Consider the following 113,632-nt stretch of genomic DNA (forward strand, 5'->3'; position numbering starts at 1 on the left):
GCTCGGCACCGGGATCGGCCACAACGGGTGGCTGGCCGTCGCCTGGTGCCTCGGGCTCGCGGTACTCGGCTACTTCTGGTCGACCTCGAAGTTCAACCGCGACCCGAAGTAACCGCCGTGACAGCGCGGGCCGCTCCCGCAGACCGTCCGCCCCGGGGCGGCGTACTCCGACACCACGTCGGCGTGCGCCGCCCCTCGTCGTTCCCGGCGCTCAGTCCAGGTGGGTCGGCGCGAACATCCGCAGGACGGCGGGGAGGACGACCACCGACGGCCCCGGTGTCGCCAGGGCCTTGGCGAGGTCGGCCTCCAGCGTCTGCGGCGAGGTGCGCACACCCGGTACGCCGAAGGACTCGGCCAGGGCCACGTAGTCGGGCCGGGTCAGTTCCGTCGCCGTCGCCTGTCCGAAGGCGTCGGTCATGTACTCGCGCAGGATGCCGTAGCCGCCGTCGTCGACGATCAGCCAGGTGACGTCGAGGTCGTACTGGCGGGCCGTGGCCAGCTCGGCGATGGAGTACAGGGCGCCGCCGTCGCCGGAGACCGCCAGCACCGGGCGGGTGGGGTCGGCGGCCGCGGCTCCCAGTGCCGCCGGGAAGCCGTAGCCGAGGCCGCCGGCGCCCTGGGCGGAGTGCATGGTGTTGGGGCCCTTGGCGTCGAAGGCCGACCACGCCCAGTAGGCCAGGATCGTCATGTCCCAGAAGGACGGCGAGCCGGCCGGGAGGGCCTTGCGTACGGCGGCCAGGACGTCCTGTTCCAGGGTGAGTTCCTGGGAGGCGATGCGTTCCCGGACCTTGTCCAGCAGGTCCCGGACACGGTCCGGGGCGGTCGCGTCGGTCCGCTCCTCCACCGTCTCCAGCAGGGCCTGCAGGGCCGGGCGGGCGTCGGCGTGGATGCCGAGGGCCGGGTGGTTGGACTCCAGCTTGCCGAGGTCCGCCTCGATCTGGATCACGCGGCCGCGCGGCTTGAAGGTGTGGTAGTTCGAGGAGAGCTCGCCGAGGCCCGAGCCGACCACCAGCAGGACGTCCGCGTCCTCCAGGAAGTCCGTCGTGTGGCGGTCCTCCAGCCAGGACTGCAGCGACAGCGGATGCTCCCACGGGAACGCGCCCTTGCCGCCGAAGGTCGTCACGACCGGGGCCTGGAGCCGTTCCGCGAGCTGCCTCAGCTTGCCCGAGGCGTCCGCGCGGACCACTCCCCCGCCCGCGATGATCGCCGGGCGGGCGGCGCGGGAGAGCAGGTCGGCCGCGACCGCCGTGAGCTCGATGCGCGGCACCAGCTCCTCCGGGGTCGCGTCCACCCCCGTGACCACCGGCAGGCTCGTCTCCGCCAGGAGGACGTCCTGCGGGATCTCCACCCACACCGGGCCGTGCGGGGCCGTCAGCGCCGACTTCCAGGCGGCGGCGATCGCGGACGGGATCTGGGACTGGGTGCGGACGGTGTGGACGGACTTCACCACGCCCCGGAAGGACGCCGCCTGGTCCGGCAGCTCGTGCAGGTAGCCGTGGCGGCCGCCGCCCAGCCCGGCCGTCGGGATCTGGCTGCCGATCGCGAGGACGGGGGCCGAGGCCGCCGCCGCCTCCTGGAGGGCGGCCAGCGACGTCAGCGCGCCCGGTCCCGTGGACAGCAGCAGCGGCGCCGCCTCACCGGTGACGCGGCCGTAGGCATCCGCCGCGAAGCCGGCGTTGTTCTCGACCCGCAGGCCGATGTACCGCAGGTCCGAGCGGCGCAGCGCGTCGAACATGCCGAGGGCGTGCTGGCCGGGCAGGCCGAAGACGGTGGTCGCGCCGAGCCCGGCCAGGGTCTCCACGACCAGGTCTCCGCCGTTGCGGCCGGGGGGAGGGTTCAGCGCGGCCTCCGTCTGGGCGGCGGTCGGACGGAGCACCAGGTCGTGGTCGTGGGTCACTTCGAGCGGGCCTCTGCAATCTGGCGGGACATGATCGTCGTCAGTTCGTACGCGGTGTGGGACGCGGCCACCGACGTGATCTCCGCGTGGTCGTAGGCGGGGGCCACCTCGACGACGTCCGCGGACACCAGGTTGCAGGAGGCCAGGCCGCGCAGGATCTCCAGCAGCTCGCGGGACGTCATGCCGCCGGCCTCGGGGGTGCCGGTGCCGGGCGCGTGGGCCGGGTCCAGGCAGTCGATGTCGATGGAGATGTACAGCGGGCGGTCGCCGATGCGCTGGCGCAGCTGGTCGGCGACCTCGTCGGCGCCGCGGCGGTAGACGTCGGCGGAGGTGACGATGCCGAAGCCCATCTTCTCGTCGTCGGTGAGGTCCTGCTTGCCGTACAGGGGGCCGCGCGTACCCACGTGAGACAGCGCCGAGGTGTCGAGGATGCCCTCCTCCACGGCCCGCCGGAACGGCGTGCCGTGCGTGTACTCGGCGCCGAAGTAGGTGTCCCAGGTGTCCAGGTGGGCGTCGAAGTGGAGCAGGGCGACCGGGCCGTGCTTCTTCGCCACCGAGCGGAGCAGGGGCAGGGCGATGGTGTGGTCGCCGCCGAGGGTCATCAGGCGGGCGCCGGTGCCGAGCAGGTCGTCGGCGGCGGCCTCGATCGTCTCGACGGCCTCGTTGATGTTGAACGGGTTCACGGCGATGTCGCCGCCGTCCGCGACCTGGGCGAGGGCGAAGGGGGAGGCGTCCTGCGCCGGGTTGTAGGGGCGCAGCAGGCGGGACGCCTCACGGATGGCGTTGCCGCCGAAGCGGGCGCCGGGCCGGTACGAGACGCCGGAGTCGAACGGCACGCCCACCACGGCCACGTCGGCCGTGCCGACCTCGTCCAGGCGGGGCAGCCGGGCGAAGGTCGCGGGACCGGCGTACCGCGGGATGCGGGAGGAGTCGACGGGGCCGCGGGGCGTCTCGTTGCTGCTCATCAGGAACTGCCTTCTTTCCTACGCTTCATCGCGTATGCACTGCGTGGTGCTGCGTGTACTGCGTTGTACTGCTCTGTACTACCCGGTTCGACTCTAGTGGTGAGCCGGAACCGGTTCGGACATGGATTCGGGGGCCCGGCCGGCGAGCCGTTCGCGCCAGGCGGCGAGGGTCGCCTCGTCGGTGGGCCGGGTGGCGAGGGAGACGGCGACGTAGACCGCCAGGGAGGCGAGCAGGCCGTAGTAGACGGGCTCGTTGGCGAGGATGCCGTAGCCGGCCATCAGCCCGATCACCGCGAGGCCGCCGACCGCGACGGCGGCGAGGGCGCCCTGCGCGGTGCCGCGCTTCCACAGCAGCCCGCCGAGGATGGGGACGAGGAGGCCGCCGACGAGGAGGTTGTAGGCGACGGTGAGGGCCTCGACGACGTCGTTCAGCGCGATGGCGGCGCAGATCACCGCGACACCCATGACGAGGATGAAGGTGCGGTTGCCCTTGACCTCGTCGTGCGCCTCGCCGTGCGCGTCCCCGGTCCGGCGCACGACCCCGCGCAGCCGCGACCAGATGTCGTTGTTGGCGACGGTGGCGCAGGCGATGAGGGCACCGGAGGAGGTCGACATCACCGCGGCCAGGGCGGCGGCCAGCACCAGTCCGCGCACGCCGATGGGCAGTTCGTCCTTGACGATGGTGGCGAAGGCGTCGTCGGGGCTGCCGAGCTTGGGGTAGAGCACCTTGGCGGCGGTGCCGATGACCGCGCCGGCGACGGCGTAGGCGAGACAGTAGGTGCCGGCGATCGTGCCGCCCCACTTGGCGGTCCTGTCGCTGCGCGCGGTGAAGACGCGCTGCCAGATGTCCTGCCCGATGAGCATGCCGAAGGTGTAGATCAGCACATAGGTGAAGATCGTCTCGCCGCCGACGCCCAGCGGGTCGAAGTACGAGGTCGGCAGCTGGGCCTTCATCTCGCTGAACCCGCCGGCCTTGACGACGGCGATGGGCAGCAGCAGGAGCAGCACGCCGATGGTCTTGACCACGAACTGCACCATGTCGGTGAGCGTGATGGACCACATGCCGCCGAGCGTGGAGTAGGCGACGACGATCGAGCCGCCGAGGATGATCGCGAGGGTGCGGTTGACGTCGAAGAGGACGTCGAAGATCGTCGCGTAGGCGATGGTGGAGGTCACCGCGAGCATGAGGGTGTAGGCCCACATGACCACGCCGGAGATGACGCCGGCCTTGCCGCCGTAGCGCAGGTCGAGCATCTCGGAGACGGTGTAGACCTTCAGCCGGGCGATGCGGGCGGAGAAGAAGACGGACAGGGCGAGCAGGCCGAGACCGATCGTGACGACCATCCAGGCGCCGGACAGTCCGTACTGGTAGCCGAGGCCCACGCCGCCGATGGTGGAGGCGCCGCCGAGGACGATCGCCGCCATGGTGCCGGAGTACATCGCGGGGCCGAGGCGGCGCCCGGCCACCAGGAACTCGCTCTTGGACTTGGCGCGGCGCATGCCCCACCAGCCCATGGCGAGCATGCCGGCGAGATAGACGACGATCACGATGTAGTCGACGGCCATAGGGGGCCTCCTTCGCGCACTCTCGGTGGCGTGTCGTGCTGATGGGAGTTGTCCGGTGGCTGGTCGCGGGGACATCCGCCCGTACCCGCGGCTGCCGGTCTGGATTGACACTAGGTGGCCGAAAAGCGACTGCGAAGTGTACGTTTCATCCATCCGGTCCCATCGGATTGAAGGAAACGTCCACCATGCCGGAGCCGGTGGTTCCTCCGTCGCCGCCCACGCCTCCCGTGTCCCTGGCGGCCCTGCTGTCCCGCGACGACCTCGGCCTGCGCCAGATCACCGGGCCCCCCGCCGCGGAGGTGACGATCCACTGGGCGCAGACCTCGGAGATGTCCGACCCCTACCCCTATCTGCTGGGTGGCGAGCTGCTGCTGACGGCCGGCGTGCACATCACGGAGGCGGCGGGATCGGGGACCTACTTCGACGACTACGTGTCCCGGATCGTGGCGGCGGGCGGCGCGGCGCTCGGCTTCGGGGTGGCGCCGGTCCACGACACCGTGCCCCGGGCGCTGGTCGCGGCCTGCGAGGCGCACGGCCTGCCGCTGGTGGAGGTGCCGCCGCGGACCACGTTCTCCGGTGTGGCCCGCGCGGTGTGGCAGCTGATGGCGCAGGCCCGGCTGGCCGAGCTGCGCCGGGTCGCGGAGGCCCAGCAGAGTCTGGCCTCCGCCGCCTCCCGCCCGGACCCGGTGCCGTCGGTACTGCGCCGGCTGGCCGCCCTGCTCGGCGGCCGGGCCGTGCTGTACGGACCGGAGGGCGCCGAGATCGCGGCCGCGGGGCGGGAGCCGGACGCCGCGGTCGGCGCCGCCCTGCCGGAGCTGGCCCGGTTCGTCGCCAGCCGGGCGTCCACCACCGCCACCGACACCGTCGCCGGGACGCGAGTGTCCGCCTACGCCCTCGGCACCGGCCAGGGCTTCGTGCTCGGGGTCACGGCCCCGCACCGGGAGTCCGGGGACCACACCATCGCCTCCGTCGCCGCCGTGCTGCTCTCCCTCCTGACCGGCGAGCACCAGACGGGCACCGGCGCGGCCCGCTCCTCCGCGCTGGTACGGCTGCTGCTGGGCGCCGGGCCCGAGGAGGTCGCCCCGCTCCTGTCCGGTCACGGCGGCGAGGGGGGCGAGGGCGACGGGCGCTGGTACGTGGTGCACGCCCGGCCCGCGGCGCAGGCCCCCGACCCGGTGGCCGCCTCCGCGCTGGGCGCCGCCCTCGGCTCACCGCTGGTGGACCCGGCCGGGGAGGTCGTACGGGTGCTGGTCCCGGCCGGTCCGGAGCCGGCACCGCAGCCCGGCTGGACGCTGGGCGTCAGCGCCCCGGTGGCCCCGCGGGAGTGGCCGGCCGCCGACGCCCAGGCGACCCGCGCGCTGGCCCGCGCCCGCGCCACCCGCACGCCGCTGGTCCGGCACGGCGCCCGGTCCGGGCTGGCCGCCCTGGTCCCGGACGACGAGGCCGAGGCGCACGCCCGCGCGCTCCTCGCCCCGATCGCCGGCGTTCCGGCGCTCACCGAGACCCTGCGCACCTGGCTGTCCCTGCACGGCAGCTGGGACCGCACCGCGGTCGCCCTGTCGGTGCACCGCAACACCGTCCGGCAGCGCATCGCCCGGTGCGCGGCCCTGCTGGACGCCGACCTCGACGACGCGGACGTACGGATGGAGCTGTGGTTCGCGCTGCGCAGGCCGTGAGGGCGGGCGGGGTGACCCGCGTCCCAGCGTCCGGCACGCCGCAGACGCGCACCGGCGGCTGCCTCACAATGGGAGCCATGCCGATACCCGGGACACCCAGCCGCGCCGAACTCGTCGAACACCTCGTCAGAACCCGTATCGCGGGCGACGTGGCCACACCCCGCGAGAACAACCTCTCCCACTACCGCAAACTGGCGAACGGCGACCGGGGCTTCTGGCTCGGTCTGGAGCTGGGCGACCGCTGGAGCGACGAGCAGGACGTGCTCGCGGTGATGGCGGAGCGGGTCGGCGTCAACGACGACCCCGAGTACCGGTACGGCCAGGACACCATCGACCCCGAGCTGACCGTGGCCGCGCTGGAGCGGGTGGCCGGGCGGCTGCGCAAGGCGGCCGACGGCGGGCAGCGGGTGCTGTTCGCCACCGGCCACCCGGGCGGACTGCTCGACGTGCACCGCGCCACGGCCGCCGCGCTGCGCGCCGCCGGCTGCGAGATCGTCGTGATCCCGGAGGGGCTGACGACGGAGGAGGGGTACGTCCAGCAGTTCGCGGACGTGGCGGTGCTGGAGCACGGTGCCTCGCTGTGGCACACGCACTCCGGCGAGCCGATGAAGGCCATCCTCACCGGCCTGGAGCGCGCCGGCCGCCCGCTGCCCGACCTGGTCGTCGCCGACCACGGCTGGGCGGGGTACGCCGGTCAGCACGGCGTCGACTCCGTCGGCTACGCCGACTGCAACGACCCTGCGCTCTTCCTCGCCGAGTCCGAAGGCACGCTCCAGGTGGCGGTGCCGCTGGACGACCATGTGGTGAGCCCCCGGTACTACGACCCGATGACGGCGTATCTGCTCGCGGAGGCGGGCCTGGCATAAGGGCGTTGCACGCTTTCGGCGGCCGAAACGCCGCGATGTGCGGCTCCGTCGGGTACGGAGCCGCACATCGTGCCTATTTCACAGTGGGATCACCGGCCTCCGCCGCCGCCGTGGCCGCCACCGCCGTGGCCGTTGCCACCGTGGCCGTTACCGCCATGGCCGTTACCGCCATGGCCGTTGCCGTGGTCACCGCGGCCGTTGCCGTGGTCGCCGCGGCCGTTGTCGTGGTCACCACGGCCGTTGTCGTGGTCACCACGGTCGCCGCGGTCGTGGTCACCGCGGTCGTAGCGGTCCCAGTAGTAGTCGTTGTCCCACCAGCCGTGGTGGTGGTCGTCGTAGCGGCTGTGGTTGCCGTGGCGGTCGTGCGACCAGTCGTTCGCCGAGGCGGTTCCCGCAGTGCCTATCGCGATGCCACCGGCCATCATCAGCCCGGCGGCCGACACCGCGAAAAGACGCTTCGTGCGCTGTGCTCGCATGAGATTTCCCCTTCGTTCCATCGTCTCCCGCGTTTCCCGGAGAGGATGGCGAGAGCGGATGGCCGCTGCCGCACGGAAAATGTGCGGCACGGTCATGGGCGTCACCGCGTTTTCACACGGGCACGGGCTCGACCGCCGATGCACTCGGACCGCCCGGAAAGGTTCACGGGCGGGCTCTGCGGCCCTGGTCCGGAGGTAAGAAGACCGGATCGGCCGGGTATGCCGTGCCTGCGGCTTTTCACTCATTGAGCCTAGCCCCGTATGCGCTCCTCGGCACCTCGGGCGACCCAGGGGGCACAGACTCACCGGGGGACGCGGACGACACCCTCCTGGATCACCGAGATGGCGAGCCGGCCGTCCTGGGTATAGATGCGCGCCTGGCCGAGCCCGCGGCCGCCGGACGCCGACGGCGACTGCTGGTCGTACAGCAGCCATTCGTCGGCGCGGAACGGCCGGTGGAACCACATCGCGTGGTCCAGCGAGGCACCGACGACGTCGCCGACGGCCCAGCCGCCCCGGCCGTGCGCGAGCAGGACCGAGTCGAGGAGTGTCATGTCGGAGACGTAGGTGGCCAGGACGACGTGCAGGAGGGGGTCGTCGGCGAGTTTGCCGTTGGTGCGGAACCACACCTGGGAGTGCGGTTCGCGCGGCTCACCGAAGTCGCCGAACGGCGGATCGTCGACGTAGCGCAGGTCGACGGCGGCACGGGCCTCGATGAACCGCTCGACGGTCTCGGCGGGCAGGTGCGGATAGCCGCGCAGCCGCTCCTCGCCGGTCGGCAGCGTGGCCGGGTCCGGTGCGGCGGGCATCGGGGCCTGGTGGTCCAGGCCCTCCTCGTACGTCTGGAAGGACGCCGACAGGCCGAAGATCGGCTTGCCGTGCTGGACGGCGACCACCCGGCGGGTGGTGAAGGAGCGGCCGTCGCGGAGCCGGTCGACGTTGTAGACGATGGGGGCGCCCGGATCGCCGGGGCGCAGGAAGTAGGCGTGCAGGGAGTGGGCGTGGCGGTCCTCGGGGACCGTGCGCCCGGCGGCGACCAGCGCCTGGGCCGCCACCTGGCCGCCGAAGACCCGGGGGACGACGGCGGAACGGGACCGGCCGCGGAAGATGTCCTCCTCGATCCGCTCCAGGTCGAGCAGATCGAGGAGGGACTGGAGTGCCTCGCTCATGCCCCGCGGGTCACAGGCCCATGTTCTTCGCGATGATCATCTTCATGACCTCGCTGGTGCCGCCGTAGATGCGGTTGACGCGGTTGTCCGCGTAGAGGCGGGCGATCGGGTACTCGTTCATGTAGCCGTAGCCGCCGTGCAGTTGGAGGCAGCGGTCGATCACGCGGTGGGCGACCTCGGTGCAGAACAGCTTGGCGCTGGCGGCCTCGGCCGCGGTCAGCTCGCCGGCGTCGAGGGCTTCGAGCGCGCGGTCGGCGACCGCCTCGGCGGCGTCCACCTCGGCCTGGCAGGCGGCCAGCTCGAACTTGGTGTTCTGGAAGGCGGCGACCGGCTTGCCGAAGACGGTGCGCTCCTGCACGTACTGCTGGGCGAACCGGACGGCGGCCTTGGCCTGCGCGTAGGCGCCGAAGGCGATGCCCCAGCGCTCGGAGGGCAGGTTGGCGCCGAGGTAGTAGAAGCCCTTGTTCTCCTCGCCGAGCAGGTCCTCGGCGGGGACCTTGACGTCGACGAACGCCAGCTCGGCGGTGTCGGAGGTCTTCAGGCCCAGCTTGTCGAGCTTGCGGCCCACCGAGTAGCCCTCGGACTTGGTGTCCACGGCGAACAGGGATATGCCGTGGCGGCGGTCCTCGGCGGTGGGCGCGGAGGTGCGGGCGCAGACGATCACCTTGTCGGCGTGGACGCCGCCGGTGATGAAGGTCTTGGCGCCGTTGAGGACGTAGTGCGTGCCGTCCTCGGAGAGCTTGGCGGTGGTCTTCATGCCCGCGAGGTCGGAGCCGGTGCCAGGCTCGGTCATCGCGATGGCCCACATCTCCTCGCCGGAGACGAACTTCGGCAGGAAGCGCTTCTTCTGCTCGTCGGTGGCGAGCATCTTGATGTAGGGCAGGGCGAGCAGGACGTGCACGCCGGAGCCGCCGAAGCTGACGCCCGCGCGGGCCGTCTCCTCGTACTGGATCGCCTCGAACTTGTGGGACTCCAGGCCGGCGCCGCCGAACTCCTCGGGGACGTTGATGCCGAACAGGCCCAGTTCGGCGAGCTTGTAGTAGAACTCGCGCGGCGCCTGGCCGGCGGCGAACCACTCGTCGTACACGGGGACGACCTCGGCCTCGATGAAGGCGCGAAGGGTCTCCCGGAACGCCTCGTGATCCTCGTTGAACACCGTACGGCGCACGGCGCCACCTCCACGGGTACGTATCTAAGCGCTTGCTCAGGCTTCACCGTACCGGTGGGTAGGGAGGCCCGTCCAGGGCGGGGAACGGGTAACGCTCGTCACGCACCCACGAACCGGGCGGACGCCGCCCGCGGAACCACCGCCGACGGGCCCTCACCGACCCCGTCGGCGGAGAGGTGCCCTCCCGGGGCTCCGCCCCCGGACCCTCGCCCACCCACCACCCGACCCCGTCGGCCGAGAAGTGACCCTCCCGGGGCTCCGCCCCGGACCCCAAGCCCCTCGCCCACCCACCACCCGACCCCGTCGGTTAAAGAGGTGCCCTCCCGGGGCTCCGCCCCCGGACCCTCGCCCACCCACCACCCGGCCCTGCGGGTTGAAGAGGTGACCCTCCCGGGGCTTCGCCCCGGACCCCAGCGGGGGCTCCGCCCCCTGCACCCCCGACGGGCCTCGCCCGCGCGACACCCGTACGCACCGCCGCCCGACCCCGACGCCCCGTACGCACCGCCGCCCGACCCCGACGCCCAGCGGCACACGACCACCGCATCCACGCACAACCGCCGCCCGGCCAGCCTCCACAGGGCCGCGCCCCCGCGCAACAACCACGCGGTCGGCCCGCGGCCTCACGGACACCCGCCATCCGGCCGACGCAAACGCCGCCGACGACCGCCACGGATCCTGACGGCCACCCACCCCCACCGCCGCGAAGACGGCAGCCCCCGGCCAACGCAAAGCCGCCCCACCTGCGGCCCCAGGCCGACACCGCCGCGTAACGGCCGCCCGGTCGAGCCGCGGGCGCCGTGGGCGGCCGCGGCCGCTACCTGCGTGCGGCGAGCCGGGGGCGTCGTCGGTCCAGGGGTGGGTGGAGGGTGGGGGTGTTGGCGTCGGGGGGCGGGTCAGTGTTCCTCGATCGCCGCGAAGGCTCCGCGGGCCATCCGGTGGAGGAGTGCCGCCGTGGCCGAGCGGCCGGGGAGGGCGCCCGGGCGGGTCAGGTGGGGGGTGGAGTTCAGGAGGCCGAAGACCGAGTGGACGGCCGAGCGGGCGGCCGGCTCCGGGGCCGAGGGATAGACCTCGCGGACGACGCCGACCCACAGCTCCACGTACTGCCGCTGCAGCTGGCGCACCAGCTTGCGGTCGCTGTCCCGGAGGCGGTCCAGCTCCCGGTCGTGCAGGGTGATGAGCGGGCGGTCGTCGAGCGCGAAGTCGATGTGCCCCTCGATGAGCGAGTCGAGGACCGCCTCGGGGCCGGCCACGCCCTCCGCCTCCGCCAGCCGCCGCTTCGCACCGGTCAGCAGCGAGCCGCTGATCCCGACCAGCAGCTCGGCGAGCATCGCGTCCTTGCCGGGGAAGTGCCGGTAGAGACCGGGGCCGCTGATGCCGACCGCGGCCCCTATCTCGTCGACGCCGACGCCGTGGAAGCCGCGCTCGGCGAACAGGCGGGCGGCCTCCTTGAGGATCTGCTCGCGGCGGGTGGGGGCGTCGGTTCTGGTGGCCATGGACACAATTCTAGACAGGGAGGTTAGCGGTCGTTAACCTGAAGGAAATGCGTTAACGCTCATTAACAACGTGAGGGGACCGCAGGATGCACGAGGCACCGGAGCTGACGACCGCGGCCGACCCCGCGTCGGAGGCCTTTCGGGCCAACGAGGAGGCGCACCGCGCCCTCGTGGAGGAGCTGCGCGCCAAGCTCGCGACGGCCCGGCTCGGCGGCGGCGAGCGGGCCCGCGCCCGGCACACCGCGCGCGGCAAGCTGCTGCCGCGCGACCGCGTCGACACGCTGCTGGACCCGGGATCGCCGTTCCTGGAGCTGGCGCCGCTCGCGGCCGACGGGATGTACGACGGACAGGCCCCGGCCGCCGGGGTCATCGCCGGGATCGGGCGGGTCGGCGGCCGGGAGTGCGTGATCGTCGCCAACGACGCCACCGTCAAGGGCGGCACGTACTACCCGATGACCGTGAAGAAGCATCTGCGGGCGCAGGAGGTCGCCCTGGAGAACCGGCTCCCGTGCCTCTACCTCGTCGACTCCGGGGGCGCCTTCCTGCCCATGCAGGACGAGGTCTTCCCCGACCGCGAGCACTTCGGGCGGATCTTCTACAACCAGGCCCGCATGTCGGGCGCCGGCATCCCGCAGATCGCCGCCGTCCTCGGGTCCTGCACGGCCGGCGGGGCGTACGTCCCGGCGATGAGCGACGAGGCCGTGATCGTCCGCGGGCAGGGGACCATCTTCCTGGGCGGCCCGCCCCTGGTGAAGGCGGCCACCGGCGAGGTCGTCACGGCGGAGGAGCTGGGCGGCGGCGAGGTCCACTCCCGCGTCTCGGGCGTGACCGACCATCTCGCCGAGGACGACGCGCACGCCCTGCGCATCGTCCGGAACATCGTCTCCACCCTCCCCGCGCGCGGGGCGCTGCCCTGGGAGGTGCGGCCGGCCGTCGAGCCGAAGGCCGACCCCTCCGGGCTGTACGGGGCGGTCCCGGTCGACTCCCGCACCCCCTACGACGTCCGCGAGATCATCGCGCGCGTGGTGGACGGCTCCCGGTTCGCCGAGTTCAAGTCCGAGTTCGGGCAGACCCTCGTCACCGGTTTCGCCCGCATCCACGGCCACCCGGTCGGGATCGTCGCCAACAACGGCATCCTGTTCTCCGAGTCCGCCCAGAAGGGCGCCCACTTCATCGAGCTGTGCGACCAGCGCGGGATCCCGCTCGTCTTCCTGCAGAACATCTCCGGCTTCATGGTCGGCAAGGACTACGAGGCCGGCGGCATCGCCAAGCACGGCGCCAAGATGGTGACGGCGGTGGCGTGCACGCGCGTTCCGAAGCTGACGGTCGTCGTCGGCGGGTCGTACGGCGCCGGGAACTACTCCATGTGCGGGCGGGCGTACTCCCCCCGCTTCCTGTGGATGTGGCCCAACGCCAAGATCTCCGTGATGGGCGGCGAGCAGGCCGCGTCCGTGCTGGCCACGGTCAAGCGGGACCAGCTGGAGGCCCGCGGCGAGGACTGGCCGGCCGAGGACGAGGAGGCGTTCAAGGCGCCGATCCGTGCGCAGTACGAGCGCCAGGGGAACGCTTACTACGCGACCGCCCGCCTGTGGGACGACGGGGTCATCGACCCCCTCGACACCCGGCAGGTGCTGGGTCTGGCCCTGACCGCCTGCGCCAACGCGCCACTGGGCGAGCCCCGGTTCGGCGTCTTCCGGATGTGAGGAGGGGACCCATGGCAGATACAGGAGACGTGGGACACATGTTCGACACCGTGCTCGTCGCCAACCGCGGCGAGATCGCCGTCCGTGTCATCCGGACGCTGCGCTCCCTGGGCGTGCGCTCGGTGGCGGTCTTCTCCGACGCCGACGCGGACGCCCGGCACGTGAGGGAGGCCGACGAGGCGGTACGGATCGGTCCGGCGCCGGCGGTGCAGAGCTATCTGTCCGCCGAGCGGCTGCTGGAGGCCGCCGCCCGGACGGGCGCCCAGGCCGTCCACCCGGGATACGGCTTCCTCGCGGAGAACGCCGGCTTCGCGCGCGCCTGCGAGGCGGCGGGACTGGCCTTCATCGGGCCGCCCGCGGACGCCATCGCCCTCATGGGCGACAAGATCCGCGCCAAGGAGACCGTGCGGGCGGCCGGGGTGCCGGTGGTGCCCGGCTCCAGCGGCAGCGGGCTGACGGACGCCGAGCTCGCCGAGGCCGCCCGGGAGATCGGCATGCCGGTGCTGCTGAAGCCGTCCGCCGGCGGTGGCGGCAAGGGCATGCGGCTGGTCCGCGACGCCGCCCTGCTCGCCGACGAGATCGCCGCGGCGCGCCGCGAGGCCCGGGCCTCCTTCGGGGACGACACCCTCCTGGTGGAGCGGTGGATCGACCGGCCCCGGCACATCGAGATCCAGGTCCTGGCCGACGGCCACGGGAACGTCGTGCACCTGGGCGAGCGCGAGTGCTCCCTCCAGCGCCGGCACCAGAAGATCATCGAGGAGGCGCCGAGCGTGCTCCTCGACGAGGCCACCCGTGCCGCGATGGGCGAGGCGGCCGTGCAGGCGGCCCGTTCCTGCGGTTACCGGGGCGCGGGCACGGTGGAGTTCATCGTCCCCGGCGGCGACCCGTCCTCGTACTACTTCATGGAGATGAACACCCGCCTCCAGGTCGAGCACCCGGTCACCGAGCTGGTCACCGGAGTGGACCTGGTGGAGTGGCAGCTGCGGGTGGCGGCGGGCGAGCGGCTCGACTTCGCGCAGGAGGACGTCCGGCTGACCGGTCACGCGGTCGAGGCCCGTCTGTGCGCCGAGGACCCGGCCCGCGGTTTCCTGCCGTCGGGCGGCACGGTGCTGCGGCTCCACGAGCCGCAGGGGGACGGCATCCGCACCGACTCCGGGCTCAGCGAGGGCACCGAGGTCGGCAGTCTCTACGACCCGATGCTGTCCAAGGTGATCGCCCACGGCCCCGACCGCGCCACCGCCCTGCGCCGGCTCCGGGCGGCCCTGGCCGGGACGGTGACGCTGGGCGTGCAGACCAACGCCGGGTTCCTGCGCCGGCTCCTCGCCCACCCGGCGGTGGTGGCCGGCGACCTCGACACCGGCCTGGTGGAGCGGGAGGTGGAGGGCCTCGTCGCCACGGACGTACCGGAGGAGGTCTACGAGGCGGCGGCGGCCGTACGGCTGGACGCGCTGCGCCCGCGTGGGGACGGCTGGACGGATCCGTTCTCGGTGCCGAGCGGCTGGCGCCTGGGCGGCGAGCCCCGGCCCGTCACCTTCGCCCTGCGCGCCTTCGGCGATCCGGTGGAACACACCCCGCGCGGCACCCACAGCGTCACCGGCGACCGGGTCGCCGTCACGCTCGACGGCGTACGGCACACCTTCCACCGCGCCGGCGACTGGCTCGGCCGCGACGGCGACGCCTGGCACGTGCGCGACCACGACCCGGTCGCCGCCTCCCTCACCCGCGCCGCGCACGCGGGCGCCGACTCGCTGACCGCGCCCATGCCCGGCACGGTGACGGTGGTGAAGGTCGCCGTCGGCGACGAGGTGGCCGCCGGGCAGAGCCTGCTGGTCGTCGAGGCGATGAAGATGGAGCACGTCATCTCCGCCCCGCACGCCGGCACGGTCGCCGAGCTGGACGTCGCGCCGGGCACGACGGTCGCCATGGACCAGGTGCTGGCGGTCATCACTCCGACGGAGGAAGGCCCGGCGAAGGAAGGACCGGCGCAGGAGGCCCCGGTGGAGGAGGAGAAATGACGCTTCCCATGGCCGTCCCGGCCCCGGGCCTGCCCGCCCGCGTCCGCATCCACGAGGTCGGCGCGCGCGACGGGCTGCAGAACGAGAAGGGGACCGTCCCCACCGAGGTGAAGGCGGAGTTCGTCCGCCGCCTGGCCGGGGCGGGGCTGACGACCGTCGAGGCGACCAGCTTCGTCCACCCCCGGTGGGTGCCCCAGCTCGCCGACGCGGAGCAGCTGTTCCCGATGGTCTCCGGCCTGCCGGTGGCGCTGCCGGTCCTCGTGCCGAACGAACGCGGGCTCGACCGTGCCCTGGCGCTCGGCGCGCGCCGGGTCGCCGTCTTCGCCAGCGCCACCGAGTCGTTCGCGAAGGCCAACCTCAACCGCACGGTGGACGAGGCACTGGCCATGTTCGAGCCGGTGGTGGCCCGTGCGAAGGCGGAGGGCGTCCACGTCCGCGGCTATCTCTCGATGTGCTTCGGCGACCCCTGGGAGGGCGCGGTGCCCGTCCCCCAGGTCGTCCGGGTCTGCCGGGCCCTGCTCGACCTGGGCTGCGACGAGCTGAGCCTGGGCGACACGATCGGCGTGGCGACCCCCGGCCACGTGCGCGCGCTCCTGGACGCCCTGAACGCCGAGGGCGTCCCCACGGCCTCGCTGGGCGTGCACTTCCACGACACCTACGGTCAGGCGCTGGCCAACACCCTGGCCGCCCTCCAGCACGGCGTGACCACCGTCGACGCCTCGGCCGGCGGACTGGGCGGCTGCCCGTTCGCGAAGTCCGCCACCGGCAACCTGGCCACGGAGGACCTCGTGTGGATGCTGCACGGCCTCGGCATCGACACGGGCGTCGACCTCGACCGCCTCGTCGCCACCAGCGTATGGATGGCCGGCCACCTGGGCCGGCCCAGCCCGTCCCGCACCGTACGGGCCCTCTCCCACGACGTCTCCCACAAGGAGCAGTGACAGCGATGGACCACAAGCTCTCCCCCGAACTGGAGGACCTCCGCCGCACGGTGGAGGAGTTCGCCCACGACGTCGTGGCGCCCAAGATCGGCGACTTCTACGAGCGTCACGAGTTCCCGTACGAGATCGTCCGGGAGATGGGCCGCATGGGCCTGTTCGGCCTGCCGTTCCCGGAGGAGTACGGCGGGATGGGCGGCGACTACCTGGCCCTCGGCATCGCCCTGGAGGAACTGGCCCGCGTCGACTCGTCGGTGGCCATCACCCTGGAGGCGGGCGTCTCGCTGGGCGCGATGCCGATCCACCTCTTCGGCACCGAGGAGCAGAAGCGGACCTGGCTGCCGCGTCTGTGCTCCGGCGAGATCCTCGGCGCCTTCGGCCTGACCGAGCCGGACGGCGGCTCGGACGCGGGCGCGACGCGGACGACGGCCCGGCTGGACGAGGCGACGAACGAGTGGGTGATCAACGGCACCAAGTGCTTCATCACCAACTCGGGCACGGACATCACGGGCCTGGTGACGGTCACGGCGGTCACGGGCCGCAAACCGGACGGGGGTCCACGGATCTCGGCGATCATCGTGCCGTCCGGCACCCCGGGCTTCACGGTGGCAGCCCCGTACTCGAAGGTCGGCTGGAACGCCTCGGACACGCGTGAGCTGTCGTTCTCCGACGTCCGGGTCCCGGCGGCGAACCTGCTGGGCGAGGAGGGCCGGGGCTACGCCCAGTTCCTGCGCATCCTCGACGAGGGCCGGATCGCCATCGCCGCGCTGGCCACCGGACTGGCGCAGGGCTGTGTGGACGAGTCGGTCGCGTACGCGAAGGAACGTCACGCCTTCGGCCGGCCGATCGGCGCGAACCAGGCGATCCAGTTCAAGATCGCCGACATGGAGATGAAGGCCCACACGGCGCGCCTCGCCTGGCGCGACGCGGCCTCCCGCCTGGTGTCGGGCGAGCCGTTCAAGAAGGAGGCGGCGCTGGCGAAGCTGTACTCGTCGACCGTCGCGGTGGACAACGCCCGTGACGCCACCCAGATCCACGGCGGCTACGGCTTCATGAACGAGTATCCGGTCGCCCGTATGTGGCGGGACGCGAAGATCCTGGAGATCGGCGAGGGCACGAGCGAGGTCCAGCGGATGCTGATCGCACGGGAGTTGGGCCTGGTGAGCTGAGGCTTCGGGCCGTCAGGGCGGGGTGGAGCGGCACCACCCTCTGGACAAGATCTGAGGTTAGGCTAACCTACCCTCGAATTGTCCGGCGGGCGCTCCGCCCCGTTCGAAAGCAGCCACACCATGTCCAACGCACGAGCTACCCACCTGACCCGCCGTGGAATCCTCGCCGCGGGCGGCGCCATCGGCCTCGGGGCCGCGCTCGCGGCCTGTGGGGACGACGACGCGAAAAACGGTGGCTCGGGCGAGGGCGAGGCCGCCGCCAAGTCCGGCCCCTGGTCGTTCAAGGACGACCGCGGCACGACCGTGAAGCTGGACAAGGTCCCGGCGAACATCGTCGCCTTCACCGGTGTCGCCGCCGCCCTGTGGGACTACGGCGTCCAGGTCAAGGGCGTGTTCGGCCCGACCACCACCAAGGACGGCAAGCCCGACGTCCAGGCCGGCGACATCGACGTCAGCAAGGTCACCGTCCTCGGCAACGAGTGGGGCAAGCTCAACGTCGAGAAGTACGCCGCCCTCGCCCCCGAACTGCTCGTCTCCACGACCTTCGACACCGCCGGCACCCTGTGGTCCGTCCCGGAGGAGTCCAAGGACAAGATCGCCAAGCTGGCCCCGAGCGTCGCGATCTCCGTCTTCGACCGCCAGCTGACCCAGCCGCTGCAGCGCATGTGGGAGCTGGCCGAGTCGCTCGGCGCGGACATGAAGGCCAAGAAGGTCACCGACGCCAAGGCGGAGTTCGAGAAGGCCGCGGCCCGGCTGCGCGCCGCCGCCAAGGCCAAGCCCGAGATCAAGGTGCTGGCCGGGTCGGCGAGCGCCGAGCTCTTCTACGTCTCCGGCACCAACCTCTCGGTGGACCTGGAGTACTTCAAGGCCCTCGGCGTGAACTTCGTCGAGCCCTCGGAGGAGGCCAAGAAGGCGACCGGCGGCTGGTTCGAGAGCCTGAGCTGGGAGAACGTCGACAAGTACCCGGCCGACATCATCATCATGGACGACCGCGCCTCGACCATCCAGCCCGCCGACATCACCGAGGGCACCTGGAAGCAGCTGCCCGCGGTCAAGGCCGGCCAGGTCATCGCCCGCTCGCCCGAGCCGATCCTGTCCTACGACAAGTGCACGCCGCTGCTCACCAACCTCGCCGAGGCGATCGAGAACGCCAAGAAGGTCAGCTGACCCCCACCGTCCCGACTCGCAGGAGCACCCCGTGACGACTGCCGTGGCCGCCCCGTTCCGTTTCTTCTCCCTCCAGGTCGTACGGACGAGGCGGCTCGGCCCGTCTCTGGCCCGGGTCACCTTCGCCGGGCCCGACCTGAGCGACTTCCGTTCCGACGGACTCGACCAGTCCCTGTCGCTGTTCCTGCCGCACCCCGGCCAGTCGGAGCCGGCGGTGCCGGTCGACCGGGGCGAGGAGTGGTGGCGCGCATGGCGGGAACTCCCGGACGACGTGCGGGCGGTGATGCGCTCGTACACGCTGCGGGAGCTGCGGCGGGACGCGCATGGGGACACGTCCGAGATCGACATCGACTTCGTCCTGCACGGCGTCGGGCCGGGCGCCGCGGTCCAGGCGGGCCCCGCCTCCCGCTGGGCCGCCGAGGCCGGCGCCGGTGACCGGGTCCTGGTGCTGGGCCCGGCCGTGGCGGACAACCGGGCGATCCGCTTCCGGCCGCCCGAGGACACGGACCTGGTGGTGATCTGGGGCGACGAGACCGCCGTACCGGCCGCCTGCGCCATCGTCGAGTCGCTGCCGGCCGGCACCCGCGCCCGGGTCTGGCTGGAGGTGCCGCACTCCGGGGACGTCCAGGAGCTGGTGACGGCGGCGGACGCCGAGGTCACCTGGCTGGTCCGGGAGGACGACGGGACGTCCGCCGATCCCGCCCTCACCGCACTGCAGGGCGCCCGGCTGCCGTCCGCCGAGCACCCGTACGTCTGGATCGCGGGCGAGGCCGGACGCGTCAGGCAGCTGCGCCGGCACTTCGTGGGCGAGCGGGAGATCGACCGCCGCCGTGTCACCTTCGTCGGTTACTGGCGGCAGGGCCTGACGGAGGAACAGCTGCGCGAGCAGGGTTGACGCTTCAACAACTCACCCTCTGCGGTGCGTAGTTGACGCGTTAGTGACGGTAGTCACGCACGGGCCTGCGTTTCAGCGGAGTTAATTAGGTTAGGCTTACCTAAGTCGGAGCTCGGGCTCCGTCCTCTCCCGTCCCTCTCGGACCGTCCCCACCGGAGGACCCCCACATGCGCTCGCACCTGCTCAACGACACCACCGCGGAGCAGTACCGCCGCTCCGTGACCCAAGGAGTCGAGCGGGTGGCCGCCAAACTCGCCACCACAGACCGGCCCTTCACGGGTGTCACCGTCGACGCCCTCTCCCCCCGCATCGACGCGATCGACCTCGACAAGCCGCTGCACGACACGGCCGCGGTCCTCGACGAACTGGAGGACGTCTACCTCCGGGACGCCGTCTACTTCCACCACCCCCGCTACCTGGCCCACCTCAACTGCCCGGTCGTGATCCCGGCCGTGCTCGGCGAGGCCGTCCTGTCCGCCGTCAACTCCTCCCTGGACACCTGGGACCAGTCGGCCGGCGGCACCCTCATCGAGCGCAAACTGATCGACTGGACGACCGCCCGCATCGGCCTCGGCCCCGCCGCCGACGGCGTGTTCACCTCCGGCGGCACCCAGTCCAACCTCCAGGCGCTGCTGCTGGCCCGCGAGGAGGCCAAGACCGACGGCCTCGGCAAGCTGCGGATCTTCGCCTCCGAGGTCAGCCACTTCAGCGTGCAGAAGTCCGCGAAACTGCTCGGCCTCGGCCAGGACGCCGTGGTCTCGATCCCCGTCGGCCACGACAAGCGGATGCAGACCGTCGCGCTCGCCCGCGAGCTGGCCCGCTGCGCCGAGGACGGCCTCGTCCCCATGGCCGTCGTCGCCACCGCCGGCACCACCGACTTCGGCTCCATCGACCCCCTGCCGGAGATCGCGGAGCTGTGCGCCCAGTACGGCGTGTGGATGCACGTGGACGCCGCCTACGGCTGCGGACTGCTCGCCTCCCTGAAGTACCGGGACCGGCTGGCCGGCATCGAGCTGGCGGACTCGGTCACCGTCGACTACCACAAGTCCTTCTTCCAGCCGGTGAGTTCATCGGCCGTGCTGGTCAAGGACGCGGCCACACTGCGCCACGCCACCTACCACGCGGAGTACCTCAACCCGCGCCGCATGGTGCAGGAACGCATTCCCAACCAGGTGGACAAGTCCCTCCAGACCACCCGCCGCTTCGACGCGCTCAAGCTGTGGATGACGCTGCGCGTGATGGGCGCCGACGGCATCGGGCAGCTCTTCGACGAGGTGTGCGACCTCGCGGCCGAGGGCTGGGCGCTGCTCGCCGCCGACCCCCGCTTCGACGTCGTCGTCGAGCCGGCCCTGTCCACCCTGGTCTTCCGCTACGTCCCGGCGTCCGTCACCGACCCCGCCGAGATCGACCGCGCCAACCTGTACGCCCGCAAGGCCCTGTTCGCCTCCGGCGACGCGGTGGTCGCGGGCACCAAGGTGTCCGGCCGCCACTACCTCAAGTTCACCCTGCTCAACCCCGAGACGACCACGGCCGACATCGCCGCCGTCCTCGATCTGATCGCCGGCCACGCCGAGCAGTACCTGGGAGAGTCCCTTGACCGCGCTTCCTGAAGCCGCAGCGACCCACGACTTCGTCGGGATCGGCCTCGGCCCCTTCAACCTGGGCCTCGCCTGCCTCACCGAGCCCATCGACGGGCTGAACGGCGTCTTCCTGGAGTCCAAGCCGGACTTCGAGTGGCACGCCGGCATGTTCCTGGACGGCGCCCACCTCCAGACCCCGTTCATGTCGGACCTGGTCACCCTCGCCGATCCCACGTCCCCGTACTCCTTTCTCAACTACCTGAAGGAGAAGGGGCGGCTGTACTCGTTCTACATCCGCGAGAACTTCTACCCGCTGCGCGTCGAGTACGACGACTACTGCCGCTGGGCCGCGAACAAGCTCGGCAGCGTCCGCTTCGGCACGACGGTCACGGAAGTGACGTACGACGACGAGTCCGGGCTCTACGCCGTGGCGACCACAGCCGGCGAGACCTACCGCGCCCGCCGGCTCGTCCTCGGCACCGGCACCCCGCCCCACGTCCCCGACGCCTGCCGGGGCCTGGCCGGGGACTTCATCCACAACTCCCGCTACGTCCAGCACAAGGCGGAGCTCCAGAGGAAGAAGTCGATCACCCTGGTCGGCAGCGGCCAGTCCGCGGCCGAGATCTACTACGACCTGCTCAGCGAGATCGACGTCCACGGCTACCAGCTGAACTGGGTGACGCGCTCCCCGCGCTTCTTCCCGCTCGAATACACCAAGCTGACCCTGGAGATGACCTCCCCGGAGTACGTGGACTACTACCACGCGCTGCCGGAGGCCACCCGCTACCGCCTCACGGCCGAGCAGAAGGGCCTGTTCAAGGGCATCGACGGCGACCTGATCAACGAGATCTTCGACCTGCTCTACCAGAAGAGACTCGGCGGCCCCGTCCCCACCCGGCTGCTCACCAACTCGGCGCTGACCAGCGCCCGGTACGCCGACGGGACGTACACGCTCGGCTTCCGCCAGGAGGAGCAGGGCAAGGACTTCGAGCTGGCCTCGGAGGGCCTGATCCTCGCCACCGGCTACAAGTACGCCGAACCGGAGTTCCTGAAGCCGGTCCGCGACCGCCTGGTCTACGACTCCCACGGAAGCTTCGACGTCGGCCGCAACTACGCCATCGACGTCACCGGCCAAGGCGTCTTCCTCCAGAACGCCGGCGTCCACACGCACAGCATCACCAGCCCCGACCTGGGTATGGGCGCCTACCGCAACAGCTACATCATCCGGGAGCTGCTCGGCCGCGAGTACTACCCGGTCGAGAAGACGATCGCGTTCCAGGAGTTCTCCGTATGACCTTCACGTTCCGCCCCCTCGACCCGCTGAAGGACGCCGAGCTCCTGCACACCTGGGTCACCCACCCCAAGGCCGCCTTCTGGATGATGCAGGACGCGAAGCTGGAGGACGTCGAGCGCGCGTACATGGAGATAGCCGCCGACGAGCACCACCACGCCCTGCTCGGCCTGAAGGACGGCGAGCCCGCCTTCCTGATGGAGAAGTACGACCCCGCCCACCGCGAACTGGCCGGCCTGTACGAGGCCCGGCCCGGAGACGTGGGCATGCACTTCCTCACGCCGCCCACGGACAGGCCGGTGCACGGCTTCACCAAGTCGGTGATCACCGCCGTCATGACGTACCTCTTCGAGGACCCGGCGACCGCCCGGGTGGTCGTCGAGCCGGACGTCCGCAACAAGGCCGTGCACGCCCTGAACGAGGCCGTCGGCTTCGTGCCCGAGCGCGAGATCGACAAGCCGGAGAAGCGGGCACTGCTCAGCTTCTGCACCCGCGAGCAGTTCATGGCCGCGACGGGGGTGTCCGCATGAGCCTCGCCGACGCCGTGGCCCACCTGTCCCCCGAGCGCTGGGAGCAGGCCAACCGGCTGCTGGTCCGCAAGGCGCTCGCCGAGTTCACGCACGAGCGGCTGATCACGCCGGAACGGGACGGCGGCGGGTACGTCGTCCGCAGCGACGACGGCCAGACCGCCTACCGCTTCACCGCCACCGTCCGCGCCCTGGACCACTGGCAGGTGGACGCCGGCTCGATCACCCGCCACCGCGACGGCACCGAACTCCCGCTCGCCGCCCTGGACTTCTTCATCGAGCTGAAGCAGTCGCTGGGCCTGAGCGACGAGATCCTGCCGGTCTACCTGGAGGAGATCTCCTCCACCCTCTCCGGCACCTGCTACAAGCTCACCAAGCCGCAGGTCACCTCGGCCGAGCTGGCCGCGAGCGGCTTCCAGGCCGTCGAGACCGGCATGACCGAGGGCCACCCCTGCTTCGTCGCGAACAACGGGCGGCTCGGCTTCGGCGTCCACGAGTACCTGTCGTACGCCCCCGAGACCGCGAGCCCCGTCCGCCTGGTGTGGCTGGCCGCGCACCGCTCCCGGGCGGCGTTCACGGCGGGCGCCGGCATCGAGTACGAGTCCTTCGTACGGCAGGAGCTGGGCACGGAGACGGTGGACCGCTTCCACGCCGTGCTGCGCGAGAAGGGCCTGGACCCGGCCGACTACCTGCTGATCCCGGTGCACCCCTGGCAGTGGTGGAACAAGCTCACCGTCACCTTCGCCGCCGAGGTGGCCCGGGGCCATCTGGTGTGCCTGGGCGAGGGCGACGACGAGTACCTGGCCCAGCAGTCCATCCGGACCTTCTTCAACACCTCCCACCCCGAGAAGCACTACGTGAAGACGGCCCTGTCCGTCCTCAACATGGGCTTCATGCGCGGGCTGTCGGCCGCCTACATGGAGGCCACCCCGGCGATCAACGACTGGCTCGCCCAGCTCATCGACGGCGACCCGGTGCTGAAGGCGACGGGCCTGACGATCATCCGGGAGCGGGCGGCCGTCGGCTACCGGCACCTGGAGTACGAGCAGGCCACCGACCGCTACTCGCCCTACCGCAAGATGCTGGCGGCCCTGTGGCGGGAGAGCCCCGTCCCCTCCCTCCAGGACGGCGAGTCGCTCGCCACCATGGCCTCGCTGCTCCACGTGGACCACGAGGGCGCGTCCTTCGCGGGCGCGCTGATCGAGCGCTCGGGGCTCGCGCCGGCCGAGTGGCTGCGGCACTACCTGCGCGCGTACTTCACCCCGCTGCTGCACAGCTTCTACGCCTACGACCTGGTCTACATGCCGCACGGCGAGAACGTGATCCTCGTGCTGAAGGACGGGGTCGTGCAGCGGGCGATCTACAAGGACATCGCCGAGGAGATCGCGGTGATGGACCCGGACGCGGTGCTGCCGCCGGAGGTCTCCCGCATCGCCGTGGAGGTCCCCGAGGACAAGAAGCTCCTGTCGATCTTCACGGACGTCTTCGACTGCTTCTTCCGCTTCCTCGCCGCGAACCTCGCCACCGAGGGGATCCTGGAGGAGGAGACCTTCTGGCGCACGGTCGCGGAGGTCACCCGCGAGTACCAGGAGTCGGTGCCGGAGCTGGCGGACAAGTTCGCCCAGTACGACATGTTCGCGCCCGAGTTCGCGCTGTCCTGCCTGAACCGGCTCCAGCTGCGCGACAACAGGCAGATGGTGGACCTGGCGGACCCGTCCGGCGCGCTCCAGCTCGTCGGGAACCTGAACAACCCCATCGCGGGCCTGTAGGCCCCGCCCAAGACGTGCGGGCACCCCGGAGTACGGTCCTCCGGGGTGCCCGCCGGTTTTCTCGCCCTCTTTTCTACCCCTGGGCCGGCCAGGGCACCTGCGGCGACCGGTAGTACCCGGTGCCCAGCGCGTCCCAGCGGGGCGCCTGCGCCGCGAGCCGCACCTTGTAGCCGTCCCAGTCGTGCGTCGACGCCGGCGACCAGCCCAGCTCGGCCACGCCCGGCAGGCGCGGGAAGGCCATCTGGTCGAGGTGCGCGGACTCCGACAGGGTCTCCGTCCACAGCGGCGCCTCGACGCCCCGGACCGCCGAGGCGGGCGCGTCCGGCAGATAGGCGCCCGGGTCCCAGTCGTAGGACCGCTGCACCTCCACGTACCCCGCCCAGGACAGTCCCAGCGGCGTGTCCTTGGTGTACTTCATGTCGAGGTAGGTCCGGTCGGCCGGGGACAGGATCAGTCCGGTCCCGTTCTGCGCAGCCTTCGCGACCTGGGCCTTCTCCTCGGCGCTGGTGCGGTCCAGGCCCCAGTACTGGGCGAGCGCCCCCTTGGCGGGGGTGGCGCCGGTGAGCTGGTGCCAGCCGATGACCGTCTTGCCGTACTTCGCGACGACCGGCTGCACGCGGTCCATGAACTTCACGTAGTCGGCGTGGCTGGTGGAGTGCGCCTCGTCGCCGCCGATGTGGAAGTAGCGGCCCGGGGTGAGGGCGGCCAGCTCGCGCACGACGTCGTCGACGAAGTCGTAGGTGACCTCCTTGCCCACGCACAGCGAGCTGAAGCCGACGTCGGTGCCGGTGTAGAGCGGGCGTGCCACGCCGTCGCAGTTCAGCTCTGCGTAGGAGGCGAGGGCCGCGTTGGTGTGGCCCGGCATGTCGATCTCGGGGACCACCTCCAGGTGGCGGGAGGCGGCGTAGCGGACGATCTCCTTGTAGTCGGCCTTCGTGTAGAAGCCGCCGGGACCGCCGCCGACCTCGGTGGAGCCGCCGTAGGTCGCCAGGCGCGGCCAGGAGTCGATGGCGATGCGCCAGCCCTGGTCGTCGCTGAGGTGCAGATGCAGTTTGTTGATCTTGTAGAGGGCGAGCTGGTCGATGTAGCGCTTGACCTCGCCGACGGAGAAGAAGTGCCGGGAGACGTCCAGCATGGCGCCGCGCCACTCGTAGCGTGGGGTGTCCTCGATGGTGCCGCCCGCGACCAGCCACGGGCCGGGCTGGACGGAGTCCTTCTCGACGGCGGCCGGCAGCAGCTGACGCAGGGTCTGGACGCCGTGGAACAGGCCGGCCGCCTTGCGCGCGGTGATGGTGACGCCGTCGCGTCCGCTGTCGAGGCGGTAGCCCTCGTCGCCGTAGGGGCCCTGGGCGAGGCGCAGCCGGATGCCGCCGTCGCCGTGGGAGGTGACGGGCAGCCGGTAGCCGGTGGAGGGCCGCAGGATGTCCGCGAGGTACTCGCCGACGCGGCGGCTGCCGCCCGAGTCGTCGACCCGGATCCGGGTGCCGGGGGTGAGGCGGTACGGAGAGCCGCCCGGCTCGACCGAGGCGGGTGCCGGTATCACCCGGTCCAGCGGTGTCGGGGCGGTGGTGCCGTGTGCCGGTGCCGCGCCGGCGGTGAAGGCGCCGGCCGCCGCCACGAGCAGCAGCGAACCGAGCAGGCGGGTCATGCGGGGAGTCGTTCTGCGGTGCCGTCTCACATGCGCTCCCTTCAGCTCAACTCCGGGGCCCCGCACGGGGAGCCCCGACGGGTATAGACCACCCGTGGGCACCACCCTCTCGCAGAACCCGCTCCCGCAGAAGCGATGGAACAATCCCCTCATGGCGGAAATCATCCAGAAGGACGGCACGTGGACCTTCGACGGCGATGCCCTGCGTCTGACTCCCGGCCGGGACAAGAGCGTCAGCCTGCTCCGCAGGACCGTGGGTGAACTCACCGTGCCGCTGGGGGCGTTGGCGGGCATATCCTTCGAACAGGGCAAGAAGGCGGGGCGGCTGCGGCTGCGCCTGCGGGAGGGCGCCGACCCGCTGCTGCAGGCGACCGGCGGACGGCTGGCGGAGCCGCACGACCCGTACCAGCTGATCGTGGAGTCCGACCGGTACGGGGTCGCCGAGTACTTCGCGGACGAGGTGCGGGGCGCCCTGCTCCTGGACCAGGTGCCGTCCGGCCCGGTGGACGCCTACCTTCTGCCGGGCCCGTCCGTGCCGCTGTCCGTCTCCGCCGGGGACGGCACCGCGAGCTTCGACGGCGAGCAGGTCCGCCTGGAGTGGAACTGGAAGACGGACGAGGGCAAGGCCTCCGCCGGCGCCCGCACCCTGGCCCTGGCCGACATCGCGGCCGTCGAGTGGCAGCCGGCGGTCGGCCTGGAGAACGGGCACCTCCGGTTCACCGTGAGCAAGGCGCCGACCAAGGCGCCGCCGAAGCACGACCCCAACGCCGTGGAGCTGTGGGGCTTCAAGAAGGACCCGCTGATGGCCCTGGTCGCCGCCGCCGTGCAGGCCCGGCTGCCGCATCCGGCCCGGCGGGCCGCCCTGGAGGAGGCGCGGCCCGCCGACGAGGCGCCCGCCGCCGCGCCCGCCGCCGAGGACGACCACGACGCGCTGCTGCGGCGGCTGCGGGAGCTGGGCGAACTGCACCGTTCCGGGGTGCTGACGGACGAGGAGTTCACCCTGGCCAAGCAGGCGGTGCTGAAGCGAATGTAGGTCTTCCGGCACACCGCCGGCCCAGACCCCCCACAAGCAGCCTGCCCGAAATCGGGCAGGATTCTTGCGAAACCCTCGCCCTTACCCCAGGATCTACCGGGTGCACGACGAACTTGTTGATCATCTGACGCGGTCCACGCCCCTCAACCGGGGCGAGGCGCTGCGCGTGATCCAGGACGTGCTCGCCTACTTCGACGAGACGACCGAGGAGTACGTCCGTCGCCGCCACCGCGAACTGCAGGCGCAGGGCCTGGTGAACGCGACGATCTTCGAGCGGATCGAGGCGGAACTGAAGTACCGCGCGGTGGCACCGCCGGAGCTGACGCTCCGCCAGCTGCGCCGCATCGTCTACGGCTGAGAAGCCGAAGAACACGAGGAATACGTATATATGTGCGGAATCGTCGGATACATCGGCAAGCGTGACGTCGCGCCCCTGCTGCTGGAGGGCCTCCAGCGGCTGGAGTACCGCGGCTACGACTCGGCGGGCATCGTCGTCACGTCCCCGAAGGCGGCCGGCCTGAAGATGGTCAAGGCCAAGGGCCGGGTGCGCGACCTGGAGGCCAAGGTCCCGGCGCGCTTCAAGGGCACCACCGGCATCGCCCACACCCGCTGGGCCACCCACGGCGCTCCGTCCGACGTGAACGCCCACCCGCACATGTCGGCCGACAACAAGGTCGCCGTCGTCCACAACGGCATCATCGACAACGCCGCCGACCTGCGCCGCAAGCTGGAGGCGGACGGCGTCGAGTTCCTCTCCGAGACCGACACCGAGGTCCTCGTCCACCTCATCGCCCGCTCGACGGCCGAGAAGCTGGAGGACAAGGTCCGCGAGACCCTCCGGGTGATCGAGGGCACGTACGGCATCGCGGTCATGCACGCCGACTTCCCCGAGCGCATCGTGGTCGCCCGCAACGGCTCCCCCGTCGTCCTCGGCATCGGCGAGAAGGAGATGTTCGTCGCCTCGGACATCGCCGCCCTGGTCGCCCACACCCGCCAGATAGTCACCCTCGACGACGGCGAGATGGCCACCCTCAAGGCCGACGACTTCCGCACCTACACCACCGAGGGCACCCGGACCACCGCCGAGCCCACCACCGTGGAGTGGGAGGCCGCCTCCTACGACATGGGCGGCCACGACACCTACATGCACAAGGAGATCCACGAGCAGGCCGAGGCCGTGGACCGCGTGCTGCGCGGCCGGATCGACGACCGCTTCTCCACCGTGCACCTCGGCGGCCTGAACCTGGACGCCCGCGACGCGCGCGCCGTGCGCCGCGTGAAGATCCTCGGCTGCGGCACCTCGTACCACGCGGGCATGATCGGCGCCCAGATGATCGAGGAGCTGGCCCGCATCCCCGCGGACGCCGAGCCCGCCTCCGAGTTCCGCTACCGCAACGCGGTCGTCGACCCCGACACCCTGTACATCGCCGTCTCCCAGTCCGGTGAGACGTACGACGTCCTGGCCGCCGTGCAGGAACTCAAGCGCAAGGGCGCCCGGGTGCTCGGCGTCGTCAACGTCGTCGGCTCGGCGATCGCCCGCGAGGCCGACGGCGGCATGTACGTGCACGCCGGCCCCGAGGTGTGCGTCGTGTCCACCAAGTGCTTCACCAACACCTGCGTCGCCTTCGCGCTGCTCGCCCTGCACCTGGGCCGCACCCGCGACCTGTCCGTGCGGGACGGCAAGCGGATCATCGAGGGGCTGCGCAAGCTGCCGGCGCAGATCGAGGAGATGCTGAAGCAGGAGGAGGACATCAAGCAGCTGGCCGCGCAGTACGCCGAGGCCCGCTCGATGCTCTTCATCGGCCGCGTCCGGGGCTACCCGGTGGCCCGCGAGGCCTCCCTCAAGCTCAAGGAGGTCTCCTACATCCACGCCGAGGCGTACCCGGCCTCCGAGCTCAAGCACGGCCCGCTGGCCCTGATCGAGCCCGCCCTGCCGACGGTCGCGATCGTGCCGGACGACGACCTGCTGGAGAAGAACCGCGCGGCCATGGAGGAGATCAAGGCCCGCAGCGGCCAGATCCTCGCCGTCGCCCACCAGGAGCAGGAGAAGGCCGACCACACGATCGTCGTCCCGAAGAACGAGGACGAACTGGACCCGATCCTCATGGGCATCCCCCTCCAACTCCTCGCCTACCACACGGCCCTGGCCCTGGGCCGCGACATCGACAAGCCGAGGAACCTCGCCAAGTCGGTGACGGTGGAGTAAAGCGCCCCGAAAGGGGCGCGGGGCTGTATCGACATGCGGCTCCGCCGCGTGGGCGCGAACAACCACAACGCACCCGCACGGGCGCAGGAAACAGAACGGCCCCCCACGTGTGCCACCATCACGTGGGGGGCCGTCCCCATGCCGGGGGCTGCCCAACCCCCAGCCTGCGCAGCTAACCGGTGGCCGTCACTCCCCGGCCCGCAGCGCGCCTCGGCAGTGCCGTCGGCCAGTGGGCGAGTGCCGCGGTCGCCGCGTACCAGGCGACCGCCCCCGCGGCGACCGCGAACCAGCCGCCCGCCTCGGCCAGCGCCTCGCCGTCCGCGAAGCGGGCGATGGCGAGGAGCAGCAGGGACACGGAGAGCAGCCCGTGGGTGCCCTGAGCGAGCAGGTCGCCGCCCGCGAAGGTCAGCGAGAGGGCGACGAGGGCGAACAGGAGCAGGAAGAGCCCCGCGGCGTTGGCCGAGACCTGGTTGTCGGCCGAGACGGCCCAGGTGAACCACAGCGCGCCGAGCGCGGCGAAGGCCGTACCGGTACCGGCGTCACGGTCGCGCAGTGCCAGCAGACCGGCGAGGAAGAGCGTGATCCCGCCCACGTACTGGGCGACGGTCACGGCGTCCGCCGCCGTCACGCCGTCGATCGCTCCGGTCGAGCCGAGGCCGAAGGCCAGCAGGGTGATGCCGAGGGCGAGTCGGCCGACGATCGTGGTGGTGCTTCCCGCAGAGACGTCGTTGTCCACGGCGGGCTCCCTTCATGCAGGTGCGGTTGCGCGGTGACCCCTTTATGCCCTTCACAAGGGCACAAACACCTCTACGCGTCAGTAGATTCGGGTCTTTCGCAAGGGAGTTGACCGCCTGGCCGCCGGGGAGCCGCCGGCTAGGGAATGACCACCACGGGCCGCTGCGCCCGCTTGGCGAGCCGCCCGGCGACGGAGCCGAAGATCCGGCCCACGAGTCCGTGACTGGAGCCGACGACGATGGCGTCCGCCTCGTACTCCCGTCCCACCTCTTCGAGTTCGTGACAGATGTCACCGCCGCGCTCGACCAGGATCCAGGGCACCTCGGCGAGGTAGTCCGCACACGCCAGCTCCAGCCCCAGCACCTCGGTGCGGTGGTCCGGCACGTCGACGAAGACCGGCGGCTCGCAGCCCGCCCACACCGTGGTCGGCAGCCGGTTGGCCACGTGCACGATGACCAGGCCCGACCCCAGTCGCCGCGCCATGCCGATGGCGTACGCGAGGGCTCGCTCGCTGGACGTGGAGCCGTCGAAGCCGACGACGACGCCGTGCTTGAAGGCGGGGTCGCACGACGGACGTGGCTCTTCCGCCGCCAGGGGCTCGGCCGCCGTCGGTTCGGCGACGGGCCGCTTGCGGTCCGCGGGTTCGAAGAATTCGTGACCGGCCATGGCTGTCTCGGCGTTCAGATCCTTTTATGGGAGGGACGTCCGTGTGCGGCGGAGCTGTGTCCGGGAATCATCTTCCCAACCCCATACCCCCAAGGGTACGGCGGCACGCCTCCTTCGCCCAGATCCCGCGAACGCTGCGCCGCGGTTCACCGGAGCATGCACGAGGGGGCGCCCGTAACGCAATGGTTGCTGCGTTGTACAGGCGGTTTGCACGGGATTCAACTGTCCGTGCGCCGCACCGCCCGTGAACCCGTCGCGACCGGACGTGACCGACGGCTCGCCCCCGCCGTTGATCCACGTGAACCACGCCCCAGGGAGCACGCATGTCCGGACCGCACCACACCGCCGAGCCACCGCCGGGGGTTCGCGAAGCCGCCCCCCGGCCGCGGGACGGCGGCACCGAGCCGGTCCGCCGGGCGGCGTTCGGCTGCCTCCCCGTCCCGGCCGTGCTCCTCCGGTACGGCATCCCCCCGGCCCGGGCCGCCGGCACGGCCCTCGGCCTCGCCGCCGTCACCGGCGTCTGCGTCGCGCTGCCGCGCCGGTCCGAGCGCGTCGCGGCCCACCCGCCCACCGGGGGCGGCGCGGACCGGCCCGGACGCGGCCCACGGGTCGGGCCGGGGGCGTGTGGGGGCGCGCGGCGGACCGGGGAAAATACACCGGTCGGCTGACCGGTTTCCGCGCACGCGCCCGCTTCTTTTCAGCCAACTTCTGCTCATGGTGCATCACCTGCCCGAACCACCCCCCAACCCCCGTTCCACCTGCACGGAAAGGGTCTCCGCGGCCCCGCGCACCCTACGGGGATTGGCCACCGCCACAAGGCGCACTTCCCTGCGACGCCCCGGAGTGCAACGCTTCGTGATCGAATGCTTCACGCCAAGTTGCCATGTCGACAATGTCCCAAGTGCCGAACCGGCCATCCCGGCGCGACAGGACACAGTAGATTCGATCTTGACCGTCTACGGCGGGGGACTCGTGCAGGACCGAGGGGAAACGTGCAGGAGCGACACAACCGAGGAGCCGCGACCACCGAGGGGGGCTTAGCAGGATGAGCCACGACTCCACTGCCGCGCCGGAAGCCGCGGCCCGGAAGCTCTCCGGGCGACGCCGCAAGGAGATCGTCGCGGTGCTGCTGTTCAGCGGCGGCCCCATCTTCGAGAGTTCCATCCCGCTGTCGGTGTTCGGGATCGACCGCCAGGACGCCGGAGTGCCGCGCTACCGACTCCTGGTGTGCGCCGGCGAGGAAGGCCCGCTGCGGACCACGGGAGGCCTGGAACTCACCGCGCCACAGGGCCTGGAGGCGATCTCCCGGGCCGGCACCGTCGTGGTGCCCGCCTGGCGGTCGATCACCTCACCACCGCCCCAGGACGCGCTCGACGCCCTGCGCCGGGCGCACGAGGAGGGCGCCCGCATCGTGGGACTGTGCACCGGCGCCTTCGTGCTGGCGGCGGCGGGCCTGCTCGACGGCCGCCCCGCCACCACGCACTGGATGTACGCGCCGACGCTGGCCAAGCGCTACCCGTCGGTCCACGTCGACCCGCGCGAACTGTTCGTGGACGACGGTGACGTGCTCACCTCTGCGGGGACGGCGGCCGGCATCGACCTGTGCCTGCACATCGTGCGCACGGACCACGGCAACGAGGCGGCCGGGGCGCTGGCCCGCCGCCTGGTGGTCCCCCCGCGCCGGTCGGGCGGCCAGGAGCGCTACCTCGACCGGTCTTTACCGGAGGAGATCGGCGCCGACCCGCTCGCCGAGGTCGTCGCCTGGGCGCTGGAGCACCTGCACGAGCAGTTCGACGTCGAGACGCTGGCGGCACGGGCGTACATGAGCCGGCGCACCTTCGACCGCCGCTTCCGCTCGCTGACCGGCAGCGCGCCGCTGCAGTGGCTGATCACCCAGCGGGTGCTCCAGGCGCAGCGTCTGCTGGAGACGTCCGACTACTCGGTGGACGAGGTCGCGGGCCGCTGCGGCTTCCGCTCGCCGGTGGCGCTGCGCGGGCACTTCCGCCGCCAGCTCGGCTCGTCCCCGGCCGCCTACCGGGCCGCGTACCGGGCGCGCCGGCCGCAGGGCGACAGGCCGGCGGACGGCGAGGGCGGCGGCGCCGGAGTCTCCCGTGCCGCGGCCGCGGCGGAGGCCGGGCAGCAGCCGGCGGCGCTCGCACCGGACGGCTCGGTGCCCTTCCAGACCCGCCGCACGGCGCCCCCGCTGCCGGCGGCGGCCGGCCTGCCGGGGCCGCGCAGCGCGTCCTGACCCCTCGGACGCCGGACGGGCGCATCGGCCCGTCCGGCGTCCGCCCGCAACCCGGTGAACAAGGTCACGCACGCGCCGGCTCACCCCCCACACGGGCGCCGTAGGGTGTTCGCATGAACGATCGCATGGTGTGGATCGACTGCGAGATGACCGGCCTCTCGCTGTCGGACGACGCGCTCATCGAGGTGGCCGCCCTCGTCACCGACTCCGAGCTGAACGTGCTCGGCGAAGGCGTGGACGTCGTCATCCGCCCGCCGGAGCGGGCGCTGGAGACCATGCCGGACGTGGTGCGGCAGATGCACACCGCCTCCGGACTGCTCGCGGAGCTCGACGGCGGCACGACGCTGGCGGACGCCGAGGCCCAGGTCCTGGCGTATGTGAGGGAGTACGTGAAGGAGCCCGGCAAGGCCCCGCTGTGCGGCAACTCGGTCGGTACCGACCGCGGCTTCCTGCTGCGGGACATGCCGACGCTGGAGGACTACCTCCACTACCGGATCGTGGACGTCTCCTCGATCAAGGAGCTGGCCCGCCGCTGGTACCCGCGGGCGTACTTCAACAGTCCCGAGAAGAACGGCAACCACCGCGCGCTCGCCGACATCCGCGAGTCCATCGCCGAGCTGCGCTACTACCGGGAGGCGGTCTTCGTCCCCCAGCCGGGCCCCGACTCCGACACCGCCAAGGCCATCGCCGCCAAGCACGTCGTGCCTGCTGAGTAGGGAGGACGGGGGCGGTCCGGGGGCCACCCGGGTGCCCTCGGGGAGGGGCGCCGCGAAAGGCGTGCGCGAGCACCCCTTCGGACCCTGTACACTTTTTCTCGGCCGGTCGGGGAAACCCACCAAGGGTTTCCGAGCACCGGTCGTGGTGGGTGTAGCTCAGCTGGTAGAGCACCTGGTTGTGGTCCAGGAAGTCGCGGGTTCAAGTCCCGTCACTCACCCTGATGAGTCAGCCGGTGACCTTCGTGAGAAGGTCACCGGCTGACTCGCGTTCCGGGCACCGGCCCGGCGGCGCGCGGCCGGGCCGGTCACGACGAGGCGCGTTCCACCAGTTCCGTCGCCAGCACCACCTGGTGCCGCTCCAGGCCGCGGGACGCCGCCGGGCGGCGGTCGGCGATCTCCGTCAGCAGCAGGTCGATCATCGCGCGGCCCATCTCCTCGATGGGCTGGCGGACGCTGGTCAGCGGCGGTTCCATGTGGCGGGCGATGGCCGAGTCGTCGTAGCCGACCAGGGCCACGTCCTCCGGGATGCGGCGGCCGCTCTCGCGCAGGGCCTGCCGGGCGCCCGCCGCGGTCACGTCCGAGGCGGCGAAGACCGCGTCCACGTCGGGGCAGCGGCGCAGCAGCTCGTCCATCGCCCGGCGGCCCCCCTCCTCGGTGAAGTCGCCGGCCTCGATCAGGCGGTCGTCCGCGGGCAGTCCCGCGTCGCGCAGGGCGTCGCGGTAGCCGTCGACACGCCGCTGGGCGCCGTAGACGTCGAGGCGGCCGGTGATGTGGGCGATGCGGCCGCGGCCGCGGGCGAGCAGGTGCTCGACGGCCGAGCGGGCGCCGCCGTAGTTGTCGGAGTCGACCGAGGCCAGCGTCTCCGTGGCCGAGCGCGGGCCGCTGATCACCGCGGGGATCTCCAGCTGGGCCAGCAGGTCGGGCAGCGGGTCGTCGGCGTGCACCGAGACCAGCAGGACGCCGTCCACCCGGTGGGCGGCCAGGTACTGAGCGAGCCGCTGCCGCTCCCGGTCGCTGCCCGCGAAGATCAGCAGCAGCTGCATCTCGGTGTCGGACAGCTCGGCGCCGACGCCCTTCAGCATGTCCGAGAAGTACGGTTCCGCGAAGAACCGGGTCTCCGGCTCCGGCACCACCAGGGCGATCGCGTCGGTCCGGTTGGCGGCCAGCGCGCGGGCGGCGGTGTTGGGGACGTACCCGAGTTCCGCGACCGCCGCCTCGACGGCCGCCCGGGTCGCGTCGCTCACCCGGGGCGAGCCGTTGATCACCCGGGAGACCGTGCCGCGGCCGACGCCCGCGCGTGCCGCCACCTCTTCGAGGGTGGGCCGGCCACCGCTCCGCCCACGCGCTCCGTGGCCTGCCATCGGCTCCGCCTCCCGTCGACACCCCGCACTCTGCGGCTGGCCTGGAATTTAACAGGCCGGTCGGGTTTGATGACCCGGCCCGGGCCGCCGCCGGTGCGCGACGGTCGATCTTCGTAACGTTCGCGGCGTCCAGTTAACAGGCCGATAACTGAACGCACTTCGTCACGTCCGCTCCCTTGACACCCCCGCCCGGACCGACGACTCTTCAACTCATCACTTGTGGGAGCGCTCCCACACTACCTGGCACATACACATCCCGCACGTTCCCCGCCCGAGCCGCAGCGACGAACGAACACATGCAACGGGCCCAAGCATGCAGTTGGCCGGGGGGTCGGCACGTCAGGGCAACAGGAGGACGCAATGCGAGCAGCACGCACAGGAACCGTCCGCAGGGCGATGGCCCTCGCGGCCGTCGCGTCGCTGGGCGCCGGGCTGCTGGCCGGCTGTGCCGACGACGGCGACGACGAGTCGGGCTCGTCGTCGGGCGACAGCAAGGGCAAGACCACGATCACCCTGGGCCTGTTCGGCACCATGGGCTTCAAGGAGGCCGGCCTCTACGACGAGTACGAGAAGCTGAACCCCGACATCAACATCGAGGAGAACGTCACCGAGCGGAACGAGAACTACTACCCCGCTCTGGTCAACCACCTCACCACGGGCAGCGGCCTCCAGGACATCCAGGCGATCGAGATCGCCAACATCGCCGAGGTCGTCCAGACCCAGTCCGACAAGTTCGTGGACATGGCGAAGGTCTCGGGCGTCAAGCCGAGCGGCTGGCTGGACTGGAAGTGGCAGCAGGCCACCACCAAGGACGGCGTGACGGTCGGGCTCGGCACCGACATCGGCCCGATGGCCATCTGCTACCGCAAGGACCTCTTCGAGAAGGCCGGCCTGCCGACCGACCGCGAGGAGGTCGGCAAGCTGTGGGCGGGCGACTGGAACAAGTTCATCGAGACCGGCAAGAAGTACAAGGAGAAGGCCGGCAAGGACACCTTCTTCATGGACTCCCCCGGCGGTCTGATCAACGCGATCCTCAGCAGTGAGGAGGAGAAGTTCTACGACTCCTCCGGCGAGGTCATCTACAAGACCAACCCCGCCGTCAAGGCCGCCTTCGACCTGACCGCCGAGGCGGCCGAGGAGGGACTCGTCCAGTCGCAGACGCAGTTCCAGCCGGCCTGGGACACGACCATCGCCAACAGCAAGTTCGCCACCGTCGCGTGCCCGCCGTGGATGCTCGGCACCATCAAGGGCAAGTCCCAGCCGGACGCCGCCGGCAAGTGGGACGTGGCCGCGGCGCCCAAGGCCGGCAACTGGGGCGGCACCTTCCTCGGCGTGCCCAAGAACGGCAAGAACGTGGAGGAGGCGCAGAAGCTGGTCACCTGGCTGACCGCGCCGGAGCAGCAGGCCAAGCTGTTCTCCGTGCAGGGCAACTTCCCGAGCGCGCCGGGCGCGTACAAGCTGCCGCTGGTGACGGGCGCGAAGAACGAGATGACCGGTGACACGCCGATCGGCGAGATCTTCGCCAAGGCCGCCGAGACCATCCCGAGCCAGGTCATCGGCCCGAAGGACCAGATCATCCAGCAGGGTCTGACCGACAACGGCGTCATCCTCGTCACCCAGGGCAAGTCGCCCGAGGAGGCCTGGGACAACGCCGTGAAGACCATCGACAACAACCTGGAGAAGTGACCGGAATGTCACCCCGGCACGACACCGCCGCGCCCCCCGCCAAGGAGGGGGGCGCGGCCCCGGGCCGCCTCCCGGCCGACGCGGGGTCCCCCGAGGCGGCGAGGAAGCGGGACCGGCTCTCCCGTCGCTGGCAGCGGGACATGCGCTGGAGCCCGTACGCGTTCGTCTCGCCGTTCTTCCTGCTCTTCATCGCGTTCGGCCTGTTCCCGCTGATCTACACCGGCTGGGCCTCGCTGCACACGGTGGAGCTGACCGCGCCCACCGACATGGAATGGGCGGGCCTCGACAACTACACCCGGATCTTCGACGACGACTTCTTCTGGAACGCCGCGAAGAACACGCTGACCATCGGCATCATCTCCACGGTGCCCCAGCTGCTGATGGCGATGGGCCTGGCGCACATCCTCAACTACAAGCTGCGCGGCTCCACCTTCTTCCGGGTCGTCATGCTGGCCCCGTACGCGACGTCGATCGCCGCCGCCTCCCTGGTCTTCGTGCTGCTCTTCGGCCGCGACTACGGCATGATCAACTGGGTGCTGGGCCTCGTCGGCGTCGACAACATCGACTGGCAGAACGAGCACTGGGCCTCGCAGATCGCCGTCTCCTCGATCGTGATCTGGCGCTGGACCGGCTACAACGCGCTGATCTACCTGGCCGCGATGCAGGCGATCCCGCACGACCTGTACGAGTCGGCGGCGCTGGACGGCGCCAACCGCTGGCAGCAGTTCATCCACGTCACCCTGCCCTCGTTGCGTCCGACGATCCTGTTCACCGTCGTCGTGTCGACGATCGGCGCCTCGCAGCTGTTCGGCGAGCCGCTGCTGTTCGACGCCAACAAGGGCGCCTCCGGCGGCTCCCAGCACCAGTTCCAGACGCTCGGCCTGTACCTGTACGAGCAGGGCTGGGTCAACCAGCACCTGGGCCGCGCCTCCGCGATCGCCTGGGCGATGTTCCTGATCCTCATCGTGATCGGGATCGTCAACTCCGTCATCTCGCGCCGGCTGCGCGCCAGTAGTTAAGGAGAACCGGCCGTGACGACGACCCTGACGAAACCCCCGGCCGATCCGGTGCCCGAGCCGCCCCGGCGGGTGCGGCGCCCGAAGTCGGCCCGCGCCGGCGGGCAGCTGCACGCCGGGCCGATCGCGTACATCATCCTCGCCCTGTTCACCCTCGGCTCGCTGTTCCCGCTGGTGTGGACGGCCATCGCCGCCTCCCGCGACAACCAGCGCCTCGCCCAGTCGCCGCCGCCGCTGTGGTTCGGCGGCAACCTCTTCGACAAGCTGGAGGTCGCCTGGGAGGACGCCAACCTGGGCGAGGCGTTCCTCAACACCACCATCGTGGCCGGTGTCTCGGCGCTCACCATCGTCTTCCTGTCGACGATCGCCGGGTTCGCCTTCGCCAAGCTGCGGTTCAAGGGGCGCAACGCGCTGATGCTGATCGTGGTCGGCACGATGATGGTGCCGCCGCAGCTGAGCGTCATCCCGCTGTACATGATGGTCGCCAAGCTGGACTGGGCCGACCAGCTCCAGGCGGTGATCCTCCCGTCGCTGGTGAGCGCGTTCGGTGTGTTCTTCATGCGGCAGTACCTGCTCCAGGCGCTGCCGGACGAGATCATCGAGGCCGCCCGCGTCGACGGCGCGAGCAGCTGGCGCGTGGTGTGGCACGTGGTGTTCCCGGCCGCGCGGCCCGCGATGGCCGTGCTCGGCATGCTGATGTTCGTGCAGACCTGGAACGACTTCCTGTGGCCGTTCCTGGTGCTGACGCAGAACGGCAACCCGACCGTGCAGGTCGCGGTGGCGGGCCTGGGCCGCGGCTTCACCCCCGACCAGTCCCTGATCATGGCGGGCGCACTGCTCGGCACGCTGCCGTTGCTGATCGTCTTCGCGATCTTCGGCAAGCAGATCGTGGGCGGCATCATGCAGGGTGCCGTCAAGGGCTGACATCGTCCCAGGGGCCGGGCCATCGCCGCCCCGGCCCCGCCTTCCCCCCAACATCTCTACTCGTCGGTCTTCCACGACCAGCAACGACCCCTTATGGGAGCGCTTCCATGCCTGAGTCCGCAACGCCGGTGACCCCGGTGACCTTCCCCCCCGCCTTCCTCTGGGGCGCCGCGACCTCGGCGTACCAGATCGAGGGCGCGGTGCGGGAGGACGGCCGTACCCCCTCGATCTGGGACACCTTCAGCCACACGCCGGGGAAGACGGCCGGCGGCGACACCGGTGACGTCGCGGTCGACCACTACCACCGCTACCGCGACGACGTGGCGATGATGGCGGAGCTGGGTCTGAACGCCTACCGCTTCTCCGTCTCCTGGTCCCGGGTGCAGCCGACCGGCCGCGGCCCCGCGGTCCAGCGCGGTCTGGACTTCTACCGGCGTCTGGTCGACGAGCTGCTGGCCGCCGGGATCAAGCCGGCCCTCACCCTCTACCACTGGGACCTGCCGCAGGAGCTGGAGGACGCGGGCGGCTGGCCCGAGCGGGACACGGCGTACCGGTTCGCCGAGTACGCGCAGATCGTCGGCGAGGCACTCGGCGACCGCGTGGAGCAGTGGATCACCCTCAACGAGCCGTGGTGCAGCGCCTTCCTGGGCTACGCCTCCGGGGTGCACGCTCCCGGGCGTACCGACCCGGCGGCCTCGCTGCGCGCCGCGCACCACCTCAACCTGGCGCACGGCCTCGGCACGGTGGCCCTGCGGTCGGTGATGCCGGCCCGCAACTCGGTGGCGCTCAGCCTCAACACCTCCGTCGTGCGGCCGCTGTCGCAGCGCCCGGCCGACCTGGTGGCCGCCCGGAAGATCGACGACCTGTCCGGCGGCGTCTTCCACGGCCCGATCCTGCACGGCGTGTACCCGGAGACCCTGTTCGAGGCGACGGCGTCGGTCACCGACTGGAGCCACGTCCAGGACGGCGACCTGGCGACGATCCACCAGCCGCTGGACGCGCTCTGCCTCAACTACTACACGCCCACCGTGGTGTCGGCGGCCGACCCGGACGCGGAGGGCCCGCGTGCCGACGGGCACGGGGCGAGCGACCACTCGCCGTGGCCGGCGGCGGACGACGTGGCGTTCCATCAGCCGCCCGGCGAGCGCACGGAGATGGGCTGGAGCGTCGACCCGACCGGTCTGCACGAGCTCATCATGCGCTACACGCGGGAGGCTCCCGGCCTGCCGATCTACATCAGCGAGAACGGCGCCGCCTACGACGACAAGCCCGACGCCGACGGCCGCGTCCACGACCCCGAGCGCGTCGCCTATCTGCACGGCCACCTCTCGGCGGTCCGCCGGGCCATCGCCGACGGCGCGGACGTGCGGGGCTACTACCTGTGGTCCCTGATGGACAACTTCGAGTGGGCCTACGGCTACGAGAAGCGCTTCGGCGCGGTCTACGTCGACTACGCCACCCAGGAGCGCACCCCGAAGTCGAGCGCCCACTGGTACGCCCGCGCGGCCCGCACGGGGACGCTGCCCCCGGTCGAGTAGAACGCCACTGCGAGGGGGACGGGGACGGGGCGCGGCATCCGACGGGGGGTGCCGCGCCCCGGGCGTTACGAGTGAGGGGCTGGTGGGGCTAGTTGTAGGCGGCGAACGTCTTCGTGAAGGCGGACTTCTCCTGGAGGATGGAGCTGCAGGTGGCGTCGGCCTGCGGCTTGGCGCCGTCGGGGCACTGCCCGTCGCGGGTGGCGGACCACATCGACAGCCAGCCCAGCCCCTTGGCCTCGGCGAACTTCACCATCTGGGCGGCGTCGTCGACCGTGAAGATCTCCGACACGACGTCGTTGACGCCGATCATCGGGGTGACGGCGACCGTCTTCCAGGCCGCGCCGTCGGAGAGCCCGAGGACGCCCTTGATCTGGGCCTGGGTGGCGGTGGCGGCCTGTTCGGCGTAGGTGCCCATGTCACCGCTGTACGCGGGGCCGTAGTCCATCGCCATGATGTTGACGGTGCCGATCCGCACGCCGGCGGCCTTGGCGTCGGCGAGGAGGTCGACGCCGGCCTGGGTCAGGCCCTCGGGCATCACCGGGAGCGTGAAGGAGACGTCCAGGCCGGGGTGCTGCTTCTGCAGCTGTGCGATGGCCTGGGCGCGGCGGGTGTTGGCGGCCCTGTCGGGCAGTGCGCCGCCCTCCACGTCGAAGTCGACCTTGGTGAGGCCGTAGGCGTCCACGACCTTGCCGTACGCCGCCGCCAGCGCGTCCGCCGAGGAGCACGTCGCCGCCAGCTCCGAGCCGGCCGCCCCGCCGAAGGAGACGCGGACGTCCCCTCCCTCGGCGCGCAGGGCGCCTATCTGGCCGGCCACGGCGTCGCTCGCGAGGTCGGTGACGCCGCCCCACTTCGGGGTGCAGCCGCCGCCGTCGGTGACGAACGCGAGGTTGTAGTTCTTCACGCCGGTGGCCTCGGCATTTCCCACCAGGTCGAAGGCCGGGTAGAGGGAGGTGTCGACGTAGGGGGCGAAGCCGGCGCCGGCCGCGGTGCCGCCGCCGGGGGTCTGTGACGGTGTGGCGGTGGGTGCCGGGGTGGTGGCCGTGGCGGTCGGGGCCGGCGTGGCCGGTGTCGAGGCCGTGGGTGTGGGGGCCGGGGACTGCGTCGGGCGGCCGCTGGGCTCGGGGACGGCGCCGTCGTCCGCCGAGCACTCGGCGTCGTCGATGAGGCAGCCGGTGGGGTTCGCGGTGCCGTCGACGACGAAGCCGACGGTGACGGACTCGCCGGGCGCCAGTCCGTCGGCGTCCCACTTCGGCGGCGTCACGGTGACGTGCTGCCCGCTGACGCCGGACTCGGCGTTCCACAGCGAGCCGAGCCGGGTTCCCGCGGGCAGGTCGAACTCCAGCGTCCAGTCCTTCTTCGCCTGCCCGCTGTTGTTCGTGACGACGTACTGCGCGGTGTAGCCCGTCGACCATTCGCTGGTCCGCGTGTAGGCCGCCCCGACTCCGGCGGCCTGGGCGGTCCCGGTGAACAGCAGCGCGCCGCCGCCGGCCACGGCCGCGGCGACGAGACCGCCGATCGCCTTGTTCCTGCCACTGACCCTGCGCCGGTGCGTACTCATCACGTGCCTGCCTTCGCTGCTCACTGGGGGGACCCGAGGGGGTGGGACGCGGCAGCACGCTAGCGATGAGGAATCGGGCGAAGTGCCTGATCCGGGCGGCAGTCGGTGATCTTAGGGCGCGCTTAAGGGAGGGATCGGGACCGGTTAAAGGTGGGGACCAGCCGGGGTTGACGGCGGCGGCGCACGGCCCCGCGGTGGCCGCGCCGCACGGGGGCGGCCCGGCCGTCGAGCTGGAGCCAGATCCGCACCTCGGTCCCGCCCAGCACGGAGGAGCCGATCCGCACGTCGCCGCCGGTCGACTCCGCGAGCCGGCGCACGATGTCCAGGCCGAGCCCCGTCGACCCGTCGCTGCCCGAGCCCCGGCCGCGCGCCATCGCCGCTTCCGGGTCGGGTATGCCGGGGCCGGCGTCCGAGACGAGCACGATCACCGCGTCCTCGCCGTTGTGCACGTCGACGGCGAAGGCCGTCCCCTCCGGGGTGTGCCGGAAGACGTTGCCGAGGAGGGCGTCGAGGGCCGCGGCCAGGTCGGCGCGGGCCACGGGTATCCGCACCGGCCGGTCGGCGCCGGCCACCCGCCACTTGCGGCCCTCGTCCTCGGCGAGCGCGGACCAGAACGCCATCCGCTCGCGGACCACCTCGGCGGCGTCGCACCCGGCGCCGGGCCCGGCCGCGGCCGTCTGCGGCTTGGCGTCCCGGGCGGTCCGGATGATGGTGTCCACCTCGCGCTCCAGCTGCTCGACCGCGGCCCGGGTCTGGTCGGCGGCCGGCCCGTCGCCGAGCGAGGCGGCGTTGAGCCGCAGCACGGTCAGCGGCGTACGGAGGCGGTGGGAGAGGTCGGCGGCCAGCTCCCGCTCGTTGGCGAGGAGTTGCACGACCTGGTCGGCCATGGAGTTGAACGCGACGGCCGCCAGGCGCAGTTCGGTCGGCCCCTCCTCGGGGACCCGGGCGCCCAGCTTGCCCTCCCCCAGTTCGTGCGCGCCCTCGACCAGGCGCTGGGCGGGCCGCACCATCCGTACGCCCAGCCGGTCGGCGACCGCGACCGAGCCGACGATCAGCGCGGCGCCGACCCCGGCGAGCACCGCCCAGGCCGTGCCGACGCCGTTGGTGACCTCGGACTCGGGGACGTACACCTCGACGACGGCGATCTCGCCGGAGCCGATCGCGACCGGCTGGAGCAGCGTCGAGCCGCCCGGCACCTCCGCGGTGGAGGCCCGCCCCATCCGGCGTACGGCGGCGATGTCCTCGTCGGTGGCGCGCTGCCTGCCGATGTCGGCGCCCGCGGTCTGCCCGCCGGACGCCGGCAGGTGCACGGCCATCCCGGCGTCCGAGCCGGCGGAGGCGACGACCCGCTCCAGCTGCTCGCGGTCGGTGGTGATGGACAGCGCCGGGGCCACGGCGGCGGCCTCCCGTTCGGCGCCCGCGAAGGCGCGGTCGCGGGCCATCTCCCGGATGACCAGCCCGAGCGGGACCGCGAAGGCGACCACGACCATCGCGGTGACCGCCAGCGACACCTTGACCAGCGCCCACCTCATCGCGGCGGCTCCGCTCCGGCGGACTCCGCGGGCGGCTCCAGCTTCACGCCGACCCCGCGCAGGGTGTGCAGATAGCGGGGGCGGGCCGCGGTCTCGCCCAGTTTCCGCCGCAGCCACGACAGGTGGACGTCGATGGTCTGGTCGTCGCCGTAGGACTGCTGCCAGACCTCGGCGAGCAGTTCCCGGCGGGGGACGACGACCCCGGGCCGCCGGGCCAGGAAGGCGAGCAGGTCGAACTCGCGCCGGGTCAGGTCCAGCCGCACGCCGTCCAGTTCGGCCTGGCGGCGCAGGGGGTCGACGGTCAGGCCGCCGACCCGCAGGACGCTCGACGGCGGGGCCTGGCCGTCGCCGGACCGGGCGCGGCGCAGTACGGCCGACATCCGCGCCGACAGGTGCTCGACCGAGAACGGCTTGGTGAGGTAGTCGTCCGCCCCGGCGTTCAGCAGGCGGACGATCTCCGCCTCGTCGTCCCGGGCCGTGGCGATGATCACCGGTACGTCGGTGATGCCGCGCAGCATCTTCAGGGCCTCGGAGCCGTCGAGGTCGGGCAGCCCGAGGTCGAGGACGACCACGTCGAAACGGAAATGGGCGACCTCGCGCAGCGCCTCCAGTGCCGTGCCGACGCTGCGCACGAGGTGCGCGGCGTCGGTCAGATGGCGGATGAGCGCCGAGCGTACGAACTGGTCGTCCTCGACCACGAGCACACTTGCCATGCGCCGCACCGTACGCCATGCGGGCGACGCCGGGTGCGGGCCTGTGGACAACTCCGGCGCTGCTCCGTCCGGGCGACACCCGTGGGGCGCGTGAGGCAGTATGGCCGCGATGCGCAGAGGACTCGTACACGTACTGGCCTGGCTGCTCGCCACCGGCGCGGCGGTCACGCTGTCGTGGTGGGGTGTGCACACGGTGATGGCGGGAACGGCGTACGACCCGCCCCGCGCCCTGCCCATCACGGCGGCCGACGTGACCGCACGGGAGTCGGAGCCGCCGGCGTCGTCGTCGACGAGGCGGCCGTCGCCGTCGGCGAGTGCGTCGCCGACGCCCGGCCGGACGCCCCGCGCGCAGCCGAGCCCCACCCCGTCGCGGACGGCCCCGGCCACGGCCACCGCCCCGGCCGCGCCCGGTTCCTCCCCCACCGGCTCCGGCCGGGTCAGGAGCTACGACACCGACGGCGGGCGGGCGGTGTTCGATCTGGGCACCTCGTCCGCGTCCCTGGTGTCGGCGACACCGGGCACGGGCTGGTCGATGCAGGTGTGGAAGACGGAGACGTGGATCCGGGTGGAGTTCACCTCGGGCGCGGACCGGGTGTCGGTCTTCTGCACCTGGCACGACGGCCCGCCGAGGGTGGAGATCGGCAGCTACTGAGCCCTGCCGGGCTCCCGGCTCGCGTGAACGCCAGGCTCCCGGCTCAGGTGAACACGGACGGGGGCGGCGCCGGGGACGCCACCGCCGCGGCGTCCGTCACGGGGAGGGCTCCTCCGGTGAAGTCGGTCAGCGCCCTGCCGTGCTCCACGCGGCCGGGGTGCGGGTCGGAGGCGGCACGGCGGGTGAGTTCTGCGACCGGCAGCGGGTGGTCGGAGGCGGCGAGGATCGCGTTGCCGAAGCGCCTGCCGCGCAGCACGGCCGGGTCGGCGATGAGGGCGAGTTCGGGGAAGCGGTGTGCGGCGGTGGCTATCTGGCCGCGCAGATGGGCCAGTGGCGGGCCGTCGGCGAGGTTCGCCGCGAAGACCCCGCCGGGCACGAGGGCGCGGCGGACCTCGTCGAGGAACTCGGTGGACGTCAGGTGCGCCGGGGTGCGGGCTCCGCTGAACACGTCCGCGATGACCAGGTGCGCCCAGCCGTCGGGCACCTTGGCCAGCCCTGCGCGGGCGTCCACGGAGCGCACCCGGATCCGGGCGCCGGGGTCCAGCGGCAGCTCCCGCCGGACCAGTTGGACGAGGCCGGCGTCCCGCTCGACGACCTGCTGGGTGGAGCGGGGGCGGGTGGCGGCGACGTAGCGGGCGAGGGTGAGGGCGCCGCCGCCCAGGTGCACGGCGTGGACGGGTTTGCCGGGCGGGGCGACCAGGTCGATGACGTGCCCGAGGCGGCGCTGGTACTCGAAGGACAGGTACGCGGGGTCGTCGAGGTCGACGTGCGACTGCGGGGCGCCGTCGATGAGCAGCGTCCAGGCCCGCGCCCGGTCCCGGTCGGGGATCAGCTCGGCGAGCCCGCCGTCGACCTGCTCGACGACGGCTTCCACGACCGCGCGACCGCGCCGGGCACTCCTGGACTTTCCCATCCGCCCATTATCGGCCGCCCCACCGGGTCGTGCTCCCGGGCCGGTGACCGGGCGCCGGCGCTCAGCGGCAGTTGTCCGCCGCCTCGATCAGCCGGGCGGCCTCGCCCAGCGCGGCCCGCAGCACGACCGGGTCGGTCGCAGGGTCCGCCTCCCCCGGCGGCAGCAGCCAGTCCGAGCCCTCCACCGGGGGTTCGGGGTTCAGGTCCAGCCCCCGGCCGTCGGTCCCGGTGCACGTGCTCCCCGGCACGTCCCACGCGGCGGCCGTCCCCGGCGGCACCAGGAAGCCCAGGGTGTCGCAGCCGTCGTCGTGGAGTACCGGGCCCACCGCCTCGCCGGCCCCCCGTCTGAGGATGTCGACGGCCTCCAGCCCCTGCCGGGTCGGCACGGTGACGACGTCACAGGCGCTGCACGGCTCGCTGATCCGGCTGATCTCCATCCCGGCCTCCACCACGGAACCCTCCTTGGACGAGCGGTCGGGAGTCGGGGGCCTCCCGGTCCATCGGGTTCAACGCGTCGGACCGTCAACGGCTACGGCACAAGTGCGCCGCAAAGGATGGCACTTCATGGCAGATCGTGGATGAGATATCCGGTTTGTAGCCAAACACCGCGTGGCGGGACCGTCACAGCAGGTACGTTCTTGCCCGCCGGAAACAGGGCGACGAACGGAACGGATCCGTACAACTCGCCCCGGCTCCGGCATGGTTCGACGGTTCGCACGAGAGGACCCGGCCATGGCGTCGTCAACGGTGACCTCCGCCCAGCCCGACCGGCCACAGCAGCCGAACCTCGCCTTCCGGCAGTTGCGCGGCCGGCGCTCGCCCGCCGAGTTCGCGGCCGCGGTCCGCCGGGCCGCCCGCGAGATCGGTGAGCAGGTCAGCTGTGATGCGCGTTACGTCGGCCGGGTCGAGGCGGGTGAGATCCGCTGCCCCAACTACGCGTACGAACGGGTGTTCCTGCACATGTTCCCCGGCCGCACGCTCACCGACCTCGGGTTCGCGCCCCGTTCGTCCGTACGCGGACGGCGGACGCGTGCCGCCGGGGAAGGGCTCGCGGCACATCCCGGCGGGCCGCCGCCCACCGGCGGTGAGACGGAGGGGCCGGGCGAGCCGTATGACACGCACGACAGGCACGACACGCACGACACGTTCGACCCACAGGACCCGCACCACCCGTACGACACGCACCACAACCACGAGGAGAGCGACGTGCTGCGTCGCGCATTCATGACCGGCGGCGCCACGGTGGCCGCCGTCTCGCTGGGCCCCCTGGGGCTCGCCCTCGACGCCGCGGCGGCTCAGCGCCCCGTGCGGCGCGCCGGGACGAGCGACGCGGGCGCCCTCGAGGAAGCCGTCCGCCGGATCCGGCTGCTCGACGACCGGCACGGCGCCGACGGCCTCTACCGGCGTGCGGCGGCCCCGCTGCGCGCCGCGTACGCGCTGCTGGACGCCGGTGCGACCCGGCAGGCGACGGCGGACCGGCTCTATTCGGGCGCCGGTGAACTGGCGATCTCCGTGGGCTGGCTGGCCCACGACTCCGGGCGGTTCGACGACGCCCGCTCCCACTACGCCGAGGCCCTCGCCACCGCCCGGATGACCGGGGACCCGGGCCTGGAGGCGCACGCCTTCTGCAACACCGCGTTCCTCGCCCGCGACGCCGGCCGGCCCCGCGAGGCGGTCCGGGCGGCCCAGGCCGCACAGCGTGCCGCCCGCCCCCTGGGCTCGTCGCGTCTGGCCTCCCTGCTCGCCCTGCGCGAGGCGGGCGGCTGGGCCGGGCTCGCCGACCGCGTCGGCTGCGAGCAGGCGCTGACCCGGGCGCAGACCCTTTTCGAACGGGGCCCCTCGGACGCCGACCCGGAGTGGATGAGCTTCTACGGGGAGGCCGAGCTGGAGGCGCTGGAGGCGCAGTGCTGGTCGACGCTGGGCGACTGGCCGCGGGCGGCACGGCACGCACGGCGGGCGGCCGAACTGCAGGACCCCCACTTCACCCGGAACATCGCCCTGTACTCCGCCGAACTGGCGGACGACCTGGCCCGCGGCGGCCGCCCCGACGAGGCGGCGGCGGCGGGAATGCGGGTCCTGGACCTGCTGGACGAGGTCCAGTCGTCCCGGATCCACACGATGCTCGCGGGCACGGCCCGGGTACTGCTGCCACACCGACGGGCGTCAGGGGTATCGACGTTCCTGGAACGCCACGCATCACTCCCACGACCGACGTGACACACCTGCCGCGGCCGGCAGTCACGCCTGCGCAGCCGTCGGCAGTCGCGCCTGCGCCGCTGCGGGCAGTCGTGCCGCTGGGGCGGCACGGGTGGGCGCAGCGGCACCCCGCAACGCCGGGCCGCGCACCGCCCCCCGGCCCGCACGACAGTACGGCCACCCGCAACGCCGGGCGGCGTGCCCACCCCCGGCCCGCACCGACGCACGGCCACCCGCTACGCCGGGCCGCGCGCCGGCCAGAGCCGCCGCCGCGGACGTCAGCCCGCCAGGTGCCCCAGGTCGTTCCAGCTCTCGATCGCCGGTTCCCCGTAGGCCCACCCCAGGACCGACAGCGACGTCGGGTTCAGCCGTATCCGCGCCGCGAAGTCCAGCGGCAGCCCCAGCCACCGCGCACCGATCGACCGCAGGATGTGCCCGTGCGCGAAGACCAGCACGTCGCGGTCCGCCTCGCGCGCCCACGCCACGACCTCGTCGGCGCGCGCGGTGACGTCCGCCACGCTCTCGCCCCCGGGCACCCCGTCCCGCCAGATCAGCCAGCCGGGCCGGACGGCCTGGATCTCGGCCGGCTTCAGGCCCTCGTAGTCCCCGTAGTCCCACTCCATCAGCGTGTCCCAGGTGCCGGCACGCTCGCCGAAGCCCGCGAGTTCGCAGGTCTCCCGCGCGCGGGAGAGCGGGCTGGTGCGCACCTCGACGCCGGACAGGCCGTCCCACGGCGCCCGGTGCAGGCGCTCGCCGAGCAGCTTGGCGCCCCGGCGGCCCTCCTCCAGGAGCGGCACGTCGGTCCTGCCGGTGTGTCTGCCGGACAGCGACCACTCGGTCTGTCCGTGCCGGGCCAGCAGGATGCGCGGTGCCATGGAAGGGGCCTTTCCGGGAGGAATGTCAGGCGGAACCCCTTCATCATCGCGCACGCCGCGCAGGGGCAACCCGCGGGGCGATCCCGGCGTCTATCAGGGCCGGGGGCGCTCCAGGGAGCGCGTGAGCAAGCCGTAGAGTGACACGCCCGGCCCGACGGGGCGCGCGAGAACGAAGGGGGAGGGCGATCGGATGCCGCACACCGAGACACCGGGCACCGAGGCGGCCCCGACGACTCGGCTGCGCTGGTGGACCGAGCTGCCGCTGATCGTCCTGGTGTACGCCTGCTACTCGGCGGGCCGTCTCCTGGTGCGCGGCGACGTCTCGGACGCCGTCGACCACGGCCTGGCGATCCTGCGCATCGAGAAGGTGCTGCACCTCAACGCGGAGCACCCGCTCAACCGCCTCTTCACCCGCGAGCCCTGGCTCGGTGTGCCGGCCGACTTCTGGTACGCGTCGCTGCACTACGTGGTCACGCCCGCGATCCTGGTCTGGATCTTCCGGTCGCGCACCGTGCGCTACCGCGCCGCCCGCACCTGGCTGATGACGTCCACGTTCATCGGCCTGATCGGCTTCACCCTGCTGCCGACCTGTCCGCCCCGTCTGCTGGACGCGAGCCACGGGTTCGTCGACACGATGGCGTTCTACAGCTCGTACGGCTGGTGGGGCGGGGAGGCGAGCGCGCCGCGCGGCCTGGGCGGGATGACCAACCAGTACGCGGCCATGCCGAGCCTGCACGTGGGCTGGGCGCTGTGGTGCGGCGTGATGCTGTGGCGATACGGCGGCACGCGCACGGCGAAGACGGCCGGCGTGATCTATCCGCTGGTGACCACGATCGTGGTGATGGGCACCGCCAACCACTACTTCCTCGACGCGGTGGCCGGCGCGGCCGTGATGGCCGCGGGGCTGCTGCTGACGCCGTTCGTGCTGCGGAGCGCGGACCGGGCGCGGACCCGGCTCGCGGCGCGTTTCACACCGGTCGCGCAGGACTCCGGCGGCACCCGCGCCACGATTGTCAGTGGTGGATGCCAGACTTCCGCGGGTGAGCGAATTCCACGGCAGCGCGAGCAGCGGATCGGGGCAGGAGCCGAACCGGACGCCTCACCCACGGACGCGGGGGACGGCGCTCCGGCACCGGCTCGCTGAGCTGCGCGGCCCGGACGTACCGGCCAAGGCGCTGGACGCGCGGGCCCTGGCCGCCCTCGCCGCCAACCCCGGGTGCAGACGGCGCGCGATCCTCGACGGCGCCGGGGTGAACAAGGCGTCGCTGGCGACCGCGCTGGGCTCGCCGTCGGCCTTCGGGCAGTCCCAGTTCGCGTTCATGCGGGGCAACGCGTTCGAGGCACGGGTCAAGGCGGACGGCGGCGCCGAACTGCTGCGGCTCGTGCACGAGAAGCTGGACCGGGGCGCCGAGCCGCCCGAGCGGGCGCAGGTGCCCGACCTGACCGCGACCGGCCCGGAGGGGCGCGCGGCACGGACGTCGCTGGCCCTGCGGGAGGCCACGCGGGCGCCCGGCACCTGGACCCTGCTGGACCATCCGATGCTCGCCCTGGACGTCGCCGGCTCCCCCGCGTTCCTGGAGCCGGACGCGGTCGTCGTCCATCCGGACGGCAGCTGGACGGTCGTCGAGATCAAGTCCTTCCCGATGCTGGACGGCTCGGCGGACCCGGCGAAGGTGGGTGCCGCCGCGCGCCAGGCGGCGGTGTACGTACTGGCACTGGAACAGGTGGCCGCCCGGCTGGACCCGTCACCGCGCGTGCGCCACCGGATCCTCCTGGTCTGTCCCAAGGACTTCTCCAACCTGCCCACCGGCTCCGCCGTCGACGTGCGCAAGCAGCGTGCGGTGACCGGCCGCCAGCTGGCCCGCCTCACCCGTATCCAGGAGATCGCCGACGCCCTTCCCGAGGGCGTCTGCTTCTCCCCCGACCTGCCGGCCGACGAGCTGACGGCCGCGGTAGAGGCGGTGCCGGCGACGTACGCCCCCGAGTGCCTGTCCGCGTGCGAGCTGGCGTTCCACTGCCGCGCCCGGTCCCGCGAGGCCGGCGCGGTGACCTCCCTCGGCCGTCCGGTGCGCGCCGAGCTGGGCGGGCTGACGACCGTCGAGGACGTCCTGGCGGCGGCCCGCGGCGAGGCCGGCGACCCGGCCGACCCGGCGGTGGCGGCGCTGCGCAGGGCGGCGGCGCTCCGGGCGGAGGCGCTGGCGACGGCAGCGGCGACTGCGACTACGAGTGCGACCGCGACCGCGACTGCGACTGCGACCGCGACAACGGGCAGCGAGGTGGCCGGGTGTCGCTGATCACCACGCTCGCCCGGCTGGAGGCCGTACGCACCGGCCGTGCCCAGCCCGCCGCCACGGTCCGGCACCGGCACCTGTCCGACCGGCCGCTGGTGTTCGTGCCCCTCACCACCGCCGGTGAGGCCGGCGCCCCGCTCGGCGCGCTGGTCGGCACCGACCGGGACGCGCCGCGGCTGCTGGTCGTCCCGCAGCCCCGCGACCGCGATCTGCGGTTCGCGTTCCTGTCCGAGCTGGCCGACGTCGTGCTGCCGCACATCGAGGCGTACGCCGACGCGGTCGAGACGGCCGAGCGCACCGAGACCGACCCGGAGACCGGCAAGCGGGTCAAGGTCGAGGTCGACCTGTGCGCGGACGCGGCCCAGCTGATCGTGCCGAGCCGCGCCGGCGTCGAGTTCGTACGGCTGCTGGGCCGGTCCATGCGGTTCCGGCGGACGGCGGAGCAGGACCCGGAGGCCCCGCACCCGGCGCCGCCGAGGGTGCCGCTGCTCGGCCGCTGGCTGACCCACTACGGGGAGCGGGCGCGGGTTCCCGGTTCCTCCCTCCTCCTCGCCATGACCGACCTGCTGGGCCGGCACTGGGCGACGGGGCAGTCCACCCTGGAGGACCAGCACCTGGGAGCGCTGCTGGCGTGGATCGACCCGCCCGAGGGGGCGTCCGGCGCCGAGACCGCGCTGCGGGCCGAGCTGGCGCGCGACGCGGACGGCCAGCTCCTGTGCCCGCCGGCGGGTCCGGCCACCGATCCGGCGTTCGACAACAAGCTGCTGGCGCCCGCCATCGAGCGCTACGACCGCGCCCGCACGGCGCTCGCCGCCGCCGAGGACGGGCTGGAGGCCGACGAGCGGCTGGCCGCCCTCACCGCCGCCGAGCGGGAGATCCGCGCGCTGGTCGAGAGCCGGACGCGGCCCACCTGGGACGCGGTGTGGCGGGGCCTGGACCTGCTGCGGGAGCTGCCCGCCGGAGCCCATGCCGAGGAGCGGTGGACGCGCGACCGCTGGTCGTTCACCGGGCACCGCGACCGCATCCTGTCCGGCGAGCCCCCGCAGCCGCGCCGCGACGACGCGGTGACGGCGGCGAACAAACTGGCCACGCGCGAGCGCGAACAGGCCCGCCTGGATGCCCAGGAGGCCCTGGACGACCCGCTGGTGATGGCCGGGCGGCGGCTGGCCGGGGAGGCGTTCGCCGGCGAGGTCGTGGACGTGACCATGGCGTACAGCGAGGGCAAGCGGCCCAGCCCGCGGCCCCTGGTCACCGTCCGCACGGAGGACCGGCCGCACCTGGGCGACCGGGTCCGGGTGTACCGGTCGCTGGACGGCAGACCGCAGGCGGCCGAGTTCGCCGGGCAGGAGACCGAGGGCGTGTTCGTCCTGCGGATCGTCGACAAGATGGGCCGCGGCAAGGAGCCCGAGCCGGGATCCGTTCCGGAGAAGGGCGACCTGGTCTGCTTCACCCTCTTCGAGCACGAGCAGCGGGGCGGGGCCAAGCTACCCGACCCCGAGCAGACGCCGTGGACGCACGGCGGACCGCCCGGTGAGGCTGCCGCCGTGCCGGAGGCCGCCGATGCCCAGACGGAGGAGGACATCCTGTGACCGCCGAGGCCGTGACCGCCCCGCCGGAAGGCGCCTTCGACCCCGGTGCGGAGGCCGCCCGCGCCACCGCGGCGATCCTCCACGACACCCTGCACGGCGCCGAGCGCGGCGTCGTCGTCGACTCCCCGCCCGGCGCCGGCAAGTCCACGCTCGTGGTGCGGGCGGCGCTGGAACTGGCCGAGGCGGGCCGCCCCCTGATGGTCGTCGCGCAGACCAACGCCCAGGTCGACGACCTGGTCCTGCGTCTCGCCGAGAAGAACCCCGAGCTGCCGGTGGGCCGGCTGCACAGCAGTGACACCGACCCGTACGACAAGGCGCTGGACGACCTGCCGAACGTCCGCAAGTCCGCGAAGGCCGCCGACCTCGCCGGGCTGGCCGTCGTCCTGTCCACCGCCGCGAAGTGGGCGCACGTCAAGGTGGACGAGCCGTGGCGGCACGCGATCGTCGACGAGGCGTACCAGATGCGCTCCGACTCGCTGCTGGCCGTGGCCGGGCTGTTCGAGCGCGCGCTGTTCGTGGGCGACCCGGGTCAGCTGGACCCGTTCGCGATCGTCGGCAGCGAGCAGTGGGCGGGCCTGTCGTACGACCCCTCGGCCTCCGCCGTGACGACCCTCCTGGCCCACAACCCCGGCCTGCCGCAGCACCGTCTGCCGGTGTCGTGGCGCCTGCCGGCCTCGGCCGCGCCCCTGGTCTCGGACGCGTTCTACCCGTACACCCCGTTCCGCAGCGGCACGGACCACGGCGACCGGCGTCTGTCCTTCGCCGTCCCGTCCGACGGTTCGGGACCGGACCGCGTACTCGACGAGGCGGCGGCATCGGGCTGGGGCCTGCTGGAGCTGCCCGCGCGGCACACCCCGCGCACGGACCCGGAGGCGGTGCGCGCGGTGGCGACGGTGGTCCGACGCCTCCTCGACCGGGGCGGCGCGGCGACGTCCGAGCGCTCCCCCGACCCGGCTCCGCTGACCGCCGCCCGCATCGCCGTCGGCACGGCCCACCGCGACCAGGCGGCGGCGGTCCGTGCGGCGCTCGCCGACCTGGGGGTGACGGACGTGACGGTCGACACGGCCAACCGCCTCCAGGGCCGCGAGTACGACGTGACGGTCGTCCTCCACCCGCTCTCCGGCCGCCCCGACGCCACCGCCTTCCACCTGGAGACCGGCCGCCTGTGCGTCCTGGCCTCCCGGCACCGGCACGCGTGCATCGTGGTGTGCCGGGCGGGCGTGGGCGAACTGCTGGACGACTACCCGTCGACGGAACCCGTGCAGCTGGGCACGCTCGTGAAGTTCCCGGACGGCTGGGAGGCCAACCACGCGGTCCTCGCCCACCTGGCGGAACACCGGGTGCCCTGGCGCCCCTGACCTGCCCCTCCGGCACCCGCCCAACGGACGACCGGCCCGGCCCCCAACCCCCCGGACGGAGTCGGGCACGCCGCCGGAGGCGGCCAATGGTTACAGCCCCGGACGGCTGGGACGTAGCCCACGAGCGCCCAGATCGTTCATGCCGGATCGGGAATATTTCGGAGTCGGCATGGACGAGGCACGGTGTGCTCCGTAGCGTCGTCGGACAGGGCCTCAACCGGGGCCGGACGAGAGGGGGCACCCACCCAAGGAGACTGAGAACGTCGCTCGCTTCCTTCGCGGGGAGCCGAAGCCGGTGGACCACAACCCGCGATGGCATGAGCGCGTACAGGCTTCGTGGCATCGGGACGCTCCATCGGGCGAGTGCGGATCGTTCGCCAGCCACTGACGGACTACCAGCGGTACCAATTCAATTCACTTTGGGGAATTCCTGGAAACATAGAAGCCGGGGAAGACACCCGCATCCTGGACGTGGTGGAGGAGGTGGGCCACTCGCGGTCACGCCGAGCAGGAGTCTTACCATCGGGGCTGGCTCAAACCCTCCACTTACCCGGGTTAGCGGCTCAGCCGACCAGTACGCCGGTGACCGTGGTGGCCGGGACGGTGTCATCGACGGCAGAGCGGTGTTCGGCGGCAGGTGAGGCCACCGCCGGGCTGTCCTCACGCTCCGCGTCGGTCGAGCAAGTTGCACAGAGCACCGGCGTCGCGCCCAGTTCGCACCAGCCGTACTTCCCCGCGGTTGCCCTCCCTGGCCAGCGGCTGGCCAGCACCACAGGTCGGCGCAGGCCCGGACCGGCGCCAACCCCCGCCCGTCCTCGCGCTCCACGGCCCGGTCGAACGACTGCGGAGGCTCCGGCGGTGACGGGTCCGCGTCCCACGCTCCGATCGCAGTACACCCGCAGGGCGGAGGGCCCTTTGGTGTGCCGTACGGCGTTGCCGACCAGCTCCGCCGCCAGCAGTTCCGCGACGTCCACGAGGCGGATCAGGCTAGAGGGAGTAATCCCACGGATCGTTTTCAGGCATGCGAACTCCTAGATACGCGAAGTGGAGTTGAGAGTCCCGGAGAGACGGTGTCATTGCCGCGATGCCACAGCAGGACGAAGCGGTGCACTTCCGGCACCCCGGAGCTTCGAAGGGTGTGCGCCTCGTTACGCGCAGTAGGTCCACGCCGCGCCCGCCCGGCGCGCAGGCGGGTTCTTGCCAGGTGAACCGGGCCGCGAGCCCGCCCATGACCACCTCGAAACCCTGACGTGCCGGTTTGGCGCCGCGCCAATGGCTCGCGGCGACCAGGGCCTCCGCCACCCGACGGACCTGGCGCACGGTCTTCGCGGCATCATCCTCAGGCGAGGCAGCGGACCGCTCGCCTCTGAGCACAGGTGCTCATGCGCTTGGACGGGCCTGATGTCGAGTGGGGTCACTCGATGAACCTGGGCACGCACCTCCAGGTGCGCCCGCCAGCACCGCCCGGCCCGGCCAGGGACCAGTTGCTCTGAGTACTGGTACTCAGACGCCGTGGTGGCTGATACGGATGGGTCCTGCGGTAGGGAGTTGTAGCGTCCCCCTCGATCAGCGCAGCGCAGCGGTTGCACGTTCACCTCCCTTGGCGGCGTGCGACGCGACATGGGGAGGGGGAAGTCACGCATGGCCTGGGAGGAATGGGAGCGGCTCAAGTCCGCTGTGGCCGAACGGCACTCTGCGCAGATGCAGCTCAACCAGTTACCCGGCGACCAGGGCGCCAACAGCTCGAAGGGCCCCGGCGCTTCCGGCAGGCTCCGGTCCGACAAGAAGGCGTGGTCCAAGGCCGGCGAGGGTGTTGGCGATCTACGGGACAACATCGGCAAGGCACTGACGAAGTTAGGGGAAGGGCAAACAGGGCTCGGCAAAGGCTCCGGCTGTTCGACCGCGGTTGCCCAGAAAGGCGTGTACGACTCCTGGGAGCGCCGCGTGAAGGACATCGGCGAACTGTGCGACGGCCTCGCCGGCGTGCTGGAGAAGGCGGGCACCGACCAGCTGAGGACCGACGAGGCCATCAAGGCCGAGATCGCCCGGTTGAAGGTCGGCTCCGAGGACGCGTCCACCACCGGCGGCTCGGGCAAGGGCCGGTGATCCGCAGGCATGGACCTCAAAGCACTCCAGGCCCTCAACCCTTCCGAGTACGCAGACGCGGCTGACGGATACCGTGCGGTCAGTGACATGGCCGACGCGGCCACGGAGCGCGTCGACAAGCAGATCACCAAGGCCATGGAGAAGGCCAACGAAGGTGAGGCAGCGGATGCGGCACAGAAGAAGCTGAAGACGCTGTCGGAGAACTTCCACTACACCCAGGTCGAGTGCGGCCTGGTCAGCGGGGCGCTCAACGGCTTCTCGGCCGAGATCGCGGCTCCGAGACGCCGCCTGCTCGAAGCGCTGGACGACGCGAAGGCGTTGTCGTACACCGTGAACGCAGACGGCAGCGTCGTCTACCCTGCCGGTGGAGAGAACGCGCTGACCGGTGACGAGATCCCCGGTGGAACGATCAGCGGCAACACAGGCCGATACTCTCCCGGCCTCGGCCCGGACACCTCCGGCCTGCACAGCCCCAACCCTCACCGCGCGAAAGCCCAGGACATCGCGGACCGCATCGCCCATGCGGTACAGGAAGCCACGGAGATCGACGACCGGTACAGCAAGGCGCTGGATGAGCTCAAGGCGGCGCCGGGACTGGCAGTCAGCACCAAGACCTGGGCGGACGTGGCTGCGGATGCCGACACGGTCAGCTCGGCCGCGAGCCAGTACATTCGCGATCACATTCCCCTGGACAAGTCGCCCGCCGATCGCAACAAGTGGTGGGACAGCCTCAGCGACGAGGAGCGCGACGAGTACCGCAGAGCATTTCCGGAGATCATCGGCAACCTGGACGGTATTCCAGCTGTGGTACGTGATGAGGCGAACCGCGAGAATCTCGGGCTACTCATCGCGAAGCTGGAGGGCCAGCCAGACGAAAAGTCAAGGAGCATGCTGGAAGGCTTGAAGTCGATTGACTACCAGACGCGTCACCCGGATCCGAAATCTCCACCCATGTATCTACTGGGAATCGGTGACGAAGGCGGCGGCCGGGCCATCGTTAGCTACGGAAACCCTGATACATCAAAGAACGTTTCAGCTTACGTTCCCGGGTTGGGCACGTCTCTCGATTCCGATTTTGCCAAAAATGATCTCAAGAGGGCCCGCGACACGGCTAAAGAGGCTCAGTTCTATGACCCGTCTACCGCTTCAATCGTGTGGCTGGGATACGATGCCCCACAGTTACCCGCATCGGCTTTCGTGGACAATACTGACGTGATGTCCATGGATGACGCCAAGGCGGGCGCCACTTCTTATAGGGAGTTCATGGCGGGCGTGTCAGCCACGAACGAAAACCATGACCCGCACATCACAGCAATCGGCCATTCGTATGGGTCCCTGACTGTCGGCCAGGCGGCCCAGCAACAGGATGGGATCCCGGGAGCTGACGACATTGTTCTGGTGGGCAGCCCCGGCACCGGGGCTGCCCATGCTACGGATCTCAACGTCGGGAAGGGGCATGTCTTCGTAGGTGCAGCAGAGAACGACCCTGTGACCAAACTCCCCAACCACAATGAGGCTGGCGGGATACTTACAGGCATCGCGGGCGGCGGGTCCGCGGGTTTCGTCCTGGGCGGCGGGATGGCTGGCCCTCCCGGCGCTCTCGTCGGCGGTTTGTCGGGCGCTGTCTTGGGCGGGCTATCTGGGCACGCAGCGCAAGACGCCCAGACCGACCCCAACGAAATCTGGTTCGGAACCGACCCAGCCAGCAAGGAGTTCGGCGCCCAGCGCTTCCGGGTAGATGAGGGACCGAGACCTTTCATCGACGGTCAAGGACCGACGCCTGCTCATTCGAACTACTTCAACCCGGAGAAGGACAAGGAATCCGCCAACAATATTGCACTGATCGTGTCCGGAAATTCCGGTGATATTCAGTTGGAGCGACCTCGATGAGGAGTCCATGGGGAACACTTCTACTCGTTGCGTCAAGCGTCGCGGTGTTGGTCAGTTGCGGCGGGGCTCCTGACATCGCGAAGCAAGAAGCCAGGGAGAACCAAGGGGCGAGCATGGACATCACGATGCAGCAGGCTGCGGAACATGCGGACGCGATGCTGGATGCAACTCTGGGCGCAATCAAGCCGACCGTCCAGTGGACTCACAGCGGGACCTCTACAGGCAGTTGCGACGTTTCCCGCTCGCGCACCGTGATGACCGTCATCTCCAAGGAACGCCGCGGAAATTTCCTCGGGGTAGTACAACGCTTCTGGGAGAAGAGTGGGTACCGAATCAAGTCGGTGAACAAGAGTGAAAAGTTTCCTGCTATTTTCGCTCAATCGCCCGACGGATTCGGCATTTCTCTTGTTGTCGGCGGTGCGGGGCAGGTCGCCTTCGAGGTTGATTCCCCATGTGTCAAACCATCCGCTGTGGCTGATCCCACCACCCCGCCCAACGGTCCTGACTACGACTACCCCATCCCTCGCCCCAATGTTCGGTCCGACTTCTGGTCGTCAACCGCCCCCATTTCCTCCGCAGCACCAACAGCGTCGGCAAGCTGATGGTCCAGTGAACCGCCCCGGGTTCGACCGAGGCTGCGGCCTGCCGATCGATGCAGGTTCGAACCATCAAGCAGGAGGCAGGGAAGACCACGGGGCGTGTGCGGCCGTGAGGCCCACTTGCGTCGGCGCGGGACAATGGACGGTGGCCCACTCCACCGGGGGTGCCCCGCTCGCGGGGGAGGGTCATGCGCGACGTACGAGGAGGAGCAGACATGGCGGAGCCCACGCCGCGTCGGAACGAACCGCGGCTACGCCCCGCGCCCCTGCTGTTCGAGCCCGCGGAGGCGGCCGCCGATCCGGAGCACTTCTTCGACCTGGAGTCGATCGACGATCCCCGGACCCTGCTGGACCGGGCGACCGAGCTGACGCAGGCGTTCCGGGCGGCGGCGGACCGCGCGATGGAGTTCCAGGCGATGGCGGCGGCCCAGCTGGCCGATCCGCGGCGGTTCGACCGGCTGACCCCGGCCGACATCGCGGAGCGGGCCGAGTGGACCGAGGACTACGCCAAGCGGATGGTGGAGTTCGGGCAGGACCTCCTGCGCGGCGGCGACGCCCCGGGGCACGTCGACCCCGTGTAGACGCCGGATGGCATATGCCAGGCGGGCAAGATACTCGGTGACCCCCTCCCCTGTCCCGGTTTCCCGCAACCCGGCGGGACCGCGCGCTCACGCCCGGTAGCTGTGGAGGCATGAGCAGCACACCGAACGTCTCGGACGTCACCTCGGACGGCGCCGCCTGGCTGGCCTCGGCCGGCGCGTACCCGCGCAGCACGCTCGCCCTCTGGGAGGAGCGGCCGCAGGCCCCGGTCGTCCTGCCCTGCGGTTCCGTGTTCGACGTGGTGAGCGCCCCCGCGATGTTCGGGCGCCGGATGCTGGACCGGATGTGGTCCGAGGGCCCGGGTTCGGGGCCGGTGGCCGAGTTCCGGGGGCGGATGCTGCTGTTCACGGCGCCGGGCACGGCCCAGCGGCTGCCCTCCTTGCTGGAGTGGGAGGAGTGGGGCGCGGGCGGCCGGGAGGGCGGCCGTACGGACGCGGTCCCGCCGCTGCTGTGCCACGGCACGGGCGACGCGGTGACCGTCCCGGCCCTCGTCGGCGCGCCGGACCGCTCCGGGTCCCGCTGGCTGGTCGCCCCGGACACCCGCCGGCCGTGGCTGCCCGGTGCCGAGATCCTGCTGTGGGCGGCCGTGCGGGCGGCCAGGGCGGCGGTGCGGATATCGATTTCTCGTCCCGCGGACCAGGGTGCTAATGTCTACGACGTCAGCAGGCGCCGCTAGCTCAGTTGGTTAGAGCAGCTGACTCTTAATCAGCGGGTCCGGGGTTCGAGTCCCTGGCGGCGCACAGTGATGACGGCGAGGCCGGTTCGCGCAAAGCGAACCGGCCTCGCCGTCATTGGTTTCCAGGGCAGGCTGCCTCACCCCGGTGTGATCTGCACCGTCCACGCCCCCGACACCGTCCGCCCCTCCACCTCGACCCGCACGCCCTCCCCGGGCACCGTGAAGTTCTCACCGAGGGCCACCGGCGCGTCGGCGAGCGGCGGATAGACCGAGTCCCCCCAGCATGCCTCGGTGCCCGGGTGGGCGTCGACCACCTCGATCGGCCCGTTCCCGGACTCCGCCCCGCTGCGCACCCGGTACACCAGCACCCCCGCACGGCAGGCGGCGGCGTCGTTGCCGACCGGCCCCCGCGCCTCGAAGGCGATCACGCGGTCGGCCCCCACGCGCACCACCGCCAGCTTGGTGCCCCGGCCCAGGCCGAAGGCGGGCGCCCCGGCGGCGCCCGTCACCTCCACCCCCGGCCCCGCCCCCAGCGGCTCCAGCGTCAGCCGCGTCGGCCCGGTCCCCCGTACGCAGGCCACCTGCCGGGGCCGGAGCCAGCCCAGCTTCCACTTGTGCCAGCCGAACAGGTCCGGGGCCAGTCCGAACTGGCTGCCCATGAGGTCCCAGTCGCCGACGTGGGTGTCCCAGTCGCCCTTCCCGTCGACGGGCCGGTGGTACAGGTCGGGCAGGTCGAAGACGTGCCCGGTCTCGTGGGCCAGGACCAGCCGGTCCGGCGGATGTTTCTCGAACACCGTGACGATCCGCCGGATGCGGGTGCCGTCGGCCCGCAGCGGGGTGTCCAGATTGACGACCTTGGTGGCGTCGGAGTCCACGCCGGGCGCGTCCGGGTCGGCGACGAAGTAGACGACGTCGTAGCGGGAGAAGTCCACGTCCCCGTCCGCGGCGGCCAGCGCGTCGCGCAGGTAGGCGGACCGGTGCCGGGGACTCCAGTCGCGCTGTATGGCGTACGCCGTCGACGGCCGCGGCATGCGGATCCAGTGCCCGAGCGGGTGCGGGCGGAGGGTGAACCTGCCGTAGGAGGCGCGCTGGAAGAAGCGGGTGGTGGCCGGGAAGTGGTCGGCGGCCAGTTCCGCCGGCGTGGCCAGGGGCCGGGAGTCCGGGAAGGACAGGAACACCATCACCGCGTCGAGCTCGCGGGAGGGCCGCGGATAGGCGGCGTTCCAGGTGTCCACGCCCTCGGAGTGGTGCGCCCGGGTCCGCTCCAGCGCGCAGGGCTCCGGGGAGAACGGCTCGGCGGCCGACGGCACGCCCACCAGGGAGGTCGCGGCCAGCGCCGACATGATGGTGCACACCGCCGCCGTACTGCGCAGCCGGGGCCGGGCCGCCCCCGCCGCCCGGCGGCCGGCGCCGAGCCCCTCGAGGGCCTCCCGGGGAAGTCGCCCGGGCGGGAACTGGCGCGGCACAGGGACCTCCGTGTGCGGTTCTCGGGACACCGCACCCAGCTTGGGCATATTTGTCGTACTTCGCCCTGTTCGTCTGCACCGGATGGGTGAGCCGCACGAAATTCCGCCGGATCCGGCACCGCCGGACCACTCACGGAACGTCACAACTGGTCGGGGGCGTGAAAGACCCGTCCAAGGGCGGGCAGAAACGATCTGCCGAAGGGGTTTGCGGGCCCGGAAGAGGGCACAGCGGCTGGAAGGCCCCGGGACCAGCCTCTATGATCGGCACACTTTCCTGCACGGACAGAGATCGAGGCACTGCGGGAGCGAGCGGTGAGCGGAACGTCCGAAGGGCCGGCGCCCGCGGCAGACCTCGACCGGTCAGCCGTCACAGACAGTGACATCGACCTGGCTCCTCGTACGGAGCCCCCGACCTATCGCTCGGTGTTCACGGCGGCCCCGCTCGCCATGGCCGTCGTGGACCGCGAGGGCCTGGTCGTCAGCGCCAACGAGACGCTGGGCACCCTGCTCGGCACCGACCCCGGCGCGCTGGCCGGCTGCCCCGCGGCCGACCTCGTGGACCTCGCCTCCGACGCCGGCACCTGGCACGCCTACCGCGAGGTGCTGCGCGGCCGCCAGACCCGGCTGCGCTGCACCCGGCGCCTGAAGCGGACCGACGGACAGTCCCTGTGGACCCAGGTCACCGTGGCGCCGCTGGCCGGGGACACGCCGGGGCTGCTGCTGTCCGTCGCCGACATCAGCGCCCGGCGCGAACTCCAGGCCCGGCTGCGCCACCTGCAGATGCACGACCCGGTGACCCGGCTGCCCAACCGCGCCCTGTTCTTCGAGCGCCTGACGGCCGCGCTGGACGCGGAGACCGGCGAGCGCGGCGGCACCGGCCGGATCGGCCTGTGCTACCTGGACCTGGACGGTTTCAAGGCCATCAACGACACCCTCGGCCACCGCGTCGGCGACCGGCTGCTGGCCGCCGTGGCCGAACGCCTCACCCGCTGCGCCGAGGAGGCCGGTCACACCCGGGCCGGGGCCCCGCTCGTGGCCAGGCTCGGCGGCGACGAGTTCGCCCTGCTGGTGACCGACTCCACGGGCACCGACCAGCTCGCCGAACTCGCCGAGTCGGTGCTGGCCGCGCTCCAGGCGCCCTTCGACCTCTCCGGCCGCCGCCTGTCGGTGACCGCCTCCGTCGGCGTCGTCGAGCGCCACACCGCCGGGACGACGCCCACCGCCCTGATGCAGGCGGCGGACACGACCCTGTACTGGGCCAAGGCCGACGGCAGGGCCCGCTGGACGCTCTTCGACCCGGAGCGCAACGCCCACCGCATGACCCGCCAGGCCCTCGCCTCCACCCTCCGTCCGGCCATCGAGCGCGGGGAGTTCGCGCTGGAGTACCAGCCGCTGGTGGGCATGGAGGACGGCCGTGTGCGCGGTGTCGAGGCGTTGATCCGCTGGAATCATCCTCAGTTCGGCGTACTTGCGCCGAATCGGTTCATCGCACTGGCGGAGGAGGACGGCTCGATCGTTCCCCTGGGCCGCTGGATCCTGCGCACCGCCTGCCGCCAGGCCCGCCGCTGGCAGCTCGACCACCCCGACGAGCCGCCGATCTTCGTCAGCGTCAACGTCGCGGTGCGCCAGGTGTGGGACTCCGACCTGGTCGCCGACGTGGCACGGACCCTGGAGGAGACGGGCCTCGCACCGCACCTGCTGCAACTGGAGCTGACGGAGTCGGCCGTGATGGGCTCGGCGGGCCGCCCGCTGCAGGCCCTGAAGGCGCTCAGCGACATGGGCGTGCACATCGCCATCGACGACTTCGGCACCGGCTACTCCAACCTCGCCTACCTGAGCCGGCTGCCGGTGTCGGTGCTGAAACTGGACGGCGCCTTCGTCCGGGGCTTCCAGTACGACGGCCGGGACACCGAGCGGGACGCCGCCGACGACGTGGCGAGCCCGGCGGACGAGGTCATCGTCGAGGCGATGGTCCAGCTCGCCCACCGGCTCGGGCTGACCGTCACCGCGGAGTGCGTGGAGACCTCCGACCAGGCGTCCCGGCTGCGCCGCATCGGCTGCGACACCGGGCAGGGCTGGCTCTACTCCCGTCCGGTGTCGCCGGACCGCATCTCCGAGCTGCTGGGCAGCAGCCCGGGGGCCGGGGTTCAGGCGGCCGTCGGGAACCCGTAGGCGTCGGCGATCAGCTCGTAGGAGCGCAGGCGCACGTCACCGCTGTGGGCGTTGGCGGTCAGCATCAGCTCGTCCGCGCCGGTGCGCTTCTGCAGTTCGTCCAGGCCGGCCCGGACCTCGTCGGCGGTCCCGTGGACGACGTTGGAGTTCCAGGAGTCGACGAACTCCCGCTCCATGGGGCTGAAGTCGTACGCCTCCGCCTCCTCGGGCGTCGGCACGAGCCCCGGACGCCCGGTGCGCAGCCGGACCATGTTCAGCGCGGCGGCCATGATCTGCCGGCGGGCCTCCTTCTCGTCGTCCGTCGCGAGCGCGGAGACCCCGATGAGGGCGTAGGGCGCGTCGAGCACGGCGGACGGCCGGAAGGACTCCCGGTAGAGGTCCAGCGCCGGGATGGTGTTCTGCGCCGAGAAGTGGTGGGCGAAGGCGAAGGGCAGACCGAGGGTGCCGGCCAGCCGGGCGCTGAAGCCGGAGGAGCCCAGCAGCCAGACCGGCGGGCGGTGCGCGGACTGGACGCCGCCGGGGGAGGTGGCCTGGACCGGACCGGGCACGGCGTGGATACGGGCGTAGGGGTGCCCGTCGGGGAAGTCGTCGTCCAGGAACCGGATCAGCTCCATGAGCTGCTGCGGGAAGTCGTCGGCGCCTTCGTTCAGGCGGTCGGTCCGGCGCAGGGCGGCGGCGGTGGCCCCGTCCGTGCCGGGCGCGCGGCCGAGCCCGAGGTCGACCCGGCCGGGCGCCATGGCCTCCAGGGTCCCGAACTGCTCGGCGATGACGAGGGGCGCGTGGTTCGGCAGCATCACGCCGCCCGAGCCGAGCCGGATGCGCTCGGTGTGGGCGGCGAGGTGGGCGAGGATCACCGCGGGCGAGGAGGAGGCGACGCCGGGCATCGAGTGGTGCTCGGCGACCCAGTAGCGGTGGAAGCCGCGGGACTCCGCAAGGCGGGCGATGCCGACGCTGGTGCGCAGGGCGTCGGTGGCGGTGCGGCCGGCTCCCACGGTGACCAGGTCCAGGACGGAGAGGGGTACGGGGGCGGTGCCGTGGGCTGTGCCCCGGATCTCCTCTGCGGCGTCTGCGGCCATGGTGGGGTGCCTCCTGGGTCGGGTGTCGTTCGCCCCGTGTCAACAGGAGGTGGGGGGTGATTATTCCTGGTCCCGTGTTCCCCCTCGTTCACTTCCGCTGCGGTGCTGCTTCATGCCTCGTTCAGTTGTTGACGAGGTTCTGGCGCCCTGGTCGGCCCGGTGGGCGGATTGGGGAGATTTGGGCTCTGGACAGTGTCTCCATGATCGGTTTCCATGATGTGAACCGACGGGTTTCCAGGGGGAGCTGAGAACCCGTGAGGCCGATGTTTCGCATACGGGGATGCCGGGTTCTTCGGCGGGGGGTGAGCGGCCATCAGCGCAGCAATGCGTGAATTCTTGTCCTTACGTTTCACTGCGACCTTGCCTCGGGTGCCCGAACGCACCGGAGGACGCGTATCGCCATTGGTTCCTTCTGAGTCGGCGGCCGTCCCGGTCCGTGGTCTCCGCATGCCACGTGCAGCCGTTTTCCGGCCGGCCGGCCGGAACCGACGAGTAGGACTGTGATGCGGAAGAGACTCGTACGACACGCACTGGGTGCCGTGGCGGCCGCCGCCCTCGCCTGGTCGGCGATCGCCTGGGGACCGTCGGCCGCCACCGCGACGTCCGGCGGCTCCGCCGCCGCGGCGGTTCCCGTCGCCGGCGAAGCGCCCGGTTACGCCGTCGAGGACTTCAACTACCCCGGGGCCGACAAGATCCAGGGCTTCACCCTGAAGCGGGGCGACGGCCACATCGTCCTGGCCACCTGCGGCAGCGCGACCGGCCTGCTGGAGGTCTGGTCCAGCGAACTGCCCGAGCGGGTCTGCTTCCGGGTCACGGGCGACTCCGGCTTCCTGACCCTGGAGATGCCCGCGGTCTTCAGCATCAGGGGCAACGACTACACGACGCAGGTCGACATGACGGTCGACGACACCCGCACGACGTACGACATCGACAAGAACATCTGGAACGCCGTGGGTGAGAGCACCGACGGGCGCACCGCCGCGCTCGTCGAGATCCGGACCTCGAAGTAGGCCGCGCCGATGCCCACGAGAACCACGCGCCGCGCCGCGCCGGACGCGGCCCCGCTCCTGCTGAAGCCGCACACCGGGGCCTTCTCGGTGGGCCCGTCCGACGCCACCACCGTCACCGACGCCGGCGTCGCGGGCGTCAACGGGGCCTCGGCGGCCGGTGACGGCTGCGGCACCGAGGTGGCCGGCGTGAGCGCCGCGCCGGACGCGCCCGGGAGCGCCGGGACGGTGCTGCCGGCGGTCGGCGTGCCCGGCGAGCGGACGCTCCCGCTCCCGGCCGGACGCGGCGCCGCCCACGCCCTGCCGTGGCCGGACGCTCCGGTCGGCACCGGCGCCACGGTGACGGCCCTTCAGCCGGGCCTGGGCCTCGGGGGCCTGCCCGTGGCCGGTGCGACCTTCGGCGCGGCGATGCGCTGACCCGCCGCCGGCGCCGGCCCGGGAAGGCCCGTACGTCCCGGGCTCCGCACCTCGCGCACGACGGCCCGCGACGCCGGACGGACCGTCGCGGAGCCCTGACGGGTTCCGGCCCGTAGCCCCACGGTCCCGCCCCACGGTGCCGGGACCGGCACGACCGCACACCCAGGGCCCGTGCCCCGCGTACGGGCGCTCACGGACGACAGCCGCCCGCGTGAGCGCCCGCCCGGACACGTGCCCGGCCGACACACGCCCCTGTCCGGCGGTCCGCCGCAGCCGCGCCGCCGGACACCGACCCCGAAGGACCATGGTGAACACCACCTACTGGAGCAGACGGCGCGTCCTCGGAGCCTTCGCGGCCACCGCGGCCGTCGCCGCCACGTCGAGCCTCGTCCTCAGCCCCTCACCCGCCCGGGCGGTGGAGCCGGAGCCGGGCGACGACGGCGATCCCCTCGCCCTGCCGGAAACCGACCGCGCGAAGGCGGTCCGGGCCTGGCTGCTGGGCGGCAGGGCCGTCCGTGCCGCCGCCGCACTCGCGCTGACCGGTTCGGACACCGACATCCAGACCTTCCTGACGGTCGAGCTGCCCAAGGCCACGGCCGAGGACAACCGGGTCGCCGTCGCGTCCGCCCTCGCCGGTACCGGGAAGGCCACGCGCCAGGCGGCCTCGGCGGCCCTCGACAGCGGTGACGCCGCGATCGCCACCTTCCTCGACGGCGGTTTCAAGACCTCTTTCCTCGAGGACATGCGGGTCGCGACCTCGACCGTCATGAGCACCGGCGGCAAGTCCGTCGTACGCGAGGGCTCCGCCGCCCTGGACGTGAACACCGCGGAGGCCCTGGAGGGCTACCTGCTCGACGGCCAGTACACCGCGCGTCTGCAGGACATGCGGGTCGAGGTGGCGTCGCTCATGGTGGGGGCCGGTCCGGAGGTGCAGAAGTACGCCTCGCGGGCCCTGGACGGCACCGGGTCGGACGTCGAGTGGTTCCTCGAGACCGGCCAGCACATCGCCCGCGCCCGCGACCAGGAGGCCGCCACGATCGCGGAGCTCGTCGCGGTCGTCCAGCGCGAGGGCAAGAAGGCGGACGCGAAGACCAAGGAGGCCGAGGAGGCCTCCGCCCGTGCGGTGGAGGCCGCGGCGAAGGCCAAGGAAGCGGCGGAGAAGGCCGCGGCCGAGGCCCAGGCGGCACAGGACGACGTGGTCAAGTCCGGCAGGGCGGCCCGCAAGGCGGCCGAGGCCGCGACCGGTGCGGCCGACTCGGCCCGGGTGGCGATCCGCGCCTCGCACGCCGCGGTGCAGGCCTCCCGCCGCGCCGCCTACGCCGCCACCGCCGCGAGCCAGGCCGCCGCCAGCGCCGGCTCCGCCGCCTCCCGGGCGTACCGGGCCGCCATCGCCGCGTCCAAGGACGCCTCCCAGGCGTCGGCGGCGAAGAACGCCGCCGTCGCCGCCCGCAACGCCGCGGCCAAGGCCCGCACCGCGGCCACGGCCGCCGACCACGCCGCCACCGCCTCGATCCAGGCCGCGAGCGCGGGCTCCGCGGCCGCCTCCGCCGCCCGCAACGCCGCCGCCGCCGCGAACGCCTCCGCGGCGGCCGCCGCGGCCGCCGGCGCGGCGCAGGCCCAGGCCGCGGAGGCCAAGCGGCAGGCGCAGATCGCCGGCAGCAACGCGGCGATCGCCACCAACGCCGCCGGGACGGCGCAGGCCCTGGCGAACGCGGCGGCCACGGCGGCGGCCACCGCGCGCGACGCCGCGAACAGCGCGGCCGGTCATGCGGAGAAGGCCGCCGACGCCGCCGAGTGGGCCGCGCAGTACGCGGGCCAGGCCGTGGAGTACGCGAAGAAGTCCACCGAGTTCGCCAACGAGGCCACCAAGGCCGCGAACAACGCCACCGAGGCCGTCACCAAGGCGGTCGAGGTGGAGGAGCAGGCGCGGAACGCCGAATGGCAGCGGCTGGACGAGGAAATGCGGCTCGCGATGGAGGAGTGCCGCCTGCTCGCCCAGATCGAGGAGCAGGACAAGGAGGAACTGGCGGAGAAGCGCACCCAGCAGGCGCAGACCGACCAGGCCACCAAGGACCTGCTCGCCCGGGCCGAGGAGGCGCTGCGGTCCGGCGACACGGGCCTGGCCGCGACCCTCGGCCGCAAGGCCGCCATGGCGTTCATGGACTCCCACGGCACCTGGTCGCGGGAGGCCGCGCGGTTCGCGCTGTGCGGGACGGACGCCGACGTCCACACCTGGATCGACGCCGACCGGCTGCTCGCCCAGCAGCAGGACGACCGGGAGACCGCCCTCTACCTGGCGCAGACCGTGCTCAGCCCCGACGTCGCCGAGGCGGCGGCGGCCGCGCTGGCGGACGACGCCGCGGACGCCGGTACGAGGTTCCTGAGCACCGGTCTGATGACGGCCGCGGCGATGGACAACCGGGTCGCGGTCGCCTCCATCCTCGCCGGCAACCCCGGCACGGCGGTGACGAAGGCGGCGAACGACGCGCTGGACGCGGGCACCCCCGAGGCCCTGCACGAGTTCTTCTCCGTCACCTACGAGGCCGCGCAGCAGCAGGACGACGCGGTCGCCGTCGCCACCCTGCTGGCCACCGCGGGCCCCTACACCAAGGCCTACGCCCAGGCCGCGATGGAGGGCCCGGCGTGGATGCGCCGCAACTTCGTCGCCTCGGTGCAGTACAAGACCGCGCAGCTCGACCACGACTCCGCCACCCACATCGCCGCAATGCGGGGTGCGATCGCCGCCGCCGCGAAGGTGGCGCAGAAGGCCCAGGAGGACGCCGCCCGGGCCCAGGAGGCGGCGGCGAAGGCGCGCAACGCCGCCTCCGAGGCGGTGGAGTGGGCGAACAAGGCCCAGGACGCGGCCCAGCGGGCCGCCGACCACGCCCAGGAGGCGGACGCGAACGCGGACGCCGCCGAGCAGTCCGCGCGGCAGGCGCAGGCGTCCGCCGACCGGGCCAAGCAGGCCGCCGCGACCGCGCGCACGGCGGCACGCTCGGCGAACCACTCCGCCAACCGGGCCGTGGACGCCGCCCGCCGTGCCTCCGCCTCCGCCAACGCGGCCCAGGCGTCGGCCACGTCGGCCCGCGCCTCCGCCATCCAGGCCGGCCAGGACGCACGGGCGGCCGCCGCCGCCGCGAGCGAGGCGCACCGGATCGCCACGGCCAAGCGGGAAGCGGAGATCCTGGCGGCCGCCAGAGCGGCGGCGCAGGCCGCGCGGGAGGCCAAGGAGTCCGGCACGAACCCGGCCGACACCGCCGAGAACGACACCGTCAAGGACGGCCTTCCGTGGTGGAAGGAGGGCTCGCGGTGGCTGGCGAACGCGACCAACTTCCTCAGCATCGGCACCGGGTTCCTGTCCGCCCTGGCCGGCGGGGTCGCTCTGGTCTTCCCGCCCGCGGCGCCGATCGCGCTCCCCCTGGGCGCCGGCCTCGGCTGGGCCTCCCTCGGTTTCGCCGGTCTGAACGTGGTGTTCACCGGCATCGGCTGGGGTTTCGGCAGCAGCGAGTTCATGTCGTCCCTGGAGAGCGCCGCCCTGGGCCTGGCCACCTTCGGCCAGTCCAAGTGGCTGGGGGCGATCAGCGACCTGCGGCCCGATCTGCTGACGCCGGTGGCGTCGAGGATCACCCAGTTCGGCAACGACCTCATCTCCCCGATCACCAGCACCATCTCGTCGTGGGACTCCCTGTTCGACTGGTAGGCCACTGACACCCCCGGAGGACACCGTCATGCTCGCGCGGCTTCCCCTCGGCGTGCCGCTGCTGATGGCAGCGGGCGCCACCCTGCTCCTCTGCCTCGCCGCGCAGAGGTGGTTCAGGCCGCGCGGGCGGACGGTGGCGAAGCTGGCGCTCGTCTCCGCCGGGTGCTGCCTGGGCATGGTCGTGACGGGCGCGGTCCAGAGGGACTGGAGCGTCGCGCAGATGCTGATCCTCTACTCGTTCACCTTGGCCGGGGCCCTGATCGGCCTCTTCCCTTCCAGAAGGCTGCTTGCCGCCTTCGCCGAGGAGTCACGCCGAGGGGTGCGCCGGGACCGGTACCACCTGCCCGTCCGGCACCAGGCGGCCTTCTACGGCGCGGTGATCCTGATGGGCCTGCTGGCGTTCGTGCTGGCGACCTGAATTCGGTAACGCAAGAGAATGGGTACGCACATGAGAAGGAAATACGGCGCCTGGGTCGCCGGCATGCTGGTGGCGGCCGGGACGCTCGTCGCCGCCCCGGCCGAGGCGGCCGTGGGCGACGCGGTCGCCGACGGGGCCAGACCCTACGTCGCGAAGATCGAGATCGGGGACACCGAGCGCGCCTGCTCCGGCGCCCTGATCGAGCAGCGGTGGGTGGTCACGGCGGCGAGCTGCTTCGTCGACGACCCCGCCCAGTACGCGTCGGTCGCGGCGGGCGCGCCCGCTCTGCCGGCCAAGGTCACCGTCGGGCGCACCGACCTGAGCACGACGACCGGCCAGGTGCGCGACGTGGTCGAGCTGGTCCCCCGTCCCGACCGGGACCTCGTGCTGGCGAGGCTGTCCTCGCCGGTGTGGGGCATCACCCCCGTCGCGCTCGGTTCCCGGGCCCCCGTCGACGGCGAGGCGCTGACCGTCGCGGGCTACGGCCGTACCGCGAACGAGTGGGTGCCCGACCGGCTGCACGCCGGGTCGTTCACCGTGACCGGCACCCGGGGCGCGGAACTGGACATCGACAGCCAGGACGCCTCGGTCTGCATGGGCGACGCGGGCGGCCCGGCGGTCCGGGCCGGCGCGGAGGGCGATGAGCTGGTCGCCGTCAGCAGCCGTTCCTGGCAGGGCGGATGCTTCGGTTCCGACGAGACCCGCCGCGCCGCCGTCGAGACCCGCCTGGACGACATCACGGACTGGATCGCCACCCGGGTGGCCCGCTGGTCCCTGAAGGCGCAGGCGACCGGCACGTACGTCTCCGCCGAGCTGAACGCCACCGGTGACCAGGCGGGCAGGCTGCGGGCGCGCGCCGCCGACGCGGCCGGGGGCTGGGAGCAGTTCACGCTCCACACCCGCGACGGCGGCACGACCGTGGCGCTCCGTTCCGTGGCCAACGGCCTGTTCGTCTCGACCGAGGTGAACCGGACCGGCGCCTACGAGGCGATGCTGCGGGCCCGCTCCGAGTCCGTGGCCGGCAGCTGGGAGCTGTTCACGCTGGTCCCGCAGGGCAGCCAGTACGCCCTGCGGTCCTCGGCGAACGGCAAGTACGTCGTCGCCGAGGCCAACTACACCGGCGAGGACACCGGTCTGCTGCGGGCCCGCTCGACCAGTGTCGCCGGCGGCTGGGAGCGCTTCACGCTCCAGCACGCCGACAACCTCCGCGTCGCGGGTGCCGCCCCGGCGGGGCCGACTCCCCTGCCCCTGGGCTGATCCGCCGACCGCACGGCAGGCGGCCCCGAGGCGCCGGGTGCGCTCGGGGCCGCTTCTGCGGTATGATCAATCTGCCCGGTCCGGAGAGAACTCCCGGCCAGTGGCAGTGCGTTGGTGGTCCAAGGAAAGACGCCCCGCTTCCTGCGGGGAGATGCAGGTGCAAGGCCTGCCCGGCGCTCGATCAGAACCCCGGTTCCGCATCAGTGGGACCGGGGTTCTCGCGCGTTCCGTGCCCTCACACCTGCACGATCGGCTCCCGCGTGAACAGCGCGCCCAGTTCCGGCGCGTTCACCCGGCGGTCCGCCAGGCGCAGCGCCTCCCAGACCGTGACCTGGTTCGCCGTCAGGACCGGCTTGGCCAGTTCCTTCTCCAGCGCCGGGATGTGTGCCGCCGTGTGCAGTGCCGTGTCGGGCAGGAGGATCGCCTCCGCCTCCGGGTGGTCGGCCGCGCGGGCCAGCGCCAGGACCTCCGGCTCACCCCACGTGCCGACCTCGGCCGCCGTCACGATGCCCGAGCTGCGGACGCCGACGACCTCCACACCGGCCGCGCGCAGGAAGTCCGCGAAGAGCCCGGCCACGTCCTCGGGGTACGTCGCCCCGATCGCGACCCGGCGCACCTCCAGCTCGCGGAGGGCGTGGACGAAGGCGAAGGAGGTCGAGGAGGCCGGCATGCCCGCCGCTGCCGCCAGCGCGCGCACCTGCTGCTGGGCGCCCTCCCAGCCGTGCACGAAGCTGCCGCTGGTGCACGCCCACACCACGGCCTCGGCACCGGCGTGCCGCAGTTCCTGGACGCCCGCCGCGAGCCGCTGCTCCGAGCCCATCTCGCGCAGGGCGTCGACGCGGTGGGCGTCCTCGCCGATGTCGGTGTGCACCAGGTCCACCCGGATGTCGCTGCCCAGGAGCTGCTCGATGCGCGGGTAGTCGTCCTCGCCGGAGTGGCCCGGGTACAGGAATCCCAGTGCTGTCATGTCCACCCTTCCTGCTGCTGCTCGTCTTCGGGCAGTCCCGGAACGCCGGGTGCTCCCGGAACCTCCGGCATCACGGGACCGGGCCGTGCCGCCGGGTCGATCAGCGCCTGGTACGGCCCCACAGCACGGGTACCCAATCGGCGCAGCGCCGCCCACATCGTCACTTGGTTGGCCGAGATCACCGGGATGCGCAGCTCGGCCTCCAGCTGCGGGATGACGTCGTAGGTCGGAAGGTTGGTGCAGGAGATGAACAGGGCGTCCGCGTCCCCCTGGCGCCGTACCGCCCGGCGTGCCATGTCGGCGACCTCGCGGTACGGGACCTTCCAGATGTGCCGGGTCAGGCCCATGAAGGCGCGGCCGGTGACGGTGACACCGCCCTGGCCGACGTACTCCTCCAGGGCCCGCGTGACGGAGACCGTGTACGGCGTCACCAGCGCCACCCGGCCCGCGCCCAGCTCGGCCAGGGCCTCCAGCAGGGCGCCCGAGGTGGTCACGGCCGGGGTCCCGCCGGCACGGGTCATCGCCGCGCACATCGCCCGTTCGCCGGCGAGACCGCCGACGAAGCTGCCCGAGGTGCAGGCGTAGGCGAGGACCTCGGGGGCGATGGCGTTCAGGGTCCGGGTGGCCTCCTCCAGCGTCTCGTGCTCGCTGACCAGACGGGCCAGGTCGAGACCGACCTCGACGGGCACGTACGGCGTTCTTGTCATGTGCAGGGATACCTCGGCGGGCACCCAGCGCCACAGCTCGCGGTCCAGCGCGAAGTCGAAGGGGGCGACGACACCGATCCCGCGTTGCGGGGCGGGTCCACCGAGAAAGGAGATGTCCATGGCAGGCACCGGCCTCACTCTGGGAGAGGGGAGGACAACGCACCGGACGGCCGTGTTGACGACGGTAGGTTCCGGTGCGAGCGTGGTCAATCCGCCCACGTCACCAGCCGGTCGGTCCGTCGCCGGCGCCCGCGTCGGCAGCCGGCCGGCCACCTTGCGGCGGGCCGCGCCGCACCGTCCCCGGCCCCTTCTGCTCCGGAGAAACGCCTGCCGATGACCGCCCCCGGCCCCTCCCCCACGCTCCTCGTCCTCGACGCCGAGCCCCGTCCCCGTCTCGGCCGGCTGGCCGGACGTGCCCGGATCGAGTACGCGGACGAGTCCCGCCTCGCCGAGCGGCTGCCGCACGCGGACGTCCTGCTGGTGTGGGACTTCACCTCGCACGCGGTGCGCAGGGCGTGGCCGGGCGGCGGCCCGCGGCCGGGCTGGGTGCACACGGCGAGCGCGGGCGTGGACCACCTGATGTGCCCGGAACTCGCCGACTCCGACACGGTGGTCACGAACGCGCGCGGCGTCTTCGACCAGCCCATCGCCGAGTACGTGGCCGCCCTCGTGCTGGCGATGGCCAAGGACCTGCCGCGGACGCTGGAGCTCCAGCGGGAGCGGAGCTGGCGGCACCGGGAGTCGCAGCGGGTGGCCGGGACGCGTGCCTGTGTGGTCGGCTCGGGCCCGATCGGCCGGGCGATCGGCCGCACGCTCTCGGCGCTCGGCGTCACCACCGCCGTGGTCGGCCGTACGCCGCGCGCGGACGTCCACGGCCCGGACGACCTCGACCGGCTGCTGGCCCGCGCCGACTGGGTGATCGCCGCGGCGCCGCTCACCGAGGACACGCGGGGCATGTTCGACGCCCGCCGGTTCGCCCTGATGCAGCCCTCCGCCCGGTTCGTCAACGTCGGGCGGGGGCAGCTCGTGGCCGAGGACGCGCTCGCCGAGGCGCTGGCCGGGCGCCGGATCGCGGGGGCGGCCCTGGACGTCTTCGCGGACGAGCCGCTGCCCGCCGGCAGCCCGCTGTGGGGGGCTCCCGGGCTGATCGTCTCCCCGCACATGAGCGGTGACACGGTCGGCTGGCGGGACGAGCTGGGGGCGCAGTTCGTGGAGTTGTACGAGTGCTGGGCGGCGGGCCGTCCGCTGCCGAACGTGGTCGACAAGAAGCGTGGGTACGTACCCGGACACTGACGTCCCTGGGAGGGTGCATGACCGACCTCACCGAGCTGACCGCGGTCCAGCTCGTCGACGGTTACCGCAAGGGTGAGTTCAGCCCCGTGGAGGTGACCCGGGCCGCCCTGGAGCGGGCCGGGCGGATCCAGCCGGAGGTGAACGCGTTCGTCCGGCTCACCGCCGAGGAGGCGACGGAGCGGGCCCGCGAGTCGGCGGGGCGGTGGCGGCGCGGGGAGCCGTGCGGGCTGCTGGACGGGGTGCCGGTGACGGTCAAGGACATCCTCCTCATGCGCGGGCATCCGACCCTGCGCGGCTCCCGGGCCGTCTCGCCGGACGGCCCCTGGGACGAGGACGCCCCGTCCGTGGCCCGGCTGCGCGAGCACGGTGCCGTCTTCCTGGGCAAGACGACGACGCCCGAGTACGGCTGGAAGGGCGTGACCGACTCGCCGCTGTCCGGGGTGACCCGCAACCCGTACGACCCCACGCGCACCTCCGGCGGGTCGAGCGGGGGCGCGGCGGCGGCCGTGGCGCTGGGCGCGGGGCCGCTGGCGCTCGGCACGGACGGCGGCGGCAGCGTGCGGATCCCCGCCTCCTTCTGCGGGATCTTCGGCCTGAAGCCGACGTACGGCCGGGTCCCGCTCTACCCGGCGAGCGCCTTCGGCACCCTGGCGCACGTGGGCCCGATGACGCGCGACGCGGCGGACGCGGCGCTGCTGCTGGACGTGATCGGCGTGCCGGACGCCCGCGACTGGTCGGCGCTCGGCCCGGCGCCCGGTTCGTACACCGATGCCCTCGCCGGCGGGGTACGGGGGCTGCGGGTGGCGTACTCGCCGACGCTCGGCGGGCAGGTGGCGGTGCGCCCGGCGGTGGCGACGGCGGTGCGGCGGGCGGTGGAGCGGCTGGCGGAGCTGGGCGCGTACGTGACGGAGGCCGATCCGGACTTCGCCGAACCGGTGGACGCCTTCCACACGCTGTGGTTCAGCGGGGCGGCGCGGGTGGTGCAGCGGCTCGGTCCGCGGCAGCGGGCGGTGCTCGATCCGGGGCTGCGGGAGATCTGCGCGGCCGGGGCGCGGTACTCGGCGCTGGACTACCTGGCCGCGGTGGACGTCCGCATGGAGCTGGGCCGCCGGATGGGCGCCTTCCACGAGTCGTACGACCTGCTGGTCACGCCGACGTTGCCGATCACCGCCTTCGAGGCGGGGGCCGAGGTGCCGAAGGGCTCGGGGCACCGGCGGTGGACCGGGTGGACGCCGTTCACGTACCCGTTCAACCTGACCCAGCAGCCGGCGGCGTCCGTGCCGGTCGGCACCGACGGGGAGGGGCTGCCGGTCGGGCTGCAGCTCGTGGCGGCCCGGCACCGGGACGACCTCGTCCTGCGGGCCGCGCACGCGCTGTTCGAGGCCGGCGCCACCGGGCCCCGTCTCACGCCCGGCGGAAGCTGAGGGTCTCGCCCTCGGCGCCGGAGCGCCACAGGTCGTTGCAGGCGTCGGCCATGGCGTCCAGCCCCTCGACGACCCGGCCCCAGACGATGCCGGGCACCCAGCCGACGTCGCCGTTGAGCAGCAGGTTGTTGCGCTCGTAGAACAGGGCCAGGTCGACCAGGGTCGTGCCCGGGCGGACCTCGCGGTCGTAGCCGTACGCCTTGGTTCCCAACTCGGCACCCGAGAAGGCGAAATAGCACAGGTCGCCCGGAATGGGAGTAACCGTCGGGTTCTCCAACGGTGGTTCGGATGTCGCGAAGGGCGGGAAAAGGGCGTAGATCTCGTTACGGGCGTATTTGGCGTGATACACCTCGCCGGCCAGCGGGAGCGCGTCCCAGACGGCGTTACAGGTGACCGGGGCCCGGTCGTCGAGCAGTTGGGCCGTGCAGGTGACGGCGCGTTTGACCAGCGAGACTTCGATGCAGCGATCGGCCATGCCCTCCATGGCAGTGCCCGGCGCGGCCGCGGTCAAGGGCGCCGTGCCGTCGTACCGGACGGAAAAAGACCGGCATAACTTGCATGCCTTCGGGTAGCCGCGCGCCCATGGCTCCACCACACAGAACCCTCCTACGGGGAATATCCGGCCACACATCCGGACCCACACGCCGGTCGCTGCTCGCGGGGGTCGCGGCGCTCGGCGCGCTGGGGGCCGCCGGCTGCTCGCGCGTGGCGTCGGCCTCGAACGTGGAAGGCGGTGACCTGCTCGACCGGCTCAGGGCGCAGGGCGTCGCGCGGCTCGGCATCGCGGGGGAGATCCCCTTCGGGTACATCAGCAAGGACGGTGAGCTGACCGGCGAGGCGCCGGAGCTGGCGAAGGTCATCTTCAAGCGGCTCGGCGTGGACCGGGTGCAGCCGGTGCCGACGGAGTTCGGCTCCCTCATCCCCGGCCTGGCCTCGCAGCAGTTCGACGTCGTGGCCGCGGGGATGTACATCAACCCCGACCGCTGCGAACAGGTCATCTTCTCCGACCCGGACTACCAGATGCTCGACTCCTTCATCGTCCGCAAGGGCAATCCGATGGGGCTGCGCGACTACCGGGACGTCGTGGAGAAGAAGGCCAGGTTCGCGACCGGCACCGGATACGCCGAGATCCAGTACGCGGTGGAGGCCGGGTACGAGGAGGGCGACATCCTGATCGTGCCCGACCAGGTGGCCGGCCTGAACGCCGTCGAGGCCGGGCGCGTGGACGTCTTCGCGGGGACCGCGCTGACCACCCGTGAGGTGGTGAAGAAGTCCGCCAAGGCCGAGGTGACCGAGCCGTTCAAGCCGATCGTGGACGGTGAACCGCACGTCGACGGGGGCGGCTTCGCCTTCCGGCCGACCGAGACGAAGCTGCGGGACGCCTTCAACGCCGAGCTGGCGAAGCTGAAGGAGAGCGGCGAACTGCTCCGCATCCTGAGGCCCTTCGGGTTCACCGAGGCCGAGATGACCGATCTGACCGCGAAGGAGCTGTGCGGCGGATGACATCGGGACTGTGGGAACTCGTCCTCCAGGGCGTCTGGGTCACGATCCAGCTGCTCGTCCTCAGCGCGCTGCTGGCGACGGCGGTCTCCTTCGTGGTCGGCGTCGCGCGCACGCACCGGCTGTGGATCGTCCGCTTCCTCGCGGGCTTCTACACCGAGGTGTTCCGCGGCACCTCCGCGCTGGTGATGATCTTCTGGGTGTTCTTCGTGCTGCCCCCGGCCTTCGGCTGGCAGCTGGTGCCGCTGTGGGCGGGCACGCTGGCGCTGGGGCTGACCTACGGGGCGTACGGCGCGGAGATCGTGCGCGGTGCGCTGGTCGCCGTCGACCCGGCGCAGAAGGAGGGCGGCATCGCGCTCAGCTTCACGCCCTGGCAGCGGATGCGGCTGATCCTGCTGCCGCAGGCGGTGCCGGAGATGATCCCGCCCTTCTCCAACCTGCTGGTCGAACTGCTCAAGGGCACCGCCCTGGTGTCGATCATGGGCATGGGCGATCTGGCGTTCAGCGGGAACCTGGTGCGGCTCGCGCTGCAGGAGAGCGCGGAGATCTACACGTACATCCTGCTGATCTACTTCGTGATCGCCTTCCTGCTCACGCGGGTGATGCGCGGTCTGGAGAAGAAGCTGAAGGCGGGCGTCGGGAAGACGGCGCCGAAGAGCGGGACGGTCACTCCTGAGCCGGCCGGGATCGGGGGTGCCCGGTGAACTGGGACTGGAACGCGGTGTCCGAGTTCATGCCGCACTTCTGGGACGGGCTGCTGGTCACCCTGCAGATCCTGGTCCTCGGCTCGGCGATCTCCTTCGCCCTGGGGCTGGTGTGGGCCCTGCTGATGCGGGTGCCCTCCCGCTGGGTGACCTGGCCGGTCGGGGTGGTCACGGAGTTCGTCCGCAACACCCCGCTGCTGGTGCAGCTGTTCTTCCTCTTCTACGTGCTGCCCGAGTGGAACGTGACGTTCTCGGCGCTGACCACGGGCGTGGTCGGCATCGGACTGCACTACTCGACGTACACGATGCAGGTCTACCGGGCCGGCATCGAGGCGGTGCCGGTCGGCCAGTGGGAGGCCGCGACGGCGCTGAACCTGCCGCTGCGGCGGACGTGGACCGCGGTGATCCTGCCGCAGGCCGTCCGCCGGGTGGTGCCCGCCCTCGGCAACTACGTGATCTCCATGCTGAAGGACACGCCGCTGCTGATGGCGATCACGGTGCTGGAGATGCTCGGCGAGGCGCGGCTGTTCTCCCAGCAGAACTTCCAGTTCACCGAGCCGCTGACGGTGATCGGCGTGGCCTTCATCGTCATCTCCTACCTGGCCTCCCTTGCCCTGCGAGCCCTGGAGCGACGCCTTGTCCACTGACACCCTCCCCAACCCGGAGAAGAGCCCCGAGAAGCCGGCCGGCGAGCTGATCCGCCTGGAGCAGGTCACCAAGCGGTTCGGGGACAACACCGTCCTCGACCACCTCGACTTCTCCGTGGCCGCCGGCAAGCACGTCACCCTGATCGGGCCGTCCGGGTCGGGCAAGACCACGATCCTGCGGCTGCTGATGACCCTGCTCAAGCCCGACGAGGGCACGATCACCGTCGACGGGCAGCAGCTGTTCCCGGCGAACGAGAAGCAGCGCCGCGAGGTCCGCAAGCAGATCGGGATGGTGTTCCAGCAGTTCAACCTGTTCCCGAACATGACGGTCCTGCGCAACATCACCGAGGCGCCGGTCACCGTGCTCGGCATGTCCAGGGACGAGGCGGTGGAGCGGGCCAAGGACCTGCTCGACATGGTGGGCCTGGCCGACAAGTGCGACGCCCACCCGGCCCAGCTCTCCGGCGGCCAGCAGCAGCGGGTGGCGATCGCCCGGGCGCTGGCGATGCGGCCGAAGGTGCTGCTGCTGGACGAGGTGACCTCCGCGCTGGACCCCGAGCTGGTCGCGGGCGTCCTCGACCTGCTGCGGGACATCGCACGCAGCACGGACATCACCATGCTCTGCGTGACCCACGAGATGAACTTCGCCCGGGACATCTCGGACCAGGTGCTGATGTTCGACTCGGGCCGGGTCATCGAGGCGGGTGCGCCGGAGAAGATCTTCAGCGAGCCGGAGCACGACCGGACCCGGGAATTTCTCAGCGCGGTCCTCTGACTACCCGGCGTGCGGGCCCCAACACCCGAGGTCGGGGTGCTGGGGCCTGCCGCTGGCATATGCCAGAGTGCCGGCGCCGCAGTTGGGGGGCGCCGCAATCTCGTCAACACCCCCTCGTCATCGCCGTCTTGGCGGCTATCGTGAAGGGGATCCGCTGTCCGGATTACGGCCCTATCAGCGAGCGCAGGGGGAGACCACCGTGGCGCTGCAGCACAAGCCGACCGCGCCGCACCACTCGGCCCAGCACGCCCTGCGCGTCCTGGAGACGGTGGCGCGGCACAGCACCGGAATCACCGACACCGAGCTCGCCCGGCAGACCGGCCTCACCCGGGAGCGCCTGACCCCGCTCCTGCGGATGCTGCGCCGCGAGGGATACGTCGAGCAGGTCGCCGACGGGGCGTACGTCACGGGGGAGGCCCTGGCCCGGCTGGGTTCCGCCCACGGCCGGGAGCAGGCACAGCGCGAGAAGCTGCAGCGCACCCTGGACCGGCTGCGCGACTCGGTCGGCGCCGCCGTCTACATCAGCCGCTACGTGGACGGCGAGGTGAGCGTCACCCAGTACGCCGACAGCCCGGCCACCCCCAAGGTCAACGAGTGGGTCGACTTCCGTTTCTCGGCCCACGCCACCGCGAGCGGCAAGAGCCTGCTCACCCAGCTGGACCACGCCGGCCGCCGCGACCACCTCGCCCGGCACAAGCCGGTCCGCCTGACCTCGCGGACGATCACCAGCGACAAGGTGCTGCTGTCCCGCCTGGAGTCCCAGCCGCCCACGGTGCCCGTCCTCGACCTCCAGGAGTACGCGATCGGCACGGTCTGCGCGGCCGTCCCGATCACGGCGGGCTCCGCCGTGGGCTGTCTCGCGCTGTCGCTCCCCGTGGAGCACGCCCACCGGCTGCGCCGGGCGGCGGACACCCTGAACCGGAACGCGGCACAGGTGCTGCTGTCGCTCGCGATCTAGGGCCTGTCTGACACTTCCCGTCGCCGCCCGGAGGGCGGCCCCGCGGCGTCAGGTACCCCCTCCGGGGGAGCGTGCATGGCGTCGCGGGGCAGGCGGGAATTGTCAGTCAGGCCCTGGCCCACGCCCGGATGGTCGGGAGCACTCCCGCGGACCAGGTAGTATTTTCTTCGTCGCCGGCCGCGGGAAGCGGACGGCGGGAGTCATGCGCCGCTAGCTCAGTTGGTTAGAGCAGCTGACTCTTAATCAGCGGGTCCGGGGTTCGAGTCCCTGGCGGCGCACAGACGGAAGGGCCCCTCGCCTGCGCGAGGGGCCCTCCGCTCGTTTCAGAAGGTCACGTCCGAGCAGGCGTAGAACGCGTTGCCCGTGTCGGCGACCGTCCACACCGCGAGGATCACGTGGTGCCCGCTCAGCCCGGACGGCAGCGTGCCGCTGTGGGAGAGCGTGGCCGGCGGCTGCTTGCTGCCGTACGGCACCGTCAGGAACGGCGTGAGGTTGAGGTCGGACCGGGCCAGGTTGTGGTTCTGGTTCCAGCCCGGCTTGGTCACGTAGTACTTGAAGTCGGTCGTGGCGTGCCGGGCGGTGAACTGCCAGCGGAAGGTGTAGCTCTGCCCGCCGGTCACCTTGGTCGTCGGCCAGGCCTGGCCCGACGGCGTCTTCGGGGCGTCGAGCTGGGCGAACCCGGTGTTGCCCGCGGAACAGATCCGGCCGTCGGCCGGTCCGGCCGCCGGGAAGCCCTTCGGGCCCTCGACGCTCTGCGGCTCCCACTGGATGGCACCGCAGTTGCTGACCGTGCCGTTCTGGCACAGTTTCTGCCGGCTGACGGGCAGGTCGGTGTAGCCGTGGCCGCTGGCACCGCCGGAGGAGAGCACGAGGGCTCCGGTGGTCGCCATGCCCACCGCGGCGGCGTACAACTTGGTCCTTGTGCGCATGCTGCTGCTCCTGGGACGTGGGGGAGTTTCAGTGAGCCGTGCAGGTCTAGACCAAGTCTCAGACTATTGCCGTTAGTTGAACATGTCCATACCAATCGAAGAACCGGTCCGGGCCCCGTCCGGGCCCCGGACCCGGACCGTTCAGGGCCCCGTATCCCCGCGCCCCGCGCAGAACGCCACCGTCAGGTCCCTCACCAGCACCTTGCGCTCGTAGTCGTCGAGCTCGACGAGCCCGCGCATGGTCAGCCGGGTCACCGTGTCCTCCACCGAGTCCACCACCGAGGTGAGCGCGCTCGCCCGCTGCCGGGCGTCCAGTGCCGCGATCCGGCGGCGGTGCATCGCCGCCGCGACCTCGGGGGCGTACTCCGCCCGGACCGGCCGCACCGAGAAGACCTCCAGCCCGACCGGCCCCGCGTCCGCCGCCACCAGCCGGGTCAGCGCCTCCCCGGGCGCCTCCGCCGGACCCCGGGCGGTGCCGGGCGGATCCACCGGCACCCGGGCCAGCGCCGCCTCCACGCACTCCCGCAGATACGTCTCGTGGTCCTCGACGCCGAGGGTGGCCCGCGCGGTGTCCCGCACCCGCCACACCACCAGCGTCACCGCCTTCAGCGCCACGCCGTTGCCGTCGGCCGCCGGCATCGGCTCGCTGCGCCAGTGCCGCAGCCGGACGTCGACCCGGCGGCGCAGCAGCAGCGGGTTGATCCACAGCAGGCCGGTGCGCCGGACGGTCCCCCGGTAGCGGCCGAACAGGCCGAGCACCCAGGCCTGCCCGGTCCGGCCCCGGGCCAGACCGCCGAAGCCGAACAGGCCGAGCGCCCCGGCTCCCGCGTACGCCGCCCACTGCGCGGGCCCGAGTCCGGCCCCCGCGTACGCGGGCAGCCGCAGCGCCTCGGCCGCGAGCGACGGCAGCACGCCCGCCCACCAGGAGGTGAGCACGCAGCCGGCCACGCCGCAGACCCCGGCGAGCACGCCCACCGCTCCCGGCACCACCCTGGCCTGCCGCTCCGTCAGCTCCGGGTCGACCTCGGGCACGGACTTCGGCTTCGCGACCACGGGACCCCGCAGCCGCGGCTGCTCCCCCGTGCCCTGCCGGCGGCCGACGACCGCGGGCCGCAACGGCACCGGCGCCGTGCCGGGATCGCCGCGGAACAGGAGGTGGACGGGGATCTCGGTGGTGGACTCGTTCTGGATCAGCCGTGCGGGCCGGGCGGCCGCGTCCTCCACGGGTCCGCCGGGCTCGGGGGTGTGTGACGTGGTCGTTGAAGAAGTCGTACTCATGTGTGCTCCAGCCTCCGCGCCAGATGCGCCATGAACGGGTGATGGCCGCGGGCGGTTACGAGAACAGCCTCCGCCAGGTCTCGGGCCCGGGGTAGCCGTCCGCCGCGCCGCCGCGCCATCCCTGGGCGCGCTGGAACGCCTCGACGTTGCGCCGGTCCGCCTCTCCCCAGCGCGGCCCCGGACCGGTCGTGTAGTGCTTGCCGAATCCCTTCTCCACCAGACGCCTCCCGAGCCGGGTGACGTACACGTTGCTGGCGCCCGGCCGGAACATCGCGCGGCCCGGATAGCCGGGCACCCCGTGCGAGGCGGGGTGTACGGCGGGGTCCGAGGAGGCGGCCCCCGGTGCGCCGGCCGCGGCCGGGGCCCCGCCCGGCGTGCTCGCGGTCAGCCCCTTGTAGCGGTAGGGCAGGTAGCGGGCCGAGTCCCTCCAGTAGGCGTAGGGGACGGACCACTCGCGGGTGTGCGGGCGGGTCTGCTCGTAGGCCCGGTAGACGGTGTGCGCGGGGTCCGTCCAGCCGCCGAAGATCACCACGTGGGACCCTCTCCAGGGGTCGGCCGGATTGTGGAAGAGCAGAATGTCGCCGGGCTCGAGTTCCTCCTTGGAAATGCGGTCGGCGTACCGGCCGAGGGTGCCGGTCCATTCGTTCCGGGGCAGCTTCCAGGCCATCGACACGAAGCCCGAGCAGTCCTGCCGGTAACCGTCGGGCCGGTAGGCGCTCGTGCTGTAGGGCACCTTCTCGGTGACCCATTTCCCCGCCCGGTCGATGATCTCCTCCCGGGTGGTCGCGGGCAGCGGTTCCGCCCTGACCGAGGGCCCGGCCGGCGCGCCCCCGGGGCCGTGCAGCGGGGCCCTGGGGCCCTGCGGGGTGCCGGGCTCGTCACCTGCGGGAACACCCGGCCGGCCGGGCACCTGGGCGGCGGGGGCCGCGGCCGCCGGGACGGCGCCGAGCGCGGTGGCCGCGGCCACCGCGCTCGTGACGACCAGCACCCGGTGGGCTGCCGGATGGGCCGGGGCGCGGCCGGCCGGGGAATGCGGCAGGACGCGGCGCCAGTGCCGGCACCCGGGGCAGTCGCAGTCGCTCACGGGATCGAATTCCTCGAATACCGGAGTCTCCATGCGATGTCCCTCACACTCCAGGTGGAAATGCCACGACGGTCCACGTTCGCAAGTTTCTCAACCGCCTTCCCCATGTGCATGTTGACGGACCGAATGGCGCAACCCTCCCGCCGGCCCCCTGCCGGGCCGCGGGGACGTGGTCGGGAGCACCCTCCGGGGTCGGGTAGAGTTGTCGATGTCAGCAGGCGCCGCTAGCTCAGTTGGTTAGAGCAGCTGACTCTTAATCAGCGGGTCCGGGGTTCGAGTCCCTGGCGGCGCACCGACACGGAAGGCCCCTCGCACGAGCGAGGGGCCTTCCGCCGTTCGGCCGGACTCCACGCCGGCTCCACAGCCTCCTCACACCCGTCCCAATGAGCGCGTATGACCGGTAAACACCGCGTTTCGCATCTTGCGATCAAGACGAAGCGCGTAGAACCCTGGTCCGGTTGGGGGGCAGAAGCCGGTTGCCGGAGCCACGGGGAGAGGGGCCCCGTTCATGGCCCGATGCCGAGGGGGGCATCATGCAACCGGATGGTCGCCGTTCCATGTCTATAAAGTGTGGATGGCGTGGTGACAGCGACCCACCACAGACACGGCTGTGACGGTCGAGGGGGACCGGGAGCAGGCGAAGGAAGCGACGAAGCACGCGGTGCGCCGCGTGTGGGGGGATGACTCATGACGTCGACGCCGACGGGCGCCGGGCAGGACTTCGACCCGTCCCAGACCACCCGGCTCAGGGTGCCCGCCGGCCGGACCGGCCACACGGGCACGTTCCGCCGCATCAAGAAGACCCTGCCGAGATACGACTACGAGCACTACAGCCGGCTGGCGGGCCCCCTCACCCAGCCCGACCCGGACAAGCCGTACAAGGTGCAGTACCGGTCGCTGATCTCGCAGGAGCCGCACCGCATACGCGTCGCCCTGATGCTGGCGGCGGCGCCGCTGCTGTCGCTGGTGCTGCTGGTGTGGCTGCTCCAGCCCGAGCACTGGACCGAGCGCGACTACCCGGCCTTCGACTGGCTGCCCGCGCTCGACGTCGTGATGCTCGTCTCGATCGGTCTGATCGAGCTGTTCCGCTGCCTGAACGTGCTGTCGAACGCGCACGCGACGCTGGTCGCCCGGGACCCGATCCCGGTGGTGCCCGAGACCGGCACCCGGGTCGCCTTCCTCACCTCCTTCGTGCCCGGCAAGGAGCCGCTGGAGATGGTGACGAAGACCCTGGAGGCGGCCGTGAAGATCCGCCACCGCGGTCTGATGCACGTCTGGCTCCTCGACGAGGGCGACGACCCCGAGGTGAAGGCGGTCTGCGAACGCCTCGGCGTGCACCACTTCTCCCGCAAGGGCGTCGCGAAGTGGAACATGCCCAAGGGCCCGCACCGCGCCAAGACCAAGCACGGCAACTACAACGCCTGGCTGGAGGCGCACGGCGACGACTACGACTTCTTCGCCTCCGTCGACACCGACCACGTGCCGCTGCCCAACTACCTGGAGCGGATGCTCGGCTTCTTCCGCGACCCGGACGTCGGCTTCGTCATCGGCCCGCAGGTCTACGGCAACTACGACAACTTCGTCACCAAGGCCGCCGAGTCCCAGCAGTTCCTCTTCCACGCGCTGATCCAGCGGGCGGGCAACCGCTACGGCGCGCCGATGTTCGTGGGCACCTCCAACGCGGTGCGCATCAAGGCGCTGAAGCAGATCGGCGGGCTGTACGACTCGATCACCGAGGACATGGCGACCGGGTTCGAGATCCACCGCCACAAGAACCCGGCCACGGGCCGGAAGTGGCGCTCGGTCTACACCCCGGACGTCCTCGCGGTCGGCGAGGGCCCGAACGCCTGGACGGACTTCTTCACCCAGCAGATGCGCTGGTCGCGAGGGACGTACGAGACGATCCTCAAGCAGTACTGGAAGGGCTGGTACTCGCTGCCGCCGAGCAAGCTCTTCAACTACACGATGATGATCATCTTCTATCCGATGTCCGCCCTGAACTGGATCCTGGCGGCGCTGAGCTGTGCGCTGTTCCTGGGCCTGGGCGCCTCGGGTGTGAACATCGACCCGGTCATCTGGCTGATGCTCTACGGCAACGCCTCCGCGCTGCAGATCGGGCTCTACGTCTGGAACCGCCGCCACAACGTCTCGCCGCACGAGCCGGAGGGCTCCGGCGGTGTGGCCGGCATGGTCATGTCCGCGCTGTCGGCGCCGCTGTACGCGAAGGCGCTGATCGACTCGGTGCTGCGCCGCAAGAGCAAGTTCGTGGTCACCCCCAAGGGCGACTCGGCCAGCCCGGACACGCTGTTCGGAACGTTCCGGTACCACTGGTACTTCATCGTCATCTTCGGCGCCTCGATCGCCGCCGGCTTCGTCTACGGCCACTCCCACCCCGCGATGATCATCTGGGCGACCTTCGCCCTGCTGATCACCGCCCTGCCGATCTTCGCCTGGCGCCACTCGCTGCGGGGGGCGAAGAAGAAGCCCGTCGCGGCGGCTCCCGCGGAGCCGCAGGACCGGTCCCAGGATGCGGCGCCCGCGGGGCACCACCAGCCGCAGCCGATGCCGGCGCAGCCCGGTCCGTACGGACCCCATGGGTCCAACGGCCCGCACGCGCCGCAGCAGAAGCCCAGCTGGGCCGCCTCCGACGGGGGCAGCGACCAGACCATGCAGATCGCCCTTGGTGGACTTGGGGGACGTAAGGAATGAAAGACCGTGCCGGCCGCCGCCGGGCCCGTCGCTTCGCGATAGGCACGGCGGTGGTAGTCGCGCTGGCCGGGATGAACGGGCCGTGGCTCTACCGCTTCGGGACCGAGAAATACCACCAGTACAAGATCAACAGACCGGAGTACAAGGCCGAGAACGGCAAGTGGGAGATCATCGAGTTTCCCGAGAAGTACCGGCAGAACACCATCCACGCGGCGCTGCTGCGCACCGGCAAGGTGCTGCTCGTCGCGGGGTCGGGCAACAACCAGGACAACTTCGACGCGAAGCGGTTCGACACCCGGATCTGGGACCCCGTCAAGGGGACCATCAAGAAGGTGCCGACGCCCACCGACCTGTTCTGCACCGGCCACACCCAGCTCGCCAACGGCAATCTGCTGATCGCGGGCGGCACCAAGCGGTACGAGAAGCTCAAGGGTGACGTCACCAAGGCCGGCGGCCTGATGGTCGTGCACAACGAGAACCCGGACAAGCCGATCACGCTGCCGGCGGGCACCAAGTTCACCGGCAAGGAGAACGGCAAGACGTTCGTCTCCAAGGACCCGGTGCTGGTGCCGCGCGCCAAGAAGGTCTTCGACAAGGAGACCGGCCGCTTCCTGCGCAACGACCCCGGGCTCGGCCGCATCTACGTCGAGGCGCAGAGGAGCGGCGCCAAGTACGAGACGGGCACGCAGGACAACTACCGCGTCCAGGGCCTCACGGGCGCCGACGCGCGCAACACCTACGGCATCGCGGAGAAGCTCGCCCTCGACAAGAAGGACTTCCAGGGCATCCGGGACGCCTACGAGTTCGACCCGGTCGCCGAGAAGTACATCAAGGTCGACCCGATGCACGAGGCCCGCTGGTACCCGACGCTCACCACCCTGAGCGACGGGAAGATCCTCAGCGTCTCCGGCCTCGACGACATCGGCCAGCTGGTCCCGGGCAAGAACGAGATCTACGACCCGGAGACCAAGAAGTGGACCTACACCGACAAGGTCCGCCAGTTCCCGACGTACCCGGCGCTGTTCCTGATGCAGAACGGCAAGGTCTTCTACTCGGGTTCGAACGCCGGCTACGGGCCCGACGACGTGGGGCGCGACCCGGGCATCTGGGACGTGGAGACCAACAAGTTCACCAAGGTCCCCGGGATGAGCGACCCCAACATGCTGGAGACCTCCGGCACGGTGCAGCTGCCGCCCGCGCAGGACGAGAAGTACATGGTGATCGGCGGCGGCGGGGTCGGCGAGTCCAGGCTCTCCAGTGAGAAGACCCGGATCGTCGATCTCAAGGCCGACGACCCGAAGTTCACGGACGGCCCCTCCCTGGAGAAGGGCACGCGCTATCCGCAGGCCTCGATCCTGCCCGACGACAGCGTGCTGGTCTCGGGCGGTTCCGAGGACTACCGGGGCCGCAGCGACTCCAACATCCTCCAGGCGCGGCTGTACCACCCGGAGACGAACGAGTTCGAGCGGGTGGCCGATCCGCTGGTGGGCCGCAACTACCACTCGGGTTCGATCCTGCTGCCCGACGGGCGCCTGATGTTCTTCGGCTCCGACTCGCTGTACGGGGACAAGGCGAACACCAAGCCGGGCAAGTTCGAGCAGCGCATCGAGATCTACACGCCGCCGTACCTGTACCGGGACTCGCGGCCGGACCTGTCGGGCGGGCCGCAGACCATCGAGCGCGGCGCGTCGGGCACGTTCACCTCGCGGGTGGCCTCGACGGTGAAGAAGGTACGGCTGATCCGGCCGAGCGCGTCGACGCACGTGACGGACGTGGACCAGCGGTCGATCGCGCTGGACTACAAGGTGTCGGGCGATCAGATCACGGTGAGCGTGCCGGACAACAAGAACCTGGTCCAGTCGGGGTGGTACATGCTGTTCGTGACCGACGGGGACGGGACGCCGTCCAAGGCGCAGTGGGTGAGGGTGCCGTAGCGCTGCGCGGCTTGGCCGTTGGTTCGTCTGCCGGTCCGTTGTGGCTGGTCGCGCAGTTCCCCGCGCCCCTAGGGCGCGGGGAACGCGCCGTCACTTGGGCGTGGGGAACCCGCCGTCACTTGGTCGCCTGGGCCAGTTTCAGGGCGTAGTCGGACCACCACTGGCCCGCCTTCGGGCCGCCCTTGCACTCGCCGTCCGACTCTCCGGGGCGCTTGACCCACAGGTAGGCGTCGACCAGCGGGTCGGCCGTCTTGGTGGTCGGGGTCTCGCCGAGGGCGCGGCCCGGGGGGTTGCACCAGCGCTCGCCCGGGTCGCCCTCGGTGTAGGGGCCGTTGCCGTTGCGGCTGGTGTCGATGACGAAGTGCTTGCCGCCCACCTTGGCGGAGAGCTCCTTGCCGTAGGCGATGGAGTCCTCGGTGGTGTAGAAGTTCGAGACGTTGACCGCGAAGCCGTCGGCCTGGTCGATGCCCGCCCACTTCAGCGGCTCGAAGATCTGGTCGGGGTGGCCCCAGCCGGCGTTGCCCGCGTCCAGGTAGACCTTGGTGTTCTTCAGGGCGCTGAGCTTGGCGACGGCGCCCTTGAGGAGGTCGTAGCGCTCCTCGTGGAACTCCTCCGGTGTGCAGCCGTCCACCAGGTGCAGCACCGCGTCCGGTTCGAGGATCACCGTGGCGGAGCGGTCGCCGATGCCCTTGGCGACGCCGTCCACGAAGGCGCGGTAGGCGTCGCCGTCGGCGGCGCCGCCGCCCGAGTACTGGCCGCAGTCGCGGTGCGGGATGTTGTAGAGGACGAGCAGCGCCGTGCGCCCGGCCTTGTCGGCGGCCTCGGTGAAGCCGCGGGCCTGCTCCTCCGGGTTCTCCGGGCTGATCCACTCGCCGGTCGGGTGCTGCGCGATCTTGCGGATCTGCTCGGCCTGCGACTTCTTGCCGGCCTTCTCCAGGGCCGCCAGCTGCTTGGCCGCGTTGCCGTCCGGATTGACCCAGAACGGGTCGGCCTCCTTGGGCTGCTGAGTGATCCGGGGTCCCGCGTCGCCGTCCCCGTCCTCTCCGTCCCCGGACGAGGAGCATCCCGCGATCAGCAGTGCCGCCCCCAGCACCACCGCGGACGCCCGCGTCCCGGCAAAAGTTCCGGCCCCCCTGCTGCCGTACATCCAACCCCCCTGGGTGCACTGTTCCAGGGTTCAATCCTGACATACGCCTGTGGCACCCACGAGGTCCCGGGACGCGCCCTCCGGGCCGGGATTCACGGGGCGGGGACGGGGACCTGGGGGCCGGTGCCCGTGAGGTAGGCCGAGACGATCACGTTGGCCGTGTAGCTGTTGCTCGCCTCGTCGAAGCGGCCGCCGCAGGTGATCAGCCGCAGTTCGGACCGTCCCGCGCTGCGCGGGCCGTACGCCTGCCGGGCGTCGAAGCCGTCCCGGGGGAGGACCTGGATGTCGTCCACGGTGAACTCGGCGGTCTCGCCGTCGGCGCGGACCACCCGGATCGTCTCGCCGGGCTCCAGGGTACTGATCCTGTAGAAGACGGCGGGCCTGGTCTCGGTGTCGACGTGTCCCACCATCAGGGCGGTGCCGGCCGCCCCCGGGGTCACCCCGTCGGCGTACCAGCCGACGGTGCCGGGCTGGTCGAAGGGCGGCGGTTCGACCGCGCCCCTGGCGTCGAGGCCGCTGGGCACGACCGGGGCCTGGATGCCGAGTCCGGGGATGTCGAGGCGCTGCGGCAGCGCCTCGCCGAGGGGCCGGTGGGCGGGCGGCAGCCGGACGTCCGGGGGGCGGCCGGCCGCCGCCATGTCGCCGGTGGCCGGCGGGGATATGCCCTCGCGCACGCCGGTGGCCTCGCGGCCCCACAGCCACAGCCCGAGGAGCAGCACCACCCAGGCGATCCCGGTCACCAGCCGGCCGGAGCCGGCGGAGGGTTCCTGGTCGGACATGGTCAGTCCGTTCCACGGCCCCGGCGCCGGACGCTGCGCAGTGCGACGGCGACCGCCGCGACTCCGGCGAGGACCAGTCCGGTCACCGTGTGCGCGGTGCCGGGCGTGGCGGGACGGGCGTCCTCGGCGTCCGCGGAGGCCAGCCGCGCCGCACCGCCGCCGCCCGCTTCGACGGGGGCGACGGGGGAGGCCGGGGCGGCGGGAGGCAGGGGCGGCCGGGGGGACGCGGCCGCCTTCTCGGCGACGGTGACGGTGGCCTTGCGGTCGGAGGTGCCGCACGTGACCTGGACGGCGTACGCGCCGGCCCGCGTCGTGGAGCGGATCCGGCTGGAGCCGACGAGGGCGCCGTCCGGGCCGGACGGCGAGAGCTGTACGTCGCCGGCGAACGCCGCCGACACGGCGACGGCTCTCTTCTCGGTGCAGTCCGCCAGGCGGAGCGTGATGTCGGTGCCGGGCGCGGGCGTGGACGGAGTCACCGTGACGCCGCTTCCGTCCGCCGCGTGGGCGGGCGGGGTGAGGACCGCGGCGAGCGCGGCTCCGGCACAGAGAGTGACCTTCAGTGAGCCCATCGTGTACCTCCAGTTACCTGGAGACTCCCCCGCCGGTACCGCCCCCGCATCCGGGCGGGGGCGGAACTTGCTCCGAACGGGTGACGACGGCGGCCCGGCGGTTTCAGATCCGGTCGACGAGGTCCGCGATGGAGTCCACGACCTGGGACGGGCGGTACGGGAAGTCCTCGACCTGCTCGGGCCGGGTCAGGCCGGTGAGCACCAGGAACGTCTGCATCCCGGCCTCCATGCCGGCCAGCACGTCGGTGTCCATGCGGTCGCCGATCATCGCGCTGGTCTCGGAGTGGGCGCCGATCGCGTTGAGCCCGGTGCGCATCATCAGCGGGTTGGGCTTGCCCGCGAAGTACGGCTGCTTGCCGGTCGCCTTGGTGATCAGCGCGGCCACGGCGCCGGTCGCCGGGAGCGGGCCCTCGGTGGAGGGCCCGGTCTCGTCGGGGTTGGTGCAGATGAAGCGGGCACCGGCGTTGATCAGGCGGACCGCCTTGGTCATGGCCTCGAAGGAGTAGGTGCGGGTCTCTCCGAGGACCACGTAGTCGGGGTCGTGGTCGGTGAGGACGTAGCCGATGTCGTGCAGGGCCGTGGTCAGGCCGGCCTCGCCGATGACGTACGCCGAGCCGCCCGGCCGCTGGTCGCCCAGGAACTGGGCGGTGGCCAGCGCAGAGGTCCAGATGGCCTCGATCGGCACCTCCAGGCCCATGCGGCGCAGCCGGGCGTGCAGGTCGCGCGGGGTGTAGATGGAGTTGTTGGTCAGGACCAGGAAGGGCTTGCCGGACTCGCGCAGCTTCTTGATGAAGGCGTCGGCACCGGGGATCGGTATGCCCTCGTGGATGAGCACCCCGTCCATGTCGGTCAGCCACGACTCGATGGGCTTGCGGTCTGCCATGTACTCGAACTCCCTGGCGTGCGGTCGGGCATGGGGAAGGGCGCCGGAACCACGGCGTACCGACGCCTCACAGCCTAATCAGGACCGGCTCAGACGGACCCCGTCGATCACCCAGAACCAGTTGTTGGTCCCGGTGTACCGGAAGAGGACGCGGGCGGTGCGGGCTCCGGCGGGGACGTTGAGGGTGACGGTCTCGGTGCGGGAGGGCACGTCGGCGGTGTAGGTCCGCACGGTGACGGGGGTGCCGTCGTCGTAGGAGACGAGGACCTCGCCCTTCTGCGGGGACTCGTGGCGGTAGTACGTGGTGTAGGTGAGGGTGGCGGTGCCGCCGCCGGTGACCGGGTGGGCGGGGCTGACGAGGGTGGAGTCGAAGGTGCCGGTGACGGCCTTGTCGTGCCACTCGTCGCCGTCGGCGACCGCGAAGACGCCCCGGGCGCGGAGGTTTGACTCGCGCTGCTGGTCACGCTGGGCCTGGGTCCAGAACTCGTCGGTGGTGAAGGACCAGCCGCGCCACTCGGTGACGCCGCCGGTGCCCATGGCGGAGTTGTCGACGGACCAGCCGGGGGGCGGGGTGTGCGTGTAGCCGAGGAGCGAGGCCGGGATGCCGGTCTCGTCGGTGCGGGCGGTGAGCCGGGGGCGCAGCGCGTCGAAGTCGTCGGGCTGGGGCTGCTGGACGGGGCGGCCGTCCAAATTCCAGGCGGGGTCGATGGCGATGCCGAGGTGGGCGAGGGCGGAGGCGGCGACGTCCGGCATCTTCACGTCGTGGCGGACGGTGCCGGGGGCGAGGGCGGCGCCGGTGGCGATCAGGAAGGTCTGGCGTTCGGGGAGGGTGGAGCCGCCGTGGCCGCCGGCGTCGGTGTGGCCGTGGTCGGTGGTGACCATGATCAGCCAGTCCTCGTCGGCGTGGGCGGGGCGGGACTCGACCGCCTTCACCATCTGGCCGACCTGGGCGTCGGCGGTGTGGATGGCGTCCAGGTACGCCTGGCTCGCGGCGCCGTCGCTGTGACCGGCGTGGTCGATGTTGTCGAGCTGGACGAACATCGCGTCGGGGTCGCCGTCGCGGAGCTGCGCGACGGCGCGGGCGGTGGTGCCGGTGTCGTACTCGGCGCTCGGCGTGGAGACGCGGGTGTCGGCCTTCGCGGAGAACACCGTGTCGGTGATCGGAGCCCAGGAGGAGACGGCGTACGTGGTGAGGGAGGGCTTCGCGGTCTCGATCCGGGTGAGGAAGTCGGGGTACCGGTCGAAGCGGTGGCCGGTGAAGGCGTTGTCCTTGACGTTGTGCTTGTCGGGCCAGACGCCGGTGATGAGGGTGGACCAGCCGGGGCCGGACATGGTCGGTGCGAGGGGGTTGGCGTAGATGCTGCTGGGGGCGGTGAGGCCGGCGGCCATCAGGGCGTCGAGGTGCGGGGCGTCGGCGTCCTTGATGCGGCTGAGCAGGGCGCCGTCGAGGCCGATGACCAGGACCTTGGGGGTCCTGCCGGTGGCGCGGGCGGTGCCGGCGAGCGGGCCGGCCGCGGCGGCGAGGGAGGCGGCGGCCAGCAGGAGGGAGCGGCGGGACATGCGGTGCGACACGTGATCCTCCGACGGTGGGATGGGTGAGGACGTGCGGGCATGGCGACGCCCCCGGTGGTGGTGCCAGGGGCGTTGCGCGGGGTGGGGGGTCAGCTGCCGGTGGCCGACTTCCAGGAGTCGACGTACGAGGTGAGGTTCTTCTCGATGTCGTTCCAGTCGGGCTCGAAGATCTCCACGCCGTCCATCAGCTTGTCGAGGGCGATGGCGTCGGCGTCGGTGGCCTTGACGTCCTGGCGGGCCGCGAAGCCGCCGCCGATCTCGCTGACCTGGGCCTGTGCCTTCCGGCCGAGCATGTAGTCGAGGAGCTTCTTGCCGTTCTCGCTGTGCGGGGCCTTCGTGACCAGGCCGGCGGCGTACGGCAGGGCGAAGGTGGTGGGCTTGCCGCCTTCTCGGGCCGGGAACCAGATGCCGAGGTTCGGCATGGACTTGGACTGGGCGTAGTTCATCTGGACGTCGCCGTTGGCGACGAGCAGTTCGCCCTTGTCGACCTTGGGGGCGAGCTTGCCGGTGGAGGCGGACGGGCCGACGTTGTTGGCCTGGAGCTTCTTCAGGTACTCCATGGCCGGCTTCTCGCCGCCGAAGTCGTGCATGGCCTTGATGAGGACGGCGGTGCCGTCGCCGGCGACGCCGGGGGTGGAGTACTGGAGCTTGTTCTCGTACTTCCCGTCGAGCAGGTCCTCCCAGGTGGTGGGGGCCTGCTTCAGCTCCTTCTTGTTGTGGATGAAGCCGAAGTAGTTGTTGACGACGGCGGTCCAGGTGCCGTTCGCGGCCTTGTCGGCGCCGCTGACCTGGTCGGCGCCCTTCGGGGCGTACTTCTGCAGCAGTCCCTTGGTGTCGGCCTGCTGGATGAACGGCGGGAGGGTGACGAGGACGTCGGCCTGCGGGTTGCGCTTCTCGCGGGTGGCGCGCTGGACCATCTCGCCGGAGCCGCCCTCGACGTACTCGACCTTGATGCCGGTCTCCTTCTCGAAGTCCTTGAAGACCTGGTCGTACCAGCCGTCGCCGTTCTCGCCCTTGAGGCCGTCGGCGCTGTAGACGGTGACGACGTTCTCGTCGGAGGCGGCGGAGTTGCCGCCGCAGGCGGTGAGCGGGAGGGCGGCCAGGACGCAGAGGGCGGCGAGCGGCTTGCGGACGTTCTCGGGCATGGCGAGGCGAACTCCTTGCACGGGGTGGTGGGTCGGCCGGAGGTACGAGGCCGTGTCGGTCAGCGGTACGAGGCCCTGGTGCGGATGCGTGAGACGGCGAGCAGCACCAGCAGGGTGGCCGCCATCAGGACCACGGCGATCGCGGAGCCGGTGAAGAGGGCGCCCCGGTCGGTGGAGGCGTGGATCAGGACCGGCAGCGGGGTCCAGTCGGGCGGGTAGAGCATCATCGTGGCGCTCAGCTCACCCATGGACAGGGCGAAGCAGAGGCCGGCCGCCGCGGTCAGGGAGGGCAGCAGCAGGGGGAGCTTGACCCGCCACAGGACCTGGGCGGGGCCGGCGCCGAGGGAGGCGGCGGCCTGCTCGTACGCCGGGTCGAGGCGGGTGATCGCGGCGGACACCGACTGGTAGGCGAAGGCGGTGACCAGGACGGTGTGGGCGATGATCACGATCCAGCGGGTGCCGTTGAGGAGCACCGGCGGCTGGGAGAAGGCGACCAGGATCGCGAGGCCCACGACGACGGAGGGCACGGCGACCGGCAGCACGAACAGGGCGTCCATGACCTTGCGGGACCGCCGCTTGAGGGCCGCCGCCGCGAGCGCGGCCCAGGTGCCGGCGGCCAGCGCGAGCAGGCTCGCGGTGAGCGCGGTGACCAGGCTGGTGGTGAGCGCCTGGAGGGCCTCGCCGCGGGTGGCCGCCTCGTAGTTGGCGGTGGTCGGGCCCGACGGCAGCACGCTCGACCAGTTGGTGGCGAAGGAGGCGCCGAGCACGACGAGGAGCGGAAGGGCGAAGAGGGGCAGGAAGAGGAGGAGGAACAGTGCCCATACGGCCCACTTCGCCTTGCGGCTATGCACCAGCACGGCGGCTCACCACCCGGTAGAGGCCGTACAGGCCCACGGAGATCAGGACGTTGACGACGGCGACCACACAGGCGCCCGGGTAGTCGGACTCCAGGATGGCCTTGCCGTAGACGAGCATCGGCAGGGTCGTGACGTCCTTGGCGCCGGTGAACAGGACGATGCCGAACTCGTTGAGGCACAGGACGAGGACGAGGCTGCCGCCGGACGCGAGGGCGGGCAGCGCCTCGGGCAGGATGACCTGCCGGACGATCCTCGGCGCGCGGGCGCCGAGCGAACTGGCCGCCTCCAGCTGGGCGGTGTCGAGCTGCGAGAACGCGGCGAGCAGCGGGCGCATCACGAACGGCGTGAAGTACGTGATCTCGGCGAGCAGCACACCCCAGGGCGTGGTGAGGAACCGGAAGGGTCCCTCGGCGGCTCCCGTGACGTCGGTCCACAGCCCGTTGGCCATGCCGACCGTGCCGTAGATGAACAGCAGGGCCAGGGTGATCAGGAAGGACGGGAAGGACAGGAAGACGTCGACGAACCGCGACACCGCCCGTGCCCCGGGGAAGGGCACGAAGGCGATGACCAGCGCGAGGACGAAGCCGAGCACCAGGCAGCCGGCCGTCGAGGCCAGCGCCAGCCACACGGTGGTCCACAGCGCCTCGCGGAACGCCTCCGAGGCGAAGACGTCGGCGTACGGCCGGATCGAGGTGCCGCCGGTGTCGGGCTGGAAGGACTGCTGGACGACGAGGGCGAGGGGGTAGAGGAAGACGAGGGCGAGGAGGGCGACGGGGGGCAGGGCCCACACCCACGCCGGGACGGCCGGCGCCCGGATCCCGGCCTTCGCCGGCGTGCTCAGGGTGGCGCTAGCCATGGTCGCCCACCCCCGCGGGCAGCAGCACGGCGTCCTCGGACGCGAAGTGCAGGGTGACGGACTCGCCGTGGGCCGGCGGCGTCCTGAGCTCGGGCAGGTCGGCCATGACCCGGTGGCCGTCCACGTCGACGTACAGCCGGTGGGTGGCGCCGCGCCACTGGATCTCCGTCACCGTGCCGGTGAGCCGGTTCGGGCCGTCGCCCAGCCCGACGAGGTGCGGCCGTACGCACAGGGTGGCCGAGGCGCCCGGCGCGGCACCGGACGTGTCGATCTTCAGCTCGGCCGTCCCCAGGGCGGCCCCGCTCGCTCCCACGGTCACGGGCAGCAGGTTCGCGTTGCCCACGAACGACGCCGTGAACGCGTTCGCCGGCGCCCGGTACAGCTCCCGCGGGGTCCCGCAGGCCTGGAGGCGGGCCTTGTCCATCACCGCGATCCGGTCGGCGAGGGTCAGCGCCTCCATCTGGTCGTGGGTGACGTAGAGGATCGACACGTCGGGCAGCTCGCGGTGCAGCCGCGCCAGTTCGGCGAGCATGCCGGAGCGCAGCTGGGCGTCGAGGGCGGACAGCGGCTCGTCGAGGAGGAGGACGCCGGGGCGGATGGCGAGGGCGCGGGCGATGGCCACGCGCTGCTGCTGGCCGCCGGACAGCTCGCGGGGGTGGCGGCGGGCGTAGGCACCCATGCCGGTCATCTCCAGCGCCTCGGCGACCCGGGTGCGGATCTCGGCCTTGGGGACCTTGCGGGCCTTCAGGCCGAAGGCGACGTTGTCCTCGACGCGCAGGTGCGGGAACAGGGCGTACTGCTGGACGACCATGCCGATGCCGCGCCGGTGCGGGGGCAGGTCGGTGACGTCGCGGTCGCCGAGGAAGACCCGCCCGGAGGCGGGCCGTACGAACCCGGCGACCGCCCGCAGCGCGGTGGTCTTGCCGGATCCGGACGGCCCGAGCAGCGCCATGACCTCGCCGGGTGCGACGGTGAGGTCCAGGGCGTCGAGCACGACGTTGCCGTCGTAGGCGACGGTGACCGCGTCGAAGCGGATGCCCATCAGCCGGCTCCCCGCAGGAGGGCGGGCAGGCCGGCGACCGAGTCCAGGACGAGGGTGGCGCCCGCCGCGCGGAAGGCGTCGTCGCCGTGGGCCCCGGTGCGCACGCCGGCGACCAGGCCCGCACCCGCCCGTACGCCGCTGAGCACGTCGTAGGAGGTGTCCCCGACGACGGCGACCTGGCGTACGTCGGCGGCGGCCTTGGTGCGCAGGAACGCCTCCAGCACCATGTCCGGGTACGGCCGTCCGCGCCCGCCGGCGTCGGCGGGGCACAGGGTGAGCGGCACCAGGTCCCGCCAGCCGAGCGCGTCGAGGATGGCGTCCTGGGTGACGCGGGCGAAGCCGGTGGTCAGCACGACGCTGCGGCCGTCGGCGAGCAGTTCCCCGATCGCCTCCCGGGCGCCGGGGACGGGGGCGATCAGGCCGCCGTCGACGAGTTCGCCGTACGCCTTCTCGAAGGCGGTGTTGGCCCGCTGGGCGCGGTCCTCGTCGCCGAACAGGTGCCGGAAGACGGAGATCTTGGACTCGCCCATGGTGGCGCGGACGTAGGCGAGCTTGTCGGCGTGGTCGTCGGTGCCGGGTTCGACGCCCAGTTCGCGGGCCGCGGTGTCGAAGGCGCGCTCGACGAGGCCGCCGTCGGCGACGGTGGTGCCGGCCATGTCGAGGACGACGAGGCGGATGCCCTCGGGGGTCGGGGAGGGGGCCTGGGAGGGGGTCGGGGAGGTCATGTGTGTCACCAGCCCAGTTCGTTCGCGGTGGTTTCGGCTATCGCGGGCGAGCAGGTCATGCCGCGCCCGCCGGGCCCGGTGACCAGCCACACGCCGTCGCGCACCCGCTGGCGGTGCACGACCCGGCTCGGGTCGGTGCACTGCGCGTACACCCCGGCCCAGCGGCGCCGGATCCTCGGCAGCGGGCGGCCGAGGAGGGACTCGACGACGCCGGTGAGGTGCTCGTAGGGGTCTTCGAGCGTGTCGAAGGCGAAGGGGTGCTCGTACTCGTGGGTGTCCCCGATGGTCAGGCCGCCGTCGGCGCGCTGGACCATCAGCAGCTGCATGGCGTGCTCCGCGGCCGTGGCCGGCTGCGGCTGCCGGGCGTTGAGCTCGTCCAGGGCGGGCGAGCGGTAAGCCGGGTAGTAGCGGAAGCTGTCGGCGTCGGCGACGGAGGTGGTCAGCGGCTCGCCGAGGGGGTCGGTCTGCATCATCTGGAGGCGGACCCGGCGCACGGGCAGGTCCGGTCCGGCCAGTTCGCGCACGAGGCCGCCGAGCCAGGCGCCGGTGCACAGGACGACCGCGTCGCCGGTGTGCGTGTCGCCGTGGTCGTCGCGGACGGCGTTCTCCCCGACGACGTCCCGGACCTCGCGGCCGGGCAGGAAGGTGTAGTTCGGGGACCTGTCCAGTTCGGCGCGCAGGGCGAGTTGGGCGGTGCGCGGTTCGACGGCCGCGTCGCGCTCGCAGTACAGGGCCGCGTCGAACTCGCCGCGCAGGGCCGGGTTGAGGGCGCGGGCCTCGCCGGGGGTGAGCAGCTTGTAGCCGCGGGCGGCGGCGTCCGGGCGGGCCACGGCGGCCTCGGCGACGGCGAGCTCCAGGCCGCCCCGGACGGGGGTGAGGGAGCCGTTGGGGCGGAAGCCCAGCGCCGGGACCCGGCCGCCGATCTCCTCCCACAGCTCCCGGGCCCTGAGCGCGGTCTCCAGCTCCTCGCCGCCCGCGCGGCCGCTGACCCAGATCTGGCCGAAATTGCGCAGCGAGGCGCCGCGGGCCTCCGTCTCGCGTTCGATCTGTACGACCTCGTGGCCGCGTTCCACTGCGTGCCAGGCGTGCATGGTGCCCACCACGCCGGCTCCGACGACTATCACTCTCACGACCGCCACGCTCCTTGGCATCGGGGAACCGGAGGAATCCGGCTGACAACGAGAGCGTGAACTGGTCATCACGTTTGGGCTAGACCCGTTATCTTTTCGTGATGCGAATGGGGTGGTCGGCGGGGTCTCTTCTCAGCCCCGCAGGTGGGTGGTGAACGAGAACCGGTCACCCCGGTACAGCGTCCGCACCCGCTCCAGCGGGCGGCCGTCGGTGTCCCGGGAGACGCGGTGGATCAGCAGCATCGGCAGGGCCGGCGGGGTGCCGATCAGCAGGGCCTCGCGCGGGGTCGCGAGCACCGTCTCGATGCGCTCGTCGGCGTCGCCGAAGGCGATGCCCTGCCGTTGCAGGTAGCCGTAGAAGGACGAGTCGGGGTCGAAGTCGGCGTCCAGGCGGGGCACCCGGGCCACGGCGACGTAGGTGCTCTCCAGGCCGACCCGCTCGTCGTCGGCGAGCAGCACGCGCTCCAGGTGCCAGACGGGTTCGCCGCGCGTGAGGCCGGTCTCGGCGGCGAGCGCGTCGGGGCAGGGGAAGCGGTCGAGGGTGACGAGGGTGCGGCCGGGGGTGCGGCCCTGGCGCCGTACGCCCTCGGTGTAGCTGGCCAGGGAGAGCGGCTGCTCCAGTTTGGGGCCCGCGACCACGGTGCCGCGCCCCTGCCGGCGCAGCCTGCCCTCCAGCACGAGTTCGCGCAGCGCCTGCCGGACGGTCTCGCGGGCGACCTCGTACCGCTCGGAGAGGTCCCGTTCGGTGGGGATGGCGCTGCCCTCCCCCAGTTCGTCGACGAGACGGGCGATCCGCGCCTTCACGGCGTAGTACTTCGGCACGCGGCCGTGCTCCGGGATCCCGGAGCGGACGGGGGCGCCGGGGGCCTGGTCGTTCGGGTAGTCCACGCAGGGATCGTCGCAGACGCCGCCCGCCGGCTCCGGGGGCGGGCCCCGGCTGCCGGTGGGTCCGGGCCGGCTCAGCGGTTCCTGCGGGACAGCAGTACGGCCGTGCCCCCGGCGCCGAGCAGCAGGGCGGCGCCGGCCAGCATCGTGCCGACCCGGCCGAGTCCGGTGCCGGCGAGTTCGTCGGCGAACGGGAGTCCGCCGGCCGGGTCGTCGGGGGCGGCGACGGCGGGCGTCACGGAACTCCGCGGCTCGGCGGAATCGCCGGCCGCGACGCGGAAGCGGTAGTCGTTCGACTGGCCGACCCAGTCGCCGTCGCCGCCGCGGCGCTGGACCGCGGCCGCGTTGACGGTCACCTCGTCGGGCACGGCGTCGGCGGTGAAGGCGAGGCGCACCTTCACGGTGACGGTACGGCCGGGGCCGACGGTGAGGCCGGGGAAGTCGTCGAACACGCCGATCAGCTCGTCCGCGTCGGTGTCCTCGAAACGGACGGCGTGCGGGCGGGTGCCGTCGTGGAACTCCAGCCGGGCCTGGGACGGCTTCAGCGCGCGTCCGGCGTCGACGAGGACGACGACCGGGTGGACGCCCTCGCAGGTGCGGCCCGTGGTGTTGGTGAGGTCCAGGTACCAGGTGCCGGGGCCGCCCCCGGGCCGGTAGGTGCCGGGGCCGCCGTGAATGCGGGTGACGAGCGGGAAGGCGCGGTCGTCGGGGGCCGCGCAGGCGGGGGGCGCGGGCGCGGTGGCGCCGGGGGCGGCGGCGGTGAGGAGGGCGGCTGCCGCCGTCAGGCAGAGGGACACGGGCGTGAACAGTCGCATGAACACATGAGCGTGGCGGAGAGCCTTCGTCCCCGGGACCGCCGTTCGGGGCGATCACCTCGAACGGCCGCGGCAGTGCCCTCGTTCGGCGCACCGGCCGGGCGACGCGGCGCCGGACGGCAGGTAGGTACGGGTCAGCCCTCCCCCCGCCCGAACAGCGGAGCCAGCAGCAACTGGGCGGCGCCCTCCGCGACCGCGCGCTCCCCGCCGGGCGCCACCCGCACCGGTACGGCACCGGCGTGCCCGCCCTCGCGCCGGGCACGGGCGTCCAGGACCGCGCCCACCCCGTGGACGAAGGCGCCGGGCGCGGCCGTGACGGTACGGCCGCCGAGCAGGACCAGGTCGATGTCGAGCAGCCCGGCCAGGTTGGCGGCGCCCGCGCCCAGCACCCGGGCCGCCTCGGCGAGGTCGCCGCGGGCGACGGCCCCCAGGCACAGGGCCTCGATGCAGCCCCGGGCGCCACAGGTGCAGGGCGGCCCGTCCAGCTGGACGACCTGGTGCCCGAACTCGCCGGCACCGGTCCGGGCCCCCCGGTGCACACCGCCGCCGATCACGAGACCGGCGCCGAGTCCCGTGCCGAGGTGCAGGTAGGCGAAGGAGCCGCCCACGCCTGCGACCGTGAGCCCGAGCGCCGCCGCGTTGGTGTCCTTGTCGACGACGACCGGTATCCCGAGCCGCCGCGCCAGCGCGTCCCGCAACGGGAAGCCGTCCCACTCGGGGAATCCGGTGACCCGGTGCAGCACGCCCTGACCGTGGTCGAGGGGACCGGGAAGGGCAACCCCGAGCCCGAGCAGCGTGGGCACACCAAGGAGGCCCCCGCCGGGCGACCGGGCGGGGGCGCCGGGCAGGGACCCGCCCGACGGCTGGGCCCGGGTCTCGGACATTGACCCGCCCGGCCCCTGGATCGGCGTCCCGGACAGGACCTCGCCCGACGACCCGGCAGGGGCACCGGGCACGGGTCCGCCCGGCAGCGCGGCGGAAGCACCACCGGCCAGGGGCCCACGCGACGGCGGGGCGAGGCCGTCGGCCGCAGAGTCGCCCGACGGCTGGGCGGGGGTGCCGGGCAGAGGCTCGCCCGACGACCGGCCGGAGGCCCCGGGCAGAGGCTCGCCCGGCGGCCGGGCAACGCCGGCGGTCACAGCCCCGCCCGGCGACCGGGCGAAGGCACCACCGGCCCCGGACCCGACCGGCGGGCCGAGGACGTCCGTCGCCAGGGCCTCCGCCTCCCGTGCGACGCCCTCCACCACGGCCTCCGCGCCCGCCCCGAGGTCCAGTGGGGTCCGCCGCTCCCCCACCACGGTGCCCTCCAGGTCGACCAGCACCGCCCGCAGCTCGTCCCGGTCCAGATGCACGCCGAGCGCGTGCCCCGCCTCCGGCACCAGGCGCAGTACCGTGCGCGGCTTGCCGCCCGTCGACGCGCGGCGCCCCGCCTCGGCGGCGAGCCCGTCCTCCCGCAGCCGGGCGGTGATCTTGCTGACGGCCTGCGGGGTGAGGCCGGTCCGCTCGGCGAGTTCCAGCCGGCTGATGCCCTCCGCCCCTGCCGCGCGCAGCAGGTCCAGCACCAGGGCGGCGTTGTGGGTCCGCAGCGCGAGCAGGTTGGCGCCGCCGCCCGCGCCCACGAGGGGACGGGCACCGTCCGCGGCCGTCCGCGTGCCGCCGCGCCCCGCGCCGCCCGTACCGCCACCGTTCGTCCTGATCACACCCCCCATTGTCCTCGCCGCTTGCACTTTGGCAACAGCGTTGCGAAAGTGGACGCATGACTGCTACTCCCCCCGGCACCGCACCCGGCACCCCCGTGCGCGTCGGCCTCGTCGGCTACGGCCTCGCGGGCTCCGTCTTCCACGCCCCGCTGATCGCCGCCACCGAGGGGCTGACCCTGGACACGGTGGTCACCTCCAACCCCGAGCGGCAGCAGCAGGCCCGCGCCGAGTTCCCGGACGTCACGGCCGTCGCGAGCCCCGACGAGCTGTTCGACCGGGCCGGCGACCTGGACCTGATCGTCATCGCGTCCCCGAACAAGACGCACGTCCCGCTCGCGAAGAGGGGCCTGGAGGCCGGCCTGCCGGTCGTCGTCGACAAGCCGATCGCGGGCACGGCGGCCGAGGCGCGCGAGCTGGCGGCGCTGGCCGAGGAGCGCGGTCTGCTGCTCTCGGTCTTCCAGAACCGCCGCTGGGACAACGACTTCCTCACTCTGCGCAAGCTGCTGTCCGAGGGCGCGCTGGGCGACGTATGGCGGTTCGAGTCCCGGTTCGAGCGCTGGCGGCCGAAGCCGAAGGGCGGCTGGCGGGAGTCCGGCGACCCGGCAGAGATCGGAGGTCTGCTCTACGACCTCGGCAGCCACGTCGTCGACCAGGCCCTCGTCCTCTTCGGCCCCGCGACCGCCGTGTACGCCGAGACGGACGTCCGCCGCGCGGGCGCGGAGACGGACGACGACACGTTCATCGCCATCACGCACGCCGGCGGCGTCCGCTCCCACCTCTACGTCTCGGCGACCACCGCCCAGCTCGGCCCCCGCTTCCGGGTGCTGGGCTCGCAGGCGGGCTACGTCAAGTACGGCCTGGACCCGCAGGAGGCGGCGCTGCGCGAGGGCAAGCGGCCCGGACCCGGCTGGGGCGAGGAGGACGAGTCGCTGTGGGGCCGCGTGGGCGCCGGCGAGTCCCCGGTGACCGGCGGCGGACGCGTGGAGCCGACGCTCGCCGGCGACTACCCCGCCTACTACGCGGCCGTGGCCAAGGCCCTGCTGGAGGGCGGCCCGAACCCGGTGAGCGCCCGGGAGGCCGCGGCCGCCCTGGACGTGCTGGAGGCGGCCCGCCGTTCGGCCCGCGACGGAGTGGCGGTGACCCTGTGACGCACCACAACGAGCCGGCCCCGAAGGTGACCCCGGAACTGCCCCCGACCGTGGAGGAGCTGGAGGCGCAGGAGCGCCGCCTGGTCTTCGCACGGTTCACCCACGACGACGCCTGGGCGCTGGGCTCCCTCCTGGTCGAGCTGGCCCGGGAGCGCCGGGCGCCCGTCGCCGTCGACATCCACCGCGCCGGCCAGCAGCTCTTCCACGCCGCCCTGCCCGGCTCCACCCCGGACAACGACGCCTGGATCGCCCGCAAGCGCCGGGTGGTGGAGCGGTACGGCTCCGCGTCGTACCTGGTGGGCGCCCGCTTCCGGGCCAAGGGGACGACGTTCGAGGAGTCCTCGCGCCTCGACCCCGACACCTACGCGGCCCACGGCGGCTCCTTCCCGATCACCGTGGCGGACGTCGGCGTGATCGGCGCGGTGACGGTGTCCGGTCTGCCGCAGGTGCAGGACCACCGGCTCGTGGTGGAGGCGCTGGAGCGGTTCCTGGGCCTGTGACCCGGACGGCGCACGCCGGGAATGATCAGCACGCCCCCTCCCGTTGGGACCTGGCGTACGAGTGATCATCCCGGCACGACGCCCACCGGAGGGATCGGAACCGATGAACGACACGACGGCCTCGCTGAAGGAATCGGTCGGACGGTACGGCATCTGGAGCGCGCAACTGCGCGCCGAGAACCCGGAGGGCGGCCGCGAACGGGCCGAGGCCGCCGCCGAGCTGGAAGAGCTCGGGTTCGGCGCGGTGTGGCTGGGCGGCAGCAGCGCCGCCCGGCACGCCGCGCCGCTCATCGGGGCGACCTCGCGGATCGTCGTCGGCACCAGCATCCAGAGCATCTGGGACCACGAGGCCCCCGCCGCGGCGGCGAGCTTCGCCGAGCTGGAGGTGGCCCACCCCGGCCGTTTCGTCCTCGGCCTCGGCGTGAGCCACGGCCCGATGGTGGAGCGGTACAACCGCCCGTACTCGACGATGGTCGCCTACCTCGACGACCTGGACCGGGCCGGGGTGCCGGCCGGGCGCCGGGTGCTGGCCGCCCTCGGCCCGAAGATGCTGGAGCTGTCCCGGGACCGGGCGGCGGGCGCCATCCCGTACCTGGTCACGCCCGAGCACACCGCGCAGGCCCGCGAGACCCTCGGCGACGGGCCGCTGCTGGCCCCGGAGTTCAAGGTCGTCCTGGAGTCCGACCCGATGCTGGCCCGCGCGACCGCCCGCGCCTACCTCGCGCGCTATCTGGAGTTCCCGAACTACACCAGGAACTTCCTGCGCCTCGGCTTCACCGACGCCGACCTCGCCGGCGGCGGCAGCGACCGCCTGATCGACGCCGTGTTCGCCTGGGGCGACGACGACACGATCCGCCGCCGCATCACCGCCTTCCGGGAGGCCGGCGCGGACCACGTGGCCCTCCAGGTGGTGGAGGAGGGCCCGGTCGACGTCCTGCCGAGGGCAGGGTGGCGGAGGCTGGCCTCGCTGCTGGGCTGAGGGAGGCGTCCCCGAGGGGCGCGAGGAACGGCGGGCGCGGAACGGCCATGACGCACCGGCCGCGGCCGCCGGACGACCCGCGCCCCACCGGTCGGGTCAGGCGTCCTTCAGCTCCTGCCGCTGCCGCCCGAGCCCCTCGATCTCCAGCTCGACCACGTCCCCCGCCCGCAGATACGGCTTCGGCTCGGGCTGCCCCATCGCCACCCCCGCGGGCGTGCCCGTGTTGATGACGTCACCGGGATACAGCGTCATGAACCGGCTGACGTACCGCACGACCTCGCCCACCGGGAAGATCTGCTCCGCGGTCGTCCCGTCCTGCTTCAGCTCGCCGTTCACCCACAGGCGCAGCGACAGCCGCTGCGGGTCGGGTACCTCGTCGGCGGTCACCAGCCACGGACCCAGCGGGTTGAACGTCTCGCAGTTCTTGCCCTTGTCCCAGGTCCCGCCGCGCTCGATCTGGAACTCCCGCTCGGACACGTCATGCGCCACCGCGTACCCGGCGACACACGCGAGCCCCTCCTCGGCCGACTCCAGGTAGCGGGCCGTACGCCCGATCACGACCGCCAGCTCCACCTCCCAGTCGGTCTTGGCGGAGCCGCGCGGCACGAGCACGGTGTCGTCGGGCCCGACCACCGTGTCCGGCGCCTTGAGGAAGACGACGGGCTCGGCGGGCGGCTCGGCGCCGGTCTCGCGGGCGTGGTCGTGGTAGTTCAGGCCGATGCACACGATCTTGCCGATGCGCGCCACCGGCGGTCCGACGCGCAGCCCGGCCCCGTCCAGGACGGGCAGTTCACCGGCTTCGGCCGCGGCCCGGACCCGGCCGAGGGCCGCGTCGTCGGCGAGCAGCGCACCGTCGATGTCCGCCACGACGCCCGACAGGTCTCGCAGGGTCCCGTCGGCGTCGAGCAGCGCGGGTCGCTCCGTCCCCGCCGTACCGACTCGCAACAGCTTCATGATCCCCAACTCCTCGATCGCGGGCAGCCCGCCCGATGAGGTGCGACCTGGGTGCGGCAGTGCGCAGCCATCGGAGGACTGGTCGATCCTCCAAGCTCCGAGTCCACTCCGCAATACCCCGTTCACGTACTGGACCGTAGCCGCCGGCCGCCCGGCTCACCGGTACAGGCGGCCGGCCCGGCTCACCGGTACAGGACGGCCCTCTCCGCGACGCTCCACGTCGTGCTGGTCACCACGTACAGCGCGGCGGCCAGGGGCACCACGGCCACGGTGACGAGGGTGAAGAAGGACATGAACGGCATGACCCTGGTGACCGCCCCCAGCCCCGGCACCTGCTCCGCGTCACCGGCGGGCGTCAGCGGCCGGTCGGCCATCGTCCGCTTCGTGAGCCGGTAGCTGACGAGGGCGACCGCGGCGACCAGCGCGAACAGCCCGGCGTACACGAGCCCGGCGGGCCCGGTCACCCCGCCGTCGCCGAGCGCGTCGGCCCACCGCCCGCCGAGCGGCGCGGCGAACAGCCGGTGCGCGAGCAGTTCGTTGGCCCGCCCGCCGATCTCGGAGCTGGAGAACAGGTGGTAGAGGAGGAAGAACGCGGGCAGCTGGCACAGGCTGGGCAGACATCCCGACAGCGGTGACACCTTCTCCTCGGCGTGCAGTTCCAGCACGGCCCGCTGGAGCCTGTCGGGGTTCCTCGCGTGCTTGCGGCGCAGTTCGGCGATCCTCGGCTGGAGCGCGCTGCGCGCCTTCTGCCCGCGGGCGGCGGCCCGTGACAGGGGGTGGACGAGGAGTCGTACGAGTGCGGTGAACAGGACGATCGCCGCGGCGGCGGCGCCTGTGCCGAACAGCGGCTGGAGCAGGTCGGCGAGGCTTTCGACCAGGTTGGCGAAAACGGACATGGGTGAGTGAGCCCTCCGGGGGTCTCGTCGTGCCGGGTGTCGAGGGTGTGCGGCATGACGACACGACCCGCGCGGGGTCACGGACTCGCTGTGGAGGGTGCCCTACGCGGTGGTCGCCGGGAGGGCGTGCCCGGGTGCTCGGGGCCTGCGGCGGCCCGGGGCGTCGGGATCGCGTTGGGGCAGGAAGGCCGTACGCCTGGCCCGGTCACGGATGGCCGTACGCACCCGGGTGGGCGGCACGGCGGGCGCGCAGCGCGAGGCCACGACGGCGCAGACGGCGAGCGCGGCACCGGCCGCGGCGGTCGCGGCGAGCGCGACGGTGGCGGAGAGGCTGCCGGCGTCGAGGAGGGCGACGGGCAGGAACAGGAGCAGCAGCGCGAGGACGAAGCCCAGCCGGGCCCGGCCGCGGTTCATGGACCGCTCCCCCCTCTCGCTCACGCGTGCTCCCCCTTCGGTTCCTTTCGTTATACACGAACGGGGTCATGCACGAACGGGGTCCCGTCAGGCGGACTCCCACGAACGGGGTCCCGTCAGGCGGAGTCCGTCTCGACCGGCGTCAGCAGCCGCTTGGGCCGCAGCAGCGCCCGGCTGACCGGATCCGCCGGGTCGGGATCCAGTCCGGGGCCCGGCAGCATCTCGACGTCCCCGAGGGGTACGGCGGTTCCGCAGGCAGGGCATTCGCCGTACGCGCCGAGTTCCGTGCCACAGACGGCGTGCCGGAAGATCCGCAGCGGGGCGCCGCCGTAGTGCTCGCGGCCCCACAGGCCGAGCGCCCGCAGGGTGGGCCACAGGGCGACGCCCCGGTCGGTGACGACGTACTCGTCCCTGGGCGGCGACTGCTGGTACCGGCGCTTCTCCAGGATCCCCTCGGCGGTGAGGGTCTGGAGGCGGCTCGCCAGGACGGCGCGCGGGATGCCGAGGTGGACGAGGAAGTCGTTGTAGCGCCGCACCCCGTAGAGCGCGTCGCGGACGACGAGCAGCGTCCAGCGCTCGCCGACGACCTCCAGTGCGCGGGCGATCGAGCACTCCTGCGCCGCGTAGTCCTTGCCCAGTGCCATGGCGTCCACTGTAGCGACTTTCCGCCATCTTGGTTCAGTGACCGAACCGACGGTGCTAGGTTGGCGGCACCACATCAGTTCAATGACCGAACCTAGCCCGGGAGGGCGGCCAGCACATGACCGGCACCGGCACGGACTCCGCCACCGACACCCCCACCCCCGCTACCGCCACCAACGCCACTGCCGTACGACGCGGGAAGCCGGGCCGCGACTCACCCCCGCGCCCCGGCGCCACCCTCGCCGTGACCAGCGCCGCGACCGCCGTGGCCCTGATGACGTACACCGCGCCGATGGTCACGCTCCCCGCCACGGCCGCCGACCTGCACACCCCGCTCTCCGCCCAGGCCTGGCTGCTGAACGGCACCCCGCTGGGCCTGGCCGCGCTGCTCCTGGTCGCCGGCAGCCTGGCCGACGACCACGGGCGCCGCCGGGTCTTCCTCTCCGGCACCCTCGCCCTCGGCATCACCACCGCCCTGGGCGCGCTCGCGACCACGACCTGGCTCTTCACGCTGGCCCGCGTCGCCCAGGGCGCGGCGAGCGCCGCACTGCTGGCCAGCAGCCTCGGCCTGCTCGTCCACGCCTTCCCCACCCCGGCCGGCCGGCTGCGCGCGACCGGAGTGTGGGGCGCCTTCGTCAGCGGCGGCATCGCGGCGGGCCCGCTCCTCGTCGGGGCGATCCCGAGCTGGCGGGTGTCGTACGCCGTCCTGGGCGCCGCCGCGCTGGTCGCGGCCGCACTGGGCACACGGGTCCTGTCCGAGTCGCGCTCACCGCGCGACGGCCGGCCGGACCTCGCCGGAGCGGTGACGTTCGCACTGGCGCTGGTCGCGCTGGTGGCGGCCCTGACCCTGGGCCGGGACGGCTGGCTGCGGGCGCCGGTGGGCCTGCTGCTGGCGGCGGCTGCCGTGCTGACCGGACTGTTCGCGCTGGTGGAGCGCCGCACCGCCACCCCGATGATCGACCTGTCCCTGCTGCGCAGCCCGCGCTTCCTGGCCTCCTCCGCGGGCGGTCTGTTCACCGGACTGGCGGTGATCGGCCTGTTCAGCTTCCTGCCGGCCCTGCTCCAGCAGGCGCTGGGCCTGTCCGCGATGGACACGGCGTGGCTGTTCCTGCTCTGGTCCGGCCTGTCCTTCGCGGTGGCCCTCCAGGCCCGGCGCCTCACCCACCGCCTCTCACCGCGCCACCAGCTGGCCGTCGGCCTCGCCCTGCACGCGGCCGGCGCGCTGACCATGCTCGGCGCCGTCGGCGCGGGCTCCTGGACCCGTCTGCTGCCCGGCCTGGTCCTGGCCGGCGTGGGCAGCGGCCTGCTCAACGCGGCGCTGCCGCTGCTCGCGGTGGAGTCGGTGCCGGCGGCCCGGGCGGCGATGGGTTCGGGAGCACAGCAGACCTTCCGTTACGTCGGCTCCTGCGCCGGGGTCGCCCTGACGATCGCCCTCGCCACGTCCGCGGGCGGACCGGGCCGGGGCGCTGACCTGGCGATCACGGTGTCGGCGGGCCTGGCACTGGCGGCGGCGGTGCTCGTGACTGCGCTGCGGGATCGGCGCTGACCCACCGGCCCGCGCGGGAGCGCGTGCGGCTCCCCGCCCGGCACTGCCGCCACCTGACCTGTGTCACCCGGCGGCAGTACGGTGTCCCCCATGCGCCCCGACACGCCTGCCGAGAACGTCGACCACACCGCCGAAGCGGCCCGTCTGGAGCGGACCGCCGGTCTCTACCCCGAGGACGCCGAGGCCCTGCTGCTGCGGGCCGCGGCCCACCTGGAACTGGCCGGCGACCGCCCCGCCGCGTCCACGCTCTACGACCGTCTGCTGTCCGCCTCCGCCGGCCTGGAGAACCCGTCCCTGGTCCGCGCCCTGAAGGCGTCGAACCTCTGGGAGTACGGCCACGAGGCGGAGGCCAGGGCCATCATCGAGGGCGTCCGCACGGCGTCCCCCCGCGACCCGGCCCCCTGGGTCATCGTCGCCGAGGCCCTCGAATCCCACGACGAGCTGGAGGCGGCCCACGAAACGTTCACGGAGGGCGCCCGCCTGCTCCTGACGGACGTACCGGAACCCCCGTACTCCACCCACCCGCTCCTCTTCGGCCGCCACCGGGTCCGGCGGATGCTGGGCCTCGCCCACGACGAGTGGGACACCCTGGCCGACACGCTCCACTCGATGCCGGTCTCCCTGGACGAGCTCCACGACCCGAAGCGGGTCTGGTCCCTGGGCTCGGACAACCCGGCGGAGCTGGAGGCGGAGATCCTCCGCCTGCGCGCCGAGCTGGGCGCCTACCGGGAGGCCCTGTCCCGCCCGTTCCCGGTGGCGATCCTGCACTGGCCGGTGGACGAACTGACGGAACTGACGGAGGCGTACCCGACGCTGGCGGAGGAGTACCCGTCCTACGAGGCCCACCTGGCGACGATAGAGGCGGCCCTGCGCGAACTGGCGTCCTCGGGCACCCCGAACCTGGGCATCGTCACGGGCACGGTCCCGTCGTACGAGGCCTTCGCCGCCTCGGAGGGCACCTCCCCGGCCGACGCGACGCTGCTGCCCCAGTACGCGACGACGCTGGCGGCCCGGGGACGGGCGGCGGCGTGGCCTCCGGACCGCTCGGCGGCGTGCTGGTGCGGCTCGGGCCGGGCGTACGGGGAGTGCCACGGAACCGCCGGGTGACGGCGACCGTCTAGTCCGACAGCTGACGTCGGCTCCTGGGGGGGGAGGCCACGTGGACCAGCCGTGGCTCACGATCACGCTCATCATGGCGGCGGGCGCACTGGCGTTGGGCGTCTCGATCCTGCGCCTCGCCCTGGCCCAGCGCCGGGCCCTGCGCCGCCTCGGCGTCCGGGGCGTCCGCACCCGGGGCGAGGTCGCCCGCAACGCCCGCCGCGAGGGCCCCACGATCCATCCCCCACAGGTCCGCTACAAGGCCCCGCCCGTCGACCACCCCGACGCCCCACCCACCCAGACCTACCGCCGCACCCCCCTCAACCACGAGTCCCACCCCCTGAGCGCCGGCATCCCGGTCGTCCTGCGCTACGACCCCAGGGACCCGCGCCGGGTCGTGGTCGCCCACACGAAGGACGGACGCCCGGGGATGGTGTCGTATTCGGCGGGGGCGAACATGACCTGGGGGGTGTTCTTTGTGCTGTTCGGGGTGGGGTTGGGAGTGTGGGCGGTGATCTGACGGGTCGAGCGACCGCCGCGTGGAACGCATTCCGATACGCACGACTCATTTCTTCCGATCCCGCTACTCCTTCACAACTCGTACGCGCTAACGTCACATGCGTCCAGCTCCACTGGCATGCCCGCACGCAGCCCGGGCATGTCCCGGCCCGCGAGGATCACCTGCATGCCGCCCTACCAGCCGTCGTCCGACTGGCAGTTCGACGTACCCACCAGCGGAAGCAAGCATCTCCCTCCGGCAGCCAGGTCGTTCGAGTCGCTCGCGCACCAGGGCTACAGCTTCGAAGCGGCCATCGCCGACCTGATCGACAACTCCGTCGACGCGGGGGCCCGCAACATCGTCGTCAGCTTCCTGCGGGACACCGGCGAGCGCGGCGGACGTGACCGCCTGGTCGGCCTGCTCGTCATCGACGACGGTCAGGGCATGGACGAGGCGGGTCTGGACACGGCGATGACCGTCGGCGGACGCGAAGGCTACGCCGAGAACGCCCTCGGCCACTTCGGCGCCGGGTTGAAGGCCGCCTCGCTCTCGCACGCCGACGCGCTCACCGTGATCAGCCGGACCAAGAAGAGCCCGTCGGCGGGCCGCCGCTGGCTCACCGCCCGCGCCCAGGCCGACTTCACCTGCGACATCGTCGACTCGAGGTACTGCCAGGACCTGGTCGATCGCTACGACGGCATCATCGGCTGGCACGGCACCATCGTGCGCTGGGACCAGGTCCGTGCGTTCGAGACCATCACGGACGGCCAGACCGACCGGTACCTCAACGACGCGATCGAACGGCTCGAGACCCATCTCGGCCTCCATCTCCACCGCTTCCTCGCCCGCGACGGCTTCCACATCGACATCGTCGTCGAGGACATCCACACCCGGGAGGAGCTGGACCACCGGGGCGTCGAGCCCATCGACCCGTTCGGATACCGCGTCCCGGGCCGAGCCGGCTACCCCCGTACGTACCTGGCTCCCGTCGAGGGCGTCGGTGACGTCCCGTTGGTCGCCCACATATGGCCGCCGAAGTCACCGCTCGTCGCGTACCGCGGCATCGGACCGCTCGCCGAGCGCCAGGGCTTCTACATCTACCGGAACGACCGGCTCGTCCAGGCCGGCGGCTGGAACGACACCCGGAGCCCCGAGGGCCACCTCGCTCTCGCACGCATCGCCGTCGACCTGCCTCCCGGTCCCAACGACGTTTTCTCCCTCACCGTCAAGAAGGACGGCGTCCAGGTCACGCCCGCCTTCGCCCGGGGGCTGGAGAAAGCCACGGATCCCGCCACCGGCCACTCGTTCGCCGAGTACGTCCGTGAGGCCGAGGCGACCTACCGCGAAGCCGCCAAGCGGCGTACCGAGGTCAAGCGCGCGGCCGTCATCCCGCCCGGCAAGGGCATCGACCCCAAGCTGAAGCGCACGCTGCGGGACGAACTGCCGCAGCTGGAGGGCGACGACCCCATCACGTTCGCCTGGGCCAGGCTCGACGTGCCGCCGGGCGTCAACTCCGCCGACCTGCTCTTCACGATCGACCACAAGGAGCGCACGGTGGTCCTCAACAAGGACTACCGGCATGCCTTCAACGGCGGGCGGCGAGGAGGCTCCAACGACGCTCCGGTCCTCAAGAGTCTCCTCTACCTGATGCTCAACGAGATCTTCCAGAAGGAGCGGGTCTGGGCGAACCAGACCGACAAGATCGCTCTGTGGAACAGCGTGCTCGTCACCGCGGTACGGGCCGAACTCGCCCGCACCGAGGCCTGACCGGCCCTCTCCCCAGCACCGTTCCGCAGCCCCAGAGAGGCACCCCACCGCTGTGACCGCCGAGAACCCTTCCGTTCCCGACCACCTCGCCGACCTCCACGGCGAGGTGCTCGACGCGATGAGCCGACGTGGCCCCAAGCACTTCACCAAGCTCGCCCTCGTGCTGTCGGCGTCCGACGAGCCTGCGGACACGGACCTGTCCCGCTTCCGCGACCGCATCCTGACCGCGAGCGCCGGCGACGAACTGCTCGCCCTGTGGCGCCGCAAGCTCACAGCGTGGGACTTCGAGCAGTCCCCCGCGTGGTCGGCCACCGCGCCGCGCACACCGGAGCGCCGCGCCGAGGTCTACGACAAGCTCGCGTTCGGCGCGGACCTGCGCAAGGCGCTCGACGCCGCCGTCCCGGTGCACGCAGAACCGGGTCCGGTCACCATCAGCCGCGAGTTCCAGCCCTGGTACACCCGGGAACTGGCGGCGAACCGCTCCTTCTACTGGAATTCGTACGAGCGGCTGCTGCGCCGCAAGGGCTGGAGCGACGCGGCGGTCTCCAGTCTGGACGAGGCCTCGCACGCGGTCGTGGAGCGGCTTGCCGACCCCACCCGTGACGATCCCTACGGCGCACGAGGGCTGGTCGTCGGCTACGTGCAGTCCGGCAAGACCGCCAACTTCACCGGCGTCACGGCCAAGGCCATCGACGCGGGCTACCGCCTGGTGATCGTGCTCGGCGGCACCCTGAACCTGCTGCGCGGCCAGACCCAGCGCCGCCTCGACATGGAACTGATCGGCCAGGAGAACATCCTGGGCGCCGCCGACCCGAACGATCCGGACGCCCTGGTAAGCATCGACTACCAGGACGACGAGGACTGGCCCGCGAAGTTCGTCTCGTTCGGCGCCCGCCCGTCCCTGCTCGGCGCCTTCGACATCGAGCGTCTGACCTCTCGCGACCGCGACTACATGTCACTGGAGCGCGGCATCAGCGCCCTGGAGTTCGAGAAGCCGGAACGCACCCG

Annotated in this window: 98 protein-coding genes, 4 tRNA genes and 3 pseudogenes (1 of these 105 cut by a window edge); 61 read left to right on the forward strand and 44 right to left on the reverse strand. The window is 72.3% G+C overall.

What is annotated here, in order from left to right; all coding sequences use genetic code 11:
- Positions 1–112, forward strand: a pseudogene (locus H0H10_RS16065) (ABC transporter permease); the annotation flags it as partial.
- Positions 113–211: 99 nt separating this feature from the next.
- On the opposite strand, the gene H0H10_RS16070 reads toward H0H10_RS16065, so the two are convergent.
- The 3 genes from H0H10_RS16070 to H0H10_RS16080 form a co-directional block, all read right to left on the reverse strand.
- Positions 212–1,897 (reverse strand): thiamine pyrophosphate-binding protein, encoded by a 1,686-nt coding sequence (locus H0H10_RS16070; RefSeq protein WP_188181646.1) that lies wholly within the window; start codon positions 1,895–1,897, stop codon positions 212–214.
- Complete coding sequence (gene speB, locus H0H10_RS16075) at positions 1,894–2,862, reverse strand: agmatinase (RefSeq protein WP_188181647.1); 969 nt, start codon at positions 2,860–2,862, stop codon at positions 1,894–1,896. The genes H0H10_RS16070 and speB overlap by 4 nt, the downstream gene beginning before the upstream one ends.
- Before the next feature lie 93 nt (positions 2,863–2,955).
- Entirely contained in the window at positions 2,956–4,428 is a 1,473-nt protein-coding gene (locus H0H10_RS16080; RefSeq protein WP_188181648.1) for a sodium:solute symporter family protein, read from the reverse strand.
- Between the two features lie 185 nt (positions 4,429–4,613).
- Here H0H10_RS16080 and H0H10_RS16085 point away from each other — a divergent pair, with 185 nt between their 5' ends.
- Complete coding sequence (locus H0H10_RS16085) at positions 4,614–6,104, forward strand: PucR family transcriptional regulator (RefSeq protein WP_188181649.1); 1,491 nt, start codon at positions 4,614–4,616, stop codon at positions 6,102–6,104.
- Positions 6,105–6,181: 77 nt separating this feature from the next.
- Positions 6,182–6,970 (forward strand): phosphatase, encoded by a 789-nt coding sequence (locus H0H10_RS16090; RefSeq protein ID WP_188181650.1) that lies wholly within the window; start codon positions 6,182–6,184, stop codon positions 6,968–6,970.
- Between the two features lie 89 nt (positions 6,971–7,059).
- Here H0H10_RS16090 and H0H10_RS16095 read toward each other — a convergent pair whose 3' ends face one another.
- The 4 genes from H0H10_RS16095 to H0H10_RS16110 all read right to left on the reverse strand — a co-directional run bounded on the left by H0H10_RS16095 (position 7,060) and on the right by H0H10_RS16110 (position 11,276).
- Positions 7,060–7,446 (reverse strand): hypothetical protein, encoded by a 387-nt coding sequence (locus H0H10_RS16095; protein ID WP_188181840.1) that lies wholly within the window; start codon positions 7,444–7,446, stop codon positions 7,060–7,062.
- 302 nt (positions 7,447–7,748) lie between these two features.
- Entirely contained in the window at positions 7,749–8,615 is an 867-nt protein-coding gene (locus tag H0H10_RS16100; protein WP_188181651.1) for an acyl-CoA thioesterase, read from the reverse strand.
- A 10-nt stretch (positions 8,616–8,625) separates the two neighbouring features.
- Complete coding sequence (locus H0H10_RS16105; RefSeq protein ID WP_188181652.1) at positions 8,626–9,783, reverse strand: acyl-CoA dehydrogenase family protein; 1,158 nt, start codon at positions 9,781–9,783, stop codon at positions 8,626–8,628.
- A gap of 893 nt (positions 9,784–10,676) precedes the next feature.
- A complete protein-coding gene (locus tag H0H10_RS16110) occupies positions 10,677–11,276 on the reverse strand; it encodes an SACE_7040 family transcriptional regulator (RefSeq protein ID WP_188181653.1) in 600 nt (199 codons plus the stop codon).
- Positions 11,277–11,362: 86 nt separating this feature from the next.
- Here H0H10_RS16110 and H0H10_RS16115 point away from each other — a divergent pair, with 86 nt between their 5' ends.
- From H0H10_RS16115 to H0H10_RS16160, 10 genes are all read left to right on the forward strand, one after another.
- On the forward strand, positions 11,363–12,979 hold the full coding sequence (locus tag H0H10_RS16115) for a carboxyl transferase domain-containing protein (protein WP_188181654.1): 1,617 nt from the start codon (positions 11,363–11,365) through the stop codon (positions 12,977–12,979).
- 38 nt (positions 12,980–13,017) lie between these two features.
- Positions 13,018–14,994, forward strand: coding sequence for an acetyl/propionyl/methylcrotonyl-CoA carboxylase subunit alpha (locus tag H0H10_RS16120; protein ID WP_188181827.1), 1,977 nt, complete (start codon positions 13,018–13,020; stop codon positions 14,992–14,994).
- Positions 14,991–15,935, forward strand: coding sequence for a hydroxymethylglutaryl-CoA lyase (locus tag H0H10_RS16125; protein WP_188181655.1), 945 nt, complete (start codon positions 14,991–14,993; stop codon positions 15,933–15,935). The genes H0H10_RS16120 and H0H10_RS16125 overlap by 4 nt, the downstream gene beginning before the upstream one ends.
- 5 nt (positions 15,936–15,940) lie before the next feature.
- Positions 15,941–17,101: an acyl-CoA dehydrogenase family protein gene (locus tag H0H10_RS16130; RefSeq protein WP_188181656.1), complete on the forward strand. Its 1,161-nt coding sequence runs from the start codon at positions 15,941–15,943 to the stop codon at positions 17,099–17,101.
- A 120-nt stretch (positions 17,102–17,221) separates the two neighbouring features.
- A complete protein-coding gene (locus tag H0H10_RS16135; protein WP_188181657.1) occupies positions 17,222–18,268 on the forward strand; it encodes an ABC transporter substrate-binding protein in 1,047 nt (348 codons plus the stop codon).
- A 31-nt stretch (positions 18,269–18,299) separates the two neighbouring features.
- Positions 18,300–19,163: a siderophore-interacting protein gene (locus tag H0H10_RS16140; RefSeq protein ID WP_188181658.1), complete on the forward strand. Its 864-nt coding sequence runs from the start codon at positions 18,300–18,302 to the stop codon at positions 19,161–19,163.
- A 167-nt stretch (positions 19,164–19,330) separates the two neighbouring features.
- On the forward strand, positions 19,331–20,773 hold the full coding sequence (desA, locus tag H0H10_RS16145) for a lysine decarboxylase DesA (RefSeq protein WP_188181659.1): 1,443 nt from the start codon (positions 19,331–19,333) through the stop codon (positions 20,771–20,773).
- Positions 20,757–22,037, forward strand: coding sequence for a lysine N(6)-hydroxylase/L-ornithine N(5)-oxygenase family protein (locus H0H10_RS16150; RefSeq protein WP_188181660.1), 1,281 nt, complete (start codon positions 20,757–20,759; stop codon positions 22,035–22,037). The genes desA and H0H10_RS16150 overlap by 17 nt, the downstream gene beginning before the upstream one ends.
- The gene (locus H0H10_RS16155) at positions 22,034–22,564 is read left to right on the forward strand and encodes a GNAT family N-acetyltransferase (protein WP_188181661.1); all 531 of its coding nucleotides are present in this window, start codon (positions 22,034–22,036) and stop codon (positions 22,562–22,564) included. The genes H0H10_RS16150 and H0H10_RS16155 overlap by 4 nt, the downstream gene beginning before the upstream one ends.
- A complete protein-coding gene (locus H0H10_RS16160; protein ID WP_188181662.1) occupies positions 22,561–24,330 on the forward strand; it encodes an IucA/IucC family protein in 1,770 nt (589 codons plus the stop codon). The genes H0H10_RS16155 and H0H10_RS16160 overlap by 4 nt, the downstream gene beginning before the upstream one ends.
- 73 nt (positions 24,331–24,403) lie before the next feature.
- Here H0H10_RS16160 and H0H10_RS16165 read toward each other — a convergent pair whose 3' ends face one another.
- Entirely contained in the window at positions 24,404–25,978 is a 1,575-nt protein-coding gene (locus H0H10_RS16165; RefSeq protein ID WP_188181663.1) for a beta-N-acetylhexosaminidase, read from the reverse strand.
- A 151-nt stretch (positions 25,979–26,129) separates the two neighbouring features.
- On the opposite strand from H0H10_RS16165, the gene H0H10_RS16170 reads away from it, so the two are divergent.
- The 3 genes from H0H10_RS16170 to glmS all read left to right on the forward strand — a co-directional run bounded on the left by H0H10_RS16170 (position 26,130) and on the right by glmS (position 29,217).
- Positions 26,130–27,011 carry a DUF4429 domain-containing protein gene (locus tag H0H10_RS16170; RefSeq protein ID WP_188181664.1) on the forward strand — a complete coding sequence of 294 codons (882 nt, stop codon included), beginning with the start codon at positions 26,130–26,132 and terminating at the stop codon, positions 27,009–27,011.
- 100 nt (positions 27,012–27,111) lie between these two features.
- Complete coding sequence (locus H0H10_RS16175) at positions 27,112–27,369, forward strand: hypothetical protein (protein WP_188181665.1); 258 nt, start codon at positions 27,112–27,114, stop codon at positions 27,367–27,369.
- A 30-nt stretch (positions 27,370–27,399) separates the two neighbouring features.
- Positions 27,400–29,217, forward strand: a complete 1,818-nt coding sequence (gene glmS, locus H0H10_RS16180; protein WP_188181666.1) for a glutamine--fructose-6-phosphate transaminase (isomerizing) — start codon at positions 27,400–27,402, stop codon at positions 29,215–29,217.
- Positions 29,218–29,389: 172 nt separating this feature from the next.
- On the opposite strand, the gene H0H10_RS16185 is transcribed toward glmS, so the two are convergent.
- A complete protein-coding gene (locus H0H10_RS16185) occupies positions 29,390–29,953 on the reverse strand; it encodes a GPR1/FUN34/YaaH family transporter (protein WP_188181667.1) in 564 nt (187 codons plus the stop codon).
- 137 nt (positions 29,954–30,090) lie between these two features.
- Positions 30,091–30,618: a universal stress protein gene (locus H0H10_RS16190; RefSeq protein ID WP_188181668.1), complete on the reverse strand. Its 528-nt coding sequence runs from the start codon at positions 30,616–30,618 to the stop codon at positions 30,091–30,093.
- A 1,045-nt stretch (positions 30,619–31,663) separates the two neighbouring features.
- Here H0H10_RS16190 and H0H10_RS16195 point away from each other — a divergent pair.
- The 3 genes from H0H10_RS16195 (at position 31,664) to H0H10_RS16205 (ending at position 33,800) form a co-directional block, all read left to right on the forward strand.
- Complete coding sequence (locus tag H0H10_RS16195) at positions 31,664–32,866, forward strand: helix-turn-helix domain-containing protein (protein ID WP_188181669.1); 1,203 nt, start codon at positions 31,664–31,666, stop codon at positions 32,864–32,866.
- Between the two features lie 113 nt (positions 32,867–32,979).
- Positions 32,980–33,582: an oligoribonuclease gene (gene orn / locus H0H10_RS16200; protein WP_188181670.1), complete on the forward strand. Its 603-nt coding sequence runs from the start codon at positions 32,980–32,982 to the stop codon at positions 33,580–33,582.
- Between the two features lie 145 nt (positions 33,583–33,727).
- Positions 33,728–33,800: transfer RNA gene (locus H0H10_RS16205), tRNA-His, on the forward strand.
- Positions 33,801–33,887: 87 nt separating this feature from the next.
- Here H0H10_RS16205 and H0H10_RS16210 read toward each other — a convergent pair.
- Positions 33,888–34,943, reverse strand: coding sequence for a LacI family DNA-binding transcriptional regulator (locus H0H10_RS16210; protein WP_188181671.1), 1,056 nt, complete (start codon positions 34,941–34,943; stop codon positions 33,888–33,890).
- A gap of 360 nt (positions 34,944–35,303) precedes the next feature.
- Here H0H10_RS16210 and H0H10_RS16215 point away from each other — a divergent pair, with 360 nt between their 5' ends.
- The 4 genes from H0H10_RS16215 (at position 35,304) to H0H10_RS16230 (ending at position 40,107) form a co-directional block, all read left to right on the forward strand.
- On the forward strand, positions 35,304–36,629 hold the full coding sequence (locus H0H10_RS16215; protein WP_188181672.1) for an ABC transporter substrate-binding protein: 1,326 nt from the start codon (positions 35,304–35,306) through the stop codon (positions 36,627–36,629).
- A gap of 5 nt (positions 36,630–36,634) precedes the next feature.
- Positions 36,635–37,648: a carbohydrate ABC transporter permease gene (locus tag H0H10_RS16220; RefSeq protein ID WP_188181828.1), complete on the forward strand. Its 1,014-nt coding sequence runs from the start codon at positions 36,635–36,637 to the stop codon at positions 37,646–37,648.
- Between the two features lie 12 nt (positions 37,649–37,660).
- Entirely contained in the window at positions 37,661–38,569 is a 909-nt protein-coding gene (locus tag H0H10_RS16225; protein ID WP_188181673.1) for a carbohydrate ABC transporter permease, read from the forward strand.
- A gap of 107 nt (positions 38,570–38,676) precedes the next feature.
- A complete protein-coding gene (locus H0H10_RS16230) occupies positions 38,677–40,107 on the forward strand; it encodes a GH1 family beta-glucosidase (RefSeq protein ID WP_188181674.1) in 1,431 nt (476 codons plus the stop codon).
- An 88-nt stretch (positions 40,108–40,195) separates the two neighbouring features.
- On the opposite strand, the gene H0H10_RS16235 is transcribed toward H0H10_RS16230, so the two are convergent.
- The 3 genes from H0H10_RS16235 to H0H10_RS16245 form a co-directional block, all read right to left on the reverse strand.
- The gene (locus tag H0H10_RS16235) at positions 40,196–41,665 is read right to left on the reverse strand and encodes a glycoside hydrolase family 18 protein (RefSeq protein ID WP_188181675.1); all 1,470 of its coding nucleotides are present in this window, start codon (positions 41,663–41,665) and stop codon (positions 40,196–40,198) included.
- A 122-nt stretch (positions 41,666–41,787) separates the two neighbouring features.
- Positions 41,788–43,197 carry a sensor histidine kinase gene (locus tag H0H10_RS16240; protein ID WP_188181676.1) on the reverse strand — a complete coding sequence of 470 codons (1,410 nt, stop codon included), beginning with the start codon at positions 43,195–43,197 and terminating at the stop codon, positions 41,788–41,790.
- Complete coding sequence (locus H0H10_RS16245) at positions 43,194–43,910, reverse strand: response regulator transcription factor (RefSeq protein ID WP_188181677.1); 717 nt, start codon at positions 43,908–43,910, stop codon at positions 43,194–43,196. The genes H0H10_RS16240 and H0H10_RS16245 overlap by 4 nt, the downstream gene beginning before the upstream one ends.
- A gap of 109 nt (positions 43,911–44,019) precedes the next feature.
- On the opposite strand from H0H10_RS16245, the gene H0H10_RS16250 reads away from it, so the two are divergent.
- Positions 44,020–44,562 (forward strand): hypothetical protein, encoded by a 543-nt coding sequence (locus H0H10_RS16250; protein WP_188181678.1) that lies wholly within the window; start codon positions 44,020–44,022, stop codon positions 44,560–44,562.
- A gap of 43 nt (positions 44,563–44,605) precedes the next feature.
- Here the strand turns inward: H0H10_RS16250 and H0H10_RS16255 are convergent, their stop codons facing one another.
- Together H0H10_RS16255 and H0H10_RS16260 are read right to left on the reverse strand one after the other, a co-directional pair.
- Positions 44,606–45,475 (reverse strand): spermidine synthase, encoded by an 870-nt coding sequence (locus H0H10_RS16255; RefSeq protein WP_188181679.1) that lies wholly within the window; start codon positions 45,473–45,475, stop codon positions 44,606–44,608.
- A gap of 61 nt (positions 45,476–45,536) precedes the next feature.
- Positions 45,537–45,926: a hypothetical protein gene (locus H0H10_RS16260; protein ID WP_309141814.1), complete on the reverse strand. Its 390-nt coding sequence runs from the start codon at positions 45,924–45,926 to the stop codon at positions 45,537–45,539.
- Positions 45,927–46,206: 280 nt separating this feature from the next.
- Here H0H10_RS16260 and H0H10_RS16265 point away from each other — a divergent pair, with 280 nt between their 5' ends.
- Positions 46,207–47,691 (forward strand): NsdA family TPR-like regulatory protein, encoded by a 1,485-nt coding sequence (locus tag H0H10_RS16265; protein WP_188181680.1) that lies wholly within the window; start codon positions 46,207–46,209, stop codon positions 47,689–47,691.
- Between the two features lie 257 nt (positions 47,692–47,948).
- Here the strand turns inward: H0H10_RS16265 and H0H10_RS16270 are convergent, their stop codons facing one another.
- Complete coding sequence (locus H0H10_RS16270) at positions 47,949–48,545, reverse strand: histidine phosphatase family protein (protein ID WP_188181681.1); 597 nt, start codon at positions 48,543–48,545, stop codon at positions 47,949–47,951.
- Between the two features lie 190 nt (positions 48,546–48,735).
- Between H0H10_RS16270 and H0H10_RS16275 the strand changes: the two genes are divergently transcribed.
- The 5 genes and pseudogenes from H0H10_RS16275 to H0H10_RS39960 all read left to right on the forward strand — a co-directional run.
- A complete protein-coding gene (locus H0H10_RS16275) occupies positions 48,736–49,689 on the forward strand; it encodes a phosphatase PAP2 family protein (protein ID WP_188181682.1) in 954 nt (317 codons plus the stop codon).
- Positions 49,586–50,839 (forward strand): hypothetical protein, encoded by a 1,254-nt coding sequence (locus H0H10_RS16280; protein WP_188181683.1) that lies wholly within the window; start codon positions 49,586–49,588, stop codon positions 50,837–50,839. The genes H0H10_RS16275 and H0H10_RS16280 overlap by 104 nt, the downstream gene beginning before the upstream one ends.
- Positions 50,830–52,425: an amino acid adenylation domain-containing protein gene (locus H0H10_RS16285; RefSeq protein ID WP_188181684.1), complete on the forward strand. Its 1,596-nt coding sequence runs from the start codon at positions 50,830–50,832 to the stop codon at positions 52,423–52,425. Before H0H10_RS16280 ends, H0H10_RS16285 begins: the two co-directional genes overlap by 10 nt.
- A complete protein-coding gene (locus tag H0H10_RS16290) occupies positions 52,422–53,783 on the forward strand; it encodes an AAA domain-containing protein (protein ID WP_188181685.1) in 1,362 nt (453 codons plus the stop codon). Before H0H10_RS16285 ends, H0H10_RS16290 begins: the two co-directional genes overlap by 4 nt.
- Positions 53,784–54,027: 244 nt before the next feature.
- A pseudogene (locus tag H0H10_RS39960) lies at positions 54,028–54,266 on the forward strand (DUF6879 family protein); the annotation flags it as partial.
- A gap of 221 nt (positions 54,267–54,487) precedes the next feature.
- On the opposite strand, the pseudogene H0H10_RS39965 reads toward H0H10_RS39960, so the two are convergent.
- Positions 54,488–54,784 (reverse strand): annotated as a pseudogene (locus H0H10_RS39965) (ATP-binding protein); the annotation flags it as partial.
- A gap of 640 nt (positions 54,785–55,424) precedes the next feature.
- Between H0H10_RS39965 and H0H10_RS16295 the strand changes: the two are divergent.
- From H0H10_RS16295 to H0H10_RS16320, 6 genes are all read left to right on the forward strand, one after another.
- The gene (locus tag H0H10_RS16295; protein WP_188181686.1) at positions 55,425–55,889 is read left to right on the forward strand and encodes a hypothetical protein; all 465 of its coding nucleotides are present in this window, start codon (positions 55,425–55,427) and stop codon (positions 55,887–55,889) included.
- Between the two features lie 9 nt (positions 55,890–55,898).
- Positions 55,899–57,779: an alpha/beta hydrolase gene (locus tag H0H10_RS16300; protein ID WP_188181687.1), complete on the forward strand. Its 1,881-nt coding sequence runs from the start codon at positions 55,899–55,901 to the stop codon at positions 57,777–57,779.
- Positions 57,780–57,892: 113 nt separating this feature from the next.
- Positions 57,893–58,381 carry a hypothetical protein gene (locus tag H0H10_RS16305; RefSeq protein ID WP_188181688.1) on the forward strand — a complete coding sequence of 163 codons (489 nt, stop codon included), beginning with the start codon at positions 57,893–57,895 and terminating at the stop codon, positions 58,379–58,381.
- A 212-nt stretch (positions 58,382–58,593) separates the two neighbouring features.
- Positions 58,594–58,959: a DUF8844 domain-containing protein gene (locus tag H0H10_RS16310; protein ID WP_188181689.1), complete on the forward strand. Its 366-nt coding sequence runs from the start codon at positions 58,594–58,596 to the stop codon at positions 58,957–58,959.
- Between the two features lie 110 nt (positions 58,960–59,069).
- Positions 59,070–59,654, forward strand: a complete 585-nt coding sequence (locus H0H10_RS16315; RefSeq protein WP_188181690.1) for a bifunctional DNA primase/polymerase — start codon at positions 59,070–59,072, stop codon at positions 59,652–59,654.
- Positions 59,645–59,718: transfer RNA gene (locus H0H10_RS16320), tRNA-Lys, on the forward strand. Before H0H10_RS16315 ends, H0H10_RS16320 begins: the two co-directional genes overlap by 10 nt.
- 73 nt (positions 59,719–59,791) lie before the next feature.
- Here the strand turns inward: H0H10_RS16320 and H0H10_RS16325 are convergent.
- The gene (locus H0H10_RS16325; RefSeq protein WP_188181691.1) at positions 59,792–61,168 is read right to left on the reverse strand and encodes a M6 family metalloprotease domain-containing protein; all 1,377 of its coding nucleotides are present in this window, start codon (positions 61,166–61,168) and stop codon (positions 59,792–59,794) included.
- 264 nt (positions 61,169–61,432) lie between these two features.
- On the opposite strand from H0H10_RS16325, the gene H0H10_RS16330 reads away from it, so the two are divergent.
- Positions 61,433–63,292, forward strand: a complete 1,860-nt coding sequence (locus H0H10_RS16330) for a putative bifunctional diguanylate cyclase/phosphodiesterase (RefSeq protein ID WP_188181692.1) — start codon at positions 61,433–61,435, stop codon at positions 63,290–63,292.
- Here H0H10_RS16330 and H0H10_RS16335 read toward each other — a convergent pair.
- Positions 63,268–64,368 (reverse strand): LLM class flavin-dependent oxidoreductase, encoded by a 1,101-nt coding sequence (locus H0H10_RS16335; RefSeq protein ID WP_188181693.1) that lies wholly within the window; start codon positions 64,366–64,368, stop codon positions 63,268–63,270. The two genes, H0H10_RS16330 and H0H10_RS16335, sit on opposite strands and share 25 nt — an antisense overlap.
- Before the next feature lie 503 nt (positions 64,369–64,871).
- Here H0H10_RS16335 and H0H10_RS16340 point away from each other — a divergent pair.
- From H0H10_RS16340 to H0H10_RS16360, 5 genes are all read left to right on the forward strand, one after another.
- Positions 64,872–65,378 (forward strand): hypothetical protein, encoded by a 507-nt coding sequence (locus H0H10_RS16340; RefSeq protein WP_188181694.1) that lies wholly within the window; start codon positions 64,872–64,874, stop codon positions 65,376–65,378.
- A 9-nt stretch (positions 65,379–65,387) separates the two neighbouring features.
- Entirely contained in the window at positions 65,388–65,792 is a 405-nt protein-coding gene (locus H0H10_RS16345) for a hypothetical protein (protein WP_188181695.1), read from the forward strand.
- A 304-nt stretch (positions 65,793–66,096) separates the two neighbouring features.
- Positions 66,097–69,492: an ALF repeat-containing protein gene (locus tag H0H10_RS16350; protein WP_223179979.1), complete on the forward strand. Its 3,396-nt coding sequence runs from the start codon at positions 66,097–66,099 to the stop codon at positions 69,490–69,492.
- Between the two features lie 28 nt (positions 69,493–69,520).
- Entirely contained in the window at positions 69,521–69,910 is a 390-nt protein-coding gene (locus tag H0H10_RS16355; protein ID WP_188181696.1) for a hypothetical protein, read from the forward strand.
- A 30-nt stretch (positions 69,911–69,940) separates the two neighbouring features.
- Positions 69,941–71,167 (forward strand): trypsin-like serine protease, encoded by a 1,227-nt coding sequence (locus H0H10_RS16360; protein ID WP_188181697.1) that lies wholly within the window; start codon positions 69,941–69,943, stop codon positions 71,165–71,167.
- 235 nt (positions 71,168–71,402) lie between these two features.
- Here the strand turns inward: H0H10_RS16360 and H0H10_RS16365 are convergent, their stop codons facing one another.
- Both H0H10_RS16365 and H0H10_RS16370 read right to left on the reverse strand, forming a co-directional pair.
- Complete coding sequence (locus H0H10_RS16365; RefSeq protein ID WP_188181698.1) at positions 71,403–72,134, reverse strand: maleate cis-trans isomerase family protein; 732 nt, start codon at positions 72,132–72,134, stop codon at positions 71,403–71,405.
- Positions 72,131–72,961: a maleate cis-trans isomerase family protein gene (locus tag H0H10_RS16370; protein WP_188181831.1), complete on the reverse strand. Its 831-nt coding sequence runs from the start codon at positions 72,959–72,961 to the stop codon at positions 72,131–72,133. Before H0H10_RS16370 ends, H0H10_RS16365 begins: the two co-directional genes overlap by 4 nt.
- A 213-nt stretch (positions 72,962–73,174) precedes the next feature.
- Between H0H10_RS16370 and H0H10_RS16375 the strand changes: the two genes are divergently transcribed.
- Positions 73,175–74,134: a D-2-hydroxyacid dehydrogenase gene (locus H0H10_RS16375; RefSeq protein WP_188181699.1), complete on the forward strand. Its 960-nt coding sequence runs from the start codon at positions 73,175–73,177 to the stop codon at positions 74,132–74,134.
- Positions 74,135–74,151: 17 nt separating this feature from the next.
- Positions 74,152–75,558 carry an amidase gene (locus tag H0H10_RS16380; RefSeq protein WP_188181700.1) on the forward strand — a complete coding sequence of 469 codons (1,407 nt, stop codon included), beginning with the start codon at positions 74,152–74,154 and terminating at the stop codon, positions 75,556–75,558.
- Here H0H10_RS16380 and H0H10_RS16385 read toward each other — a convergent pair.
- Positions 75,539–76,033, reverse strand: coding sequence for a DUF3830 family protein (locus H0H10_RS16385; protein WP_188181701.1), 495 nt, complete (start codon positions 76,031–76,033; stop codon positions 75,539–75,541). The genes H0H10_RS16380 and H0H10_RS16385 overlap by 20 nt on opposite strands.
- Positions 76,034–76,140: 107 nt before the next feature.
- On the opposite strand from H0H10_RS16385, the gene ehuB reads away from it, so the two are divergent.
- The 6 genes from ehuB to H0H10_RS16415 all read left to right on the forward strand — a co-directional run bounded on the left by ehuB (position 76,141) and on the right by H0H10_RS16415 (position 80,420).
- The gene (gene ehuB, locus H0H10_RS16390) at positions 76,141–77,061 is read left to right on the forward strand and encodes an ectoine/hydroxyectoine ABC transporter substrate-binding protein EhuB (RefSeq protein ID WP_188181702.1); all 921 of its coding nucleotides are present in this window, start codon (positions 76,141–76,143) and stop codon (positions 77,059–77,061) included.
- Positions 77,058–77,762 (forward strand): ectoine/hydroxyectoine ABC transporter permease subunit EhuC, encoded by a 705-nt coding sequence (gene ehuC, locus H0H10_RS16395; RefSeq protein WP_188181703.1) that lies wholly within the window; start codon positions 77,058–77,060, stop codon positions 77,760–77,762. Before ehuB ends, ehuC begins: the two co-directional genes overlap by 4 nt.
- Positions 77,759–78,409, forward strand: coding sequence for an ectoine/hydroxyectoine ABC transporter permease subunit EhuD (ehuD, locus tag H0H10_RS16400; RefSeq protein ID WP_188181704.1), 651 nt, complete (start codon positions 77,759–77,761; stop codon positions 78,407–78,409). Before ehuC ends, ehuD begins: the two co-directional genes overlap by 4 nt.
- The gene (gene ehuA, locus H0H10_RS16405) at positions 78,399–79,184 is read left to right on the forward strand and encodes an ectoine/hydroxyectoine ABC transporter ATP-binding protein EhuA (RefSeq protein WP_188181705.1); all 786 of its coding nucleotides are present in this window, start codon (positions 78,399–78,401) and stop codon (positions 79,182–79,184) included. Before ehuD ends, ehuA begins: the two co-directional genes overlap by 11 nt.
- Positions 79,185–79,383: 199 nt before the next feature.
- The gene (locus H0H10_RS16410) at positions 79,384–80,142 is read left to right on the forward strand and encodes an IclR family transcriptional regulator (RefSeq protein ID WP_188181706.1); all 759 of its coding nucleotides are present in this window, start codon (positions 79,384–79,386) and stop codon (positions 80,140–80,142) included.
- 204 nt (positions 80,143–80,346) lie between these two features.
- A tRNA-Lys gene (locus H0H10_RS16415) sits at positions 80,347–80,420 on the forward strand.
- Positions 80,421–80,465: 45 nt separating this feature from the next.
- Here H0H10_RS16415 and H0H10_RS16420 read toward each other — a convergent pair.
- From H0H10_RS16420 to H0H10_RS16430, 3 genes are all read right to left on the reverse strand, one after another.
- Positions 80,466–81,071: a lytic polysaccharide monooxygenase auxiliary activity family 9 protein gene (locus H0H10_RS16420; RefSeq protein WP_188181707.1), complete on the reverse strand. Its 606-nt coding sequence runs from the start codon at positions 81,069–81,071 to the stop codon at positions 80,466–80,468.
- Between the two features lie 141 nt (positions 81,072–81,212).
- Positions 81,213–82,349 (reverse strand): SPFH domain-containing protein, encoded by a 1,137-nt coding sequence (locus H0H10_RS16425; RefSeq protein WP_188181708.1) that lies wholly within the window; start codon positions 82,347–82,349, stop codon positions 81,213–81,215.
- A gap of 55 nt (positions 82,350–82,404) precedes the next feature.
- Positions 82,405–83,466 (reverse strand): peptidoglycan-binding protein, encoded by a 1,062-nt coding sequence (locus H0H10_RS16430; protein WP_188181709.1) that lies wholly within the window; start codon positions 83,464–83,466, stop codon positions 82,405–82,407.
- Positions 83,467–83,651: 185 nt separating this feature from the next.
- Between H0H10_RS16430 and H0H10_RS16435 the strand changes: the two genes are divergently transcribed.
- The 3 genes from H0H10_RS16435 (at position 83,652) to glxA (ending at position 88,076) form a co-directional block, all read left to right on the forward strand.
- Positions 83,652–83,725 (forward strand) — tRNA-Lys (locus tag H0H10_RS16435).
- 395 nt (positions 83,726–84,120) lie between these two features.
- Positions 84,121–86,142, forward strand: coding sequence for a glycosyltransferase family 2 protein (locus tag H0H10_RS16440; protein WP_188181710.1), 2,022 nt, complete (start codon positions 84,121–84,123; stop codon positions 86,140–86,142).
- Positions 86,139–88,076 carry a radical copper oxidase GlxA gene (glxA, locus tag H0H10_RS16445; RefSeq protein WP_188181711.1) on the forward strand — a complete coding sequence of 646 codons (1,938 nt, stop codon included), beginning with the start codon at positions 86,139–86,141 and terminating at the stop codon, positions 88,074–88,076. The genes H0H10_RS16440 and glxA overlap by 4 nt, the downstream gene beginning before the upstream one ends.
- A gap of 115 nt (positions 88,077–88,191) precedes the next feature.
- Here glxA and H0H10_RS16450 read toward each other — a convergent pair whose 3' ends face one another.
- From H0H10_RS16450 to H0H10_RS16515, 14 genes are all read right to left on the reverse strand, one after another.
- Positions 88,192–89,223: a glycoside hydrolase family 6 protein gene (locus H0H10_RS16450; RefSeq protein ID WP_188181712.1), complete on the reverse strand. Its 1,032-nt coding sequence runs from the start codon at positions 89,221–89,223 to the stop codon at positions 88,192–88,194.
- Between the two features lie 92 nt (positions 89,224–89,315).
- Complete coding sequence (locus H0H10_RS16455; RefSeq protein ID WP_188181713.1) at positions 89,316–90,002, reverse strand: class F sortase; 687 nt, start codon at positions 90,000–90,002, stop codon at positions 89,316–89,318.
- A gap of 2 nt (positions 90,003–90,004) precedes the next feature.
- Positions 90,005–90,571 carry a hypothetical protein gene (locus tag H0H10_RS16460; RefSeq protein WP_188181714.1) on the reverse strand — a complete coding sequence of 189 codons (567 nt, stop codon included), beginning with the start codon at positions 90,569–90,571 and terminating at the stop codon, positions 90,005–90,007.
- Positions 90,572–90,674: 103 nt separating this feature from the next.
- On the reverse strand, positions 90,675–91,454 hold the full coding sequence (locus H0H10_RS16465) for an HAD-IIA family hydrolase (protein WP_188181715.1): 780 nt from the start codon (positions 91,452–91,454) through the stop codon (positions 90,675–90,677).
- 78 nt (positions 91,455–91,532) lie between these two features.
- Positions 91,533–93,014: an alkaline phosphatase family protein gene (locus H0H10_RS16470; protein ID WP_188181832.1), complete on the reverse strand. Its 1,482-nt coding sequence runs from the start codon at positions 93,012–93,014 to the stop codon at positions 91,533–91,535.
- A gap of 101 nt (positions 93,015–93,115) precedes the next feature.
- On the reverse strand, positions 93,116–94,171 hold the full coding sequence (locus tag H0H10_RS16475) for a 2-aminoethylphosphonate ABC transporter substrate-binding protein (protein ID WP_188181716.1): 1,056 nt from the start codon (positions 94,169–94,171) through the stop codon (positions 93,116–93,118).
- A 59-nt stretch (positions 94,172–94,230) separates the two neighbouring features.
- Entirely contained in the window at positions 94,231–95,028 is a 798-nt protein-coding gene (locus tag H0H10_RS16480; protein ID WP_188181717.1) for an ABC transporter permease, read from the reverse strand.
- Positions 95,015–95,884 (reverse strand): 2-aminoethylphosphonate ABC transporter permease subunit, encoded by an 870-nt coding sequence (locus H0H10_RS16485; protein WP_188181718.1) that lies wholly within the window; start codon positions 95,882–95,884, stop codon positions 95,015–95,017. Before H0H10_RS16485 ends, H0H10_RS16480 begins: the two co-directional genes overlap by 14 nt.
- The gene (locus H0H10_RS16490; protein WP_188181719.1) at positions 95,877–96,926 is read right to left on the reverse strand and encodes an ABC transporter ATP-binding protein; all 1,050 of its coding nucleotides are present in this window, start codon (positions 96,924–96,926) and stop codon (positions 95,877–95,879) included. The genes H0H10_RS16485 and H0H10_RS16490 overlap by 8 nt, the downstream gene beginning before the upstream one ends.
- Entirely contained in the window at positions 96,926–97,651 is a 726-nt protein-coding gene (locus H0H10_RS16495; RefSeq protein ID WP_188181720.1) for an HAD family hydrolase, read from the reverse strand. The genes H0H10_RS16490 and H0H10_RS16495 overlap by 1 nt, the downstream gene beginning before the upstream one ends.
- Positions 97,652–97,656: 5 nt before the next feature.
- Positions 97,657–98,781, reverse strand: a complete 1,125-nt coding sequence (locus tag H0H10_RS16500) for a TIGR03364 family FAD-dependent oxidoreductase (RefSeq protein ID WP_188181721.1) — start codon at positions 98,779–98,781, stop codon at positions 97,657–97,659.
- 132 nt (positions 98,782–98,913) lie between these two features.
- Positions 98,914–99,669, reverse strand: coding sequence for a GntR family transcriptional regulator (locus tag H0H10_RS16505; RefSeq protein WP_188181722.1), 756 nt, complete (start codon positions 99,667–99,669; stop codon positions 98,914–98,916).
- Positions 99,670–99,740: 71 nt separating this feature from the next.
- Positions 99,741–100,481, reverse strand: a complete 741-nt coding sequence (locus tag H0H10_RS16510; protein WP_188181723.1) for a hypothetical protein — start codon at positions 100,479–100,481, stop codon at positions 99,741–99,743.
- Positions 100,482–100,615: 134 nt separating this feature from the next.
- A complete protein-coding gene (locus tag H0H10_RS16515; RefSeq protein WP_188181833.1) occupies positions 100,616–102,100 on the reverse strand; it encodes an ROK family transcriptional regulator in 1,485 nt (494 codons plus the stop codon).
- A gap of 137 nt (positions 102,101–102,237) precedes the next feature.
- Between H0H10_RS16515 and H0H10_RS16520 the strand changes: the two genes are divergently transcribed.
- The 3 genes from H0H10_RS16520 to H0H10_RS16530 all read left to right on the forward strand — a co-directional run bounded on the left by H0H10_RS16520 (position 102,238) and on the right by H0H10_RS16530 (position 104,808).
- Positions 102,238–103,329: a Gfo/Idh/MocA family oxidoreductase gene (locus H0H10_RS16520; RefSeq protein WP_188181724.1), complete on the forward strand. Its 1,092-nt coding sequence runs from the start codon at positions 102,238–102,240 to the stop codon at positions 103,327–103,329.
- A complete protein-coding gene (locus tag H0H10_RS16525; RefSeq protein ID WP_188181725.1) occupies positions 103,326–103,829 on the forward strand; it encodes a heme-degrading domain-containing protein in 504 nt (167 codons plus the stop codon). The genes H0H10_RS16520 and H0H10_RS16525 overlap by 4 nt, the downstream gene beginning before the upstream one ends.
- Positions 103,830–103,932: 103 nt before the next feature.
- Entirely contained in the window at positions 103,933–104,808 is an 876-nt protein-coding gene (locus H0H10_RS16530) for an LLM class F420-dependent oxidoreductase (RefSeq protein ID WP_188181726.1), read from the forward strand.
- Between the two features lie 96 nt (positions 104,809–104,904).
- On the opposite strand, the gene H0H10_RS16535 is transcribed toward H0H10_RS16530, so the two are convergent.
- The 4 genes from H0H10_RS16535 to H0H10_RS16550 form a co-directional block, all read right to left on the reverse strand.
- Entirely contained in the window at positions 104,905–105,762 is an 858-nt protein-coding gene (locus tag H0H10_RS16535) for a fumarylacetoacetate hydrolase family protein (RefSeq protein WP_188181727.1), read from the reverse strand.
- A gap of 182 nt (positions 105,763–105,944) precedes the next feature.
- On the reverse strand, positions 105,945–106,658 hold the full coding sequence (locus tag H0H10_RS16540) for a YidC/Oxa1 family membrane protein insertase (RefSeq protein WP_188181728.1): 714 nt from the start codon (positions 106,656–106,658) through the stop codon (positions 105,945–105,947).
- Between the two features lie 102 nt (positions 106,659–106,760).
- Positions 106,761–107,072 carry a DUF6412 domain-containing protein gene (locus H0H10_RS16545; RefSeq protein ID WP_188181834.1) on the reverse strand — a complete coding sequence of 104 codons (312 nt, stop codon included), beginning with the start codon at positions 107,070–107,072 and terminating at the stop codon, positions 106,761–106,763.
- A 116-nt stretch (positions 107,073–107,188) separates the two neighbouring features.
- Positions 107,189–107,716 carry a winged helix-turn-helix transcriptional regulator gene (locus tag H0H10_RS16550; RefSeq protein ID WP_188181729.1) on the reverse strand — a complete coding sequence of 176 codons (528 nt, stop codon included), beginning with the start codon at positions 107,714–107,716 and terminating at the stop codon, positions 107,189–107,191.
- A 116-nt stretch (positions 107,717–107,832) separates the two neighbouring features.
- Between H0H10_RS16550 and H0H10_RS16555 the strand changes: the two genes are divergently transcribed.
- The 5 genes from H0H10_RS16555 to H0H10_RS16575 form a co-directional block, all read left to right on the forward strand.
- Positions 107,833–109,260 (forward strand): MFS transporter, encoded by a 1,428-nt coding sequence (locus H0H10_RS16555; protein WP_188181730.1) that lies wholly within the window; start codon positions 107,833–107,835, stop codon positions 109,258–109,260.
- A gap of 90 nt (positions 109,261–109,350) precedes the next feature.
- A complete protein-coding gene (locus tag H0H10_RS16560; protein ID WP_188181731.1) occupies positions 109,351–110,367 on the forward strand; it encodes an SEC-C domain-containing protein in 1,017 nt (338 codons plus the stop codon).
- A 52-nt stretch (positions 110,368–110,419) separates the two neighbouring features.
- Positions 110,420–110,878, forward strand: coding sequence for a DUF3592 domain-containing protein (locus tag H0H10_RS16565; RefSeq protein ID WP_188181732.1), 459 nt, complete (start codon positions 110,420–110,422; stop codon positions 110,876–110,878).
- Between the two features lie 165 nt (positions 110,879–111,043).
- Entirely contained in the window at positions 111,044–112,624 is a 1,581-nt protein-coding gene (locus tag H0H10_RS16570; protein WP_188181835.1) for an ATP-binding protein, read from the forward strand.
- A 118-nt stretch (positions 112,625–112,742) separates the two neighbouring features.
- Positions 112,743–113,632, forward strand: partial view of a Z1 domain-containing protein gene (locus tag H0H10_RS16575; RefSeq protein WP_188181836.1) — the start only. The gene runs 1,996 nt beyond the window's last position; only the first 890 of its 2,886 coding nucleotides appear in the window; the start codon lies at positions 112,743–112,745; its stop codon lies beyond the right edge, outside the window.

It is taken from the genome of Streptomyces griseicoloratus (genome assembly GCF_014534645.1).
GTDB lineage: Bacteria > Actinomycetota > Actinomycetes > Streptomycetales > Streptomycetaceae > Streptomyces > Streptomyces griseicoloratus.

Excerpts from the sequence above, each read along its gene's own strand:
- speB (WP_188181647.1), bottom strand. The coding sequence starts at position 2,862 with ATGAGCAGCAACGAGACGCCCCGCGGCCCCGTCGACTCCTCCCGCATC.
- H0H10_RS16080 (WP_188181648.1), bottom strand. The coding sequence starts at position 4,428 with ATGGCCGTCGACTACATCGTGATCGTCGTCTATCTCGCCGGCATGCTC.
- H0H10_RS16085 (WP_188181649.1), top strand. The coding sequence starts at position 4,614 with ATGCCGGAGCCGGTGGTTCCTCCGTCGCCGCCCACGCCTCCCGTGTCC.
- H0H10_RS16090 (WP_188181650.1), top strand. The coding sequence starts at position 6,182 with ATGCCGATACCCGGGACACCCAGCCGCGCCGAACTCGTCGAACACCTC.
- H0H10_RS16095 (WP_188181840.1), bottom strand. The coding sequence starts at position 7,446 with ATGCGAGCACAGCGCACGAAGCGTCTTTTCGCGGTGTCGGCCGCCGGG.
- H0H10_RS16100 (WP_188181651.1), bottom strand. The coding sequence starts at position 8,615 with ATGAGCGAGGCACTCCAGTCCCTCCTCGATCTGCTCGACCTGGAGCGG.
- H0H10_RS16110 (WP_188181653.1), bottom strand. The coding sequence starts at position 11,276 with ATGGCCACCAGAACCGACGCCCCCACCCGCCGCGAGCAGATCCTCAAG.
- H0H10_RS16115 (WP_188181654.1), top strand. The coding sequence starts at position 11,363 with ATGCACGAGGCACCGGAGCTGACGACCGCGGCCGACCCCGCGTCGGAG.
- H0H10_RS16120 (WP_188181827.1), top strand. The coding sequence starts at position 13,018 with ATGTTCGACACCGTGCTCGTCGCCAACCGCGGCGAGATCGCCGTCCGT.
- H0H10_RS16125 (WP_188181655.1), top strand. The coding sequence starts at position 14,991 with ATGACGCTTCCCATGGCCGTCCCGGCCCCGGGCCTGCCCGCCCGCGTC.
- H0H10_RS16130 (WP_188181656.1), top strand. The coding sequence starts at position 15,941 with ATGGACCACAAGCTCTCCCCCGAACTGGAGGACCTCCGCCGCACGGTG.
- H0H10_RS16135 (WP_188181657.1), top strand. The coding sequence starts at position 17,222 with ATGTCCAACGCACGAGCTACCCACCTGACCCGCCGTGGAATCCTCGCC.
- desA (WP_188181659.1), top strand. The coding sequence starts at position 19,331 with ATGCGCTCGCACCTGCTCAACGACACCACCGCGGAGCAGTACCGCCGC.
- H0H10_RS16155 (WP_188181661.1), top strand. The coding sequence starts at position 22,034 with ATGACCTTCACGTTCCGCCCCCTCGACCCGCTGAAGGACGCCGAGCTC.
- H0H10_RS16160 (WP_188181662.1), top strand. The coding sequence starts at position 22,561 with ATGAGCCTCGCCGACGCCGTGGCCCACCTGTCCCCCGAGCGCTGGGAG.
- H0H10_RS16165 (WP_188181663.1), bottom strand. The coding sequence starts at position 25,978 with ATGACCCGCCTGCTCGGTTCGCTGCTGCTCGTGGCGGCGGCCGGCGCC.
- H0H10_RS16170 (WP_188181664.1), top strand. The coding sequence starts at position 26,130 with ATGGCGGAAATCATCCAGAAGGACGGCACGTGGACCTTCGACGGCGAT.
- glmS (WP_188181666.1), top strand. The coding sequence starts at position 27,400 with ATGTGCGGAATCGTCGGATACATCGGCAAGCGTGACGTCGCGCCCCTG.
- H0H10_RS16190 (WP_188181668.1), bottom strand. The coding sequence starts at position 30,618 with ATGGCCGGTCACGAATTCTTCGAACCCGCGGACCGCAAGCGGCCCGTC.
- H0H10_RS16195 (WP_188181669.1), top strand. The coding sequence starts at position 31,664 with ATGAGCCACGACTCCACTGCCGCGCCGGAAGCCGCGGCCCGGAAGCTC.
- orn (WP_188181670.1), top strand. The coding sequence starts at position 32,980 with ATGAACGATCGCATGGTGTGGATCGACTGCGAGATGACCGGCCTCTCG.
- H0H10_RS16210 (WP_188181671.1), bottom strand. The coding sequence starts at position 34,943 with ATGGCAGGCCACGGAGCGCGTGGGCGGAGCGGTGGCCGGCCCACCCTC.
- H0H10_RS16215 (WP_188181672.1), top strand. The coding sequence starts at position 35,304 with ATGCGAGCAGCACGCACAGGAACCGTCCGCAGGGCGATGGCCCTCGCG.
- H0H10_RS16220 (WP_188181828.1), top strand. The coding sequence starts at position 36,635 with ATGTCACCCCGGCACGACACCGCCGCGCCCCCCGCCAAGGAGGGGGGC.
- H0H10_RS16230 (WP_188181674.1), top strand. The coding sequence starts at position 38,677 with ATGCCTGAGTCCGCAACGCCGGTGACCCCGGTGACCTTCCCCCCCGCC.
- H0H10_RS16235 (WP_188181675.1), bottom strand. The coding sequence starts at position 41,665 with ATGAGTACGCACCGGCGCAGGGTCAGTGGCAGGAACAAGGCGATCGGC.
- H0H10_RS16240 (WP_188181676.1), bottom strand. The coding sequence starts at position 43,197 with ATGAGGTGGGCGCTGGTCAAGGTGTCGCTGGCGGTCACCGCGATGGTC.
- H0H10_RS16245 (WP_188181677.1), bottom strand. The coding sequence starts at position 43,910 with ATGGCAAGTGTGCTCGTGGTCGAGGACGACCAGTTCGTACGCTCGGCG.
- H0H10_RS16250 (WP_188181678.1), top strand. The coding sequence starts at position 44,020 with ATGCGCAGAGGACTCGTACACGTACTGGCCTGGCTGCTCGCCACCGGC.
- H0H10_RS16255 (WP_188181679.1), bottom strand. The coding sequence starts at position 45,475 with ATGGGAAAGTCCAGGAGTGCCCGGCGCGGTCGCGCGGTCGTGGAAGCC.
- H0H10_RS16265 (WP_188181680.1), top strand. The coding sequence starts at position 46,207 with ATGGCGTCGTCAACGGTGACCTCCGCCCAGCCCGACCGGCCACAGCAG.
- H0H10_RS16270 (WP_188181681.1), bottom strand. The coding sequence starts at position 48,545 with ATGGCACCGCGCATCCTGCTGGCCCGGCACGGACAGACCGAGTGGTCG.
- H0H10_RS16275 (WP_188181682.1), top strand. The coding sequence starts at position 48,736 with ATGCCGCACACCGAGACACCGGGCACCGAGGCGGCCCCGACGACTCGG.
- H0H10_RS16295 (WP_188181686.1), top strand. The coding sequence starts at position 55,425 with ATGGCCTGGGAGGAATGGGAGCGGCTCAAGTCCGCTGTGGCCGAACGG.
- H0H10_RS16300 (WP_188181687.1), top strand. The coding sequence starts at position 55,899 with ATGGACCTCAAAGCACTCCAGGCCCTCAACCCTTCCGAGTACGCAGAC.
- H0H10_RS16305 (WP_188181688.1), top strand. The coding sequence starts at position 57,893 with ATGGACATCACGATGCAGCAGGCTGCGGAACATGCGGACGCGATGCTG.
- H0H10_RS16310 (WP_188181689.1), top strand. The coding sequence starts at position 58,594 with ATGGCGGAGCCCACGCCGCGTCGGAACGAACCGCGGCTACGCCCCGCG.
- H0H10_RS16315 (WP_188181690.1), top strand. The coding sequence starts at position 59,070 with ATGAGCAGCACACCGAACGTCTCGGACGTCACCTCGGACGGCGCCGCC.
- H0H10_RS16325 (WP_188181691.1), bottom strand. The coding sequence starts at position 61,168 with ATGCCCAAGCTGGGTGCGGTGTCCCGAGAACCGCACACGGAGGTCCCT.
- H0H10_RS16335 (WP_188181693.1), bottom strand. The coding sequence starts at position 64,368 with ATGGCCGCAGACGCCGCAGAGGAGATCCGGGGCACAGCCCACGGCACC.
- H0H10_RS16340 (WP_188181694.1), top strand. The coding sequence starts at position 64,872 with ATGCGGAAGAGACTCGTACGACACGCACTGGGTGCCGTGGCGGCCGCC.
- H0H10_RS16345 (WP_188181695.1), top strand. The coding sequence starts at position 65,388 with ATGCCCACGAGAACCACGCGCCGCGCCGCGCCGGACGCGGCCCCGCTC.
- H0H10_RS16350 (WP_223179979.1), top strand. The coding sequence starts at position 66,097 with ATGGTGAACACCACCTACTGGAGCAGACGGCGCGTCCTCGGAGCCTTC.
- H0H10_RS16355 (WP_188181696.1), top strand. The coding sequence starts at position 69,521 with ATGCTCGCGCGGCTTCCCCTCGGCGTGCCGCTGCTGATGGCAGCGGGC.
- H0H10_RS16360 (WP_188181697.1), top strand. The coding sequence starts at position 69,941 with ATGAGAAGGAAATACGGCGCCTGGGTCGCCGGCATGCTGGTGGCGGCC.
- H0H10_RS16365 (WP_188181698.1), bottom strand. The coding sequence starts at position 72,134 with ATGACAGCACTGGGATTCCTGTACCCGGGCCACTCCGGCGAGGACGAC.
- H0H10_RS16370 (WP_188181831.1), bottom strand. The coding sequence starts at position 72,961 with ATGGACATCTCCTTTCTCGGTGGACCCGCCCCGCAACGCGGGATCGGT.
- H0H10_RS16375 (WP_188181699.1), top strand. The coding sequence starts at position 73,175 with ATGACCGCCCCCGGCCCCTCCCCCACGCTCCTCGTCCTCGACGCCGAG.
- H0H10_RS16380 (WP_188181700.1), top strand. The coding sequence starts at position 74,152 with ATGACCGACCTCACCGAGCTGACCGCGGTCCAGCTCGTCGACGGTTAC.
- H0H10_RS16385 (WP_188181701.1), bottom strand. The coding sequence starts at position 76,033 with ATGGCCGATCGCTGCATCGAAGTCTCGCTGGTCAAACGCGCCGTCACC.
- ehuB (WP_188181702.1), top strand. The coding sequence starts at position 76,141 with ATGGCTCCACCACACAGAACCCTCCTACGGGGAATATCCGGCCACACA.
- ehuC (WP_188181703.1), top strand. The coding sequence starts at position 77,058 with ATGACATCGGGACTGTGGGAACTCGTCCTCCAGGGCGTCTGGGTCACG.
- H0H10_RS16420 (WP_188181707.1), bottom strand. The coding sequence starts at position 81,071 with ATGCGCACAAGGACCAAGTTGTACGCCGCCGCGGTGGGCATGGCGACC.
- H0H10_RS16425 (WP_188181708.1), bottom strand. The coding sequence starts at position 82,349 with ATGAGTACGACTTCTTCAACGACCACGTCACACACCCCCGAGCCCGGC.
- H0H10_RS16430 (WP_188181709.1), bottom strand. The coding sequence starts at position 83,466 with ATGGAGACTCCGGTATTCGAGGAATTCGATCCCGTGAGCGACTGCGAC.
- H0H10_RS16440 (WP_188181710.1), top strand. The coding sequence starts at position 84,121 with ATGACGTCGACGCCGACGGGCGCCGGGCAGGACTTCGACCCGTCCCAG.
- glxA (WP_188181711.1), top strand. The coding sequence starts at position 86,139 with ATGAAAGACCGTGCCGGCCGCCGCCGGGCCCGTCGCTTCGCGATAGGC.
- H0H10_RS16450 (WP_188181712.1), bottom strand. The coding sequence starts at position 89,223 with ATGTACGGCAGCAGGGGGGCCGGAACTTTTGCCGGGACGCGGGCGTCC.
- H0H10_RS16455 (WP_188181713.1), bottom strand. The coding sequence starts at position 90,002 with ATGTCCGACCAGGAACCCTCCGCCGGCTCCGGCCGGCTGGTGACCGGG.
- H0H10_RS16460 (WP_188181714.1), bottom strand. The coding sequence starts at position 90,571 with ATGGGCTCACTGAAGGTCACTCTCTGTGCCGGAGCCGCGCTCGCCGCG.
- H0H10_RS16465 (WP_188181715.1), bottom strand. The coding sequence starts at position 91,454 with ATGGCAGACCGCAAGCCCATCGAGTCGTGGCTGACCGACATGGACGGG.
- H0H10_RS16470 (WP_188181832.1), bottom strand. The coding sequence starts at position 93,014 with ATGTCCCGCCGCTCCCTCCTGCTGGCCGCCGCCTCCCTCGCCGCCGCG.
- H0H10_RS16475 (WP_188181716.1), bottom strand. The coding sequence starts at position 94,171 with ATGCCCGAGAACGTCCGCAAGCCGCTCGCCGCCCTCTGCGTCCTGGCC.
- H0H10_RS16485 (WP_188181718.1), bottom strand. The coding sequence starts at position 95,884 with ATGGCTAGCGCCACCCTGAGCACGCCGGCGAAGGCCGGGATCCGGGCG.
- H0H10_RS16490 (WP_188181719.1), bottom strand. The coding sequence starts at position 96,926 with ATGGGCATCCGCTTCGACGCGGTCACCGTCGCCTACGACGGCAACGTC.
- H0H10_RS16495 (WP_188181720.1), bottom strand. The coding sequence starts at position 97,651 with ATGACCTCCCCGACCCCCTCCCAGGCCCCCTCCCCGACCCCCGAGGGC.
- H0H10_RS16510 (WP_188181723.1), bottom strand. The coding sequence starts at position 100,481 with ATGCGACTGTTCACGCCCGTGTCCCTCTGCCTGACGGCGGCAGCCGCC.
- H0H10_RS16520 (WP_188181724.1), top strand. The coding sequence starts at position 102,238 with ATGACTGCTACTCCCCCCGGCACCGCACCCGGCACCCCCGTGCGCGTC.
- H0H10_RS16530 (WP_188181726.1), top strand. The coding sequence starts at position 103,933 with ATGAACGACACGACGGCCTCGCTGAAGGAATCGGTCGGACGGTACGGC.
- H0H10_RS16535 (WP_188181727.1), bottom strand. The coding sequence starts at position 105,762 with ATGAAGCTGTTGCGAGTCGGTACGGCGGGGACGGAGCGACCCGCGCTG.
- H0H10_RS16540 (WP_188181728.1), bottom strand. The coding sequence starts at position 106,658 with ATGTCCGTTTTCGCCAACCTGGTCGAAAGCCTCGCCGACCTGCTCCAG.
- H0H10_RS16545 (WP_188181834.1), bottom strand. The coding sequence starts at position 107,072 with ATGAACCGCGGCCGGGCCCGGCTGGGCTTCGTCCTCGCGCTGCTGCTC.
- H0H10_RS16550 (WP_188181729.1), bottom strand. The coding sequence starts at position 107,716 with ATGGCACTGGGCAAGGACTACGCGGCGCAGGAGTGCTCGATCGCCCGC.
- H0H10_RS16555 (WP_188181730.1), top strand. The coding sequence starts at position 107,833 with ATGACCGGCACCGGCACGGACTCCGCCACCGACACCCCCACCCCCGCT.
- H0H10_RS16560 (WP_188181731.1), top strand. The coding sequence starts at position 109,351 with ATGCGCCCCGACACGCCTGCCGAGAACGTCGACCACACCGCCGAAGCG.
- H0H10_RS16570 (WP_188181835.1), top strand. The coding sequence starts at position 111,044 with ATGCCGCCCTACCAGCCGTCGTCCGACTGGCAGTTCGACGTACCCACC.